Origin of the sequence: Dickeya dadantii NCPPB 898, from assembly GCF_000406145.1 — a bacterium.
Taxonomy (GTDB): domain Bacteria; phylum Pseudomonadota; class Gammaproteobacteria; order Enterobacterales; family Enterobacteriaceae; genus Dickeya; species Dickeya dadantii.
This window is the reverse complement of record NZ_CM001976.1, coordinates 1,832,061-1,945,942: the sequence shown is the minus strand read 5'-3', so window position 1 is coordinate 1,945,942 and position 113,882 is coordinate 1,832,061. Positions and strand designations below refer to the sequence as shown.

114 protein-coding genes, 2 tRNA genes, 3 pseudogenes and 1 riboswitch (1 of these 120 only partly in view) are annotated in these 113,882 nt (G+C 57.3%); of the genes and pseudogenes, 37 read left to right on the top strand and 82 right to left on the bottom strand.

The features are described from left to right. Positions 1–191: the 3' portion of a hypothetical protein gene (locus tag DDA898_RS23165; protein WP_152490680.1), read on the top strand. 112 nt of this gene lie to the left of the window's left edge; 191 of the gene's 303 nt are visible here — the last part of the coding sequence; its start codon lies off the left edge, out of view; the stop codon is at positions 189–191. Positions 192–366: 175 nt separating this feature from the next. On the opposite strand, the gene dusC is transcribed toward DDA898_RS23165, so the two are convergent. Next, complete coding sequence (gene dusC, locus DDA898_RS09045) at positions 367–1,302, bottom strand: tRNA dihydrouridine(16) synthase DusC (RefSeq protein WP_038910999.1); 936 nt, start codon at positions 1,300–1,302, stop codon at positions 367–369. 165 nt (positions 1,303–1,467) lie between these two features. Further along, on the bottom strand, positions 1,468–3,063 hold the full coding sequence (locus tag DDA898_RS09040; protein WP_038910998.1) for an ABC transporter substrate-binding protein: 1,596 nt from the start codon (positions 3,061–3,063) through the stop codon (positions 1,468–1,470). A gap of 114 nt (positions 3,064–3,177) precedes the next feature. On the opposite strand from DDA898_RS09040, the gene pepT reads away from it, so the two are divergent. Further along, a complete protein-coding gene (gene pepT / locus DDA898_RS09035) occupies positions 3,178–4,419 on the top strand; it encodes a peptidase T (protein ID WP_038910997.1) in 1,242 nt (413 codons plus the stop codon). On the opposite strand, the gene DDA898_RS09030 is transcribed toward pepT, so the two are convergent. The 10 genes from DDA898_RS09030 to DDA898_RS08985 all read right to left on the bottom strand — a co-directional run bounded on the left by DDA898_RS09030 (position 4,411) and on the right by DDA898_RS08985 (position 14,221). Then, positions 4,411–5,286 carry a helix-turn-helix domain-containing protein gene (locus DDA898_RS09030; RefSeq protein WP_038910996.1) on the bottom strand — a complete coding sequence of 292 codons (876 nt, stop codon included), beginning with the start codon at positions 5,284–5,286 and terminating at the stop codon, positions 4,411–4,413. The genes pepT and DDA898_RS09030 overlap by 9 nt on opposite strands. Positions 5,287–5,418: 132 nt before the next feature. Next, positions 5,419–6,381, bottom strand: coding sequence for a DMT family transporter (locus tag DDA898_RS09025; protein ID WP_038910995.1), 963 nt, complete (start codon positions 6,379–6,381; stop codon positions 5,419–5,421). A gap of 59 nt (positions 6,382–6,440) precedes the next feature. Then, positions 6,441–7,205: a helix-turn-helix transcriptional regulator gene (locus DDA898_RS09020; protein ID WP_038910994.1), complete on the bottom strand. Its 765-nt coding sequence runs from the start codon at positions 7,203–7,205 to the stop codon at positions 6,441–6,443. A gap of 190 nt (positions 7,206–7,395) precedes the next feature. Then, positions 7,396–8,196, bottom strand: coding sequence for a glycerophosphodiester phosphodiesterase (locus DDA898_RS09015; protein ID WP_038910993.1), 801 nt, complete (start codon positions 8,194–8,196; stop codon positions 7,396–7,398). A gap of 78 nt (positions 8,197–8,274) precedes the next feature. After that, the gene (locus DDA898_RS09010; RefSeq protein WP_038910992.1) at positions 8,275–9,153 is read right to left on the bottom strand and encodes an ABC transporter permease; all 879 of its coding nucleotides are present in this window, start codon (positions 9,151–9,153) and stop codon (positions 8,275–8,277) included. A gap of 11 nt (positions 9,154–9,164) precedes the next feature. Further along, the gene (locus DDA898_RS09005; RefSeq protein WP_038910991.1) at positions 9,165–10,091 is read right to left on the bottom strand and encodes an ABC transporter permease; all 927 of its coding nucleotides are present in this window, start codon (positions 10,089–10,091) and stop codon (positions 9,165–9,167) included. Beyond that, positions 10,085–10,957, bottom strand: coding sequence for an ABC transporter ATP-binding protein (locus DDA898_RS09000; RefSeq protein ID WP_038910990.1), 873 nt, complete (start codon positions 10,955–10,957; stop codon positions 10,085–10,087). The genes DDA898_RS09005 and DDA898_RS09000 overlap by 7 nt, the downstream gene beginning before the upstream one ends. After that, a complete protein-coding gene (locus DDA898_RS08995) occupies positions 10,954–11,826 on the bottom strand; it encodes an ABC transporter ATP-binding protein (protein WP_038910988.1) in 873 nt (290 codons plus the stop codon). Before DDA898_RS08995 ends, DDA898_RS09000 begins: the two co-directional genes overlap by 4 nt. Before the next feature lie 10 nt (positions 11,827–11,836). Further along, on the bottom strand, positions 11,837–13,399 hold the full coding sequence (locus DDA898_RS08990; RefSeq protein WP_038910987.1) for an ABC transporter substrate-binding protein: 1,563 nt from the start codon (positions 13,397–13,399) through the stop codon (positions 11,837–11,839). A 48-nt stretch (positions 13,400–13,447) separates the two neighbouring features. Further along, positions 13,448–14,221, bottom strand: a complete 774-nt coding sequence (locus DDA898_RS08985) for a DeoR/GlpR family DNA-binding transcription regulator (RefSeq protein ID WP_038910986.1) — start codon at positions 14,219–14,221, stop codon at positions 13,448–13,450. A gap of 428 nt (positions 14,222–14,649) precedes the next feature. Between DDA898_RS08985 and DDA898_RS08980 the strand changes: the two genes are divergently transcribed. Further along, the gene (locus DDA898_RS08980) at positions 14,650–15,543 is read left to right on the top strand and encodes a DMT family transporter (protein ID WP_038912511.1); all 894 of its coding nucleotides are present in this window, start codon (positions 14,650–14,652) and stop codon (positions 15,541–15,543) included. A gap of 70 nt (positions 15,544–15,613) precedes the next feature. Here DDA898_RS08980 and rhlE read toward each other — a convergent pair whose 3' ends face one another. Next, positions 15,614–16,978, bottom strand: a complete 1,365-nt coding sequence (rhlE, locus tag DDA898_RS08975; RefSeq protein ID WP_038910985.1) for an ATP-dependent RNA helicase RhlE — start codon at positions 16,976–16,978, stop codon at positions 15,614–15,616. 449 nt (positions 16,979–17,427) lie between these two features. Here rhlE and hlyD point away from each other — a divergent pair, with 449 nt between their 5' ends. The 6 genes from hlyD (at position 17,428) to clsB (ending at position 24,537) form a co-directional block, all read left to right on the top strand. Further along, on the top strand, positions 17,428–18,432 hold the full coding sequence (gene hlyD, locus DDA898_RS08970) for a secretion protein HlyD (protein WP_038910984.1): 1,005 nt from the start codon (positions 17,428–17,430) through the stop codon (positions 18,430–18,432). Continuing rightward, on the top strand, positions 18,422–20,173 hold the full coding sequence (locus DDA898_RS08965; RefSeq protein ID WP_038910983.1) for an ATP-binding cassette domain-containing protein: 1,752 nt from the start codon (positions 18,422–18,424) through the stop codon (positions 20,171–20,173). Before hlyD ends, DDA898_RS08965 begins: the two co-directional genes overlap by 11 nt. Next, positions 20,157–21,302, top strand: a complete 1,146-nt coding sequence (locus DDA898_RS08960) for an ABC transporter permease (RefSeq protein ID WP_038910982.1) — start codon at positions 20,157–20,159, stop codon at positions 21,300–21,302. Before DDA898_RS08965 ends, DDA898_RS08960 begins: the two co-directional genes overlap by 17 nt. Before the next feature lie 63 nt (positions 21,303–21,365). Then, entirely contained in the window at positions 21,366–22,472 is a 1,107-nt protein-coding gene (locus DDA898_RS08955) for an ABC transporter permease (RefSeq protein ID WP_013317491.1), read from the top strand. 92 nt (positions 22,473–22,564) lie between these two features. Beyond that, a complete protein-coding gene (locus DDA898_RS08950) occupies positions 22,565–23,335 on the top strand; it encodes an endonuclease/exonuclease/phosphatase family protein (protein WP_038900965.1) in 771 nt (256 codons plus the stop codon). Then, positions 23,332–24,537, top strand: coding sequence for a cardiolipin synthase ClsB (gene clsB, locus DDA898_RS08945; RefSeq protein WP_038910981.1), 1,206 nt, complete (start codon positions 23,332–23,334; stop codon positions 24,535–24,537). The genes DDA898_RS08950 and clsB overlap by 4 nt, the downstream gene beginning before the upstream one ends. 411 nt (positions 24,538–24,948) lie before the next feature. On the opposite strand, the gene DDA898_RS08940 is transcribed toward clsB, so the two are convergent. From DDA898_RS08940 to DDA898_RS08880, 12 genes and pseudogenes are all read right to left on the bottom strand, one after another. Continuing rightward, on the bottom strand, positions 24,949–25,659 hold the full coding sequence (locus DDA898_RS08940; RefSeq protein WP_038910980.1) for a Bax inhibitor-1/YccA family protein: 711 nt from the start codon (positions 25,657–25,659) through the stop codon (positions 24,949–24,951). A 170-nt stretch (positions 25,660–25,829) separates the two neighbouring features. Then, entirely contained in the window at positions 25,830–26,864 is a 1,035-nt protein-coding gene (locus DDA898_RS08935) for an ABC transporter ATP-binding protein (protein ID WP_038910979.1), read from the bottom strand. Continuing rightward, positions 26,861–28,364 (bottom strand): annotated as a pseudogene (locus DDA898_RS08930) (ABC transporter permease). The gene DDA898_RS08935 and the pseudogene DDA898_RS08930 overlap by 4 nt, the downstream one beginning before the upstream one ends. A 124-nt stretch (positions 28,365–28,488) precedes the next feature. Continuing rightward, complete coding sequence (locus tag DDA898_RS08925; RefSeq protein ID WP_013317485.1) at positions 28,489–29,505, bottom strand: iron ABC transporter substrate-binding protein; 1,017 nt, start codon at positions 29,503–29,505, stop codon at positions 28,489–28,491. 246 nt (positions 29,506–29,751) lie between these two features. After that, positions 29,752–30,201, bottom strand: coding sequence for a molybdopterin synthase catalytic subunit MoaE (gene moaE, locus DDA898_RS08920; protein WP_038910978.1), 450 nt, complete (start codon positions 30,199–30,201; stop codon positions 29,752–29,754). 2 nt (positions 30,202–30,203) lie between these two features. Beyond that, positions 30,204–30,449, bottom strand: coding sequence for a molybdopterin synthase sulfur carrier subunit (moaD, locus tag DDA898_RS08915; protein WP_038910977.1), 246 nt, complete (start codon positions 30,447–30,449; stop codon positions 30,204–30,206). Further along, positions 30,446–30,928, bottom strand: coding sequence for a cyclic pyranopterin monophosphate synthase MoaC (gene moaC, locus DDA898_RS08910; RefSeq protein ID WP_013317482.1), 483 nt, complete (start codon positions 30,926–30,928; stop codon positions 30,446–30,448). The genes moaD and moaC overlap by 4 nt, the downstream gene beginning before the upstream one ends. Positions 30,929–30,934: 6 nt before the next feature. Further along, complete coding sequence (gene moaB / locus DDA898_RS08905) at positions 30,935–31,447, bottom strand: molybdenum cofactor biosynthesis protein B (RefSeq protein ID WP_038910976.1); 513 nt, start codon at positions 31,445–31,447, stop codon at positions 30,935–30,937. 31 nt (positions 31,448–31,478) lie between these two features. Next, a complete protein-coding gene (gene moaA / locus DDA898_RS08900) occupies positions 31,479–32,468 on the bottom strand; it encodes a GTP 3',8-cyclase MoaA (protein ID WP_013317480.1) in 990 nt (329 codons plus the stop codon). After that, positions 32,456–32,599, bottom strand: a riboswitch (molybdenum cofactor riboswitch). It overlaps the preceding gene by 13 nt. Positions 32,600–32,910: 311 nt before the next feature. Further along, on the bottom strand, positions 32,911–33,057 hold the full coding sequence (locus DDA898_RS08890; protein WP_071604595.1) for a DUF2474 domain-containing protein: 147 nt from the start codon (positions 33,055–33,057) through the stop codon (positions 32,911–32,913). A gap of 47 nt (positions 33,058–33,104) precedes the next feature. Continuing rightward, positions 33,105–34,112 (bottom strand): cytochrome d ubiquinol oxidase subunit II, encoded by a 1,008-nt coding sequence (gene cydB / locus DDA898_RS08885; RefSeq protein ID WP_038910974.1) that lies wholly within the window; start codon positions 34,110–34,112, stop codon positions 33,105–33,107. Between the two features lies 1 nt (position 34,113). Next, positions 34,114–35,529, bottom strand: a complete 1,416-nt coding sequence (locus DDA898_RS08880) for a cytochrome ubiquinol oxidase subunit I (RefSeq protein ID WP_038910973.1) — start codon at positions 35,527–35,529, stop codon at positions 34,114–34,116. A gap of 616 nt (positions 35,530–36,145) precedes the next feature. On the opposite strand from DDA898_RS08880, the gene DDA898_RS08875 reads away from it, so the two are divergent. Continuing rightward, complete coding sequence (locus DDA898_RS08875) at positions 36,146–37,066, top strand: gluconeogenesis factor YvcK family protein (RefSeq protein WP_013317473.1); 921 nt, start codon at positions 36,146–36,148, stop codon at positions 37,064–37,066. Positions 37,067–37,069: 3 nt separating this feature from the next. Here DDA898_RS08875 and DDA898_RS08870 read toward each other — a convergent pair whose 3' ends face one another. From DDA898_RS08870 to bioB, 6 genes are all read right to left on the bottom strand, one after another. Next, positions 37,070–37,501, bottom strand: a complete 432-nt coding sequence (locus tag DDA898_RS08870; RefSeq protein ID WP_038900954.1) for a VOC family protein — start codon at positions 37,499–37,501, stop codon at positions 37,070–37,072. Positions 37,502–37,597: 96 nt separating this feature from the next. After that, positions 37,598–39,610 (bottom strand): excinuclease ABC subunit UvrB, encoded by a 2,013-nt coding sequence (uvrB, locus tag DDA898_RS08865; RefSeq protein WP_038910972.1) that lies wholly within the window; start codon positions 39,608–39,610, stop codon positions 37,598–37,600. Positions 39,611–40,342: 732 nt separating this feature from the next. Then, positions 40,343–41,023 carry a dethiobiotin synthase gene (gene bioD, locus DDA898_RS08860; protein ID WP_038910971.1) on the bottom strand — a complete coding sequence of 227 codons (681 nt, stop codon included), beginning with the start codon at positions 41,021–41,023 and terminating at the stop codon, positions 40,343–40,345. After that, positions 41,016–41,798 carry a malonyl-ACP O-methyltransferase BioC gene (bioC, locus tag DDA898_RS08855; RefSeq protein ID WP_038910970.1) on the bottom strand — a complete coding sequence of 261 codons (783 nt, stop codon included), beginning with the start codon at positions 41,796–41,798 and terminating at the stop codon, positions 41,016–41,018. Before bioC ends, bioD begins: the two co-directional genes overlap by 8 nt. Continuing rightward, the gene (bioF, locus tag DDA898_RS08850) at positions 41,785–42,939 is read right to left on the bottom strand and encodes an 8-amino-7-oxononanoate synthase (RefSeq protein ID WP_038910969.1); all 1,155 of its coding nucleotides are present in this window, start codon (positions 42,937–42,939) and stop codon (positions 41,785–41,787) included. Before bioF ends, bioC begins: the two co-directional genes overlap by 14 nt. Continuing rightward, positions 42,940–43,977 (bottom strand): biotin synthase BioB, encoded by a 1,038-nt coding sequence (gene bioB / locus DDA898_RS08845; RefSeq protein WP_033112300.1) that lies wholly within the window; start codon positions 43,975–43,977, stop codon positions 42,940–42,942. Between the two features lie 87 nt (positions 43,978–44,064). On the opposite strand from bioB, the gene bioA reads away from it, so the two are divergent. The 11 genes from bioA (at position 44,065) to DDA898_RS08785 (ending at position 56,994) form a co-directional block, all read left to right on the top strand. Further along, on the top strand, positions 44,065–45,348 hold the full coding sequence (gene bioA / locus DDA898_RS08840; RefSeq protein WP_038910968.1) for an adenosylmethionine--8-amino-7-oxononanoate transaminase: 1,284 nt from the start codon (positions 44,065–44,067) through the stop codon (positions 45,346–45,348). Positions 45,349–45,985: 637 nt separating this feature from the next. Continuing rightward, positions 45,986–47,962 carry a glycoside hydrolase family 3 protein gene (locus tag DDA898_RS08830; protein WP_050570240.1) on the top strand — a complete coding sequence of 659 codons (1,977 nt, stop codon included), beginning with the start codon at positions 45,986–45,988 and terminating at the stop codon, positions 47,960–47,962. Positions 47,963–48,108: 146 nt separating this feature from the next. Next, the gene (locus DDA898_RS08825) at positions 48,109–48,519 is read left to right on the top strand and encodes a CidA/LrgA family protein (protein WP_038910965.1); all 411 of its coding nucleotides are present in this window, start codon (positions 48,109–48,111) and stop codon (positions 48,517–48,519) included. Continuing rightward, positions 48,519–49,217 (top strand): CidB/LrgB family autolysis modulator, encoded by a 699-nt coding sequence (locus tag DDA898_RS08820; RefSeq protein WP_013317461.1) that lies wholly within the window; start codon positions 48,519–48,521, stop codon positions 49,215–49,217. The genes DDA898_RS08825 and DDA898_RS08820 overlap by 1 nt, the downstream gene beginning before the upstream one ends. Positions 49,218–49,447: 230 nt before the next feature. Then, positions 49,448–50,335, top strand: coding sequence for a cytidine deaminase (cdd, locus tag DDA898_RS08815; RefSeq protein ID WP_038910964.1), 888 nt, complete (start codon positions 49,448–49,450; stop codon positions 50,333–50,335). 281 nt (positions 50,336–50,616) lie between these two features. Then, positions 50,617–52,314 carry an NAD-dependent malic enzyme gene (locus DDA898_RS08810; RefSeq protein WP_013317459.1) on the top strand — a complete coding sequence of 566 codons (1,698 nt, stop codon included), beginning with the start codon at positions 50,617–50,619 and terminating at the stop codon, positions 52,312–52,314. 218 nt (positions 52,315–52,532) lie between these two features. Then, positions 52,533–53,768 (top strand): molybdopterin molybdotransferase MoeA, encoded by a 1,236-nt coding sequence (gene moeA / locus DDA898_RS08805; protein ID WP_038910963.1) that lies wholly within the window; start codon positions 52,533–52,535, stop codon positions 53,766–53,768. Beyond that, a complete protein-coding gene (moeB, locus tag DDA898_RS08800; RefSeq protein WP_038900947.1) occupies positions 53,768–54,526 on the top strand; it encodes a molybdopterin-synthase adenylyltransferase MoeB in 759 nt (252 codons plus the stop codon). Before moeA ends, moeB begins: the two co-directional genes overlap by 1 nt. A gap of 65 nt (positions 54,527–54,591) precedes the next feature. After that, complete coding sequence (locus DDA898_RS08795) at positions 54,592–54,987, top strand: acyl-CoA thioesterase (RefSeq protein WP_038900946.1); 396 nt, start codon at positions 54,592–54,594, stop codon at positions 54,985–54,987. A 116-nt stretch (positions 54,988–55,103) separates the two neighbouring features. Beyond that, positions 55,104–56,156: a glycosyltransferase gene (locus DDA898_RS08790; protein ID WP_038910961.1), complete on the top strand. Its 1,053-nt coding sequence runs from the start codon at positions 55,104–55,106 to the stop codon at positions 56,154–56,156. 283 nt (positions 56,157–56,439) lie between these two features. Continuing rightward, positions 56,440–56,994, top strand: a complete 555-nt coding sequence (locus tag DDA898_RS08785; RefSeq protein ID WP_038900944.1) for a flavodoxin family protein — start codon at positions 56,440–56,442, stop codon at positions 56,992–56,994. Positions 56,995–57,067: 73 nt separating this feature from the next. Here the strand turns inward: DDA898_RS08785 and DDA898_RS22210 are convergent, their stop codons facing one another. The 3 genes from DDA898_RS22210 to gp17 form a co-directional block, all read right to left on the bottom strand. Continuing rightward, positions 57,068–57,235 (bottom strand): YqaE/Pmp3 family membrane protein, encoded by a 168-nt coding sequence (locus DDA898_RS22210; protein WP_013317453.1) that lies wholly within the window; start codon positions 57,233–57,235, stop codon positions 57,068–57,070. 172 nt (positions 57,236–57,407) lie between these two features. Beyond that, entirely contained in the window at positions 57,408–59,606 is a 2,199-nt protein-coding gene (locus tag DDA898_RS08775; RefSeq protein ID WP_038910959.1) for a discoidin domain-containing protein, read from the bottom strand. 90 nt (positions 59,607–59,696) lie between these two features. After that, positions 59,697–60,044 carry a tail completion protein gp17 gene (gene gp17 / locus DDA898_RS08770; RefSeq protein WP_038910958.1) on the bottom strand — a complete coding sequence of 116 codons (348 nt, stop codon included), beginning with the start codon at positions 60,042–60,044 and terminating at the stop codon, positions 59,697–59,699. Positions 60,045–60,664: 620 nt separating this feature from the next. Between gp17 and DDA898_RS08765 the strand changes: the two genes are divergently transcribed. Beyond that, positions 60,665–60,886: a hypothetical protein gene (locus DDA898_RS08765; protein WP_038910956.1), complete on the top strand. Its 222-nt coding sequence runs from the start codon at positions 60,665–60,667 to the stop codon at positions 60,884–60,886. 42 nt (positions 60,887–60,928) lie between these two features. On the opposite strand, the gene DDA898_RS08760 is transcribed toward DDA898_RS08765, so the two are convergent. The 9 genes from DDA898_RS08760 to DDA898_RS08720 are packed head-to-tail and all read right to left on the bottom strand — an operon-like array spanning position 60,929 to position 72,963. Continuing rightward, on the bottom strand, positions 60,929–62,140 hold the full coding sequence (locus DDA898_RS08760; RefSeq protein ID WP_038910955.1) for a tail fiber domain-containing protein: 1,212 nt from the start codon (positions 62,138–62,140) through the stop codon (positions 60,929–60,931). 13 nt (positions 62,141–62,153) lie between these two features. Further along, the gene (locus tag DDA898_RS08755; protein ID WP_038910954.1) at positions 62,154–63,155 is read right to left on the bottom strand and encodes a DUF6453 family protein; all 1,002 of its coding nucleotides are present in this window, start codon (positions 63,153–63,155) and stop codon (positions 62,154–62,156) included. After that, positions 63,155–66,319: a TipJ family phage tail tip protein gene (locus DDA898_RS08750; protein WP_038910953.1), complete on the bottom strand. Its 3,165-nt coding sequence runs from the start codon at positions 66,317–66,319 to the stop codon at positions 63,155–63,157. The genes DDA898_RS08755 and DDA898_RS08750 overlap by 1 nt, the downstream gene beginning before the upstream one ends. Positions 66,320–66,328: 9 nt before the next feature. Further along, entirely contained in the window at positions 66,329–66,862 is a 534-nt protein-coding gene (locus DDA898_RS08745) for a tail assembly protein (protein WP_038910952.1), read from the bottom strand. Further along, positions 66,805–67,533, bottom strand: coding sequence for a C40 family peptidase (locus DDA898_RS08740; RefSeq protein ID WP_038910950.1), 729 nt, complete (start codon positions 67,531–67,533; stop codon positions 66,805–66,807). The genes DDA898_RS08745 and DDA898_RS08740 overlap by 58 nt, the downstream gene beginning before the upstream one ends. Further along, the gene (locus DDA898_RS08735; RefSeq protein WP_038910949.1) at positions 67,533–68,237 is read right to left on the bottom strand and encodes a phage minor tail protein L; all 705 of its coding nucleotides are present in this window, start codon (positions 68,235–68,237) and stop codon (positions 67,533–67,535) included. The genes DDA898_RS08740 and DDA898_RS08735 overlap by 1 nt, the downstream gene beginning before the upstream one ends. A 33-nt stretch (positions 68,238–68,270) precedes the next feature. After that, positions 68,271–68,621 (bottom strand): phage tail protein, encoded by a 351-nt coding sequence (locus DDA898_RS08730; protein WP_038910948.1) that lies wholly within the window; start codon positions 68,619–68,621, stop codon positions 68,271–68,273. Position 68,622: 1 nt separating this feature from the next. Further along, a complete protein-coding gene (locus tag DDA898_RS08725) occupies positions 68,623–72,204 on the bottom strand; it encodes a tape measure protein (protein ID WP_038910947.1) in 3,582 nt (1,193 codons plus the stop codon). 60 nt (positions 72,205–72,264) lie between these two features. After that, positions 72,265–72,963, bottom strand: coding sequence for a hypothetical protein (locus DDA898_RS08720; protein WP_236616722.1), 699 nt, complete (start codon positions 72,961–72,963; stop codon positions 72,265–72,267). Positions 72,964–73,117: 154 nt separating this feature from the next. On the opposite strand from DDA898_RS08720, the gene DDA898_RS23160 reads away from it, so the two are divergent. Both DDA898_RS23160 and DDA898_RS08715 read left to right on the top strand, forming a co-directional pair. Beyond that, a complete protein-coding gene (locus tag DDA898_RS23160; RefSeq protein WP_152490679.1) occupies positions 73,118–73,372 on the top strand; it encodes a hypothetical protein in 255 nt (84 codons plus the stop codon). Between the two features lie 273 nt (positions 73,373–73,645). Further along, a complete protein-coding gene (locus DDA898_RS08715; RefSeq protein ID WP_050570239.1) occupies positions 73,646–74,401 on the top strand; it encodes an ORF6N domain-containing protein in 756 nt (251 codons plus the stop codon). A 29-nt stretch (positions 74,402–74,430) separates the two neighbouring features. Here the strand turns inward: DDA898_RS08715 and DDA898_RS08710 are convergent, their stop codons facing one another. The 38 genes and pseudogenes from DDA898_RS08710 to DDA898_RS08540 all read right to left on the bottom strand — a co-directional run bounded on the left by DDA898_RS08710 (position 74,431) and on the right by DDA898_RS08540 (position 99,137). Beyond that, on the bottom strand, positions 74,431–74,964 hold the full coding sequence (locus DDA898_RS08710; RefSeq protein WP_038910945.1) for a KilA-N domain-containing protein: 534 nt from the start codon (positions 74,962–74,964) through the stop codon (positions 74,431–74,433). 203 nt (positions 74,965–75,167) lie between these two features. After that, positions 75,168–75,848, bottom strand: a complete 681-nt coding sequence (locus DDA898_RS08705; protein ID WP_038910944.1) for a DUF6246 family protein — start codon at positions 75,846–75,848, stop codon at positions 75,168–75,170. A gap of 61 nt (positions 75,849–75,909) precedes the next feature. Continuing rightward, complete coding sequence (locus DDA898_RS08700; RefSeq protein WP_038910942.1) at positions 75,910–76,653, bottom strand: Ig-like domain-containing protein; 744 nt, start codon at positions 76,651–76,653, stop codon at positions 75,910–75,912. Between the two features lie 63 nt (positions 76,654–76,716). Then, positions 76,717–77,100: a phage tail termination protein gene (locus DDA898_RS08695; protein WP_038910940.1), complete on the bottom strand. Its 384-nt coding sequence runs from the start codon at positions 77,098–77,100 to the stop codon at positions 76,717–76,719. After that, positions 77,097–77,465 carry a hypothetical protein gene (locus DDA898_RS08690; protein ID WP_038910939.1) on the bottom strand — a complete coding sequence of 123 codons (369 nt, stop codon included), beginning with the start codon at positions 77,463–77,465 and terminating at the stop codon, positions 77,097–77,099. The genes DDA898_RS08695 and DDA898_RS08690 overlap by 4 nt, the downstream gene beginning before the upstream one ends. Before the next feature lie 2 nt (positions 77,466–77,467). Further along, positions 77,468–77,818, bottom strand: coding sequence for a hypothetical protein (locus DDA898_RS08685; RefSeq protein ID WP_038910938.1), 351 nt, complete (start codon positions 77,816–77,818; stop codon positions 77,468–77,470). A 2-nt stretch (positions 77,819–77,820) separates the two neighbouring features. Further along, positions 77,821–77,991, bottom strand: coding sequence for a hypothetical protein (locus DDA898_RS08680; RefSeq protein WP_038910936.1), 171 nt, complete (start codon positions 77,989–77,991; stop codon positions 77,821–77,823). 28 nt (positions 77,992–78,019) lie between these two features. Then, positions 78,020–78,265: a hypothetical protein gene (locus tag DDA898_RS08675; protein WP_236616721.1), complete on the bottom strand. Its 246-nt coding sequence runs from the start codon at positions 78,263–78,265 to the stop codon at positions 78,020–78,022. Beyond that, on the bottom strand, positions 78,265–78,645 hold the full coding sequence (locus tag DDA898_RS08670; protein WP_038910935.1) for a DUF7370 family protein: 381 nt from the start codon (positions 78,643–78,645) through the stop codon (positions 78,265–78,267). Before DDA898_RS08670 ends, DDA898_RS08675 begins: the two co-directional genes overlap by 1 nt. Positions 78,646–78,647: 2 nt before the next feature. Continuing rightward, on the bottom strand, positions 78,648–78,941 hold the full coding sequence (locus DDA898_RS08665; protein WP_038910934.1) for a hypothetical protein: 294 nt from the start codon (positions 78,939–78,941) through the stop codon (positions 78,648–78,650). 39 nt (positions 78,942–78,980) lie between these two features. Continuing rightward, complete coding sequence (locus DDA898_RS08660; protein ID WP_038910933.1) at positions 78,981–80,012, bottom strand: major capsid protein; 1,032 nt, start codon at positions 80,010–80,012, stop codon at positions 78,981–78,983. Between the two features lie 11 nt (positions 80,013–80,023). Then, a complete protein-coding gene (locus DDA898_RS08655; RefSeq protein ID WP_038910932.1) occupies positions 80,024–80,458 on the bottom strand; it encodes a hypothetical protein in 435 nt (144 codons plus the stop codon). After that, the gene (locus tag DDA898_RS08650) at positions 80,458–81,846 is read right to left on the bottom strand and encodes a phage protein (protein ID WP_038910931.1); all 1,389 of its coding nucleotides are present in this window, start codon (positions 81,844–81,846) and stop codon (positions 80,458–80,460) included. Before DDA898_RS08650 ends, DDA898_RS08655 begins: the two co-directional genes overlap by 1 nt. A gap of 17 nt (positions 81,847–81,863) precedes the next feature. Further along, positions 81,864–82,856 carry a phage minor head protein gene (locus DDA898_RS08645; protein WP_107768457.1) on the bottom strand — a complete coding sequence of 331 codons (993 nt, stop codon included), beginning with the start codon at positions 82,854–82,856 and terminating at the stop codon, positions 81,864–81,866. Next, a complete protein-coding gene (locus DDA898_RS08640) occupies positions 82,792–84,243 on the bottom strand; it encodes an anti-CBASS protein Acb1 family protein (protein WP_038910930.1) in 1,452 nt (483 codons plus the stop codon). Before DDA898_RS08640 ends, DDA898_RS08645 begins: the two co-directional genes overlap by 65 nt. Positions 84,244–84,254: 11 nt before the next feature. After that, on the bottom strand, positions 84,255–85,727 hold the full coding sequence (locus DDA898_RS08635) for a phage terminase large subunit family protein (RefSeq protein WP_038910929.1): 1,473 nt from the start codon (positions 85,725–85,727) through the stop codon (positions 84,255–84,257). Further along, on the bottom strand, positions 85,714–86,193 hold the full coding sequence (locus tag DDA898_RS08630; protein WP_038910928.1) for a DUF2280 domain-containing protein: 480 nt from the start codon (positions 86,191–86,193) through the stop codon (positions 85,714–85,716). Before DDA898_RS08630 ends, DDA898_RS08635 begins: the two co-directional genes overlap by 14 nt. A gap of 32 nt (positions 86,194–86,225) precedes the next feature. Beyond that, complete coding sequence (locus DDA898_RS08625; RefSeq protein WP_038910927.1) at positions 86,226–86,864, bottom strand: putative metallopeptidase; 639 nt, start codon at positions 86,862–86,864, stop codon at positions 86,226–86,228. A gap of 176 nt (positions 86,865–87,040) precedes the next feature. Further along, the gene (locus tag DDA898_RS08620) at positions 87,041–87,619 is read right to left on the bottom strand and encodes a hypothetical protein (protein WP_050570238.1); all 579 of its coding nucleotides are present in this window, start codon (positions 87,617–87,619) and stop codon (positions 87,041–87,043) included. After that, the gene (locus DDA898_RS08615) at positions 87,616–88,056 is read right to left on the bottom strand and encodes a lysozyme (RefSeq protein ID WP_038910926.1); all 441 of its coding nucleotides are present in this window, start codon (positions 88,054–88,056) and stop codon (positions 87,616–87,618) included. Before DDA898_RS08615 ends, DDA898_RS08620 begins: the two co-directional genes overlap by 4 nt. Then, positions 88,040–88,363 (bottom strand): phage holin, lambda family, encoded by a 324-nt coding sequence (locus DDA898_RS08610; protein ID WP_038910925.1) that lies wholly within the window; start codon positions 88,361–88,363, stop codon positions 88,040–88,042. Before DDA898_RS08610 ends, DDA898_RS08615 begins: the two co-directional genes overlap by 17 nt. Positions 88,364–88,596: 233 nt before the next feature. Further along, a complete protein-coding gene (locus DDA898_RS08605) occupies positions 88,597–89,292 on the bottom strand; it encodes a bacteriophage antitermination protein Q (RefSeq protein WP_038910924.1) in 696 nt (231 codons plus the stop codon). After that, positions 89,289–89,429 carry a YlcG family protein gene (locus tag DDA898_RS23155; protein WP_107768263.1) on the bottom strand — a complete coding sequence of 47 codons (141 nt, stop codon included), beginning with the start codon at positions 89,427–89,429 and terminating at the stop codon, positions 89,289–89,291. Before DDA898_RS23155 ends, DDA898_RS08605 begins: the two co-directional genes overlap by 4 nt. Then, on the bottom strand, positions 89,426–89,782 hold the full coding sequence (locus DDA898_RS08600) for a RusA family crossover junction endodeoxyribonuclease (RefSeq protein WP_038910923.1): 357 nt from the start codon (positions 89,780–89,782) through the stop codon (positions 89,426–89,428). The genes DDA898_RS23155 and DDA898_RS08600 overlap by 4 nt, the downstream gene beginning before the upstream one ends. Next, entirely contained in the window at positions 89,779–90,063 is a 285-nt protein-coding gene (locus tag DDA898_RS08595; RefSeq protein WP_038910922.1) for a DUF1364 family protein, read from the bottom strand. The genes DDA898_RS08600 and DDA898_RS08595 overlap by 4 nt, the downstream gene beginning before the upstream one ends. Further along, positions 90,060–90,653 (bottom strand): DUF1367 family protein, encoded by a 594-nt coding sequence (locus DDA898_RS08590; RefSeq protein ID WP_038910921.1) that lies wholly within the window; start codon positions 90,651–90,653, stop codon positions 90,060–90,062. The genes DDA898_RS08595 and DDA898_RS08590 overlap by 4 nt, the downstream gene beginning before the upstream one ends. Positions 90,654–90,707: 54 nt before the next feature. Beyond that, complete coding sequence (locus DDA898_RS22205) at positions 90,708–90,899, bottom strand: hypothetical protein (RefSeq protein WP_236616720.1); 192 nt, start codon at positions 90,897–90,899, stop codon at positions 90,708–90,710. Further along, a complete protein-coding gene (locus DDA898_RS23390; protein ID WP_162471546.1) occupies positions 90,892–91,149 on the bottom strand; it encodes a hypothetical protein in 258 nt (85 codons plus the stop codon). The genes DDA898_RS22205 and DDA898_RS23390 overlap by 8 nt, the downstream gene beginning before the upstream one ends. A gap of 84 nt (positions 91,150–91,233) precedes the next feature. After that, on the bottom strand, positions 91,234–93,405 hold the full coding sequence (locus DDA898_RS08585; protein ID WP_038910920.1) for a DNA cytosine methyltransferase: 2,172 nt from the start codon (positions 93,403–93,405) through the stop codon (positions 91,234–91,236). Positions 93,406–93,773: 368 nt separating this feature from the next. Then, positions 93,774–94,067 (bottom strand): annotated as a pseudogene (locus tag DDA898_RS23500) (dATP/dGTP pyrophosphohydrolase domain-containing protein); the annotation flags it as partial. A 545-nt stretch (positions 94,068–94,612) separates the two neighbouring features. Further along, positions 94,613–94,774, bottom strand: a complete 162-nt coding sequence (locus DDA898_RS08575) for a hypothetical protein (RefSeq protein WP_321163832.1) — start codon at positions 94,772–94,774, stop codon at positions 94,613–94,615. A gap of 71 nt (positions 94,775–94,845) precedes the next feature. Further along, positions 94,846–95,325 carry a hypothetical protein gene (locus tag DDA898_RS08570; RefSeq protein WP_038910918.1) on the bottom strand — a complete coding sequence of 160 codons (480 nt, stop codon included), beginning with the start codon at positions 95,323–95,325 and terminating at the stop codon, positions 94,846–94,848. A gap of 47 nt (positions 95,326–95,372) precedes the next feature. Beyond that, positions 95,373–96,791 (bottom strand): replicative DNA helicase, encoded by a 1,419-nt coding sequence (locus tag DDA898_RS08565; RefSeq protein ID WP_038910917.1) that lies wholly within the window; start codon positions 96,789–96,791, stop codon positions 95,373–95,375. Beyond that, positions 96,784–97,389, bottom strand: a complete 606-nt coding sequence (locus DDA898_RS08560; protein ID WP_050570237.1) for an ATP-binding protein — start codon at positions 97,387–97,389, stop codon at positions 96,784–96,786. Before DDA898_RS08560 ends, DDA898_RS08565 begins: the two co-directional genes overlap by 8 nt. After that, the gene (locus tag DDA898_RS22795) at positions 97,386–98,207 is read right to left on the bottom strand and encodes a helix-turn-helix domain-containing protein (protein ID WP_236616731.1); all 822 of its coding nucleotides are present in this window, start codon (positions 98,205–98,207) and stop codon (positions 97,386–97,388) included. Before DDA898_RS22795 ends, DDA898_RS08560 begins: the two co-directional genes overlap by 4 nt. A 7-nt stretch (positions 98,208–98,214) precedes the next feature. Then, the gene (locus tag DDA898_RS08550; protein ID WP_038910916.1) at positions 98,215–98,427 is read right to left on the bottom strand and encodes a hypothetical protein; all 213 of its coding nucleotides are present in this window, start codon (positions 98,425–98,427) and stop codon (positions 98,215–98,217) included. 15 nt (positions 98,428–98,442) lie between these two features. Beyond that, entirely contained in the window at positions 98,443–98,889 is a 447-nt protein-coding gene (locus tag DDA898_RS08545; RefSeq protein WP_038910915.1) for a toxin YdaT family protein, read from the bottom strand. A 50-nt stretch (positions 98,890–98,939) separates the two neighbouring features. Next, positions 98,940–99,137, bottom strand: coding sequence for a Cro/CI family transcriptional regulator (locus DDA898_RS08540; RefSeq protein WP_033576211.1), 198 nt, complete (start codon positions 99,135–99,137; stop codon positions 98,940–98,942). A 79-nt stretch (positions 99,138–99,216) separates the two neighbouring features. On the opposite strand from DDA898_RS08540, the gene DDA898_RS08535 reads away from it, so the two are divergent. From DDA898_RS08535 to DDA898_RS08510, 7 genes are all read left to right on the top strand, one after another. Beyond that, positions 99,217–99,618: a helix-turn-helix domain-containing protein gene (locus DDA898_RS08535; RefSeq protein WP_038910913.1), complete on the top strand. Its 402-nt coding sequence runs from the start codon at positions 99,217–99,219 to the stop codon at positions 99,616–99,618. 1,045 nt (positions 99,619–100,663) lie between these two features. After that, complete coding sequence (locus DDA898_RS08530; RefSeq protein WP_152490678.1) at positions 100,664–100,969, top strand: hypothetical protein; 306 nt, start codon at positions 100,664–100,666, stop codon at positions 100,967–100,969. A gap of 15 nt (positions 100,970–100,984) precedes the next feature. Continuing rightward, positions 100,985–103,045 carry a phage-associated endonuclease gene (locus DDA898_RS08525; RefSeq protein ID WP_038910911.1) on the top strand — a complete coding sequence of 687 codons (2,061 nt, stop codon included), beginning with the start codon at positions 100,985–100,987 and terminating at the stop codon, positions 103,043–103,045. Further along, a complete protein-coding gene (locus DDA898_RS08520) occupies positions 103,042–103,542 on the top strand; it encodes a siphovirus Gp157 family protein (protein ID WP_038910909.1) in 501 nt (166 codons plus the stop codon). Before DDA898_RS08525 ends, DDA898_RS08520 begins: the two co-directional genes overlap by 4 nt. A gap of 242 nt (positions 103,543–103,784) precedes the next feature. Continuing rightward, the gene (locus DDA898_RS22200) at positions 103,785–104,003 is read left to right on the top strand and encodes a hypothetical protein (protein WP_071604520.1); all 219 of its coding nucleotides are present in this window, start codon (positions 103,785–103,787) and stop codon (positions 104,001–104,003) included. Next, positions 103,945–104,172: a DUF4224 domain-containing protein gene (locus tag DDA898_RS08515; RefSeq protein ID WP_038910908.1), complete on the top strand. Its 228-nt coding sequence runs from the start codon at positions 103,945–103,947 to the stop codon at positions 104,170–104,172. The genes DDA898_RS22200 and DDA898_RS08515 overlap by 59 nt, the downstream gene beginning before the upstream one ends. A gap of 5 nt (positions 104,173–104,177) precedes the next feature. After that, the gene (locus DDA898_RS08510; RefSeq protein WP_038910907.1) at positions 104,178–105,194 is read left to right on the top strand and encodes a tyrosine-type recombinase/integrase; all 1,017 of its coding nucleotides are present in this window, start codon (positions 104,178–104,180) and stop codon (positions 105,192–105,194) included. A gap of 100 nt (positions 105,195–105,294) precedes the next feature. On the opposite strand, the gene DDA898_RS08505 is transcribed toward DDA898_RS08510, so the two are convergent. Further along, positions 105,295–105,384: transfer RNA gene (locus DDA898_RS08505), tRNA-Ser, on the bottom strand. Between the two features lie 94 nt (positions 105,385–105,478). On the opposite strand from DDA898_RS08505, the gene mtfA reads away from it, so the two are divergent. The 6 genes and pseudogenes from mtfA to DDA898_RS08475 all read left to right on the top strand — a co-directional run. Beyond that, complete coding sequence (mtfA, locus tag DDA898_RS08500) at positions 105,479–106,270, top strand: DgsA anti-repressor MtfA (RefSeq protein WP_038910906.1); 792 nt, start codon at positions 105,479–105,481, stop codon at positions 106,268–106,270. A gap of 109 nt (positions 106,271–106,379) precedes the next feature. Then, positions 106,380–106,455 (top strand) — tRNA-Asn (locus DDA898_RS08495). 631 nt (positions 106,456–107,086) lie between these two features. Continuing rightward, complete coding sequence (locus DDA898_RS08490; RefSeq protein ID WP_013318572.1) at positions 107,087–107,605, top strand: Hcp family type VI secretion system effector; 519 nt, start codon at positions 107,087–107,089, stop codon at positions 107,603–107,605. Between the two features lie 112 nt (positions 107,606–107,717). After that, positions 107,718–109,571: a type VI secretion system Vgr family protein gene (locus DDA898_RS08485; RefSeq protein ID WP_038910905.1), complete on the top strand. Its 1,854-nt coding sequence runs from the start codon at positions 107,718–107,720 to the stop codon at positions 109,569–109,571. Positions 109,572–109,584: 13 nt separating this feature from the next. Beyond that, positions 109,585–109,992, top strand: coding sequence for a DUF1795 domain-containing protein (locus DDA898_RS08480; protein ID WP_038910904.1), 408 nt, complete (start codon positions 109,585–109,587; stop codon positions 109,990–109,992). An 11-nt stretch (positions 109,993–110,003) separates the two neighbouring features. Further along, positions 110,004–113,882: pseudogene (locus DDA898_RS08475) on the top strand (RHS repeat-associated core domain-containing protein); the annotation flags it as partial.

Sequence of the window (113,882 nt, the reverse complement as noted above, 5' to 3'; positions counted from 1 at the left end):
CTCATTCAGTAAATGCCAATCAATCCGGTTTTACCGGAATTCATTGCATGAACGCCGATAACTGGATTTTCGCGCTGCCCCGAATTGACCGCAATACGGAACACGGTGTTTTACACCACCAGCCCGCTATTCCATCGGATCATTATTACAAAACGGTTTTTCGCTACTCATGTATAGATACGAAAGCGTAATAATTCAATCCACCTGCTCCCGTTTTGCCGATTAAACAGGCACATTGTTGTAAATTTTCTTTTCACGAAGAAATCGTCGCCGTAGTCGCTCTGCGGGTAACCCGCTCGCCGCCTGCCCGCCGCCTTTCCGTTCGGGTAAACGTGCTCAGGCCATTGCCCACGGCACGATATCCGCTCATTCGATGGCGTCGATAACCCGTTCGATATCAGCCGAGGTAGTCAGCGCGCGAATCCGGCTGAACAGATCGCTCGCCTCGTCGTACTCTTTGCGCAGATAGCCCAGCCACTGCTTGATGCGCGCCACGTGATACAGGCCGGTGTCGCCCTGCTTTTCCAGCCGCACGTATTTCTGCAACAGTTGCACCACCTCCGGCCACGGCATACGCGCCTCGCGGTATTTGATCACCCGGCTCAGGTTGGGCACGTTGAGCGCGCCGCGGCCAATCATTACCGCGTCGCACCCGGTGGCGGCCATACAGTCCTGTGCGCTTTGCCAGTCCCAGATTTCGCCGTTGGCGATCACCGGAATACGCAGACGCCGGCGGATTTCGCCAATCGCCGCCCAGTTGATGCGCTCCGCCCGATAGCCGTCCTCCTTGGTGCGGCCATGTACCACCAGCTCGTTGGCTCCGGCCTGTTGCACCGCATCGGCAATCTCGAACTGGCGTTCGCCGGAGTCCCAGCCCAGCCGCACCTTCACCGTCACCGGCAGCGATGACGGCACCGCCTCGCGCATTGCCCTGGCGGCCCGGTAGATCAAATCAGGGTCTTTGAGCAGCGTGGCGCCGCCGCCGCTGCCGTTGACCATTTTCGACGGGCAACCGCAGTTAAGATCAACGCCCCAGGAACCCAGTTCCACCGCCCGGGCGGCGTTTTCCGCCAGCCATTGCGGGTACTGGCCGAGCAGTTGCACCCGCACCCGCGTGCCGGACGGCGTACGGCTGCCGTGGCGCAATTCCGGGCACAGGCGATAAAAGGCTTTTACCGGCAGACGGCTATCCACCACCCGCAAAAACTCGGTGATGCACAGATCGTAATCATTCACTTCGGTGAGCAATTCCCGCACCAGGGAATCCAACACCCCTTCCATCGGGGCCAGTAAAACGCGCATAACTCGACTCATCATAAAAAAGGCAGGCAATGGTACTGTCGACGGGAGAAACTGTCGATGGGAGAAGCTGTCGGCAGGTGAAACTGTCGACGGGAGTGACAGCACAATGAGAATAGGAAAAAGAACCGGCGGGAAAGCCAGGGCTTTCCCGCTGCGGCGCTGAGATTACTGCCGGATATCCACCTGATAGAAAATGTGCTTGCCGAACGGATCGATTTCATACCCGGTCACCGTATTGCGCACCGGCTCAAAGATAGTCGAGTGCGCGATCATCACCGCCGGCGCCTGCTCATGCATCATGAACTGCGCCTGACGGTATAATTCCACGCGTTTCTGGTGATCCTGCTCGGCGCGCGCGTCGGTAATCAGCTTATCAAACGGCGGGTAGCACCATTTGGCGGAGTTGGACCCGCCATTGGCGGAAGTACAGGTAAACAGCGGGCCGAAGAAATTGTCCGGATCGCCGGTGGCGGTGGTCCAGCCCATCAGCGCCGCCTGATGCTCGCCGCTCCTCACCCGTTTGAGGTATTCGCCCCACTCGTAACTGACGATATTTGCTTTTACCCCCACCTTCGCCCAGTCGGCCTGAATCATTTCCGCCATGCGGCGCGCATTGGGGTTATACGGTCGCTGTACCGGCATCGCCCACAGATCGATAGCGGTTCCTTCCGCCAGCCCGGCGTCTTTCAGCAGCGATCTGGCTTTTTCCGGGTCGTATTCATCGTCCTTCAGGTCGGCTGCCGCGCTCCATACGCCGGGCGGCAGCAGGTTTTTGGCCGCGCTGCCGGTGCCCTGAAACACCGCCTCGATAATCGCCGGTTTGTTGATCGCCATCGTCAGCGCCTGACGCACCTTGACGTTATCCAGCGGCGCTTTGCGGGTATTGAAGGCCAGAAAACCGATATTCAAGCCGGCTTTCTGCATCAGGGTAATGTCCTTGTTATTCTTCATGTCCGCCAGCTCCGCCGGATTGGGAAACGGCATCACCTGACATTCGTTCTTGCGCAGCTTGGCGTAACGCACCGAAGCGTCCGGCGTGATGCTGAACACCAGCCGGTCCAGTTTCGCTTTGCCCTGCCAGTAATTCGGGAACGCCTGATACAGGATGCGGGAATCTTTCTGGTACTGCGCCAGTTGGAACGGGCCGGTACCGATCGGTTCCAGATCCACTTTCTCCGGCGTGCCGGCCTTCAGCATCTGGTCGGCGTATTCGGCGGACAGGATCGACGCGAAATACCAGGCCAAATCGGCCAGAAACGGCGCTTCCGCATGGCTCAGGGTAAAGCGCACCGTATAATCATCCGGCTTGTCGATGGCGGTAATCAGGCTGCGGAACGACAGGCTCTCAAAATTGGCGTAGGTGCCGCCGGATACCTTGTGATACGGATGATTGGGGTCGCGCTGGCGCTGAAAAGAGAAAATTACGTCATCGGCGTTGAAATCGCGACTCGGGGTAAACTGCGCGTTGCGATGAAACTTCACCCCTTTACGCAGATGGAATGTGTACTGGGTGCCATCCGGGCTGATATCCCAGCTTTCCGCCAGGCTCGGCACCAGCTCGGTGGTGCCGACCTTGAAATCCACCAGCCGGTTGTAGATCGGCACCGCGCTGGCGTCCACGCTGGTGCCGGAGGTATACAGCTGCGGGTTAAAATTCTCCGGCGAGCCTTCTGAACAGTACACCAGCGTTTTGGCGCACGCCGCCTGAGCGGCCGCCAGCGTCAGCGCCGCCAGCGCGACGCGCGTTATTGCGTTTTTCATCCCCATCCTCGTTTTTTATTGACTTCCGGGCGGCTCGCTGAGTACAACGAAGCCTTTGATTATGGCTGAAAACCATACCGAATTTTCCATAGGGTTTACCAATAAGGAACCGTTATGAACAATAACCTGGCGCGTCAGTTGACCGACCGTTTCTACCGCTATCTGGCGGTCACCAGCCAAAGCGACGCCGCCGCGACCACGCTGCCGAGCACGCCGGGCCAGATGGCGATGGCCCGGTTGCTGGCGGAAGAATTGCGCGCGCTGGGGCTGAGCCAGGTGGTGTGCGACGAGCACGCCACCGTCACCGCCGTGAAGCCGGGCAACACGCCGTCCGCGCCGCGCATCGGCTTCATCACCCATATCGACACCGTGGATGTCGGCCTGTCGCCGGAAATTCATCCGCAAACCTTGCGTTTTAGCGGCGAAGATCTGTGTCTCAATCCAGCGCAGGACATCTGGCTGCGGGTCGGCGAGCATCCGGAAATCCTGCCCTATCGCGATCAGGAGATTATTTTCAGCGACGGCACCAGCGTGCTGGGGGCAGACAACAAAGCCGCCGTCACCGTGGTGATGACGCTACTGGAAAATTTGCGCGACGACCAGCCGCACGGCGATATCGTGGTAGCGTTCGTGCCGGATGAAGAGATTGGGCTACGTGGCGCCAAGGCGCTGGATCTGGCGCGTTTCGACGTCGATTTCGCCTACACCATCGACTGCTGTGAACTGGGCGAAGTGGTATACGAGAATTTTAACGCCGCCGCCGCGGAAATCCGTTTTACCGGCGTCACCGCGCACCCGATGTCGGCCAAAGGCGTGCTGGTCAACCCGATCCTGATGGCGCACGATTTCATCAGCCAGTTTGACCGCCGGCACACCCCGGAGCACACCGAAGGCCGCGAAGGTTACGTCTGGTTCAACGACATTCACGCCAACGCCAATGAGGCGGTGCTGAAAGCCTCGATCCGCGATTTCGATCTGGCCGGCTTTGCACAGCGTAAACAGCAGATACGCGACGTCGCGGCGCAGATCGCCGCCCGGTACCCCACCGGTCAGGTCAGCTGCGCCATCGCCGATATCTACAGCAACATCAGCAACGCGCTGGGAGACGACCGGCGGGCGCTGGATCTGCTGTTCGCCGCCATGGACACCCTGTCGATAGCGCCGAACGTGATTCCGATGCGCGGCGGCACCGACGGCGCGGCGCTGTCGGCCAAAGGCATTCTGACGCCGAACTTTTTTACCGGCGCGCACAACTTCCATTCACGCTTTGAGTTTCTGCCGCTGCCGTCGTTCGTCAAATCCTATCAGGTGGCGTTGACGCTGTGCCTGCTGGCGGCGCAGCAGCCTTCAGCCTGAGCATTGCTGACGCAGCGCCGAAGGCGTGATGCCGTACTCGGCGCGAAAGCGCTGGCTGAAATGGCTGGCGGAGCTGAACCCGCAGGCCAGCGCGATATCGGTGATGGAACGGCGGCTGTGGCGTAGCCACTGTTCCGCCTGCGCCAGCCGCCGCTTCATCACATACTGATGCGGCGCCATGCCCTCGCTCTGGCGGAACATGCGGGAAAAATGAAACTCGCTAAGATCGGCTTCCGCCGCCAGCTCGGCCAGCGTAAGCGGCTCCCCCAACCGGGCGTCAATCCGCGCCTTTACCCGCCGCAACACCGCCGGGGCCAGCCCGCCGCGGCTGTTCGGCGCCTGCCACTGCAACTGGCTGTACTGACGCAGCATATGCAGCATCACCAACGTGGTCGCGGAACTCAGCGTCATCTGGCTGGCCGGGTCGCCCCAGTTGCCGGCGAGCAGGAAATGGCGGTACAGCGCCTCCAGCGCCGGGTCGGCGATAAAAATACGCTCATCCAGACGAATCGACGCCGGGCTGCGATCCCAGGTTTGCTCCGCCAGCTGGCGCAGGTGCTGATCGGTACAGTAAAAGTGGGCGAACCGCAGGCTGCCGCGAATATCCCAGGTGGACTGGCTCTCTTTCGGCATCAGACAAAAACGCCCCGGCGCGCCGCCGTTGAACCACCCGTCCGGACGCTTGTGGTAGCTTTCGTAGCCATCCTGCACGTACATGCTGAAAATGTGGTGATGGGCGTTTTCCAGCGTGACCCGATCGTGACTGTTTTGCCAGACCGCCAGTTGCACCTCGTTGGCAAGCGTGACCGTCTCCTGCAACCGGGTTTTATAATGCTGTAATACCTCGAACGCCTCGTACTGGCTCATCTGTCACCCTGCAAAAAATATCGCCTCAGGCCACAGAGTAAAACAAGCGTCCACCATAAGGAATCGGTCTTTCCGGGCCAATCAGCGCCGCGCGTTTTTTTCGTCCGTAAGGGCGCAGCGGCTAAGTGGCCGTTAAGCAGTGGTTAAACCGTCTTCGTCGTCATGAGGCACGGGTTTCCGGTGTACCGCGACGCAGGACGCCACGCTGCAAACCACCAGCGTAAAAGCGGCGGCCTCCAGATACGTGGGCAAGCGTTGCTCCCACAAAAAGCCGTAAATCAGCGCGAACAGGGTTTCAAACAAAATCATCTGCCCGACCAGCGTGAGCGGCAACAGGCGACTCATCTGGTTCCAAAACAGGTTGCCGACGATGGAAGCCAGCACCGCCAACCCGATAGATACGCCGGCGAACTGCGCCCAGGCGACGTCGCTGTGGCTGTTGGTGTTAAGCATGATGGCGAAAGGAATCAGCACCAGCGACTGCGCGCCGGTAACGATACCCATCATGAGATTCCAGTCATGGGCCGAGACAGAAGACACGCGGGCCAGCCAGCGGCTGTTGCCTACGGCAAAGCTGCTCCAGGATATCAGTGCGCCCAGCGCGCACAGCAGGCCGACCGCCTGAGCCCCCACGGCGGCGGACGCCGGCGCGCCCAGCGCCTGCCAGCCGATGCACAGGGCGCCGGCCGCGCACATCAGCAACGACGGCAACAGCCTGCGCAGCGGCACCGCGCCCCGATCGCGGCTGCCGATCAAGGTCACCACCACCGGCATAAAACCAATCACCAACGACGTGACGGCGATGCCCGCCATCTGTACCGCGCTGGACAGCAGAATGTAATACAGGGTGTTGCCCGCCAGCGAGAGCCAGCCCAGCGCGAACCACTCACGGCGCGTCAGTCGCCGCATCAGCGACGGCCCGCGCAGCGCCAGCAACACCAACGCAATCAGGCCGTAGGCAATATAGCGGCCGATGGCGATCTGCAGCGGGCTAAACGCACGCACCAGCTCCGGCGCCAGGAAAACCAACCCCCAGAGCGCGCCGGCCCCCATGCCGCACGCCACACCCGCTACTGTTCTTTTACCATCCACCATACCGCTCTCCACTCGTTGCTGACGGGAGAGTATCGCGCAACCTATGCCGCACGTCTTGATTAAGACTCGCGTTCTTTAGGCCCAGACTCCTGCGACAGCTGTCGAAACGCCGCTGGCGTCAGCCCCGTCGCCTTGCGCATGGCCCGGGTCAGGGCGCTTTGATCGGCATAGCGGCCTCGGTAGGCAATCTCGGCGATGGGCAGATTCGTCGTCGCCAGCCAGTGCTGCACCCGACCCAGCCGTACCCGCGCCAGCCAGGCGTGCGGCGTGGTATCGCGTTCGCGGCGGAACACGGCATGTAGCCGGCTGACGCTCATCCCCGCCTGCTGCGCCATGAACTCGGTGGTCCAGTCCAGAAAAGGGTCACTGTCGATAGCCGATATCAGCCCCGCCAGCCGTGAACGCGGCTGCGGCCCCTCGCCGGTCAGCGCATCCAGCAACAGCGGCGCCCACAGTTGAATCCGCGAGTCGGGCACCCGGCCTTTGACCAGCATCGTGCCCATGTAATCAATCAGATTGTTGGCTTCCGGCGCAAGACTCAGGAACCGGCACGATGCCAGATAGTCCGCGACAAGGGGATCCAGATGGTCCGGCTCAACGTCCACAATCAGAAACTGGTTTGCCCCGCGGCTTTGCTGCGCATGAGGAAAATGCCTGTCGACATAGGCGGCCAGACGGCGATCCAACTGGGCGCTCTGCCCAGAGATATCAATACTGAGCGACCCGGACAGCGGTAAAACCAACTGCGAATGATCGTGACGATGAGGCGCCTCCAGCGCGCCGTAGCCGCGAATGGACAGCATGAAGGCATTAGGTATAACCATCTCTCACCACCACGATCGCTGAGGTATGAATGTTAGCGCAATGAACCAATCCGAAGCCGTGTCTGCGGCAAACACGGTTTATTACAAACACCGCCTACTGCAAATACCGTCTATTGCAAACACGGTCTACGACAAACAGTGTGGTTTACCGCTTAGTGAATGGTCAATCATTTCCCGCGCCCTCTTCATCTCAGCCGAAGGCTTCCTGTTTGAGCCTTGCCACCTGCGCAACGTCATCGCCCAGCAGTTGATCCAACTGACCGTCACGAATCCATTGCACGACCTGAGCTTCGATATCAACGCCGTAGTCCTTGCGCTTCTGATGCTCCTGTCCCGGCAGGTAGAGGAAGGCGGCGAAACCCTCGTCATGCAGCTGGCGCGCCTCTCCGCTGGCAAAATGGTAGATCTCAATATTCATCGCATCGAGATTGGCCTGCCGGGCCAGCGCGGCAGGGTCGATCAAACGAGAATGCATCAGGCCGACGGTCGGCACTTCCGGTATCGCCGCTTTCACCGCCTTCAGTTGCACGTAGTCAAACGAGGAAAACTGCAATAGCTCGGCACAGTCCAGTTCATCAATCAGCGCGCGGAGCTTCGGGAAAAGCACCTCATTGCGATCGTATAACTTAAGCTCAAGCTGATAGATGATGCCAAGCTCGCGGGCAAGCTGTAGCGCATCCCTGAGCCGCGGAACGCGCTCTCCGGCGAATTCATGGCTGAACCATTGCCCGGCATCGAGTTGGGCGAGTTCGGCATAGGTCATGTTTTGCACCAGGCCACGGCCGTTGGTGGTGCGGTCAACCGTGCTGTCGTGAATCAGCACCAGTTCGCCATCGCGGGTGATGCCGAGGTCGGTTTCACAGGTCACGCCGCGGCCGCCGTATTCAAACGCCTTTTTAAACGCGGCGAGGGTGTTTTCCGGCGCCCCGACGCTGTGGCCGCGGTGGCCGCCGAGGCGCAGAGTCTCTGGCGTCATTCTTAACGGATTCATGTTCACTGTCTCCTGTTCACTTTCGTTTAGCACGGTTTCGCGCGAAGAGCGCCGCGCGATGAAATCAGCGCGTTTCGATCATTTCAGCGTCGGGTCGAAGATGTCGCGTAGCTGGTCGCCGATAAGACTAATGGTTAGCGACAGGACGAAGATGACCACGCCCGGAACGATAGCGATCCACCACTCGGTCATGATGTAGTCGCGGCCGGCGCCCACCAGGGAACCCAGACTGACCAGTGGCGGCTGCACGCCGAGGCCAAGGAAACTCAGCGATGATTCCAGAATGAGGATTTCAGGCATCACCACCGTGAAGGTGACCAGTACCACCGCCAGAATATTGGGGAGCACGTGAACCATCGCGATGCGAAAACTCCCCGCGCCGTTGCGATGCAACGCGGCGATATAGGGTTTTCCCAGTTCAAGGCCGGCCATGGTCCGCGTCAGGCGCGCAAACCGTTCCCAGCCAAATAACCCCAGCAGGCAGATGAACAGCGTGAGGCTGTTGCCGAGAAACGCCAAAACCGTAAGCGCGATGATAATAAACGGCATGGACGCCTGAAAATCGACCGCCACCCGGATGATGGCGTCGGCAAAGCCACGACGGAAACTCGCGATAAGCCCCAGCGCCGTGCCGATGAACATGCTGATGATCGACGCGCCGAGCGATATCAGGATGCTCATACGCAGCGCGTAAAAGATGCGGCTTAGGATGTCGCGCCCCATCTCATCGGTACCGAGCCAGTGCGTAGCGCCGGCCCCGACGTGGAGCGGCGGCATCTTGCGGGCCCTCAGGTCGATCTGAGCAAAGCCGTATGGCGCCAGCACGTCGGCGAATACCGCAAGACCGACCGCCAGCACAATAATCGATACACATACCGCCAGCAGCGGATTGATGCGTGGAAGTCTGGTGAAGACGCCGGAGGGCAGCTTGGGTGACTCAGGGGTGATATCGGCCATGACCACCTCCTTTAAGCGCGTTTCGGGTAGCGCAGACGGGGGTCAGCCACCGCGTGCAGGAAGTCGACCAGCAGGTTGGCGCTGACCATCGCAACCGTGATGAGAATGACAATCGCCTGAACCACCGCAACATCGCGGGAAGCAACCGAACTGATCAACAGCAGGCCAACGCCGGGCCAGGCGTATACCGCCTCGACCACCGCAGAACCGCCAATCATGCCGCCGAGCAAAAATCCGAGCAGCGTCAGCAAGGGAAGCGCCGCGTTCGGCATCACATGCCTGAAGATAATCCCCCACTCCGATACCCGCTTCGCTCGGGCGGCGAGGACATAGCGCTGCCCGATCACCTCCAGCGCGCTTGAACGAACGAATCGCGCGATGACGCCGGCATTGTAAAGCCCAATCACCAGCGTGGGCATCACCATGTGGGCGAGCGTTGCCCCGCCGCCAGACGGCAGCAGCCGCAGCTTTACGGCAAACAGCTGGATCAGAAGAATGCCGGTCAGAAAGGTTGGCACAGAGTGCGTCAGCACGGCGAGACTCATCACCGCGCGGTCGACAAATCCGCCACGATAGCGGGCCGCGACGATACCCAGCGGGACGCCTGCCGCCAGCGCCAGTACCAGCGCGGCCGCCATCAACCGCAGCGTCGCCGGAACCTTCTCGATGATGAGGGCAAGCGCATCCTGACCACTTCGCAGCGAGGTGCCGAAATCGCCGGTCAGCATCCGGCCGAGATAGGTGAAATACTGTTCGGCCACCGGGCGATCCAGCCCCCATTGCTGGCGCAGCATGTCGACCACCTGCGGCGGGGTCTCGACGCCAAGGAGCGACGTCATCGGGTCGCCGCTGATGCGCAGCATCACGAAGGTGAAGGTCACCACCAGGAAAACCGTCAATATCGCGCGAAAAAATGAGCCGGTCATGATGTTCAGCATGCTCTCGCCTCCGCCAGCATTAAGCGGCTGCACGCCGTATCCGCAGAGCTTGCCCGACGCTTGCCTTTCGGCACGGCAGCAAGCAACTTCGCGGTATAGGGGTCGGACGGCGCGGCGAAGACGGTTGACGTCGGCCCGCTCTCCACCACGCGACCGGCCTGCATCACGACGACCCGATGCGACACATGGCGCACCACGCGCACATCGTGGCTGATGAACAGGATAGAAAGACCGCGCTTCTCCTGAAGATCGAGCAGGAGATTGAGCACCTGAGCCTGAACCGACACATCCAGCGCCGAGACGGGTTCATCGCAAAGCAGGATGTTGGGTTCGGTCACCAGCGCCCGGGCGATGGCGGCGCGCTGCCGCTGCCCTCCCGACATCTGATGCGGATAACGATCCAACATGGCGCCCGGCAGCGCCACGGCGCCGAGCGCTTCTCTGGCCCGATCGCGCCGCTCGCTCTTGCCGCCGATAGCATGAATCAGCAGCACTTCCTCAATCTGCCGGCCGATGGTATGCCGCGGGTCGAACGCCCCAAGCGTATCTTGTGCGACGACCTGAAGAACGCGGGCCAGACGCCGGCGATTCGGCCTGAGATAGCCGGCGAAGGGTGCGCCGAAGAGTGCCAGCGTGCCGCTATCCGGCTGGCGGTCGCCGCACAGCAATGCGGCCAGGGTTGATTTCCCGCATCCAGACTCGCCGACCAGACCGAGCGTTTCGCCCTGACCAAGCGCGAGCGAAACACCACGGACGGCATGATGACCGACCCGACTACCCGGCAGAAGAGAAAATCCGGCGTGGTAAGTGAAATCCAGATCGTGGGCCTCAAGGACTGTCGTCCTGGCTGACGCGCTCAAACTCATGGTATACGCTCCACTGAGGTTAATGATGCAGCCGCGTCAAGCCGCCAGTCGTGGGGCATTTCCACCAGCCGGGTGAGCGGTTCGCCGTGCCCCGGCATCGCGTTGAGTAACAGCCGGGTGTAGGGATGGCTCGGACGTGCATAGATGTTTTCAGTCGTGCCGACTTCCATGATCTCACCGCCGTACATCACGACGATGCGATCGCAGACCTCCGCGATCAGGTCAAGGTCGTGGCTGATGAAAATCATGGCTATGCCGCGTTGGCGTACCAGCGACACCAGCAGCGACACCACCTGAGCCTGCACCGTGACGTCGAGCGCGGTCGTCGGTTCGTCGGCGATGACCAGTTGCGGTTCCAGCGCCAGCGCCGTGGCGATCATGACGCGCTGGCACATGCCGCCGGAAAACTGCGAAGGATAGTCATGGTAGCGCGTCTCCGGCTCGTCGATGGCGACGTCTTTCAGGAGTTGCAGCGCAATCTTGCGGGCCTGTTCCGCAGAATGCCCGGCACTTCGCGCCGCCTCGGCGATTTGCTCGCCAACGCTGCGTACCGGATTGAGGCAGGATACCGGTTCCTGGAAGATCATGCCGATCGGCGGAAGTCGTTTCGACGCCAGCGCTTTCGGCAGATCGGCGGCGGCGAACGTCTGGCCGCCAATAGCGACCGCGCCGGAAGCCTGGGCCGTAGCCGGCAGCAGGCCGGCTACGGCGAGGCATGAAAGCGATTTTCCGGAACCGCTTTCCCCCACAATGCCCAGTATTTCGCCCTTCCTGACGTCAAAGGATACCGACCTGACCGGCGTCGTCCTGTGCTTTCCCGCGGGAAAGGAAATGCTCAAGTCGTGAATGGAGAGAACGGATTCGCGCATTATAACAACCTCACCCGGCGGCATTGACGAAGGACAGGTTTTGCGGACCCAGATCCATCGCGAAGGCGTGCTGCGGTTTCCACTTCACCTTGTTGGAGACGCCGAAGAAGACGGCGTTCTGGTGAAGGACAGTGATGCCTGGGTCCTTCCATTCAATGATGTCCAGCATGTCGGAGAAGATTTTGGCGCGATCCGCCGGAGCTACCGCCTGTTCAAGCTTCGCGCCGAGCGCATCGAATTCGTCATTGATCCAGATCTTCTGCGTGCCCATCGATGCGGTTCTGGCGAACGCCATCGAGTAGATGGAGACGTAAGGGTCGGCAATAACCGCGGTGCTGGACCAGTTGCCGGTCGCCCGACCGTTGGCGTTATCGAAGAGCTTGCCGGCTTCAACAAACTCCAGTTTGGCGTTGATGCCGACCGCCTGCCACATGGCGACGACCGCTTCGCTGACCGTGTTTTCAGCCGTGTAGTAGTTGTTCTGCGAGCGGATTGCGATCGGTTCGCCTTTGTAGCCGGCCGCTTTCAGCAGTTGCCGGGCTTTTTCCGGATTGTATTCGTATTTCGGCCGGTCCTTCATGTAGATGGGGCCGAACTCCTTGAACTGCTCGCCGTTCGGGACGACGGTCAGGCCGTTCCAGATGGTGTCGACGATCGCCTGACGGTCGATGGCAAGAATCAACGCCTGACGAACGCGCGGATCCTTGAGCGCCGGGTTGTACTTGTCGAAGAAGAGGATGCGGTTGTTCGGCACCGGGCCTCCGACGACCGTCGCGTTGCCGGACTTGTTCACCACGTCGAGCTGATCCGGCGGCAAATCGGTCGCAATGTCATAATCCCCCGCCAGAAGGCCGGCGATACGGGATGACACTTCCGGCACCACCTTGAAGGTGACGCGCTTCGCATTAGGCTTTCCACCGAAATACCTGTCGTGAGCGACCAGCGTGACATGATCGTTGGCAACAGATTCGAGAACCTTGTAGGGCCCGGCGCCGACCGGCTTTTGTTTCCACTTCGCCCAGTCGCCGCCCATCTTAATCCAGGCGTCTTTGCTGATAACCACCGCGGCATAACTGGCCAGCCGCTGTAACAAAATCGGGTCCTTGAACTTAGTGACGAAACGGACGGTTTCCGGATCCACCACATCGACATGAGCAAGGCTGCTGAAGCTGGTCAGATAGGTGGGATAACCGGGCGCCTTCGGGTCGGTCAACCGTTCCGGTCCGAACGAAAAGGCGACGTCCTCCGCGGTCATCTCACGGCCGTCGTGGAAAATGACCCCTTTGCGCAGCTTTACTTCGAGGGTTTTATCGTCAATCCATCGCCACGAGGTCGCCAGGTTCGGCTGCACCGAGAAGTGGCCATCAAGGTCAAGTTTCAGCAGCGTCTCGTGAATCGAGGGATTGTTGCGGAAAGCGACGTTGGACGCCGCGTCGACCGGCTCCTGTGTCTCCGGGTTTTTCTGAACCGCGATCCGTAGCTCAGGACGATTGTCTTCCTGAGCGGCCGCGATGCCGCCTGAAAGGGAGATGGCGATCAACGCCGCCATACCGATAAAGGTTCTTATCTTCATCCAAACCACTCCTTAAGTAAGCGGGGCCGTCGACCAGAGGGTCGGGGTTCAGTGCGCGATGACAAACTTCTTGCGCAGTTTTTCAGGTACTGTTTCGATGATGCTGCGGGCGCCGGCATCGGTAACAATGACGCCCACGTCTTCTATCCGGGTGATGACCGAGAGGCTTGATTTCGTGAACTTCGAGTGGTCAGCCACCACAATGACGCGGTTCGACACGTCGATCATGGCCCGTGCGACACTCGCATTCACCGGCGATGAAGTGCAGATCAAACCACGGTCGACGTCGATCGACGCGGCATTCAGGATCAGTTTGTCGACATTAAACTGCCGTATGAAATACTCCGCCAAAGGGCCTCTGAATGAGCGGTTCGTTGCGGTAAATTCGCCCCCGACCGAGTAAATGCTTTGCCCCTCGCCTCGCGAAAATTCAGCAACGATATCAAGGCCATTCGAAATCAGCGTCAGGCTCTGACGACCGACAAGCTGTTTAGCCACTTCCAGCGCGGTCGTACCGGCATCCAGAAGCACGGTGTCGCCATCGGCGATCATGGCGCCGACGACGACGGCGATGGCCGCCTTCTGCGCCTGATTCCAGACGGCACGGGCCTCGTTTGTCGCGTCCAGAGCGACCTGATTGATATTGACCGCGCCACCATGCGTCCTGCGCAGCATTCCGGCGCCTTCAAGGTCGCAAAGATCCCGACGGACGGTGGCGACCGACACCTCGAATCGCTTCGTTAACGTGCGCAGATCAACAAAATTCTCTTCGCGCAGAAATTCAACGATTTTCGCCTGACGCTCTTCCGCCTGAGTCAGCATAAGGGTGTTCCTTGTCATTATCGTGACCGTTATCGATCAACAACCTGAGCGAACCCTATCCTTTTCAGATGACACTTGTATGAAGAAATTGCGTCCATTACCGCCATCAAAGCGTTGCCAGATAAGGAGACTGCGCGGTACACCCGGTACCATCTTAATGAACGAAATCGCTCACTTACCAACGGCGACGACGGCTCGCGCCGGGCTCTGGCATTCAGCCGACCGCTGATCGACAGCCATAGCGTTACTCTCATAAACGGTGGGAAAACCTGTTGCGGTGGGTTGCGGCGTAGATCGGCCACTGTCGGTGTTGGAATCAGTTTGAAATAAAAAAACCGCAGGATTCTGCTACTCGCCGCAATCTGCTGACAGCCATGATTCCACCCATGCCGGATACTGAATGTATCTGTTGTTTGGGGAGTCTGATGATGAATAGCCTGCTTTATTGCACCGTGGTGCTGATCTGGGGCACGACCTGGATTGCCATCAGCCTACAGCACGGCAGCGTGCCGCCAGAAGTGTCGATTTTCTGGCGTTTCGCCATCGCTTCGGCGCTGTTAATGACGTTTTTGATCCTGACGCGCCGTCTGCGCCCAATAAGCGGCCGGGCGCATTTGCTGTGTCTGGTGCAGGGAGTGACGGTCTTCGGCCTTAATTTCTTTTGCTTTTATCATGCCGCCGCCTGGATCCCCAGTGGGCTGGAATCGGTGATTTTTTCGATGGCGGTACTGTTCAACGCCTTCAACAGTCGGCTATTTTTCGGCACCCGCCTCAGTCGCAACGTGATGCTGGCCGCGCCGCTGGGGCTGGCTGGCATCATCCTGCTGTTCTGGCACGACCTGCTGCGGCTTAGCAGCAGCCCACAGTTATTGTGGGGCGTCGGCCTGAGCCTGCTCGGCACCTACGGCTTTTCGCTCGGCAACATGATCAGCGCCCAGCATCAACGCATGGGGCGGGACATCATGACCACCAACTGCTGGGGCATGCTGTACAGCGCGCTGGTGATGGGCGTGATCTCACTGCTGCTGGGCTATCGCTTCACGCCGGAATTCTCGCCGCAGTATCTCGGTTCGCTGCTCTACCTGTCGCTGTTCGGCTCGGTTGTCGGTTTTGGTGCCTACTTCACGCTGGTCGGGCGTATCGGCGCCAGCCAGGCGGCTTATGCCACCCTGCTGTTTCCGTTAGTCGCGCTCTCCATTTCCACCCTGTACGAAGGGTACGTATGGCGAACCAACGCCGTGCTGGGGTTGTTGCTGATTCTGGCGGGCAATGCGGTGATGTTTTATCGCCCCCGGCCGCAACCGGTGGCGAAAAGCGCATGATAACGCTCTCCCACCCCGCGTTCCCGTCACCGGGAGAACGTTGGGTGGGATGGCTGGCGAAAAAACGCGATTACTGTCCGCCGGCCGGTTTACGCGGCGAACGGCGGCGGGCGGATTGCCCTTCCGGACGCTGCCCAGCCGGGCGCGAGGCGCCGTCACGACGCGGCTGATGGGGACGGTCACCCTGCGGACGTGATGCGCGCTCGCCTTGCGGGCGATCGCCCTGACGCGGCGCGCCGCCGCGACCACCACGCCCACCCTGACGGCCGTTCTGGATCGGTTCGGCTTTGATAGTCGGGTCCGGCTCATAGCCCGCAATCTCCATCCGCGGGATTTCCCGCTTCAGCAGACGCTCAATGTCGCGCAGCAGCTTGTGTTCATCGACGCACACCAGCGACAACGCCTCACCCGTCGACGCCGCACGACCGGTACGACCGATACGGTGCACGTAATCTTCCGGCACATTCGGCAGCTCGTAGTTCACCACATGCGGCAACTGGTCGATATCCAGCCCGCGGGCGGCGATATCGGTCGCCACCAGCACGCGAATGTCGCCGTCTTTGAAATTCGCCAGCGCCCGCGTACGCGCGCCCTGGCTCTTATTGCCGTGGATAGCGGCGGCGGTGATGCCGTCTTTATTCAGCTGTTCCGCCAGATGGTTAGCGCCGTGCTTAGTGCGGGTAAACACCAGCACCTGCCGCCAGTCGTGTTTGCCGATCAGGTGCGACAGCAGTTCGCGCTTGCGTTTCTTGTCCACAAAGTGCACGTGTTGGGTCACCAGCTCGGACGGGGTATTGCGGCGCACCACTTCCACCGACGCCGGATTGGTGAGCAGCTTTCCGGCCAGTTCCTTGATTTCGTCGGAAAAGGTGGCGGAAAACAGCAGATTCTGACGTTTGGGCGGCAGCTTCGCCAGCACCCGGCGGATATCGTGGATAAAGCCCATGTCCAGCATGCGATCGGCTTCATCCAGCACCAGAATTTCCACATGCGACAGGTCGACCGCGTTCTGGTGTTCCAGATCCAACAGACGGCCCGGCGTGGCGATCAGAATATCGACGCCGCCGCGCAGCTTCATCATCTGCGGGTTGATACTGACGCCGCCGAACACCACCAGCGAACGCAGACGCAGGTATTTGCTGTACGCCTGCACGTTTTCACCGATCTGCGCCGCCAGTTCGCGGGTCGGCGTCAGGATCAACGCACGCACCGGACGACGACCTTTGGCCTGCGACGGACGGTCGTTCAGCAGTTGCAGCAGCGGCAGGGTGAAACCGGCGGTTTTGCCGGTACCGGTCTGGGCGCTAGCCATCAGATCGCGCCCTTCCAGTACCACCGGGATCGCCTGACGCTGAACCGGCGTCGGCTCACGGTAGCCCTGTTCTTCTACCGCGCGCAAAATATCGGCACTCAGACCGAGAGATTCAAAAGACATAACGAGAACAACTCCAGATTCACCCTACCCGGCATCCGCCGGTGCAGTTTTCAGGGTGATGACAGATGGGTTCAGCAGCGCTGTCGGCGTACACGCCTCACAATGCTGACTCCAGATGAATGGGCACAAACTACGGTGCATGACTGCGCGCGATTGTAACAGAAAATCGCTTGTTTGAGGAATTTTTATCTGTCGATCACATTTTATCCTCTGCATTCTGCGCAAAATGGTTCTGCTCTTTATGGATATCAACCAGTTACTGATAAAAAAAACCGGTTTTCACCCCCGCAACGGCAACGTATACCCGTGCGGAATCAGCGCACCGCCGGCCGGAACACGGCAATCTGTTGCATGACGGATTATTCTTAATATACGTCGCCGTCAACGCGGGATTGGCAATAACGACATCGACGAACAAGAACAGGACGCAAAGTCATATCGGGAGCGCTATGAATAAGAAAACAGGGTTATGGCTGGTGCTGGCGCTGATTGCCGTCACCGCCGCCGGTTACGGCCTGATGCAGTACCGTAGCCAGCAGGATGCGCCGCTGACGCTGTACGGTAATGTAGATATCCGCAGCGTCAATCTGGGTTTTCGGGTGGGTGGACGACTGGCCGGCCTGAATGTGGATGAAGGGGATGCTATCCAGCCGGGTCAACTGCTGGCCCGGCTGGATAGCGCACCGCTGCAGAACGAACTACGGCAGGCGAAAGCCGGCGTCGCCAGCGCGCAGGCGCAACTGGCGCTGCTGCGGGAAGGCTACCGCAGCGAGGAAATCGCCCAGGTGCGTTCACAACTGGAACAAGCGCAGGCCGCCTACGATTACGCCAACAGCTTCTATCAGCGCCAGCTCGGCCTGTGGAAACAGCATACCCTCGCCGCCAACGCGCTGGAAGACGCCCGTTCCACCCGCAATCAAGCGCAGGCGACGTTGCAGGCGGCGCGGGAGAAACTGAACCAGTATCAACGCGGCAACCGCCCGCAGGAAATCGCCGCCGCCGAAGCGGCGCTGGCGCAGGCGCAGGCCACCGAAGCGCAGGCGCAGTTGAATCTGCAGGATACGCGCCTGTACGCGCCGTCTCCCGGCGTGATCCTGACCCGGGCCGTCGAAGCCGGCAGCATGCTGAGCGCCGGCAGCACCGTCTTTACCCTGTCGTTGACCCATCCGGTGTGGATTCGCGCCTACGTCAATGAAACGCAATTGGGGCGCGCCGCGCCCGGCCGCGAAGTGTGGATCTACACCGACGGACGCCCGAACCGCCCTTATCACGGCCGAATCGGCTTTGTGTCGCCGAGCGCCGAATTTACGCCGAAAAACGTTGAAACCACGGAGTTGCGCACCGATCTGGTGTACCGGCTGCGCATCATCGTCAGTGACCCGGACGACGCCCTGCGCCAGGGCATGCCGGTGACCCTCACGCTGGTGCAGGACAGATCGCGCCATGACCAGTGACCCGCCGCTGATCCGCCTCGATGCGCTGGAAAAACGCTTCGACGGCATGACGAAACCGGCGCTGGCGCAGCTGAGCGCCGAGATTCGCGCCGGCGCGGTCACCGGGCTGGTGGGGCCGGACGGTGCCGGCAAAACCACGCTGATGCGCATGCTGGCCGGATTGCTGACGCCCAGCGCGGGCGCCATTCGGGTGCTGGGGTTAGACCCTATCGCCGATGACCGCCAGTTGCACGCCCGGCTCGGTTACATGCCGCAGAAATTCGGCCTGTACGAAGACCTCACCGTGATGGAAAACCTGACGCTGTACGCCGACCTGCGCGGCATCACCGGCGACACCCGGCGCGCCACTTTCGAGCGGCTGTTGCAGTTTACCGACCTCACCCGCTTTACCACCCGGCTGGCGGGCAAACTCTCCGGCGGCATGAAGCAGAAGCTGGGGCTGGCCTGTACCCTGCTGGGGCAGCCCGGCGTACTGCTGCTGGATGAACCCGGCGTCGGCGTCGACCCAATCTCCCGCCGCGAACTATGGCGGATGGTGCATGAGCTGGCGGACGACGGCATGCTGATTCTGTGGAGCACCTCCTATCTGGACGAGGCGGAACAGTGCCGCGACGTGCTGTTGCTCAACGAAGGCGAATTGCTCTACCGGGGCGCGCCCGCCGACCTGACGCAACGGATGGCGGGCCGCTGCCTGCTGCTCGACCAGCCGGGCAGCAATCACCGTCGTCTGCTGCAACAGGCGTTGCGTCAGCCGCAGGTGAGCGACGGCGTGATTCAGGGGCTCTACGTGCGACTGATTCTGAAACCGCGGGCGGATCGCGCCACACTGCTGCACACCCTCGGCCTGTCGCCGGACAGCGCGCAGGACACCGCGCCGCGTTTTGAAGACGCGTTCATCGACTTATTGGGCGGCGGGCCGAGCGCTACCTCATCACTGGCGGCTATTCTGCCGCAGTTGGACACCCACCGCGGGGAAACGGTGATCGAGGCACGTAACCTGACCAAAAAATTCGGCGATTTCGCCGCCACCGACCGGGTGAATTTTCAGGTGCGCCGTGGTGAAATCTTCGGTCTGCTGGGGCCGAACGGCGCCGGCAAATCCACCACCTTTCGTATGATGTGCGGCCTGCTGACGCCGACCGAAGGTCAGGCGCTGGTGCTGGATATGGACCTCAAAACCCGCTCCGGCCGGGCGCGGCAGCACCTCGGCTACATGGCGCAAAAATTTTCGCTGTACGGCAACCTGACCGTGGAACAGAACTTGCGCTTTTTCTCCGGCGTTTACGGCCTGCGCGGCCAGCATCAACAGGAGAAGGTGGACAGCATGGCGCAGGCGTTCAACTTTCATCCCATCTTCCAGCAAACGCCGGACGCGCTGCCGCTCGGCTTCCGCCAGCGGCTGGCGCTGGCCTGCGCGCTGATGCACGAACCGGACATCCTGTTCCTTGACGAACCCACCTCCGGCGTCGACCCGTTTACCCGCCGCGAGTTCTGGCAGCACATCAACGGCATGGTGGACAAAGGCGTGACGGTGATGGTCACCACCCATTTTATGGACGAAGCCGAATATTGCGACCGCATCGGACTGGTGTACCGCGGCCGGCTTATCGCCAGCGGCACGCCGGATGACCTGAAGCGTCAGGCCGCCAGCGACAGTGCGCCGGAGCCGACCATGGAACAGGCGTTCATCACGCTGGTGCAAGCCTATGATCAGGAGGCGGGCCATGTCACTGCGCATTGACGATAACCGTTTTTCCTGGCGGCGCTTACGCGCGCTGTGCCTGAAGGAAACCCGCCAGATCCTGCGCGACCCCAGCAGCGCGCTGATCGCCTTTGTCATTCCGCTGTTGCTGCTGTTCATCTTCGGCTACGGCATCAACCTCGACTCCAGCCGCCTGAACGTCGGCGTGCTGATGGAACAACACAGCGCCGAGGCCGACAGCCTGGCGCGCGCCTTTACCGGATCGTCCTTTCTGGCCGTTACCCTCAGCGATAATCGCCCGGCGCTGATCGCACGGATGCAGGCCGGGCAGATTCGCGGTCTGGTCGTCATCCCGGCCGATTTCGCCGAACGGCTGGCGCGCCCGCAGGATCGCGCGCCGATTCAGGTCATCACCGACGGCAGCGAGCCGAATACCGCGCAATTCGTACAGGGCTACGCACAGGGAGTGTGGCAACTCTGGCAGCAGCAGTACGCACAAGACCACGGCGGCCGCTATCAACCGTTGATTGAGGTGCAGACCCGCTACTGGTTCAACGCCGCCGCCATCAGCCGGCACTTCATCATTCCCGGCGCCATTACCATCATCATGACGGTGATCGGCGCCATTCTGACCTCGCTGGTGATCGCCCGCGAATGGGAGCGCGGCACCATGGAAGCGCTGCTTTCAACGCAGGTCACCCGCGCCGAACTGCTGCTCACCAAATTGCTCCCCTATTACGTGCTGGGGATGATCGCCATGGCCCTGTGCGTGGTGGTAGCGGTGTTTGTGCTGGGGGTGCCTTATCGCGGTTCGCTGTGGCTGCTGTTCGGCCTGAGCAGCCTGTTTCTCGCCAGTACGCTGGGGATGGGGTTGCTGATTTCCACCCTAACCCGCAATCAGTTCAACGCGGCGATGGTGGCGCTCAACGCCGCCTTTCTGCCGGCGGTGATGCTGTCCGGGTTTATTTTCGAAATCCACAGTATGCCGATACCGGTGCAGGCGGTGTCGTACCTGATCCCCGCCCGCTATTTCGTCAGCACGCTGCAAACCCTGTTTCTGGCCGGGAATATCGGCAGCGTGTTGCTGATGAACCTGCTGTTTTTGATGACGTCCGCGGTATTTTTTATCGGCCTGACCGCCTGGAAAACCCGTCGTCGGCTGGATTAGGTGCGCGAATTCATCAACCGGATCGTGCTGGATGTTTATCAGCACGCTGATGAGGGAAAGAGTATGTGGTATCGCCTGTGGACGCTGATCCGCAAAGAGCTTCAGTCATTGCTGCGCGAGCCGCAGACGCGCGCCATTCTGGTGTTGCCGGTGCTGCTGCAGGTGCTGCTGTTCCCATTTGCCGCCACGCTGGACGTCACCGACGCCACGCTCGCCATTTACAGCGAAGACAACGGCCCGGCTTCGGTGGAGCTGACGCAGCGTTTCGCCAGCGCCAGCGCTTTTTCGCGGGTCATAACCCTACACAGCCCGCAGGAAATTGCGCCCACGATTGATAACCAGCGGGCGCTGCTGCTGGTGCGTTTCCCGCCCGATTTCTCTCGCCAGCTGGTGAGCGGCACGCCGACCAGCCTCCAGCTTCTGCTCGACGGACGCCACTCCAACAGCGCCCAGATCGCCGCCCGCTACGTCCAACAGATCGTGCAGAATTATCAGCAGGAGCAGTTGAACGACCCGACGCTGACGCACCAGAGCGAACTGGTGATTCGCCACTGGTACAACCCGAACCTGGACTACAAATGGTTTGTGGTGCCGTCGCTGGTGGCGCTGATTACCACCATTGGCGTGTTGATCGTCACCGCGCTGTCGGTGGCGCGCGAGCGGGAACAGGGCACGCTGGAACAACTGCTGGTTTCGCCGCTGTCCACCGGACAGATCTTCGTCGGCAAGGCGGTCCCGGCGCTGATCGTCGCCACCGTTCAGGCCAGCATCGTGCTGGCGGCCGGCATCCTCGCTTATCGCATCCCGTTTTCCGGCTCGCTGCTGCTGTTCTACCTCTGCATACTGGTTTACGGGTTATCGCTGGTGGGATTTGGGCTGCTGATTTCCGCGCTCTGTTCCACCCAGCAACAGGCGTTCATCGGCGTATTCGTCTTCGTGATGCCCGCCATTCTGCTGTCCGGCTATGTGTCGCCCGTCGAGAATATGCCGCTATGGCTGCAACAGCTCACCTGGGCTAACCCGGTGCGCCATTTCACCGATATCACCAAACAGATATATCTGAAAAACGCCAGCCTGGCCGTGGTCTGGCGCGGGGTGTGGCCGCTGTTGGTGATCACCGCCACCACCGGCAGCGCCGCCTACGCGCTGTTCCGGCGCAAGATCGGCTAGGTTTGCGCGCACGGGCGGCGCACAGCGTCAACGACGCGTCGCCAAACACTGACTACACTGATTATTCAGCTACTTGGGAACGAGGGAAAACAATGGATACCGTCTCGCAACCGTCATTGGGGTTTTCTTTCACCGTGCTGACCATCAATACCCATAAGGGGTTCAGCGCACTGAACCGCCGTTTTATCCTGCCGGAACTGCGCGATGCCGTACGTTCGGTTTCCGCCGATATCGTCTGCCTGCAAGAAGTGTTGGGCCGCCACTCTACCCATCCCTTACAGGTGGAACACTGGCCGGATACTTCGCACTACGAATTTCTGGCGGAAACCATGTGGAACGATTACGCCTACGGGCGCAACGCGATTTACCCGGAGGGCGATCACGGCAACGCGGTGCTGTCGCGCTTTCCGATTTTCAGCTATCGCAATCTGGACGTATCGGTATCCGAAAGAGCCAAACGCGGCATCCTGCATTGCGTACTGAAAGTCCCCAACCGGGATTTGCATATCCACGTAGTATGCGTACACATGGGGCTCACCGCTTCGCACCGGCGGCAGCAAATGACATTATTGTGCGACCTGCTGGCGACGCTACCCGCCGAAGCGCCCTTGATTGTCGCCGGGGATTTCAATGACTGGCAGATGAAGGCCAGCGCCCTGCTGAAACGCAGCGCCGGTCTGGAAGAGGTATTCAGCCAGCACTTCGGCAAACCGGCGCGGACCTTTCCGGCCCGCTTTCCGCTGTTGTGCCTCGATCGCATCTACGTGCGCAACGCCCGGACCAGCGTCCCCAGGTTGCTGCCGCCTAAACCCTGGTCGCATCTGTCCGATCATGCGCCGCTGGCGGTGGAGATTCACTTGTGAAAACCGAATGGCGCGACGGCAACCAGATTGAACTGCTGGTGAATGGCGACGAATTCTACCCCAGCGTGTTTGACGCCATCCGTCAGGCCCGCAATCGGGTGGTGCTGGAGACCTTTATCTGGTTTGAAGACAAGGTCGGCTATGCGCTGCGGGAGGCGCTGATCGCGGCGGCGCGGCGCGGCGTCAACGTGGACGCCACCGCCGACGGCTACGGCTCGCACGACCTGTCGCCCGACTTTCTGGCACCGATGATCGAAGCCGGGGTACGTTTTCATTTTTACGATCCCCGACGCCGCTTGTTCGGCCTGATGCGCACCAATCTGTTCCGGCGGTTACACCGTAAGATCGTGGTGGTAGACGGCCACACCGCCTGGATAGGCGGCATCAACTATTCCGCCGACCACCTGAGCGACTACGGCCCGGAAGCCAAGCAGGATTACGCCGTTAAGGTGCGCGGCCCGGTGGTGGACGACATCTACCGTTTTGCGCTGGCGGCGCTGGCCCACGATGAGGAACCGCGCATCTGGTGGCGACGACGCTTTCGCCGCGCCGTGCGCAACACTCACCCCGGCAACGCCCAGGCACTGTTTGTCTGGCGCGACAACGGCCTGCACCGCCGCGACATCGAACGCCAATACCTGCTGATGCTGCGGCGAGCCAAACGTGAAGTGGTGATCGCCAATGCCTATTTTTTCCCCGGCTATCGCTTACTGCGGGCGATGCGTAAGGCCGCGCGGCGGGATGTGCGGGTACGGCTGATCATTCAGGGGCAACCGGACATGCCGATCGTCCTGATAGGTGCGCGATTGCTCTACCCCTGGCTGGTGAAAGCCGGGGTGGATATTTATGAATACCGCCGCCAGCCGCTGCACGGCAAGGTCGCGTTGCAGGATGAATACTGGACCACCGTCGGTTCCAGCAACCTGGACCCGCTCAGTCTGGCGCTCAACCTCGAAGCCAACCTGTTCATCAATGACCGAAACTTCAACCAGCAACTGCGGGACAACCTGCACCAGCTGATTCGCGAAGACTGCGTGCGGGTTGACCCCACACAACTGCCAAAGCGCTCATACTGGCAGGTGATCAAAAGTATGGTGGTGTTCCATTTCCTGAAACGTTTCCCGTCGATAGTCGGCTGGTTGCCGGCGCACAGCCCGCATCTGACTCGGGTGGGACAGGTGGATAACAACGACAGAAAATAACAAACCTCAAGGCTGTAGACAAACAGCCGGGTTGTTTTGTGAATGATGGTTATTGACCAACAAGTGGATGATTTCGTGCGGGATAAACCGTGTAGTTTCTCTACCATTTCATCGCACGCACGACAAGGAGAGGCTCAAACGCCGCCTCTCCTTGACCACTGGCTAAGGGCTAAACTGTGCCGCTGGCGCGGTGCCTTCGGCAATCGCCTTCGCTGTTCGGGCCGCCCGTGACGCGCTCCCGACGCGACACGGGCTTTCGCGGCGTCCATGCCGCTCACCCGGCGAAGTCGCTTACCTCAGCACAGTTTTTAACGCCGGAAAAACCATTACCTCTAACCAAGCGGTTTTGCCAGTAATATGAAAACGGAGCCAGTTGGCTCCGTTTTCACTTATTTATCAACATCAACAGCCTCAACGACGGCTACCGAACAGGCGCAGCAGCATCAGGAACAGGTTGATGAAATCAAGATACAGGGTCAGCGCGCCCATGATCGAATACTTGCGGAAATTATCCCGGTCATCGACCGACAGCTCTTCGCCGATGTTTTTCAGTTTCTGCGTGTCATACGCGGTCAGGCCGACAAACACCAGCACCCCGATGTAGGTGATGGCACGCTGCAACCCTTCGCTTTTCAGCCAGAAGTTCACCAGCGTCGCCAGCAGGATACCAATCAGCGCCATGAACAGCATGCTGCCCATGCCGGTCAGGTCGCGTTTGGTGACATAGCCGTACAGGCTCATGGCGCCGAACATGCCGGCGGTAATCACAAAGGTGCTGGCGATGGATTCGCCGGAGTAGACGATGAAAATGCTGGACAACGTCAGGCCGGTCAACGCCGAGTAGAGCATAAACAGCGTGGTGGCGACGCCACCGCTCAGACGGTGCACCATGCCGGACAGCACAAACACCAGCCCCAGTTGGGCGATCACCAACCCAAAGAAGGTGATCTTGCTGGAGAACACCATCTGCAACACCGCCGGGGTGTTGGCGGCATACCAGGCAACAAACGCGGTCAGCAACAGACCGCAGGTCATCCAGCCATAGACCTGCGCCATATAGGTTTGCAGACCGGTGGAGGCCTGCTGAACGATGGAACCGTTAGAACGTGGAAATCGATCCATGATGCAACCTTTGCATTTGAGTGAAACAGAACGGGCTTACGCCCACCTGATTTCAGCTTAACACAAAACGACGCGTGCGACGGATAACGCTTCCTCAACGAAAACGGCGATTTATTGAGGCCAGGCCCCTACGTAGCGCGGTGATGTCACAGTGAAAGAGGTCGCCGCCGCTAATCCAGTCGATGCGCCCGCCCGGCTACCGTCAAGTTGACGCCGCAACCGACCACGATGTCTTCCCGGCTGACGCTTTTTAGTTCGATCACCTGCGCGCTATTCGTCATCCGCAGACGCAGCGTGGACACAAATCCGGCGAATTCGATGTTTGCCACCACCGCCTGCGGCGGCGCCGATGGCTCGGCCAGCGTGACCTGAATCTGCTCCGGGCGCAGCATGATACGCACCGTCCCGGCGGACTGATTATCGTCAACCGCGATGTCGCCCAGCGCGCACGCGGCGCGTCCCTCTTTTAGCTGCGCCGACAGCACCAGCGTGTCGCCAAGAAACGCGGCGGCGGCTTCGTCCACCGGGCGCAGATACAGCGACTGCGGCGATCCCACCTGCACCAGCCTCCCCTGTCGCATCACCGCCACCTGATCGGCAAACGACAGCGCCTCGGCCTGATCGTGGGTCACCAGAATCGACGCCACGCCCGCCTCCGCCAGCAGGGCGGACACCGCCTGACGGGTGGCGGCGCGCAGGCCGGTATCCAGCGCCGAGAAGGGTTCATCCAGCAGCATCAACGTCGGACGCTGAGACAACGCGCGCGCCAGCGCCACCCGCTGCTGCTGACCGCCGGACAGTTCATGCGGCCACAGTGACGCCAGCCGCGAGTCCAGCGACACCATCTCCATCAGTTCATCAATACGCCGCTGTTTGTCGTGTTTGCTGCCGTCAAGCCCGAAACCGATGTTCTGCGCCACGGTAAAGTGAGGAAACAGCGCGCCGTCCTGCGGTACAAAGCCAATGCCGCGCTGGTGCGCCGGCACCCACTGGCGCGCATCCGCCACCACGCGCGTTTGCAGCCGCACGCTGCCGCTATCCGGCGCCTCGAAACCGGCAATGATACGCAGCAACGTTGTCTTGCCGGACCCGGAGGGGCCGACAATCGCGGTACGGCTGCCCGGCGCAACCTGCAAGTCGATGCCGTCCAACACCGTGACGGCATTGAAAGATTTGCCGATGCCATAAAGTTCAAGCGTATTCATAAACCTGCCGTACGTTTCGATTGAGAATAGAGCAACCAGGTCAGTGGGAGCGACAGCACCACCATAATCAGCGCGTAGGGCGCGGCCGCCATATAATCGATTTCACTGGTTAACGCCCAGAAGCCGGTCGCCAGTGTGCGGGTGCCGTTCGGCGCCAGCAACAGCGTGGCGGTTAATTCGTTGGTGACGGCGAGAAACACCATCGCCGCCCCGGCCGCTGCGCCCGGCGCCGCCAGCCGCAGCGTGATACGCCACAGCGCCTGTCCGGGCGAACACCCCAGGCTGCGCGCGACGTTTTCCAGTTCCACCGGCGCCTGCGCGATGCCGGCGCGCAGGTTAATCAGCGCGCGCGGCATAAACATCAGTACATAGGCCAGCAGCAGGGTAAATTCGGTCTGATACAGCGGCCGCAGGGTATGAATGGTGACGGTGACCAGCGCCAGCGCCACCACGATGCCCGGCAGCGCGCTGGTGACATAGTTGCAGCCTTCCAGCAGGCGATACAGCCGCGACGGATGGCGCACCGACAGCCAGGACATCGGAAACGCGCACAGCGTCACCAGCGCCGCGCCACTGGCGCCCAACCACAGCGTCTGGCGCAGCGCTGGCCACAGCTCGTTATTGCGCCATACTTCCAGACCGCCGAGCCACAGCCAGCGGGCGAGCGTCATCAGCGGTACGCCCAGCGCCAGCACGGTTAACGCCAGCGGCAACAAAGCGCACACCAGCGCCGCCGGCGACGACAGCCGCCAGGGCGTCTGGCTTCGGGCGCTGCCGGAACCGACGCGGGCATAACGCGCGCGTCCGCGGGTCAGCGCTTCCAGCAACAACAGCCCCAGACAGCACAACACCAGCACGCCTGCCAGCATGTTTGCCGCCAGGCCGTTAAAGGTAGACTGGAACTGTTCGAAAATCGCGGTGGTGAAGGTATCGAAGCGAATCATAGCGTACAGCCCGTATTCCGCCAGCAGATGCAACGCAATCAGCAGCGAACCGCCCCATACCGCTAACCGCAGTTGCGGCAGCACCACACGAAAAAAGACGCGCCAGGGTCTGGCGCCCAGCGAGGTCGCCACATCTTCCAGGCTGGGATCAAGCCGACGCAGCACCGCCGCCGCCGGCAGATAAATAAACGGGAAATAGGCGAGAACCGACAGGAACACGCCCGCCGCCAGACCATGCATGCCGGGCAACAGGCTAATCCAGGCGTAACTTTGAACAAAGGCCGGCACCGCCAGCGGCGCGGTCAACAACAGCGACCACGCGCGACGGCCCGGCAATGTGGTGCGCTCGGTCAGCCAGGCCAGCGCCCACCCCGAGCAGCGTGCAGAGCGGTAGCGTCACCGCCACCAGCAATACGGTATTAAGCAGCAGTTCCCCGACCCGCGGCCGGAACACCAGCGCTTTTATCGTATCCCAGTCGGTTTCGAGGGTGATGCCCACCACGAAACCCAGCGGCAACAACGCCAGCAACGACAACAGCAAGGCCACCAACGCCATGCCGCCGCCGGCTATCCGGTATGGCCGCGCCCCTGGTCGCGCCGGGTGGGTCACACCGACGCCGGCGACTTTCCATTCCACATCGGCCATATGGCTTATTGTACTCCCGCCTTGCACTGACGCATTACAGCAGGCCTGCTTCGGTCATCAGTTCAACCACTTTCTTGCCGTTGAGTTTGGCAGCATCGACTTTCGGCGACTGCAGGTCTTTCAGCGGCACCAGTTTCGGGTTGGATTCGGCATTCACGCCCACCGCGTATTCAAAGGCGGTGTTGGTGCGCAGCACGTCCTGGCCTTTCTTGCCGGTGATCCACTTGATGAAAGCCTGAGCCTGTTGTTTATGCTTGCTGGATGCCAACACGCCGCCGCCGGAGATGCTGACGAACGCGCCCGGATCCTGATGTTTGAAGTAGTACAGGCGGATATTTTTGCTGTTTTCGCCGGTCTTAGCGCCGTCGACAAACGGGTAGTAGTGGTAAATAACGCCGCTGTCGATCTGACCGGCGTTCACTGCTTTCATCACCGTGCTGTTGCCTTTATAGGCGGTGAAGTTGGTTTTCATCGCCTTCAGCCATTCCAGCGTCGCTTTTTCGCCTTTCAGCTCCAGCATCGCGCTGACGATCGCCTGGAAGTCGGCGCCGGACGGAGACGCTGCCCAGCGGCCTTTCCATTCCGGTTTGGCCAGATCCATCAGAGACTTCGGCAGTTGCGCTTCGGTCAGTTTTTCCGGGTTGTAAACAAACACCGTCGAGCGGGCGGCGATGCCGATCCAACGACCGTGGGACGGACGATACTGCGGCGCCACCTGCTCCAGCGTACCGGCATCCAGCGGCGCGAACAGGTTGGCGTTATCCACCAGCACCATTGACGGTGAGTTTTCGGTCAGGAATACGTCGGCCGGCGAGGAATTGCCTTCCTGCACCAGTTGGTTGCCCAATTCGCTGTCGCCGCCATTACGCAGCGTGACTTTGATGCCGGTGTCCTGAGTAAAACCGTCTACCCAGGATTTCACCAGGTTTTCGTGTTGCGCGTTGTAAATCACAAGACCTTCATCCTCCGCCTGCGCGCCGAAGGAGAATCCCATCATCAGGGAAGACGCCAGCAGGGTGGCGGGGAACAGGGAAGCAATACGCCGTTTCATACCATTATCCTTTTCACTGTATGGCAATTAACTGTATGACAATAAAAGCGAATCAGGCGGAACATAACCGCTGGCTCATTATCGTTGCACTAAAATGGAAATAAAAATGATTCTTATTAATTATTCCCTTAACATTATTCTAATGCAAAATTTATAATTTACTGCTTTTTATCGCTTTTTTTTAGCCGGTGAAATTATTCCGTCACGAATCATACAGCGGCGGCAATCAATCCGCCGTCTCTGCCATTACCAGCGTTCTGCGGCCTGCCGATCGCTATCGCGGGCGTCCACCCAACGGTCGCCATCCGACGTCGCTTCCCGTTTCCAGAACGGCGCACGCGTTTTGAGGTAATCCATGATGAATTGCGCCGCATCGAACGATGCATGGCGGTGGGCGCCGCTGACGCCGACAAACACGATCTCGTCGCCGGGATAGAGCGCGCCGACACGGTGGATCAGGCTCACACGCTGAATCGGCCAGCGCTGCCGCGCCGCGTCGACAATCTCGGTCAGCGCCTTTTCCGTCATACCCGGATAATGTTCCAGCGTCAGCGCGCTGACGTGCTCGCCCAGATTGTGATTACGGACTTTGCCGGTGAACGTCACCACCGCACCGTCCGCATCGCTCGCCGCCAGCCAGGCGTACTCGTCGCCCACGCTGAACGGCGCTTCCCCTACCCGAATGCGCGTCTCCATATTCAGCCTCCGGTCACCGGCGGGAAAAACGCCACTTCATCGCCATCGCTCAGCGGGTGCGACATCGCCACCAGCGTCTGATTCACCGCCGCCAGCAACTTGCCGTCTTCCAGCGCCAGCGCCCAGCGGTCACCCTGCGCGCACAATGCCTGTCGCAACGACGCCACGTCCCGGTATTCCGCCGCCAGCGAGAGCCGGTCGGTGCCGGTCAGTTCCCGCACCTGCGCAAAAAACAACACGGTAATCATGATGCCTCCGCCCTGAAGTCGCCGGATTTGCCGCCGCTTTTCGCCAGCAGCCGCACCGGGCCGATCACCATATCTTTCTGCACCGCTTTGCACATATCGTAAATGGTCAGCGCCGCCACCGAGGCCGCGGTCAATGCTTCCATTTCCACACCGGTCTTGCCGGTCAGCCGGCACAGGGATTCAATCCGCACCCGGTTGTGCTCCGGCTGGGCTTCCAGCTCCACCGCCACTTTGCTCAGCAACAGCGGATGGCACAGCGGGATCAGTTCCCAGGTGCGCTTGGCGGCCTGGATGCCGGCGATACGCGCGGTGGCGAAGACATCGCCCTTGTGGTGCCGCCCGTCGATGATCATGGCTAGAGTTTGCGGCGCCATTTCCACAAAGGCTTCGGCGCGCGCTTCGCGCACCGTGTCCGCCTTGTCGGAAACATCCACCATCGCCGCTTCACCGGCTGCGTTAATGTGGGTCAGTTGTGACATAACAGCTTACTTTTTCAAATGGGGATAGAGGTTACAGGGTTTCTGGCGCGCATCCAGTTGCTCGCGGATAATGCGTTCCCAGGCGGTGTGACAGGCTTTGGTCGACCCCGGCACGCCGAAAATCGCCGTCTGGTTAGCCAGCCCGGCAATGGCGCGGGACTGAATGGTAGCGGTGCCGATCTCTTCGTACGACACCATGCGGAACAGTTCGCCGAATCCGTCGATCTCCCGGTCGAACAGCACCCGGACGGCCTCCGGCACCAGGTCGCCCGGCGTAAAGCCGGTGCCGCCATTGATCAGGATAACCTGTACGTCGTCGCTGGCTACCCAGGCGGAAACCTGCGCGCGGATCTGGTACAGGTTTTCGCCGACAATCGTGCTGCCGGCCAGATGATGCCCGTCATGTTGCAACGCTTCACGCAGATAATCGCCGGACGTATCGTCGGCGGCGGTGCGGCGTGACGACACCGTCATCACCGCCACGCGCAGAGGAATAAATTCGCTGCTGACCTTGCTCATAAACACTCCTTAACGCTATTGCGCGGCCTGTTCAGCCGCCGATAAAGGACAGATTCGGGGTAATGCCGCTGTTGCCGTCGTGCAGGAAATGCGACTGCCGTTTGCTGCTCAGGCCGCCGGAAATACGCAGCTTCAGCGCCTCCTGCTGGTCGTCATCCGTCAGCAAATCGCGCAGCGGGATGCCCTGCTCGCCAAACAGGCACAGGTGCAGATTGCCGATGGCCGATACCCGCAGCCGATTGCAGCTCTGACAAAAGTCTTTCTCATACGGCATGATCAACCCCACCTCACCCTGATAATCCGGGTGCGAGAACACCTGCGCCGGGCCGTCGCTGCGCGCTCGCTCCTGTTGTTGCCAGCCTTGCTGCAACAGACGCTCGCGGATCACCTGACCGGACACATGGTGACGGCGGAACATCTCCCGCCCGTCGCCGGTTTCCATCAGTTCAATAAAGCGCAGTTGGATCGGCCGGGTGCGGATCCAGTCGAGAAAGGTGTGCAGGCTGCTGTCGTTGATATCGCGCATCAGTACGGTATTGACTTTCACCCGTCGAAATCCGTTGGCGAAAGCGGCATCGATGCCGTCCATCACCTGACGAAATTTGTCCTGCCCGGTAATGGCGTGAAACTGACGAGGATCCAGGCTGTCGACGCTGACGTTAAGCGCCGTCAGCCCGGCTTCGCGCCAGCTTGCCACATCCCGTGCCAGCCGGTAACCGTTGGTGGTCACCGCCAGCGTGCGGATCGCCGGGTTTTCGCGGATAGCGGCAATAATGTCGACAAAATCCCGGCGCAAAGACGGCTCGCCGCCAGTCAGGCGTACCTTTTCGGTGCCCAGATCGGCAAATGCCCGGCCGACGCGGCGGATTTCATCCAGCGACAGAAAACGATGGGGCGTCGCACCATTCGGCTGGTAGCCGTCCGGCAGACAATAGGTACAGCGGAAATTACAGACGTCCGTTATCGACAGGCGCAAATAATAAAACTTGCGCGCAAACGCATCGGTCAGTTGACTCACCATAAACACCTTTCCAAATACGGGAGATGCGGGCATTTCTACCCTGCACCCTGGTGACCATCGGCCACGGCCAGGGAACCTTATCCTCGCTTGCGCGCGAACTTAGGCTCCGGGGCTAGGAGTTTGATTTCCCGGCGTGGTTTCACCGACGCCGAACAACCGTGATTGCTTCATGAAGTCTATCGCCAAATCAGGTTATCCGTCACTGAAAATGCGGTATATAAACCTGTATATAGCGGATTTCATTCACTATTTTGGCGCTCAGCATAGCGGAAATCCACTCAGCTTTCCTGACCTGGGTCATAGGATGACGCTTATCCCCTACCCCTCTGGAGGTAAGGCATACGAAATGAACCGGTTTACCCGGTTAAAGGAATATGCCCGCCGGACAACCGGCGGGCGTCGGATGCGGATAAAAATTGCGGATACAAAAGACAGCGGATAATCAGTGCGTTTTCAGCCCGGCGGCGGTCATCAGCAGGCGAAACAGCGTGGCGACCACACCCAGCGCCAGCACGCTGGCGCTCCATAACACCGCCATCCATACCAGTCGCCGCCACAGCGGTTGAACCGGCTTTTGCGAGGTCGCCATGTTTATGCCATCGCCCTTAAAAGCCGCTCTGACGGCAAAAGGTTTCATCAGTGATACCCCTCATCCGGCCGGACTTTTCCCCGGAAGACGTAGTAGCTCCAGAAGGTATAACCGAGGATCACCGGAATGATCAGCAACGCGCCGACCAGCATGAACCCCTGACTCTGCGCCGGCGCGGCGGCGTCCCACAGCGTCAGCGACGGCGGAATGATCATCGGCCACAGGCTGATGCCAAGCCCGGTGAAGCCTAAGAAAATCAGCGCCAGCGTCAGCAGGAACGGCGAATAATGCGCGTGACGGCGCACGCCGCGTATTATTCCCGCCGCACAGGCCGCCACCAGTAGCGGCACCGGCAGGAACCAGAACAGGTTAGGCAGTGAAAACCAGCGCTGTTTGATCGCCGGATGCGCCAGCGGGGTCCACAGACTGATCACCACGATCACCGTCAGCAACGCCACCACCAGCGACGGCGCCAGCGCGGACATGCGGCAATGCAGCTCCTGCCCGGTTTTCATGATAAGCCAGGTACACCCCAGCAACGCATACGCCACCACCAGCCCGACGCCGCAGAACAGCGAAAACGGCGTCAACCAGCCCAATACCGGGCCGGAGAAATGGCGATCGGTCACCTCAAAGCCGTTGAGCACCGCGCCGACGGTAACGCCCTGAAAGAAGGTGGCGACCAGCGAACCCCACATAAAAGCCTGATCCCAGAACGGACGGTGCGATGGCGTCGCCTTGAAGCGAAACTCAAACGCGACGCCGCGAAAAATCAGCCCAACCAGCATCAGCGTCAGCGGAATGGTCAACGCATCCACAATCACCGCGTAGGCCAGCGGGAACGCGCCAAACAACCCGGCACCGCCCAGCACCAGCCAGGTTTCGTTGCCATCCCACACCGGCGCGACGGTATTGACCATCAGGTCCCGGTCGGCGGCATGGCGATGAAACGGAAACAAAATACCGATGCCCAGATCAAAGCCGTCCATCACGATGTACATCAGCGTGGCGAAGATGATGATGGCGAACCAGATAACAGAAAGTTCGATACCCACGTTATTTCCCCTCTTCCAGCGTTTCCGCTACCGCGGACAGCGGCCGCGCCGGTGTGGATTGCTGCCCCGGCCCGCCGCCAGGCACGGCATCGCCTTCTCCCGCTTGCGGTCCTTTCTTAATCAGCCGCACCAGATAGACATAACCGACGCCGAATACCGACAGATACACCGCGATAAACAGCAGCAGACTGATGCTCATTTGCAGATCGCCGTGCGCCGATACCGCGTCGCGGGTGCGCTGTAAACCGTAAACCACCCACGGCTGGCGCCCCACCTCGGTGGTAAACCACCCCGCCAGAATGGCGATCAGCCCCGACGGTCCCATCAGCAGGGTGAACCACAAAAACGGCCGCGACTGATACAACCGGCGGCGCCAGCGCAGCCACAGACCGATAACGCCCAGCAGGATCATCAGCATTCCCAGCCCGACCATGATACGAAACGACCAGAACACCACCGTCGAATTAGGCCGCTCTTCTTTCGGGAAGTTTTTCAATGCCGGCACCTGCTGGTCCAGGCGGTGGGTCAGGATCAGGCTGCCCAGATAAGGGATTTCCAACGCATAGCGGGTGGTTTCCTGTTCCATATCCGGCCAGCCAAACAAAATCAGCGGCGTCGGCTCGCCGGGCGGGTTATCCCAGTGCCCTTCAATCGCCGCGATCTTGGCCGGCTGGTATTTCAGCGTATTCAGACCGTGCATGTCTCCCAGCATCGCCTGAACCGGCGCAACGATTAACGCCATCCAGAGCGCCATCGACAGCATTTTGCGAATCGCCGGCGTGTCGTTGTTGCGCAGCAGATGCCAGGCGGCGGACGCGCCGACAAAAAAAGCGCTGGCAAGAAACGCCGCCGTCGCCATGTGCATCAGACGGTATGGGAAAGATGGGTTGAAGATCACTGCCAGCCAGTCCACCGGCACCACCACGCCATTATGGATTTCGTGGCCCTGCGGGGTCTGCATCCAGCTGTTGGAAGCGAGGATCCAGAAGGTGGAAATGATGGTGCCCAGCGCCACCATGCAGGTGGCGAAGAAGTGCAACCCCGGCCCGACCCGCTGCCAGCCAAACAGCATGACGCCGAGAAAACCGGCCTCCAGAAAAAAGGCGGTCAGCACCTCATAGGTCAGCAACGGGCCGGTGATACTGCCGGCAAACTGGGAAAACCCGCTCCAGTTGGTGCCAAACTGGTAGGCCATCACCAGGCCGGACACCACGCCCATGCCAAAGTTAACGGCAAAGATTTTCGACCAGAAATGATAGAGATCGCGGTAGTCGCGGTTTTTGGTTTTTAGCCATAGTCCTTCCAGCACCGCCAGAAAACTGGCCAGCCCGATGGTGATGGCGGGAAAAATGATATGGAAGGATACCGTGAACGCAAACTGGATCCTTGCCAGATGAAATGCATCGAGTCCGAACATGTCTTACCTCTGGACTGCAAACAGCCCTGCTATCGATTTACTTATCGGCCGGGCGCAGGCCGAGATGGGGAATATCGCCGACGCGCGCCGAACAAAACAGCGCCTGCCGTACTCACGCCGGCGGCGGAATACAACCGGCAGGGATCTTAAAATGGGCGGGAATAAATGGACATAAACAGTCTGTATTATTTAGACCATAACAGTGTGATTCATCTGTGCGTATTTTTTATTTACCACGGCCAAATCTGCAGAGAATAAATATAAATGTAATTAAAAAACAAAAAGATAAAAAATATCCTTAAAAATATAACAGCATACTTTATTACACTCTTTATAAGACCATCATATTTTAAAAAATCTGCTTTCCTGTTATTGACGATTATCGGTTACTCACTGATTTCCACTGAAAAGCGCCTCTGCGGCTACCCGCTTTCTGGTTAGCCGACAGGCATTTGCTGCACCGTCAAACGTCGCTTTTTCGCGACAGAGTGTATGACCTGTAACCATCCAGCGATGGTGCGCTGAAAATTTCTGTCGGCGCTGATGCTGCTTCAATGAAAGATGTGCTATATATCCGCTACTTTTTACGGCAGATAACCGAAAGATAAGGGTATTTATGGGGAATCGCACATTGGCGGAGCTGGATCGTGTTGTGGCGCTGGGCGGCGGCCACGGATTGGGGCGCGTCATGTCGTCGCTCTCCTTTCTGGGATCGCGGCTGACCGGCATCGTCACCACGACCGACAATGGCGGCTCCACCGGGCGCATTCGCCGTTCGGAAGGCGGCATTGCCTGGGGCGACACCCGCAACTGCCTGAACCAGTTGATCACCGCCCCCAGCGTGGCGTCGGCGATGTTCGAATACCGCTTCAGCGGCAACGGCGAACTGTCCGGTCACAATCTCGGCAATCTGATGCTTAAGGCGATGGATCACCTCAGCGTGCGTCCGCTGGAAGCCATCAACCTGATACGCAACCTGCTCAAGGTGGACGCGCTGCTGATCCCGATGTCGGAGCAACCGGTGGACCTGCTGGCGATTGATACACTGGGCAATCCAGTGTACGGCGAAGTGGCGGTGGACCAGCTCGCCACCCTGCCGCAGGATCTGATGCTCTACCCGGCCGCCCCCGCCACACAGGAAGCGCTGACGGCCATTGCCGAGGCGGACCTGATCCTGATCGGCCCCGGCAGCTTTCTCACCAGCCTGATGCCGCCTTTACTGCTCGCCGATCTGGCGCAATCGCTGCATGACGCCCGCGCGCCGGTGGTGTACATCGGGAATCTGGGGGATGAACAAAGTCAGATCGCCACCCGTCTGACGCTGGCGCAGAAGTTGCAGCTCATCGAGAGCAAAATTGACCGGCGCATCATTGACGCCGTGGTCGTCGCACCCCGAACGGACACCCGCGGGGTGGACGACCGCCTGATTATCCAACAGCCGCTGGGAGCGCAGGACGTGCCGCACCACCACGATCGCGTGCTGTTGCGCGCGGCGCTGGAACAGGCGGCACAGTCGCTGGGGCTTTGTCCTGTCTGAGGTTCAGTCTCTGAGCCACGGCGTATGGGTCACGCCCAGCAGCAGGCCCTCCGGGCTGAGGAAACGGGTGACCGTCTGCCCCCAGGGTTCCAGCCGATTATCCACCAGCAGCGGATAGCCTTGCTGTTTGATCGCCTCTGTGGCGGCGGCGATATCCGCCACCTCCAGTTCCATCCAGCCCTGCGGCGTCGGGTACGCCGGCGGCCAGTCATCACTGCCGAAACAGGACTGGCTGGCCTGCGCCAGCGGCCATAGGGCGAAATGCTTCACGCCGCCCAGCTCGTCGCTGGTGAGGTAGTCTTCATTACCCGCCATCGGTTTCAGCGGCAGGTTCAACATCGTCTGATAGAACGTCTGGCTGGCCGCAACGGACACCGTTATCGGGCCAAAACCAGCCACGAACAGCACGTCTACGCCAGGAATCGGATTTTTCATCACTCAGTCTCTCTATGTGTATAGGCTGTGTATAGGCTCCGCCTCTGTGTATACGCCCAGCACCGCCATACCGCCGGCCGGCAACGCCGGTAATCATCAGGACGCGGCGATAAACTGTTCGCGCAGCGCGTGAATCTCGTCGCGCAGACGAGCGGCTTCCTCGAATTCCAGATTCTGCGCATGGGCCAGCATCTGACTTTCCAGCTCGCGGATTTTTTGATCCAGCGCTTTCGGCGACAGTTGTTGGTAATGGGCTGCCGGTTCGGCTGCTTTCTTGCCGCGCCCTTTACCCCGGCCGTTGGCCGACTGACCAATCTGCAGGATGTCGCCAATCTTTTTATTGAGGCCCTGCGGCACGATGCCGTGTTGCTCGTTGTACGCCTGCTGTTTCTCGCGGCGGCGCTGGGTTTCATTCATGGCGCGCTCCATCGACGGCGTAATCTTGTCGGCATACAAAATCGCCTTGCCGTTGAGGTTACGCGCCGCCCGGCCGATGGTCTGAATCAGCGAGCGTTCCGAACGCAGGAACCCCTCTTTGTCGGCATCCAGAATCGCCACCAGCGATACTTCCGGCATGTCCAGACCTTCACGCAGCAGGTTGATGCCCACCAGTACGTCGAACTCGCCCAGACGCAAATCGCGGATGATCTCCACCCGCTCCACGGTATCAATATCGGAGTGCAGGTAACGCACCCGCTCGCCGTGCTCTTCCAGATACTCGGTCAGGTCCTCCGCCATCCGCTTGGTCAGGGTGGTGACCAGCACGCGCTCGTTGATAACGGCGCGTTTGCGGATTTCCGACAGCAAATCATCCACCTGAGTGGTTACCGGGCGCACTTCCAGCTCCGGGTCCAGCAGGCCGGTCGGCCGCACCACCTGATCGATCACCTCGCCGCCGGATTTTTCCAGTTCGTAATTGCCCGGCGTCGCCGATACATAGATCGCCTGCGGCGCCAGCGCTTCGAACTCCTCGAATTTCATCGGCCGGTTGTCCAGCGCCGACGGCAGACGAAAGCCGTACTCCACCAGCGTTTCCTTGCGCGCGCGGTCACCGCGGTACATGCCGCCCAGTTGCGGAATGGTGACGTGGGATTCGTCGATCACCAGCAGACCGTCGGCCGGCAGATAGTCGAACAGCGTCGGCGGCGGTTCGCCCGGCCCGCGGCCGGACAGAAAGCGGGAGTAGTTTTCAATGCCGGAGCAGTAACCCAGCTCATTCATCATTTCCAGATCGAAGGTGGTGCGCTGCGCCAGCCGCTGTTCCTCCAGCAACTTATTGCTGGCCAGCAGCACCTGACGGCGCTCCGCCAGCTCGACCTTGATCTCCTCCATCGCCTGCAGGATGCGTTCGCGCGGCGTGACATAGTGAGTTTTGGGGTAGATGGTGTAGCGCGGCACCGTCTGCACAATATGCCCGGTGAGCGGGTCGAACAGCGACAGCCGTTCCACTTCTTCGTCGAACAGCTCCACCCGCAGGGCGATGTCTTCGGATTCCGCCGGAAAAATATCGATGATCTCGCCGCGCACACGAAAGGTGCCGCGCGAAAACGCCTGGTCGTTGCGGGCGTACTGCAACTCCGCCAGCCGCCGCAGGATGGCGCGCTGGTCGATCAACATGCCCTGCGTCAGATGCAGCATCATCTTCAGATACAGGTCCGGATCGCCCAGACCGTAAATGGCGGACACCGACGCCACCACCACCACGTCGCGCCGTTCCAGCAGCGCCTTGGTGGCGGACAACCGCATCTGTTCGATGTGTTCGTTGACCGAGGCGTCCTTCTCGATGAAGGTGTCCGAACTCGGCACATAGGCTTCGGGCTGGTAGTAGTCGTAGTAAGAAACGAAATACTCCACCGCATTCTCCGGAAAAAACGCTTTCATTTCGCCATACAGCTGCGCCGCCAGCGTCTTGTTGGGCGCCAGCACCATGGTCGGCCGGTTAAGGTCGGCGATCACATTGGCGATGGTGAACGTTTTACCGGACCCCGTGACCCCCAATAGCGTCTGATGCGCCAGCCCGTCTTCCAGCCCTTCTTCCAGGCGGCGTATCGCCTCGGGCTGATCGCCGGCGGGTTTGAAATCAGAATGCAGTTTGAACGCTTTACTCATGGATAAGACACTCGGATAAAAAACGGTTGGAATCACGCAACGGACATCAGCGGGTTAGGCCAGCGTCGTCGGCAGGGAGAGACACAAGCTAGTATGAAATCCCCGGTCAGATTTGCCAGTTACATATTACTGGATATAAAAACAGCATCAAGCAATTCTTAACCATTGACAGCACAACGATAGCGTCCTGGTTGACTAGCACAGAGTGATGTTGCTAATCCAGTAAAAAATGACGCATTTATCCCCAGAAATGCAGTTTCTCAAATTATCTGCTACGACCAGTGCCGGTGATTTATTCAAACGGCTCTCGTTGCAACAAAAGTGACTTGCTTTTAATTAATTATTTGATTTTAAATGATTTTATAAAAAAGCGGAGATTAGCATCAAACCAGGCGCAACCCGCGCCGGCTCTTGGCTGGCGCGTTTTTTCTAACCCTAATACACACAGTTATCCACAGAAATGGTGGATAACTCCCACAAGCGCCCGCGCCTCCTGTATTGGCGTCTTTCACCGTCTTTACCCGCCACGACAGCGCAAGGCGCTTTTAAACAAGATTTCCGTGTTTGACCCGGCGATCATTATAAAAAAAAGTGCTAAATGACACAGACTTAGCAAGAGGAAAAACCACTGGCCCTGTGGATTCAGCACCCATTTTCAAGATGGTTTTTTCTATCAATTTCAATCAGAAGAAGGGAAAAAACTGCGATTCATGCAACATTTACTCAAAATCATTAACCGCTCAGTAAAGTGATGTTTAAGTAATCGCCAATATCCTGCTGAATTGGCAAGGATAAGTAAGGGATTTCCCCCAGCATCGGCGCCGGAATCCGCTCTTGCAGCGTTTGCAGGTAAGCCTGATGGCGACGGTCAGGCGGCTGAACAACGTTGGCGATCCAGCCCGCCAGCCGCAAACCGGCTTGCCGCACCGCCTGTGCCGTCAGCATGGCGTGATTGATGCACCCCAGCTTCACCCCCACCACCAGAATCACCGGCAGCGTCTCTTCCCGCACCCAGTCGGCGAAGGTATGCCGCTCGGAAAGCGGCGTAAACCAGCCGCCGGCGCCCTCTACCAGCACCCAGTCCGCCTGCCGCTCCAGCGCGCGCAAACCGTCGCTGAGGGTGGAGAATGCAATCGGCCGCTTTTCCACGGCGCTGACAATATGGGGCGACGTCGGCTCCAGAAACGCCAGCGGGTTGACCGCGTCGTAAGGCAGCGCCACGCTGCTGTTGGCCTGCAACTGCAAGGCATCGCCGTTGCGGATGCCTTGCGGCGTCACCTCGCAGCCGGAAGCCACCGGTTTATACCCGGCGGTACGGTATCCGGCCTGGCGGGCAGCCTGCAACAGCGCCACGCTGGCGACTGTCTTACCGACTTCAGTGTCGGTTCCGGTAACAAACCAGCGTTCAGTCACGGTGAATCACTCCAAAAACACGTTGATACGTCAAGGGATAGCCCTGCGGATGATGGTCATAATGCGCGGTCAGCGCCGTCAGTTGTCGGCGGCTCAGTCCGCCGTGTTCACGGCCGTTGCGCAGCCAGGTGGCGCCCACCCCCTTGACCGAACGCATCAGGGTCAGCACATCGGGGAAATAGCAGGTCACCGGTGCCAGCGAGACATCGGCGTGGTAAAGGCGGCAGGCGGAGACGATCGCCTCCGACGACATAAAGCGGTTAATGCGCCGGGAACCGTCCAGTCGCTGCCAGGCCGTATCCAGCTCGGCCAGCGTGCCTTCCGCCAGCGTGCAGATGGCAATCGCCCCGCCCGGCCGGGTGACCCGGTAAAGTTCAGCCAGCCCGGCGTCAAAATCGTCGCACCACTGCATCGCCATGTTGCTGAAGCTGATATCCACGCTGCCGTCCGCTAACGGCAGATGTTCGATATCGCCCTGTAGATAGCGCGTCGCCGCCTGCCGCTGGCGCGCTATCGCCAGCATCTCCGTCGACAAATCCAGCGCCGTCACCTGCTTCCCGCTCGCTTGCCAGCGGGCGCTGAAATAGCCGGTGCCGCAACCGGCATCCAGCACCTCGCTGCCGGCATGGTTGCCGACCAGCGTCATCAACTGTTCTCCACTCTCACGCTGCAAGGCGGCAAAACGGTCGTAATACCCGGCCGCCCGGCCGAAGGCGCGGGCAATTGCCTGTTTATGGGGAGGAGACGACAGGGAGGGCAGGTTAACCGGCGTCATACAACACCTCCAGCAGACGGTCGATATCCTCCGGCTGATGGCTGGCGGTCAGGGTAATGCGCAGACGGGCGGTGCCCGGCGGCACGGTGGGCGGCCGTATCGCGTTCACCCACAGCCCTTGCGTGCGCAGTTGCTGCGCCAATGCCAGCGCCCAGGCGTTATCGCCGACAATCAGCGGTTGGATCGCGCTCGCCGACGCCAACAGACGAAACGGCAACCCGGCTGCGCCGTCGCGGAAGCGGCGGACCAACTGCGCCAGCGCATCGCGCCTGGCCTCGCCATCGGCGCCGCGCACGACCGCCAGCGCCGCGTCCAGCGCGCACGCCTGCGCCGGCGGCATGGCGGTGCTGTAAATCAGGTGACGGGCGAACTGCAACAGGTATTCCGCCACCGGCTGGCTGCACAACACCGCCGCCCCGCTAACGCCGAACGCTTTGCCGAAAGTAACAATCAGCAATTCGGGTTTCACCCCTTGCTGCCAGCAACAACCGCGCCCCTGTTCCCCGACGATGCCGATGCCGTGGGCATCATCCACCATCAGCCAGGCGCCGTGATCGCGACAGCGCGCGTGCAACGCCGCCAGCGGTGCGGTGTCGCCATCCATACTGAACACCCCTTCGGTGACCGCCAGCGTCTGGCCGCCGGCCGGTTTTTCCAGCAGTTGCTGCAACGAATCCGGCTGATTATGGTGAAAACGGCGTAAAGTGGCGGGCGATAGGCTGGCCGCCTCCAGTAGCGAAGCATGGCTGAGGCGATCCGCCAGAATACGGTCCCCCTCCGTCAGTAGCGCCGTCACCACCGCCTGATTGGCGGCGAACCCGGAGATCATCAACAGCGCCCGGTCATACCCCAGCCAGTCCGCCAGTTGCTGCTCCAACTGCTCGTGCGCGGTGGTATACCCGGTTACATGGCCGGAGCCGCCGCTGCCCACGCCGTAACGCTCTGCACCCTGCTGCCAGGCGCGCACAATCGCCGGATGCTGGCTCAGCCCCAGGTAGTCATTACAGGAGAAATTGAGGTAACGGTGCGGCTGGCGCACCAGCCAGCGCCCGCTGCCGCCGTCATTAGATAAGCGCACCCGGTAGGCGTCTTCCGCCTGCCGTTGCGCCAGCGCCTGATCGATCCGTTGTTGCCAGCCCATTTACACCGCCGCGTTGTAGTAATGCTCGGTGTCGGCGTGCAGCAGTCGTTCAGCCAGATGCTGCTGTTGCTGGTTGTCGCCGTATTCGGTCTGGGTCTGCTGCGGGTTAAGCCCCAGTTTGCGAAATAGCTGCAAGTCCTTGTCTTCTTTCGGGTTCGGCGTGGTCAACAGCTTGCAGCCGTAGAAGATCGAATTGGCGCCGGCCATGAAACACATCGCCTGCGTCTGCTCGCTCATCTGCTCGCGCCCGGCCGACAGCCTCACGTAGGAAGCCGGCATCATGATACGCGCCACGGCGATGGTACGGATAAAATCGAACGGGTCCACATCCTCGGTTTCCGCCAGCGGCGTCCCCTTCACTTTCACCAGCATGTTGATCGGCACGCTTTCCGGCGGCGTCGGCAGATTCGCCAGTTGCACCAGCAACCCGGCGCGGTCACGCACCGTTTCCCCCAGGCCGACGATGCCGCCGGAGCACACTTTGATGCCAGCCCCGCGTACTTTGCCCAGCGTATCCAGCCGTTCCTGATAAGTACGGGTGGTGATGATATTGCCGTAAAACTCCGGCGAGGTGTCCAGATTGTGGTTGTAGAAATCGAGCCCGGCCGCCGCCAGCCGTTCAGCCTGATCGCCATGCAGCGTACCCAGCGTCATGCAGGTTTCCATACCCATCTCTTTTACGCCGCGCACCATCGATTCCAGATACGGCATATCGCGTTCATGGGGGTTTTTCCACGCCGCCCCCATGCAGAAACGGGTAGAGCCGGCCGCTTTGGCCTGGCGGGCGGAATCCAACACCTGCTCGACCTGCATCAGCCGTTCGGTTTCAATGCCGGTGCGGTAACGGGCGCTTTGCGGGCAGTATTTGCAGTCTTCCGGGCAGGCGCCGGTTTTGATGGATAACAGCGTGCTGACCTGCACCTGACGGGGATCAAAGTGCTGACGGTGCACCTGTTGCGCTTCAAACATCAGTTCCAGAAACGGTTTATCGAACAGGGCCTGCGCCTGTTCCAGTGTCCAGTTTACGCGTTCGGTCATCATCATTGCTCCGGGTAAAAAAGTATCGCCAGTGTAGTTTATGTGGGTATACTGTCAACCAAATTGATGTTCAATTGGTTTACAAGTATGACTCCGGATGACCTGACCTTCGACCAGCGCCATATCTGGCACCCCTACACCTCCATGACCGCTCCCCTGCCGTGTTACCCGGTGACCGCCGCCAGCGGCTGCCGGTTGCAACTGGCCGACGGCCGCCAACTGGTGGATGGCATGTCCTCATGGTGGGCCGCCATTCACGGCTATAACCATCCGCGGCTGAATCAGGCGCTGACGGATCAGCTGGCGCAGATGTCGCACGTGATGTTCGGCGGCATCACTCATCCGGCGGCGGTGGCGTTGTGCCGACAGTTGGTAGCGATCACCCCGGCGGCGCTGGAGTGCGTATTTCTGGCGGATTCCGGCTCGGTGGCGGTGGAAGTGGCGATGAAGATGGCGCTGCAATACTGGCAGGCGCGCGGGGAGCGCCGCCAGCGGTTCCTGACGCTGCGGCACGGCTATCATGGCGATACCTTTGGCGCCATGTCGGTGTGCGACCCGGAAAATTCGATGCACAGCCTCTATCAGGGCTATCTGCCGCCGCATCTGTTCGCCGACGCGCCGCGCTGCCGGTTTGACCAGCCGTGGCAACCGGAAGACATCACGCCGTTCAGCACGCTGTTGCAACAACATCAGCATGAAATCGCCGCGGTGATCCTGGAGCCGATCGTGCAGGGCGCGGGCGGCATGCGGTTTTATCATCCTGAGTATCTGCGTCAGGTCCGCCAGTTATGCAATCAATACGGCATTCTGCTGATCGCCGACGAAATCGCCACCGGGTTTGGCCGCACCGGGCGCCTGTTCGCCTGCGAGCACGCCGGAATCACGCCGGATATCCTGTGCCTCGGCAAGGCGCTGACCGGCGGTTACATGACGCTCTCCGCCACGCTGACCACCCGCGCGGTAGCGGATACCATCAGCAACGGCGAGGCCGGGTGTTTCATGCACGGCCCAACCTTCATGGGCAACCCGCTGGCGTGCGCCGTGGCCCACGCCAGCCTGACGCTGCTGGCGGAAAACCGCTGGCAGGCGCAGGTGGCCGCCATTGAAGCGCAGTTGTGTCAGGCGTTGCTGCCGCTCAGGGAAGCACCGACCGTTGCCGACGTGCGGGTGCTGGGCGCCATCGGCGTGGTGGAAACCCGTCAGCCGGTAAATATGGCGCGCCTGCAACGGTTCTTTGTCGATCAGGGGGTATGGATTCGGCCGTTCGGCAAGCTGATTTACCTGATGCCGCCTTTCATCATCCAGCCGGATGAATTACAAACCTTAACCGAGGCGGTTCGGCAAGCGGTGTTCACCCCGGCGTTGTGGTAATCCCGCGCGCCTCAAACCGGGCGACAAATAACGCCCGGTTTCATTTTTCTTTATTTCCCGAATACGTTTTCCCTCTCTTCCTGATTATTTGCCAGCGATTCAAATCGGAAAATCACAATAAGAAATTATCACTAATGATGGTGATTGAATAATTATCACCTACCGGCAATCTCCTGCGACAATTCTTTGATCCAGCTTCAGAATTTTTATTTCCCTGCTTGAATCCCCAATGAAGACTGGCATAGCGTGGCAAGAAATAATTGCAGGCACTCGCCGTTCGCTCACCATTATTTCATTCAGCAGACACAGCCTGTCCTGGCTTTTTCCCGATGGTCTGTCGTGATGAATGATCTGGCGTTGAATGACCTGGCGTTGAAATATCACGCACGGGCGCCCGCTGTTTTTTCCTCTGGCCCATACCCAAAATAATTCGAGTTGCAGGAAGGCGGCAAGAGAGTGAATCCCGATGAGCTTACTCAGGTAAGTGATTCGGGTGAACGACAAATCTGCCGGGAGCAGATTTGAACGCAGCTTGCTGCGGCCCTGAAAGGGCGAGGCCCAAGGAGGGGCCGAGTAACGCAGCCAACACACCTGCAACTTGAAGTATGACGGGTATATACATAATGAGAAAAACCACATGACATCACGATGCGCACCGCACACCGCGGTGGTTCTGCCCTGGGTTGCCACCCTACCCTTACTGTTTTCTCCACTGGCGGAGGCGGTGCAACAGGCTACGCTCGATACTCGCGAAGCCCCGCTGATTAACGTCGACGGCCTGACATTCAAGGACCTAAACCGCGACGGCAAACTCAATCCCTACGAAGACTGGCGCCTGCCGCCGGCGCAACGCGCAGCGGATCTGGTGTCACGTATGACGTTGGACGAAAAGGCCGGGGTGATGATGCACGGCTCCGCCCCTACCGCCGGCAGCGTTACCGGCGCCGGTAACCAGTACGACCTCAACGCCGCCAAAACCATGATCGCCGAGCGCCACGTCAACAGCTTTATTACCCGGCTGTCCGGCGATAACCCGGCCCAGATGGCGGAAGAAAACAACAAGCTACAGCAACTGGCGGAAGCCACCCGGCTGGGTATCCCCGCCACCATCAGCACCGACCCGCGTAATTCATTCCAGTCGCTGGTCGGCGTCAGCGTGTCGGTCGGCAAATTCAGCAAGTGGCCGGAAACCCTCGGTCTGGCGGCCATCGGCGACGAAGAACGGGTGCGAATCTTCGCCGATATCGTGCGTCAGGAATATCGTGCGGTCGGCATCACCGAAGCGCTGTCGCCCCAGGCCGACCTGTCGACCGAACCGCGCTGGCCGCGTATCGACGGCACCTTCGGCGAAGACCCGGACCTGACCAAAAAGATGGTGCGTGGTTACGTCACCGGGATGCAGAACGGCAAAAACGGCCTTAACAGCCAGAGCGTGATTTCGGTGGTGAAACACTGGGTCGGCTACGGCGCGGCGCAGGACGGCTGGGACAGCCACAACGCTTACGGCAAATACGCTTTATTCCGCCAAAACAATTTACAGTGGCATATCGACCCGTTTACCGGCGCGTTTGAAGCCCATGCCGCCGGCATCATGCCCACTTACTCCATCCTGCGCAACGCGCGCTGGCACGGCAAACCGATTGAACAAGTCGGCGCCGGGTTCAACCGTTTCCTGCTGACTGACCTGCTGCGCGGCCAATACGGTTTCGATGGCGTGATCCTCAGCGACTGGCTGATCACCAATGACTGCAAAGGCGACTGCCTGACCGGCGTTAAACCCGGTGAAAAACCGGTGCCGCGCGGCATGCCGTGGGGCGTGGAAAACCTGACGCCCGCCGAGCGTTTCATCAAGGCGGTTAACGCCGGGGTGGATCAGTTCGGCGGCGTAACCGACTCGGCCGTGCTGGTGAAAGCCGTGCAGGACGGCCTGCTGAGCGAAGCCCGGCTGGATACCTCAGTCAACCGTATTCTGAAGCAGAAATTCCAGACCGGGTTATTCGAGCGCCCCTACGTCAATGCCGGGCAGGCCGACGATATCGTCGGCAGAACGGACTGGCAACAACTGGCGGACGATACCCAGGCGCGAGCGCTGGTATTGCTGCAAAACAACAATCTGCTGCCGCTGCGCAAAGGCAGCCGGGTCTGGCTGCACGGCATTGACGCAAAGGCGGCTCAGGAAGCGGGGTTTGTCGTCGTGAATGTGCCGGAACAGGCGGACGTGGCGCTGATTCGCACCCACACCCCGTACGAACAGCCGCACAAAAACTTCTTCTTCGGCAGCCGTCATCATGAAGGCTCGCTGGCGTTTCGCGCGGACAACCCGGACTATCAGGCCATCGTGCGCGCCAGCGCCCGCGTGCCGACGCTGGTCACCGTCTATATGGAACGACCGGCGGTCCTCACCAACGTCGTGGACAAAACCCGTACGCTGATCGCCAACTTCGGCGTCAGCGATAGCGTGCTGCTGAACAGGCTGATCTCCGGCGCGGCTTACACCGCAAAATTACCCTTCGAACTGCCGTCCTCCATGCAGGCGGTGCTGAAACAGCAGCCCGACCTGCCGTACGACAGCGATAAACCGCTGTTCCCGTTCGGTTACGGCCTACCCCACTGACCCACGTTGCCCCGGTTCGTCCGGGGCGACCCTTTTCCGCCGCAGCGGGATCGCGCCGGGAAAACCTCCGGCCGCGTTTGGTGATTCGTAGCACCCTGACAATATTAGCGTTATCATCACTGCCTCGGTTAATCAGGATTTTCCCTATGCGTAGTACCCTCACCCTTTGCTGGCAGTATTTACGCGCTTTCGCATTGATTTATCTGTGTCTGTTCGCCGGCAATGCGATATCCGCGTTACTTCCCATCACCATTCCCGGCAGCATCCTCGGCATGCTGATTCTGTTCGCGCTGCTGGCATCGCAAATCCTGCCTCCCGGTTGGGTCAAACCCGGTTGCCATCTGCTGATCCGCTACATGGCGCTGTTGTTCGTGCCCATCGGGGTCGGGGTGATGAACTACTATGGCGTGCTGCGCGACCAGTTTGGCCCGATTGTCATCTCCTGTCTGGTCAGCACCTTTGTGGTGATGATCGTCGTCGGCTATACCACCCAGATGATGCACGCTGACCGGCAGGTCTCCAGCCGGAGCGGCGCAGACACGAAGGAAGAAAAATAATGCTGACTTATCTGTGGTGGTCGTTGCCGCTGACGCTGGTGGTGTTCTTTGGCGCCCGCAAGATGGCGATGACACTGAAAATGCCGCTGCTGAACCCGTTGCTGGTGTCGATGCTGGTGATCATCCCGCTGCTGCTGGTGCTGGATATCCCCTACAACCACTATTTCAGCGGCAGCGCCATCCTCAACAGCCTGTTGCAACCGGCGGTGGTGGCGCTGGCGTTTCCGCTATATGAACAACTGCATCAGATTCGCGCGCGCTGGAAATCCATCATCAGCGTCTGTTTTATCGGCAGCGTCACCGCGATCATTTCCGGCACTGTCATCGCCCTGTGGCTGGGTGCGTCGCGGGAAATCGCCGCCTCGGTGCTGCCGAAGTCGGTCACCACGCCGATCGCCATGGCGGTCGCCAGTTCCATCGGCGGCATTCCGGCCATCAGCGCCATGTGCGTGATTCTGGTTGGTATTGTCGGCGCCGTGCTCGGCCACGCCCTGTTCAACCGGCTGAAAATCCACGCCAAATCCGCCCGCGGGCTGGCGATGGGCACGGCGTCGCACGCGCTGGGCACCGCCCGCTGTGCGGAAGTCGACTTTCAGGAAGGCGCCTTCAGTTCGCTGGCGCTGGTGATTTGCGGCATCATCACCTCGCTGATCGCCCCGTTTCTGTTTCCGGTGATCGTGCGCCTGATGGGGACATAACCATCGTTGATTGCCTCTGGTATTCCGGTTATCCGAGCCATTGCCGTAGGTAACGGCTCGCCTCTCCCCCATACCTGCCCGCACGCCCGTCAAAACCTGCGAGACATCTCGCATTTGTGATTTCTTTTTCATTTATTTCATATAAAAAGTGATAATAATCACAAATAACTACCGTGTGTCTGACCAGACTCTGGTTAACACGCCCTGCAAACCGGGAAAGAGAGACCATCATGCAAGCACGCTTTCACGACGCTTTCACGCAACTGCCTGCGGCGCTGCAAGCCGCGCTGGCGCCGATACTGGCGCGTGATGATTTTGCCGCCATGCTGAGCGCCGACGATGTCAGCGAAATCTGCGCCCAGAGCCAGCTCGACGCCGACGGTCTGGCCTTCGCCCTGCTGCCGCTGGCCGCCGCCTGCGCGCTGACGCCGGTGTCTCACTTTCACGTCGGCGCGATAGCTCAGGGTATTAGCGGCGCCTTCTATTGGGGCGCCAATATGGAGTTTGACGGCATGCCGCTGCAACAGACCGTCCACGCCGAGCAAAGCGCCATCAGTCATGCCTGGCTGCGTGACGAACCCGCGCTGCGGGCGGTGACGGTCAACTACACGCCCTGCGGACACTGCCGCCAGTTCATGAACGAGCTGAATAGCGCGCCCGAACTGCGTATCTGCCTGCCGGGACGTTCGCCCGCGCTGCTCGGCCATTACCTGCCGGATGCGTTTGGCCCGCGCGATCTGGCGATCAACACCCTGCTGATGGATGACATTGATAATGGCCTGGCGCTGACGACAGACGATGCGCTGCATCAGTTGGCGCTGGCGGCGGCCAACCGCAGCCACGCGCCATACAGTAAAGCCTTCAGCGGCATCGCGCTGGAAACCCGTCGCGGAAGCCGCTACGCCGGGCGCTATGCGGAAAACGCCGCGTTCAATCCCAGCCTGCCGCCGTTGCAGGCGGCGTTGAACCTGGTCAATCTGGCCGGCGAGGCGTTCAGAGACATCCAGCGGGCGGTTTTGGTGGAATCCGGCCATGTGGCGCTCAGTCAGTGGAGCCTGGCCCAGCCGTTGCTGGCGTCATTCGGTTGTACCGATGTGCGCCGCGAGCTGGCGTACTGAGGTATGGCGCGCCGCCCGACGTTCGTATGGCGGCGCCTCTTCGAGCCGATGGTGGGGCAAATTCACACCGTGTGACTACAACCGCCTCCCAATCGCTCTCTTTTTCCACCGGAAGCGGCACAATATGTGACTTTCCCCACATATTTTTCATATGCAAGTCATCTGTAATTATTTTAATTAACAATCCCTGTACATATTTTTAGGGTACTTTAAGATCCGCGCTATCCTATCGTTTCGTTGGTTCTTCGAACCGATTTCCGCTACCCAAAGAGTCAAAAGTCATGGAATTGGAATACGAAAGTAAACGCCCGCTTTATATCCCTTATGCCGGCCCTATCCTGCTCGAATTTCCCCTGCTGAACAAAGGCAGCGCCTTTACCGAGGCGGAGCGCGCTCAGTTCAACCTGCACGGCCTGCTGCCCGAAGCGGTGGAAACCATTGAAGAACAGGCGGAGCGCGCCTGGCGGCAGTATCAGGAATTCAAGAACGACATGGAAAAGCACGTGTACCTGCGTAACATTCAGGACACCAACGAAACCCTGTTCTACCGTCTGCTGGAAAACCACCTCAGCGAAATGATGCCGATCATTTATACGCCGACGGTGGGCGCCGCCTGTGAACACTTCTCCGACATTTACCGTCGTGCCCGCGGCCTGTTTATCTCCTACCCCAACCGCGAGCATATCGACGATATGCTGCAAAACGCCACCAAACAAAACGTAAAAGTCATCGTGGTGACGGACGGCGAACGTATCCTCGGTCTGGGCGACCAGGGCATCGGCGGTATGGGTATTCCGATCGGTAAACTGTCGCTGTATACCGCCTGCGGCGGCATCAGCCCGGCTTACACCCTGCCGGTGGTGCTGGATGTCGGCACCAACAACCCGCAACTGCTTAACGACCCGCTGTACATGGGCTGGCGTCACCCGCGCATTACCGGCGACGAATACTATGAGTTCGTGAACGAATTCATTCAGGCGGTGAAACGCCGCTGGCCGAACGTGCTGCTGCAGTTTGAAGACTTCGCCCAGAACAACGCCATGCCGCTGCTGAACCGCTACCGCGACGAAATCTGTAGCTTCAACGACGACATTCAGGGCACCGCCGCCGTGGCGCTGGGCAGCCTGATCGCCGCCAGCCGCGCGGCCGGCAGCCAACTGCGCGACCAGACCGTGGCCTTCCTTGGCGCCGGTTCCGCCGGTTGCGGCATCGCCGAGCAGATCATCGCCCAGATGAAGTCCGAAGGCCTGAGCGATGAAGAAGCCCGCGCCCGCGTCTTCATGGTGGACCGTTTTGGCCTGTTGACCGACAAACTGCCGAACCTGCTCGACTTCCAGAGCAAACTGGTGCAGAAAAGCGACAATCTGGCCAAATGGGACATCACCAGCGACGCCATCTCCCTGATGGACGTTATGCGTAACGGCAAACCGACCATCCTGATCGGCGTATCCGGCCAGCCGGGTCTGTTCACGGAAGAGCTCATCCGTGAAATGCACAGCCACTGCGCCCGTCCGATCGTGATGCCGCTGTCCAACCCGACGTCCCGCGTGGAAGCGCGTCCGGAAGACATCATCCGTTGGACCGACGGCGCCGCACTGGTAGCAACCGGCAGCCCGTTTGCCCCGGTACAGCACAAAGACAAGGTTTACCCGATCCCACAGTGCAACAACTCCTACATTTTCCCCGGCATCGGTCTGGGCGTACTGGCCTGTGGCGCCAAGCGCATCACCGACGGCATGCTGATGGCCTCCAGCCGTGCACTGGCCGACTGCTCGCCGCTGGCAAACCAGGGTGAAGGTCCGTTGTTGCCGGAAGTGAGCACCATTCAGGACGTCTCCAGGCACATTGCGCTGGAAGTCGCCAAAGCGGCTCAGTTGCAGGGCGTTGCGGAAGTGACCTCCGAAGATGCGCTGGTAAAAGCGATTGCCCACAACTTCTGGCAGCCGCAGTACCGCACCTACAAGCGTACCTCTTTCTGATTACGCTTTCCGATCGCGCTAATTTCAGGGCGATCGCTATCTCAGACGCGGCTTCGGCCGCGTTTTTTTATCCCGCGCGCTACTGACCTGCCTCATTCTCCCACCCGGTGATTTCTGCCATAATGGCAACCTATAGCTATGCTTTTTCTAACTATGCCTTTTCTAACTATGCCTTTTCTGCCCGCCCACGATGCGGCGAACAGAACAGTGGAGCTGTCATGGATACTTCGGGTTTACTCTCTCTGGAACAGGCGCTGCAAACCATGCTGGCGCAGGTTTCACCACTCACCGCGACAGAAACGGTGTCGATTTATCAGGCTGCCGGTCGCATCACGGCGACGGCGGTAACCTCCCCCCTCGATGTGCCCCCGTTCGATAATTCCGCGATGGACGGCTATGCCGTGCGGTGCCATGAGCTGACCGGCCAGCCGCTGCCGGTGGCGGGGAAAGCGTTTGCCGGCGCGCCGTTTGACGCCAATTGGCCGGAGGGAACTTGCATCCGCATCATGACCGGCGCTCCGATTCCCACCGGCGCCGACGCGGTTGTGATGCAAGAGGACACGGAAAGCGATGCCGATGGCCGGGTCCATTTCACCCGTGCGGTTAAACCGGGCCAAAACATCCGCCGTACCGGTGAGGATATCCGCCGTCAGGCGCAGGTGCTGCCGGCCGGCACCCGACTGGGCACGGCCGAATTACCGCTACTGGCGTCGCTCGGTATCAGCGCGGTTGAAGTGGTGCGCCGTTTGCGTGTGGCGCTGTTTTCCACCGGCGACGAACTGCAACCGGTCGGCGAGCCGTTGCAGGCAGGGCAGATTTACGATACCAACCGCTTTGCCGTGCGTCTGATGCTGGAACAGCTGGGCTATGAGGTGGTCGATCTTGGCATCGTGCGCGATGACCCGGCGGCGCTGCGTCAGGCGTTTCAGCAGGCGGATCAGGCCGCCGACGTGGTGATCAGCAGCGGCGGCGTGTCGGTGGGGGAAGCGGATTACACCAAACAGATGCTGGAAACGCTGGGCGATATTCGCTTCTGGAAGCTGGCGATCAAACCCGGCAAGCCGTTTGCCTTCGGCAAGCTGAGTCACGCCTGGTTCTGCGGGTTGCCGGGCAACCCGGTGTCCGCCGCCGTCACCTTTTACCAACTGGTGCAGCCGCTGCTGGCGCGGTTATCCGGCCATACCGACTGGTCGCTGCCGGCGCGTTTTCGGGTTAAAACGACGACGTCGTTGAAGAAAACGCCCGGTCGACTGGACTTCCAGCGCGGCATTCTAAGCCGCACCGCCGAGGGCGATCTGGAAGTGCGCACCACCGGGCATCAGGGCTCCCATGTGTTCAGTTCATTCAACCAGGGTAACTGCTTCATCGTGCTGGAAGCCGAGCGCGGTCGGGTGGAAGCCGGCGAATGGGTGGATGTCGAACCGTTTAATCCCCTGTTGCAGAGTCACTACTGATGTTGCCTGAACTGACCGATGAAGAAACCCTGCGCTATAACCGGCAGATCGTGCTGCGCGGCTTCGATTTTGATGCGCAGGAGCGCCTGAAAGCCGCACGAGTATTGATTGTCGGACTGGGCGGACTAGGCTGTGCCGCCGCGCAGTATCTGGCCTCGGCCGGGGTCGGCCGGTTGACCCTGCTGGATTTTGATACCGTGTCATTGTCCAACCTGCAACGGCAGGTGCTGCACCGCGACGATCGTATCGGCATGCCGAAGGTGGAATCCGCCCGCCTGACCTTGCAGGGTATCAATCCGCACGTGCACATCACGCCGGTTCAGGACAATCTGGACGATGACGCGCTGCTGGCGTTGGTGATGCAACACGATGCGGTGGTGGACTGCACCGACAACGTGTCGATTCGCGATCGACTCAACCGGCTCTGTTTTATGCAGAAAACGCCGCTGGTGTCCGGCGCGGCGATTCGGATGGAGGGGCAAATCAGCGTCTTTACCTATCAGCCGGAAGAGCCCTGCTACCGCTGCCTCAGCCGGCTGTTTGGCGACAGCGCGCTAACCTGCGTCGAAGCCGGCGTCATGGCGCCGCTGGTCGGGGTGATCGGTTCATTACAGGCGCTGGAAACCATCAAGGTACTGACGCGGTACGGTCAGCCGCTGGCGGGGAAACTGCTGCTGTTTGACGCCATGACGATGCAATTCCGCGAGATGCGATTGCCGAAAAACCCAGACTGCGACATCTGCGGACCGACACGCTGAGTCCCACCGGGGATGGAATTGATGTAAGATGACGGTGTTCTGATTAGCCACAAGGTCACCGTATCATGACGCAATCCTCAATTATTGAAGAGCGTATTCAGCATTCCATCACCCGGGTCGCTAAAGTGGTCTTCCCCACCAATATCAACCATCATTCGACGCTGTTTGGCGGCACCGCGCTGGCGTGGATGGATGAAATCTCGTTTATTACCGCCACCCGTTTCTGCCATAAACCGCTGGTCACCGTCTCTACCGAAAAGATCAACTTCAATACCCCGATCCCTTCCGGCACCATTGTGGAGCTGGTCGGCGAGGTCAGCCGGGTCGGACGTACCAGCCTGACGGTGGATGTGTCGGTGTATCTGGAGCAGATGTACGCCGAAGGCCGCACCAAAGTGATTACCGGTCAGTTTAATTTTGTGGCGGTCAACGACGAAGGGCGCCCGGTTCCGTTATTGTGATGGCCCGGTCGCTGTCATTATTCGGTGAATCAGGCAAGATTGACGCACTACTGTTTCGTCAGCGGTTTCTTCTGGCGCCTTGACACCATCAACCTTTTTTCCGACGGGTGAAAATAATGATTTCCGTCTGCATGATAATCAAAAACGAGGCCAGGCATCTTGCCGGCACGCTGGCATCCATCGCCGCCTATTTTGACGATATCGTTATTGTCGATACCGGCTCCACCGATGACTCCCGAACTATCGCCAGCCAGTTCACCACCAATATTCATGATTTCGAATGGGTAGCCGACTTCTCCGCCGCGCGCAATGCATCGCTGAATTATGCCCGCCACGATTGGGTGCTGGTGATCGATGCCGATGAAGAAATCGAATCCATTGATATCGATGCGCTATACGCACTGATAAAAACACATCCGCAGGCAATCGGCCGCGTGGAACGCATCAATTATCTGGATGAAGGAACCGACACCACCACCGTCCGGGAATCGATCAACCGTTTATTTCGTAAAGATCGCTATCACTACAGCGGCATTATTCATGAACAGGTTACGCCGCGGGAAATCAGCGCGTCGCCTGTCCCGGCATTTATCGCCCCGATACGGCTGAATCATGTGGGGTATAAAAAAGAAATCCTGCAGGAAACCGATAAAGTCGCACGGAACATCACCCTGTTGAAACAGGCGCTTGAGATGCAGCCTGACGATCCTTACCTGCTGTTTCAGCTGGGAAAAAGTTATTACCTGAAACGGGATTACTCCTCTGCGATTGACTATTTCCGGCAGGCGTTGCGTTTTGAAACCAACTTCACGTACGAATATACCGAAGACCTGGTCGAAACCTACGGTTATGCGCTGATCAATCAGGGCGATTACGCAACGGCCATGGATATTCTTCACTATGAATCCCATTATTCATCCACTGATTTTATATTTTTAAAGGCATTGATTCTGATGAATAACGGTCAGCTTCAAAACGCGGTTGATCTGTTTATCCAGTGCACGAAGATGCCGCCGGGAAATAAAGAGGGCGTTAACGCCTATAAAGCCAATTATAATGTCGGCGTTATTCTGGAATGTGTCGGCATGAAGCAAAAAGCGCTGGAGTTCTATCAAAAATGCGGCGATTACGCGCTGGCGCGCGATGGTATTCAACGTCTGGTTCATTGAAGCACCCCGGCATGCCGCCACTGACCTATTTTTTCAGCGGAGGCATGCAAAACCGAATCGTTTATTCATATTCTTCATAATCTATTTTAAAACGGCGTGGCGCTACTGCATTACATTAATATCCCTGATCATATTACCGCCATCTGGTTACCGCAAAGTAACCTAGGCACTTTTAGGTAATTCATTGTTTATGCAAATTTGGCGCGATAATATGTCGCCATACCTGAGCAGAACTTATCATTTTTACGTTCTGCTTTCATCTGGCCATACTTGAGGAAATGCTATGAGCAAGATTGCAGTTGTCTACTATTCTGGCTACGGCCACACCAAACTTATCGCTGAACTGGTTGCGGAAAGCGCCAAAGCCAGCCTGATCGCTATCGACAATAATGGCGATATTACCGACGCGGACTGGGAAACCCTGAACGCCGCAGACGGCATCATTTTCGGCGCGCCGACCTATATGGGCAACGCGCCTTGGCAGTTCAAAAAATTCGCCGACGCCAGCTCCAAAATCTGGTTCACCCGCGGCTGGCAGGACAAAGTATTTGGCGGCTTCGTCAACAGCGCCAGTCTGAACGGCGACAAGCAGGTTACCCTGATTTATCTGCAGACGCTGGCCGCACAGCACGGCGGCATCTGGGTCAGCCTGGGTCAACTGCCGGCTAACGCTCTGGCTTCCACCCGCAACGACGCCAACAACCTCGGTGGTTCCGGCGGCGCACTGATTCAGTCTCCGTCCGATGCCGGCGCCGATGCAATTCCGGCGGGCGATCTGGAAACCGCCAAACTGTACGGCGCGCGCGTGGCTGAAATTACCCGTCGCCTGCACGGTTAATCATGTCATACCCTCTGAAACTCAAATGCCCGGTTTCCCGGGCATTTTTTCATTGTTCGCCATTCCTTCCCGACTAATACCGCGCGGGGCGCGTCTGAATCCAGAACGCATGGATCAGCCCAGGCAGGTAACCCAGCAACGTCAGCACGACATTCAACAAAAACGCCCAGCCCAGACCTTTGCCCAGCAAAACCCCAAACGGCGGCAGGATGATGGTGAACAGAATACGCCAGAAACCCATTGGTAACCTCCATTGCGGCCAGTAATCGGGTCAGATACGCCAGCATAATCGGTTGAATGTCAGTTTCTGACGACAGCGGGTAAGGTTTTGTCGCCGATATGCGTTAATACAGATGAAAAAAGCGGACTGAAAAGTTCAGTCCGCCTGCATACTTAGGGATATCGTTCAGAGATTATGGCTGTTGATAGGCCAGCTTGTAGTTACCCGCCGCCACGGTTTTAAACGTCACTTTGTCGGGATACCAGCGGATTTCCACTTCGGCTTCAGTCTGTTTTTTCCAGGCGGAGCCGTTAGTCACATTAAGAGTCAGATCATCGACCACAACACCGTCTACTGATGGATCAGGGACACTGAGCACCAGAGCAAACGCCAGATTATCAGGCACACCATTGGTATTAGGAAACAGCAAAGCCCATTGTGTTGCAGTGACCTGGCCCAAGGACGATGCAGTCATACCACTCGCTACCAGCTTATTTGCCCCAGTTGCATCTGCAGATAATGAACCAATAGACACCCAGGAACTCCCACTCCATACAACCCAGTCATTCAAATCACGCGACACCGCTACAGATACCACACCTTTGCCGGACAGCGTTGCTGACAATTGTGCTGAGCTAATCACCTGCAAGGATCTAACACTGGTCAACGATTTTGGCACAATAATCTGAGGGGGTGGCCCGTAGGATGTTCTAACGTAATTGTTTGCCGGGTTTGACGCGAGCCAAACCTTGATTGGCAGCTTACCTGATAGCGCGGAACTGCTAATAACGCCGGAGTAAACGAAGCCAACTGTAGAAAATTCTGACGCGGAGGATGGCGAGTTTACTTTCGTTAGCACACCGGATGATGCGGTATAGAAATTCCCGAAGGATTCAGAAATCAGGCACTTATCACCAACAACCAGCTTCAGTTTTTTGATACTAACAAACGCATAGGAAGAATTTTTATCAGTAATATATAAGCGATATTTCGAATAATTCGCGGCAACCGATAAAGGGAACTCTTGATCGATGTCAGCCGTATTATTCGTGCTGTTGCTGACCGCATGAACGGTTGTCCAAACACTGCCGTCATTGCTACCCTGCAACAACCAAGATTTCGGACTGGCAAGGCCGCCAATCACTGAGTTTGGGTTCGTTATTATGTAGCCCGTGATCTGAGTTTGAGACGGCAACTCAATCTCTAACCACTGCGGCGCAGCAGCAGTAGGCGCGCTAGCGCTGATCCAGCCATTACCTGATACGCTGCCGTCAAAGGCGTAATAGGCGGCATATGATGCGTTGTATACTGAAGAGGCCGAGGCAATATATCCGGCAGGTGTGTTTGCTGACGTCATTGCTGGGACTACTGTGGACGTTGAGTAGCTCGACACTGATAATGAAATGCCGTCCGCTTTGATAATTGAAGAATAAAAAGAACCGTCGGAACCCATTGAATAGGTTTCACCAGTGTACGGCTTCAGTTGCCCATCAAATACAACGTTGTTTGTCTGCTCATAGTTGGCGGCACTTGTGCTTGAAAAGGTATCAATAACCACCGTCTGTGATGTTAGCCCCGCTTCCTCCTTCAGCGCATAAGCATCGAAGCTATAGTCCATCTGACCATTCAGGCTAATCGGGAAGGTGAATATCTGGTTCGCCGTTGTACCCATACGCGTCACCACGGTATAGCCGCTTCCACCTTGGCCCGAACCGCTTCCCGCCCCGGTTGCGCTGATGCTCAGTTGGCTGTTTCTGTTGTCATACGCCAGAGAAACACCTCGGCCAGCCGCCAGCGTCGCCACCAGCACCTTGCGCACCGCGTCGGTAAAGTCGGTAATTTGCGAGACGGTGTGGGTATGGTTAGCAAGGTCGGACTTACGCACCACATCGCTCAGTCCCAGATTGGCGACAAACTGGGCTTTGTCCGGAATATCAGCGCCATTGAGGGTTTTATCCATCATCCGGCTGACGGCGTCGGTCAGGTCCGGCAGGGTTTTCACCACCACGCTCTGACCACCGTTGTCCGTCAGCGTCACCTGACCATGCTCGGTCAGCACCTGTTTCCATTGAGCCAGTTGGGACTGGTAGCCGGCCAACATCGCCGCAACCTGCGCAACATAGGCGGCGTGATCAAACGTGTCACTGCTGCCCAACACCGGAATGGCGTAATTCACGCCATTTTCCGTGCAACCAATATATTCGCTAGCCAGCACCAGTTCGGTATCCGATACCACTGATGCAATTTCATAAATCTTAATGCTGCAATCAGCAAAAATCAGCAGCATGCCACCGGCAACGACACTATTATTCTTATCCGCCCATGCCGTATTATTACCCAGCACCACCTTGCTACCGGAAAAAAGTGATAATGAACCTGATTTATACCACATAAATACTTCCTTTATTTTAAAAATAGATTTCCGTCACCAACAATTATTTATTGGCGAAACGAATTTATTAAAAATTACAGTGTTAAACGATTAACGAGAAAGTTCCATTTCCAATGTCATACGGAATTGCTCATATTCCACATCGAAATCGTTATATTCAGCGGTCTGATTCGGTTTCAATACCGCCAACGCCGCGCTGACCTGTTCACGCAACGCCCGAGCCTCGGCGACGGTATCAGCATAGCAATCAACACCGACGGTAATCTGCTGATCGGTCTGTTGTTGTGACGCGTTATAATGGTTTTCCTGGCTCAGCGAGAAAATAATAAACGGATATTTACGATGGGGTGCATGATAATCACAACACGACACGGCATAGGCATAAACATGGCCATTAGCCAATTTACCCAGCAGTGGATAGATATCTTCTTCAGTCATTTTAACCAGCCTTCATTGATAACAAGTAGAATTAAACCTCTTCCAGTTGGAGCAACCAGAAAATAGATTTCTTCAGAAACTTATCGCTTCGGCCATTATCATAACGACTTTTATGACTACTCTTCTCGCTGTCACTGGTGTGCCATCAACCAGAAATAAAAAACGCCGGGTTATTAATGCAAATCATTAGCGAGCGATAAAAACCAGTCAGAAATAGTGGTTACCCGCTCAAATAAAACGCTTAACATCAATCAGCGCATCAACGGTGATAATCATAATGTAAAAATGATGATTTCATGACCGTGCAGCCAGAAACATCATGCAACCGGGTGTTAGGCTATGTCATACGTAATTTTGAGACAGATCGGCATACTGCTATCAGAAAGAAAAATGATACTCAGGCAGGGGAAAAACCAATGACTGAAGGAAGTGGCGGAGAGAGGGGGATTTGAACCCCCGGTAGAGTTGCCCCTACTCCGGTTTTCGAGACCGGCACGCAATATGTTTATTTTCAGTGTTTTACGTCATTTTGTTGGTATATATTTAAAATAACCATATATTAATATCAATACCTTAATCCGCATTAAACAGAAAAATACCAACACCTATATTGAGTAAAAATGAAAATTATCGACTATCACGGAACGACGGTTTGCGTACTCGATGAAGACGAAATGCTGGACGGTTGCCCCATGCTCTCATATGCAGTTTTCGCCGATTTCGGCGGCTGGCTGGACGTCAAAATCTGGCCCGGGATTGCTATCCCACTGCACACCGATCCGCTGCCGACACTGGAAGATGTGCTCGACGAGATTGCATATCAGGAAAATTTGATTGAATGAATGGCCCGGCATTCCGCCGGGCTTTTTGTCAGCGCCTGATTTTCACGACGATTTAGCCGACTCCAGCGAAACGACCCGCGCAGTCAGCGCCTCTATCATCTGCTGTTGCTCTTTGAATGCATTGACTAACAGAGCCGTCACTGAGCTGTAGTTCACGCCGAGCAAATCATCCACATTATTGCCGTCCTTATCCAGCCCCGGCCCCATCAGCTCAACGGCCTCCGGCAATACCGTCTGCAGGTCCTGCGCGACAATGCCAGCTCTGCGCTGTCCGTTCATGTCGTATGTGTAGCCCGTCAGCATCATCGTCTTGCTGGTCGCGTCTTTTATTTCCTCAAATTTGTCTTTCAGGCGACGGTCCGAGCCGTCAATCCAGGCCCCACCCGGCGCTACAGCGTTGCCGTTCCCGCGAAATGAGAAGCTGGCCTGATCAATGAGCATACGCAGCGAGTGGTACTGGCCGGCAACGAGATAATATTCCAGCGTTGATGCAATTGATCCGACAGCATCTGTCCAGTTTATCCCTATCGACCGGGCATTGCCGGATGATTCGCTGGATAGGTTCGTTGGACGGAAACCCGTGGCATGCAACAGCCCATTCACGACGACTTCGGATGAAACCGTGCCTCCGGTTTTCCCTTCCAGCGAGCCGAACCGGCCGTCATCGCCGGCGGCGACGGTGCCTGATGTGTTCCCTACGTTTCGTATCGCAGCTGTTCCTAGTCCGAGATTAGAACGGGCGCCAGATGCGGTGGTTGAACCAGTGCCGCCCTGCACCAGCGAGAGCGCTGTAGTCAGACCGCTGAGGCTCGTTATATCGCTGTTTGAGCCGCGCGCGGCTTTAGTATTCAGCGCGCTGGTGAATGAGTTCCACGCGAGCCCGGAATATGTTGAGCCGTCCGGCAGTGTTATTGTGATCGTTCCAGTTCCGCTGAAAACTTGCTGCCAGTTGTTTTTATCGTAGTTCAGGCCCCGAATCGCTTTCGCTGTATCTGCTGCCAACTGGGCCGTGATTGCGTTCATCGCGTCGCGTGGGACGGCGGACCATGCCGCGCCAGCGGCGGTAGGTCCATCATAGGCCCGAATCAGCGTTACCTGCGTTGCAGAATCGACCGTTTTCGCCGGCAGCGTGTATGTCACGCCGCCGACAACAGCAACGACAAAATCACCGGCAACCAAATCTGAGGTGAACGTTGTGCCGGCCCCAGTTGCGGTAACTGAGCCGTTAGTGAGCGTAATAGTTCCAACGGACATATTATTTCCCCGGTTATAAATAATCTGCCGCGTCAATGACAGGCAGGGACATCGGCGTTATCTGATAGTATGGCTCGGTGAGGCTCAGAGCCCCTTCATACCACGATCGGTACTGACGAGAGCGCCACGCCGCAACCTGGTTATTAACCATCTTGAACCCGGCATAAAACATCATCCCGTAATTGCCGTTTAATACTGGCCCGCTACTGTGGACGCCCATAGAACATAGCGGCACCATCGGTTTCTCGGCGGGTACGTTTGACGCCACAAATGCACCCGGATAGCTGTTGATATCGACATACCCTCCGCGCCATACCAGCGGCGGTAGACGGGACGAAAATACGCAAACGCCGTCTTCTCGCCAGAGCGTTAGGCCGCCATCGTGTGGGGTGGGTGGCTGATTTGAGAAAACGACAATATCCATCGTTACTGTGTAAACAGCCTCTCCATTATTGTTATATGCATAGATCGTCATCGACCCGCGATCGAGATATATCGATGCGTCAGGATGATTCCAGTGCGCAAAAACTACAGCGTCAGAACCAACGCCAAGAGCATAAGAGCCAGCAAAAGTTACGCTGATTCTTTTAATGCACTGACCTATCACGTTCTGATTTGATATGGCGAAAAAATTGGCGGCGTTTTGCAGGAATAGACCGAATCCCTGCGGTTGAGAGTTGATCACCTGGAATACGTCATATTCCATTGCGACGCGATTTTTATCCCAAAACTGATTAAACATGCTATATGAACAGTAAACGTCCCCGCCCGATATAGACACGCCGCTGCATGCAACAACATGCGGGTTTACAGCCCCCTCAATGGTATAAATCAGACATGTGCGGCGAGGGATTACAAATAATTGACCGCCGTTGAATATGCCGTGGCTGGTTATTGAATCACCATTGCTGCTCATTTGCGGCGCCGCATAACCCAGATATGACGGGCATTTCACGTTATTTGATATATCAACCAATTTACCGCCATCAACCGGCTGCACGTATAAACCGACCATTATGATAACCATCCAAGTTTTGCAACCATCGCGCCAGCCGTCGTATAAATTGCCAATCCAGTCCCATCCAGTTTCACGCGCCCAGTCCCGATCGCACCCATCTGAAAACCTCCGGCCTTATCCAAATTCCAGCCGACTACCCCATTCCAGTTGTCCGAATAGATCGCCCCGGATATTTTTGCATTCGTGATTGCCGCATTGGCTATTTTTGCGTTTGTGATGCTTCCGTCCTGAATAAAGGCAGAATTAATAAACACCTGGCCGTTATAAATAAAAAACGCCCTTTGATAATTACCCGGCGTACTGCCAGAATAAACACCAAACTGATCGGCGGAAAATACAACTGTTGATTTATAGCCACCATTTCCGTCCGGCTCTATCCCCATTCCAAACCCGGTGTTGTATTTCGTTCCGTCACGAATAACGCCGAGATTTAACGTATAAAACGCGCTGGCCGCACCGGAACTGGTCACTTCGGCCGTGAGTTTCTGATTAACTGCAGCCGTGAGTTCTCCATATTGAGCCTGAACAATATCAGTCAACTCGGCAAGCGAGCCGTTAAGATCCGCCACCGTGGTGCGTATTGTGATGACATCCGCGCGCACCTCACCGTATTGTGCGTATTGCCGCTCAACGGCCGCATTTGTCGCCAGGGCGTTTTGCAGTGTGGCTTCAATATTTCCATCAATGCCATTTTGTAGATTGTCGAATGCGCCAGTGTCCCTAATTGCCTCGTCGATATATTCAAGCATGCCTGGAATGTCTGCTGATGCCTGCCCGGATGCCTCAACGAACCCGGACACTCCGAACGCGTTTTTCGTGCGCACGTACATGTAGTAAGTCGTTTCAGCCCGCAGTCCATGTAACGCCCACTGGGTCGCACGCCCCAGGTACTGCGCCAGCGTCGTCACGCTGCTGATATCAGTGATTCGCGTTTCCGATGAATACCAGAATTCAAACGTAGTGTCGGTGGTAGCGCTGACGCTCATCACCGGCACTAAGCCGGCAGAGAAGATGCCAGGCGTCCAGACAACGCTGGACGGCGCCAGCGGCGCGCCGATCACCATACTGACCTGCGTTTCCGCCCCCTTCATACCGTTATCGTTGCGGCCACGCACGCCCAGCGTGTAGTTACCAGCATTCAGTCCATAAAATTCATACTGGAATTGTTCGGTTTCATGCTGGGCTACAACCGCGCCAGATTCGTTATACACGTACAGCTCAAACACCAATTTTCTGGTTGTTGTAGCAGTTTCCCATGCCGCGCGAACCTGCACAGTCTCACTCGCGACGTTAACAATGCGCAGATTTTCGACGTTCGGCACCCGGTACCCGTTAAGGGTGTCGGTCGGTACATCAAACACAGCGCCCTCATCCACCACCGCCTGTTTATTCGGATCGTGATGTTGCGCAGTGATTGTATATGTCGAGTTGTTTTCATCCTCTTTCACGCTTGTGATACGGAACAGCCGGGCCGCCAGTTCGCCAGTAGAGATCACGAACACGGTACCGTCACGCACATAAGCCGGTGCCGCTTTCAGGGTTACAACACGACCAGATACAGACTGAATTTCATGGCGAGTCAGCTTTCCGGTTGATCCCATGATCGATATGGTGTCTCCGCTGCTGACCAGCGCCGATATGTCGGCATCGACCGTTACCGCCTGCCCGCCGTGCGACAAGATACGCCCGCCCAGCCGTGTGCCTGCGTAGTTGTTATCCATGACTTCAACAATGTCGCCGGGCATGAAGGCGATCGCATCTCGCGCCATCCGGAACGTGACTTTACGCGATTCCCGCTTAGCGGTTTCCAGCAGCCAACGGCCAGCGCGGTAAGCTTGTCCGCGAGAGGTACAGCCAAATGCTTCAAGCGTAGTTTCGTTGTAACCGTAACGCCCGATCAGCGTGTCATCGGAAACGTATTCTTTATCCTGCTCCCACCCGTTCGCTGGATTAGTCCAGGACACAACAACAGCGTTATAGCGCTCTGAGCGCGGCACGGAACTGCCGGTAAATAGGCCATCTACAACGTTGGCGTTGGTGATAGATGCGACCGGGTCTTGTGGGTTATCAATCATCACAGATAGGCGCATGCCATCCCACACCGCTATTCCACGGAACATGCTGGCGATCTTGTCCAGGATCTCGCGAGCGTTGGCCGGCTCTGTGATGTATGCATTCAATCGCAATCGGGGTTCGGTACCGCCGTATCCATCGTTGACCGATTGATCACAAAACTGCGACAGCACATACAGCGCACCATCATCCACGTCAATATCACCGGCCCGGCGCGCCAACCCATAGCGCTGGTGCTTCACCAGCGCCCGGAATAGCCATGCCGGGTTATCAGTCCATGCGGATTTAAAACCACCCGTCCAAATGCCGGAGTATGTCCGGCTTGTCGGGTCATAGTTGTCCGGCACATCAACGATAATTCCGCGCAGGTGATACGTGCGGCTGGGGGTGTCTGTGTACTGACTGCGGTCAATCACCGCGCCGGCTATGGCTGAATATGGGTAATTCAGGCTGTCATCCGTAATTTCCGTATAGCTGTTCCATACAGTCCCATTTGTCAACAGATCGCTGGCGCTGTCCGGTGTGATGCGGCGAATGCGGATATCGAACGGCTTCGTGTCCGGGGCGTCGATGATGTGAGCCTCCAGGTACTCGCCGGATATTTTCCCGCTGATAGTCACCGTCTTGGCAATTTGATAGGCCCCGCCGCTACCGGCGCGGGTTTCAATCACCATTGTTACCGATGTATTGGACTGATTGCCCGCCGTGTCCTGCTGGACAAGCCCGCTTACGCCGAGATTTACGCGAACCCGAGCCACATCGTCATCAGTTACAGTACGGACCAGTGGCGTGTCAAACGTCACCGCGTTGTTAACAATGGTGGTAGCCTCAATGGCATCAAAGCCCATTATCGGCGGCTGGGCCATCGAGCCAGGCCGCCACGCCACACTGACCCCATTGATATTCGTTGCACCTGACGCGCTAGTCACTGGGGTTTTGTTCACCAAGAACGACGAAAGATAGGTCTGGTCGACCGGGCCATAAATTGGGCCTTCAGATATCAGATCGAGAACGCGGTAAAACTGTTTAGATGTGAGGTTATCATTGAGAAGAGTCGGGGTGCTGGCCCCGCCGCCGCCAGAAGACATGTGCGCTCCTTAACTGATAGAAATGTTCCAGTCTTTGTTGTTCGTTGTATCGATGCCGAGGGAAATCACGTTTGAACCCACCACCATTTCACCCATCAGGATCGGCACCGGTCGACCCTGCCCAACCCGGTTTTCAGCGCTGGTGAACGAGTTGTTGGTAATCGAGTTGGTTTGTGCTGCCTCGGCCGATGTTTTGGTTTTCATGTTCCGAGCCGAATAAATTGAATACGCAACAGATGCCACGCTGACCGCCACCATCGTCCAAATCACCCAGGCCGGCGCCGCGGCAATAGCCCCATCAACTATTGGGACAAACAAAACGGTAGAGCCATCGCGCGGCTGGCGGTGCATGTGAAACTCCAGCGTATCAGGCGAGACGTCATCCCCAGCAATGCGCATACGCACGCGGGTGCGGTAAAAATCGCGTTTGAATGCCGGGCACTGCGCTAGCAGCAAACGTAACCCCTGTGCGGGCGTATCCACATTCAGTACGATTTGGCGGAAATGTCGGCGTAGATGCCCTGCAAATTTAAAGACGAGCACTGTTCGTGCCTCCATATCGAATGTGTTTGCTGGACATAGGCCGGTCGGTATGGCTCCCGGCGGCTCAGCCGGCCGGCGCAGTCGTGATGCAGCACCTGTCCGCCGCCAAGATAAATCATGGCGTGGCACGGATCGGCTTCGGGGAACGGGCGGCGGATAATCACGTCACCGGGTTGGATATCCTGCCGCGCTATGGTGCGGAATCCGTTAGCTGTCAGGTTTTTCAGATAAAGATTTTCGCCCCGTACCCACCAGCCGTTTACCCGCTCAAAATCTGGAAGGTCAATGCCGCATAGGTGATATGCGTCCCGGAACAGCGTGTAGCAGTCCGTCACGCCGTGTTCGAACTGCCTTCCCAATAGATGGGGGACGGGACAGAATTTGCGTAGCACCCCGCAGCTAACCAGCCACCACGGCAAAGCGGTCGTTATCTGCATCTGCCGATCGGCACCGGATAGCGCCAGCGAGTTACCGGGATGAGAATGAAAAACGGCGGTGATTTCTCCCGCCGCTTCTGCTTTTAACCAGTCATCGTCGCTTATTCGGAAGCGCTCTGCCGGGTTTGAGTGTATGTTCCGGCATTTCACCAGTTGATCATCATTAACAACCAATCCGCACACTTCCCGCCCCGGCTCACCGGCGGCGTAGTCGATACATTCTTGCTCCAACATCACGACACCTTCGACGATCCGGGGAATGTGCCAATCGGCAGGACGGCGGGTTTCGGGAAGCGTAGGCGGCAGCCGGACTTGCGGTGGGAACAACGGTCTTTCGATGCATCACCCGTCGGATTGTCCCGCTCGTCGGCAACCGGGCCGCCGGTATAACCGCAGCCGTCACCGCGGTAAAGCCACTGACACACGTCGGCCAGAATTGTGCGAGCCGGGATGATGGCGTTGTCGCAGTCGATCGGCGTCGCCAAGTTGTAGGTCACGGTTTCGAACGTCTCTTCCGCCATTTCCTCTATGACATAACGAGAAACCGCTTCTTGCGTAGGATCGGCATCTGGATTGCCGTTCGGAAAGTTCACGGCATCCAGTGCGCTGACGGGTACCTGACGCCGCGTCACCACTGCGCCCAAGGCATCATCAAAATCAGCATTGATGCCGGTGATAAGCCCGGTGATATTGGCGACTTTCATCGTCGGTCGGGCGTAGGCGCCTTCATTTTTGGTTTCGAACCCTTCCACCGCGATCGGATAAGCTGAATACGCCAACCCCTTCCAGATCACGTCGCCATAATAGTCATTGGTGCCGGCGTGAAACCGGATAATGTCGCCACCGAGCGGCTGCAGGTTAACGTCGAATAGGTCGATGAATGCGCCAACACCGGCATCAACGCTTTGAATAATGAGTTCAGATGGTATATCGCGCATAACAACCCCATTAAAAAGCCCCCATAAGGAGGCTTATCGCGGTACTTGCTCAAAATCAGCTGTCAGTTCATACAGCCCGTGATTTTTCGTTAACGTCCAACTTCGACAGACAAACAGCGCCGGCGCGCCGGTATGCGGAGGCGTCCAATAGAACGACTCCACCGCACCTCGTGCTTTCAAGAATGCTTCTGCGGCCACAGCGACGTTTTCTCGCCCACACATGCCAGATACACCACGGAACGTCAGCGAGTATTTATCCATCACCGAGTTGATCCCCTTCACTTGTCGCTGTTCATAGCCGTCGCCGAACTTCACGACAGATACGCTTGGTTCACGCGTGAGCTGGATACTGGCCTGTGGCGACCAGACGAACACTTCCGCCATGTCATTTCCTTAACAGCCCGTTCGGGCGCTGCTCGCTTTTTATGGTGCTCAAACTGACCTGCTTCATCATTGCAGCCAGCTTTGCCATTGTGGTGTCATCAATACCGCCGGTAGTGTTGATGGTGAAATGGTTTGTCTGGGTAACCGCCGCTCCGCCGCCAGAAGAGCCAGCCAGATCCCGATTACTGATAACAGAGCCGTTATCTCCGGGGATCATGTACTGGCTACCGTTGCTAGCCTTGAATATTTCCGGCTTACCGTGCTCGCCGACTTGATACAAGCTGTCTGCTGAGACGGGGCCGCCGTTGTAGCGGGCGCCGGCGATAGCCAAGCCTTTTGATGCCGCCAGCGCGCCAGTGTATGCGGTTGTGCCAACAGTGGATGCCGCCCCCATCGTGGCAATTGACGCGCTGATCGCCGCTGGCGCCCATGCCGATGCGGCGGCGGTGGCTTGCGCTGTGGTGGCAGCAAGTGCGGCGGTTGCCGCCGCCTGCCCCATAATTGCGTTTTTAACCTGCTGCATTCCCATTTCAATCAATGCACTGATTACGCTGTTGAGAATGGTTGATCCGATGTTTGCCAGCGCCTGCTGCAGGCTCTGAGTGCCATTAATCAACCCAGTTAGCGCACTTGAGGCCGAGCTACTCATCGAATCGATTGCTGACCCCAACAGCTTGTTTGTGGTGTTCTGCTGCTCCCAGATTTGCCACGCCGCTGCTATGCGCTGTTGCTCGTACTGCGTATCTGCAGCGTTGCGTAGTGCCAGCGCATTTTCATGCGCCAGTACACCCTGCTGTTCAAATTGCTGGATTAGTGCCAGTTGCTGCGCATGCTGATTCGCCAGTTGCTGCACAGGGTCAACCTGCCCCAGCGCCTCCTGGGTTGGCGTTACCGCTTGCTGGGAGCGGATTTTTGCCAGCTTCGCCTGGTGCTCCTGCTCCAGTCGCTCGGCGGTAGTGTTAAACTGCTCCTGAGATATTTTTTTGCTGGTCAGCGCAATCTTCAGGTCTTTCAAATCATCCTGATAACTCTTGTTCTCCGCTGTTTCTGGTAGCATCTTCTGAGCAGCCGCCTCGGCGCGGATGGCGTTAGCCACGTCCCATTTTTTACCGGCTAACTCCCCGGCCAGCCTGATCTGCTCATCAGTGGCGCCACCACCTAGAGACTGCTGGGCACGCAGCACAGCCTGTTCACGGGTCAGTTCGCGGGTAGACTCTGCCGTCATTTCCGTTTGTTGACGCAGGTTTTCAAGTTTCAGCGCGATGGATTGCTGCTGATTGGCGGCTTTGTTGGCCTCAGATTCAGCTTCACGTTGGGCTTTTTCCCGATCTGATTCTGCTTCCTTCAGGTCGTGCAATTTGGCCGCGTACTCCCCAGCCTCGCGAATCTGATTAGTGTTTCCGCCCTTGGTTTTCGCTTTATCCTGAGCCTCTGTGATAGCGCGCTGGCGTTTATCGACAATGCCAAGCAGTTTGACCTGCTCTTGCAGGTCATCTATCTCCTTCTGTGCATCCGGGTTAGCCGTCACTTTCAGCGACGTGGCGTTAAATCTCTCCTTCGATTTAGCTGCAAAATTAATCATCTGGCCTAAATTATTCATCATGCCAGCAGCTACGCCAGTCTCTTGACTGTTCCGCTGGAGCAAGTCAGCCCCCTGCTTCAGCTGACCATTCATCTGAGCCTGAATGATCCCGACTTTGCTGGCCGTCTGGCTGCGCTTGGTCTCCGCTTCGTCGAGCTCGCCGGTGGCGATCCTTATTTTACGCCGGATGTCGGCAAGGTTTTTCCCCCACTCGCCCTCTGATTTATATTGAGATATCAAACCAGTGTATTTCGATTCCTCGGCACGCAACTCGATGAGTTGCGTTTTTAAATCAGATATCGCATCAGCCTGAGCAATCAGGGATTTTTCCCCTTTTGCGACTTCTTTATCCAGTTGCGCGAAGCTCATCTCGCGCATTTTCGCGATAACACCATCCAGCTTATCGGCAAAATCGATGCTTTCTTGTTTGGCTTGCTGCATTCTCTGGTAAAGAAAAAACACTGTTGCAGCCGCTGCCATAGCAAAACCAGACGGGCCACCGATCAATGCCAGCGCGCCGTTTAGCAGTCCTATTGATGTCCTTGCAGCTTTTGTGGCGGCGGTAGCCATCTCTTGTGATGCTGCGTATCTACCATTCGCTGCGGCGGCAACGCCGGAGGCATCAGCAGTCGCTAAACGAGCAGAGGACACTTGCGCCTCTGCCTGCGCTATCGCCGTTGCCCTAGCCTGAGACGCGGCGGCCTCGGTTGTTGCCAGTTGAGCGGTAAGAGCGGTAGATGCGCGTTGCAGTTCAGCCATGCGCGTTGCAGTAGCAATGCGGCCCTGCTCGCTGATCTGCGCCTTCAACCGTTGAGTTTCTAATGCTTTTTCCGCTTCAATTTGAGCCAAATTCGTCCTGATACTAGCCGCTTTGGAGTCAGCTAACGCCACCTCAGCCACACCTGCCGCATTCGTTTCGCGGATGACATTCAGCCGCGCCTGCGCCAGATTCAGATCGGACAGGGCCGTGTCCTTGTTAGCCTGAGCCAGTCGAAGCTGTGCCGCCGCATCCAATTCGGCAGCCGCTGCGGATTGTGCCGCCGCCTTTGCACTGGCAATACTGGCCGCTATGGATTTAACCTGCTGGGCCGCAGCCATAGTCAGCGCACCAGCAAAGCGACCACCAAGCACAACCGCTACGGCGGCAAGCGCACTGCCCATTATCTCCATATGGTTACTGGCGGAGATTACTGCGTTATTAAAAATTGATAGTCCGGTTTGAACGGATGTACTCTCGCCGAAAAATTTAGTGATGTTGTTTTTGGCTAATTCCAGCGATTGGGAGGTCGTTGCGATGGTTTTGGCGAACTCTGCGCCGATTTTTGAACCCTGAGACAGCAACCCCTTAACAACAACATCTGTTGTCAATTTGCCCTGTGCAGCCATGTTGCGGAGTTGCCCAATACCGACGCCGAGCGAATCCGCCAGCGCTACCATAAGCCGGTTGCCTTGCTCGTTGACGGAGTTAAATTCCTCGCCGCGCAGTGTTCCAGATGCCAACCCCTGCGATAACTGGATGATGGCGTTCTCCGCCTCCTGCGTGGTGGCACCAGAAACGATGAATCCCTGATTGATGATGGCGGTCAGGCGGGCCAAATCGCCAGCGCTGGTGCCGTATTGCCGAGTGGCGCGTTCGAGTCGGGCATACAGTGACGCGGTAGCATCGAGGCTGGAGCGAGTGGATTGAGTGATCGAAAATACACGCTGAGTAACGTCTACCAGTTGTTCATGTGGACGCACAGAGTTAGCCAGCTTGTTGCTAACAGTCGTCCAAGCATTCGCATATTCGGACACCTGCTGAACGGATAATGCCGCCGTCAGCGCCACCGCAACACGTGACAGGCTGGACATGGCCGTTTCTGTCGCTTCAATACTCCGCGTTGTTCGCGTGAAGCCCCGCCCCAGAGAGTCCAGCGCGGAATTTGCCTCCCGTTGGGACGACAGTAATTGTGCGGTTTCTAACTCGATATCGTAATAAATCTCACCTGCTTTAGTCGGCATTTACTTTTCTCCGGGCATAAAAAAACCCCGCGAGCGGGGTTTTGGCTATACTGCGTTAAATTAATCATAACCACGTTCAATAAAGGAAGGGCCACAACCATAAAACTTATCTCCAGCTTGGATAAGGAATTTATGGCGAGGTTCAAAAGGTTTAAATCTCGCGATCATTGAGCCATTATTGAATGTAAATGAATATTCCTCACCGTTCCATTTTGGGCCTTTCCCCATTTGAACACCGCCTGCAATGATCATGGCTGGGTTTTTCCCCGTAATCATTGTTACATCGTCCCACACAAGACAGTTAGTGGTGAATGCATGTTTCTCTGTCATAAAATATGCTTTAGCCTGAGAAACAGTCATTTTTTCAATGGATTTTATTTCGTTTTCTTTATTTTCCAAATCCCTGATTGCATCGCTAACAACTCTGCATGATGCCCACTGCTCTGTGGTTTTGCTTATTCTATCAGATACGGCAAAGTTGCTTTTATCTACACTCGCTGCAAATACTTTATTTCCATCATCGCTAATTAGTAACCCGTCCTTTTTTGTTGTAAGTTGCGGCGTCATTATATAAGTTCCATCTGGCCTGTATGCCTTGAATGATGAGCCACTAACCTCAACTCTACTGCTTCCCATATTCATCATTGGCGCGCCAACACCTTTTGAGATATCAGCCTTGGCATAAGAACAGGTTAGATAATCACTTGCCATCGCGCTGCCAGATAAAAAAAATATAGCGGTAATTAATGCCTTCCTCACATCCCTATCCCCATCAGTTAAAGAAACTAATGTTAGCACCTACCGGTGGCCGTGTGGATAGCCTGTTTTTACCGGGTCAGGCTCCCGTTCCTGCCATTCCCCAACAGCAAGAAGTAGAGTAATCTGCGCTGCGCATATCGACACGGAGGGCACTATGGCGCTGTCATTTCAACGGATAGTTGAGCTATCGCAGGGTTGCAAACCTAAATCTGGCGAAGCCCAAGAGCTGGCCGAATTAATCATTGATATCGCAACAAAGGCACCACGCCCCGTTAGCTATCAATGGCGCTGGCGCGATCATGTCATTGGCTGTTCACATGAGTGGCAATTTAGTGCAATCCCTGTCAATCACCCTGATGTTGAATGCCGGATGGTTTACGATCTGCCAGGAGCGCCAGTTATTGACTAATCGTTGACGCCCCGATCACTATCCGCTACATTCTGTGTCACGAGGCGTAGAAACCTCTCCAAAAGCGGTCCTAACCAACCCCGATAGCGTTGGATTTTTTATGCCTGTCATTCAGTGGGCGCAGTGCGCGACCACACCCCGAATAATGTCGGGAGGGCAACGAATACAACACCCAGCAATGGGGAATAAGTTCGCGGTATCTTTTGGGCCGTTTCTAACCTCCCGACACCCACTTGCGTGGATTTCCGTAGAAAGAAACCAAAAGAGGTCGTCATGACTACATTCACAGTAGAAACCCTGCCAGCCATCAGCCACAACTCAATACCGGTTATCACCACTGAACTGCTGGCACAGCTTTACGGCACTGACTCCGTTCGCATCCGCAACAATTTTCAGAGAAACCGTGATCGCTTTGTTGAAGGGAAGCACTTTTTTAAGCTAACCGGTTCAGAATTAAGCGAAATAAAGCACAGAGTATCTTTAAGAGACTCTGTGAAAATCCCTACAAATATTCGCGCCTTAACGCTATGGACAGAACGCGGTGCCGCCCGTCACGCCAAGATGCTGGAGACAGATCAAGCGTGGGACGTGTTCGAGAAATTGGAAGATTGCTACTTCAACCAGTGCGAAAGCCGCCCGGAGAAAACCACAACACTGGAGCGCACACCATTGCGTGACGCTGTTAACCTGCTGGTCGGCAAAACCGGGATGATCTATTCGGATGCCTATTCACTCATTCACCAGCGTTTTAATGTCGAGCGCATCGAAGACCTGACTCAAACACAAATGCTACAGGCGATTGAGTACATCCACTGCCTGATAATAGACAATCGCCCGGTATCCTCTCCGCTATTTAGTGGCCGCGTACTCCTGACCTTTAGAGATGGCCGGATGGATCGAGCCGAAATAGCTCGTGAAGATGAGCACCTTATCAGCGTAAAAACAATGACCGAGCTACTCCAGAAACGCGGCTTCGTCATCATGACAAAAGATGAGTTAACAACCCGCATTGCCGGTATTTTAGGTTGACGCCTTCGGCGCATGGACGCGCCACGACATCACGCCTCTATTCCCGGCAGGTACATCTGCACTTCATCGGCTGCCCGTTCTCGCGCAGCCTGGAGCAGTCTTTTGCGCCCACCCGCACCCCATCCAGCCATTTTTCTGGCGCACTGGCTGATCTCTTTGGTTTCTGTGCTGATGATGTGGTCAATCTTATTCAGGCGGGACATGGCACTGATACCGAGGCGAATCGCCATCCTGAACACCTCGTATACCTCGATTTCAAATTCCGGCTTAATCCAGGCTGCATAGCGTATGGCTAAGATCTCAACACCCCAAGCACCGGTTTCATCGCCACCCTTCGTCACTCTAAGTGGCTGATTTTGTTCCGAAGCACTTTTTAGTGCTTTGGCCTGTAATGCCTTAATGAAGCGTTTAACTTGCGCACTACGCAAGAACACGCTTGGCCTTTGAGATTCAGTAGCCTCACCATTTGCGACCGCTGCGGCATGGAGATCATTGAGACTGTAGCGCCCGGCGTCATCAACACGAACGGAAACGCCGTTTACTGATACGGTTGGATAATTCATAGCGATTTGCCTATAGAAAGCAGAGCCTGTCACACAGAGCAGCCGCCTCCCAGAAGGTCGCCACCAACGGCAACTCTCAGGCTCGGCTTTCTGTAGGCTCTGGGATTATAACGTGCGCGTGTGAAGCGCGGGGATAAAAAAAGCCCCATCGGCTGACGGGGCTAAGTTAGTGGGTTGATGGATTTCAAATCAGTTGACGGAGTTCAGTGGGTGTTTTCTTTCGTCAGTCTCGCCGCCTTTCGCCGCAAGTAGTCATCGGCTACCGCGTCGTATTCCTCCCTCGTGAACCCCTTCTGGTCTGGATATTTGGCGGCCAGCAGCATGATGAATTCGGTCATCGTCAGGTTCTCGGCCTCCTGTCGACTCATGCCGAAATGCGAGCGCGCCGCATTGATGTACTCGACAGCGTGGAATTCGGTTGTACGCTCGGCAGACTCGTGACGCTGCAAACGCCGCACCTTGGCCTTACCAATAATGCCGTGGGTAATCAGCGACTGCGCCACCAGCACCAGATCGGGAGCCGGCATTGAGCCAGGGCGCCATATAACGCCGTCTTTACCGGTCTTCCTGGGCACCAGCTCCCCGGTCAGGGCTGAGCAATCAGTATCGCAGCACGCCGCCAGCACCGTTATCGCCGCCAGCACCGCCTGCCTGCTGAATATCGGTCTGGACACGTGAGTTATCAGCCATGCTGGTGCTGTGCCGTAGGCATCAATGGCGCGTTCAATGAGCTGGCGCGCCTCGTCATTATGCAGGTCATAAAAAGCCCGGACCACCTCAGCCGGCTCACCAATTCGCGTCATAGCTGCGAATGACGGTCGGAGCAGATAATCGCGCTGACGTGTCGAAATCACGCACTCGCCGATCGCTTTCAGTGGAGTCATGGTTCCCCCTGGGTAAACACGCATTATCAAGGCCACCAGCTGGTGGCCTTTGTAATGCCCGTTAACTGACGGTGACCGTATGGGTTGCTACAAAATTTCCGTCGGCGGTGGAGATAACAATTTGCGCCGACCCGGCGGCAACACGGCTAACTGTAACCGTCGTTCCTGACGCCGTCGCTGTGGCTTTGGTTGGGTCAGTTGAGGCCACGGTAAACGTTTTGTTTGTCGCGCCAGTTGGAGCTACGGTAACCGTAAACGTGCTCGTTCCGCCGGCGGCCCCGGTGCTGGTAGTCGGCGAGATTGTGACGCCGGTTACAGCCACGGTGTCAGTTTCGTTAACCTCGATCGTGCTCGCGTCACCGACTTTGAATTCGGTTGAGAAAGTCACGATATCATTGGTCCCACCGTCAGAGCTCAGTGCGGTGATGTTCATATAGCCGACGAACTCTACCGGGCCATAGTCCATCCGAACCCAGATACCGGGCTGGCGCTTGGCCGCAAGCTCAGTCGAAAAGTACTTGATATATTTACCGATTCCGTACTGATCAAGCCGGTCTTTCTTGCGCACCTCGCCTTCAAAACTGATGGTGAAATCGCTGTTGGTGATGATGGTTTCAACAAAACCGGCCCCATCGTCAGCGTCAGATGTCACCGTGTTGGGGTTAAAGTCAAAACCCTTGCTGGTGCCGGCCGCCAGCGCCTTCCAGTCGGCCTCTGCCGGTTTCGCGTCCGGGCACCCATCGGCAACTTCCAGCACGACCGCGCCGCCGAATAGGCGCTCATTAGAGTTAGTGCAATCGCTCATTGCGTTCTCCGTGATTTGGGAAATAAAAAAGCCACCCGCGGGTGGCGATAATTCTGGGGTGGTTTATTCCCCATAATTGCAGGCGAATTGCAGACGAAACACTATCCGCCCGTCCTCTGTGAGTACCGGCGGCGGGATGCCGCCCATGTTCTGGATAAAGCCCACACACTCATCGCCCATCGGGTTGGCCTGTACATAGTCGATGATGCGCTGCACCGCGCTGGCGGCATCGCGGCGCTTGTCTTTGGCCCCGATGATATCCACCAGCACATAATGTTCAGCCCCCAGGTCGTTACGGATAGCGGTACCGCCGTTCGGCCGGAACACCATCACTGCTTTTGATAGATCGCCTGGGTCGTCGTACATCAGCAACTGGACGGTAAAGCCGTCAGCTAGTCCGGCATCACCGAACATATTGCGCACGCGCTCATATATAAGCGGTGTCATAACGCCAACTCCTTACGCATTGCTTCGGTGATCTGTTCCCACGTATCGGCAAAACCCTTAGTCAGGAACTCTTTTTCCGCCGTAGTTCGTCGGAATGCCTGCGGCACATCCGGGTCATGAACGTACACGGCATAGTTGGCCGAGTAGCCCACGCGCCCGGTCAGCCGGGTCCCGCGGACGTTTAGCTCCCGGTATTGGCTGTTCAGCAGCGTAGACGTGTCGATCGGGGTGTACAGTGCCGCCTGTGCCGCGCCAATCAGCATTGCCGATTGAATGGCGCGCACGGCTTTACGCCCCTGAATATCGTTGATAATCCGCTCCAGTCCGCGTTTTGATTGGGCTATACCCCGGACTTTTGCCCCCATGATTATGCCCCCGTCAAAATGGCGAAATCGTCTGCCAGTCGCTCGAACGTGTCGGCGTATCGTATAACCTGCCGCACCTCGTCGGCGCCGGCGGAAACCGGGTCAGCCTCTGTTGATTCGCCGATCAGCAAATAATCACCAGCATCGGCCAGCGCATATTCCGTCCACACCGTATTTTTGACGACGATTTCAGCGCCCAGACTGGCTAACTTCTTGCTGAGCCCGCCCTGGTAATCGCACATGATGACTTCCGGCGCGGCGTAGCCCATTGGGTCGCCGTACTCATCATTCCCTGCAAGCTTGCGCCACACGGTCGCCTTCGCCGTGTAGCTCCAGTTTGCTGCTGACGACATACCTATTCCCTCCACTGCAATACGATAGCGCCGGCGGCCCGAATGCGCGGGCAGTTAATAAACCACGCGCCGTCCGATTTGACGTAGCCGGTAGTCTGCCGCCCGGTGTCGGTCATCACCCATACGCGGGTGAACGAACGCGGCAGCCGGACGCTTACTGATACCCACGTCATCAATCAGCCCCTACGACAGTGAAGCCAGTCAATTGGTTGTCATCGCCGTAAATTGCAGCGGCATAGCCAGTGCCGGGCTTCGCCATTGCATTAACAAACCCGACGACACCCATAGTGATGACACCATCACGAGACTGCGAGCAGACGAAGGAATGTCACTACCGAGGAATTCGTCGTTACATACCACGCGATGATTGACCAGGGCAGCCGCCGCCGAAGGGTCGGTCGCAAATAACTGGTTAAGCAACTCGGCGATTTGTTTTGCTTCAAGCATCAGCAGCCCCCGACAACCATAAACAAACCCACGCTATTGCCGGCACTAATTGGCAACGCCCCGGTGCAGCCGCTGGTATCGAGGCGGATCAGCGAATCACGCAACCAGGTGATACCGTCCTCCCCATAGTCGAATGACTGGGACGAACCGGACGGTGCCCCACGCGATTTAATTCGCCGGGCACCCGACGAGGCAGCAAGCAGCGCAGCGGCATACAGCTTGATCAGCTTCTGCGTATTGTCGTCCTGTCCGGCGGCATCAAGGCATTCGTCGATCGCATTGACCTGATCCAGTAACAAGCCCAGCACCACAGACGGGATGCTGTAGCCCAGCTCAGCGAGCAACGCAGACGCTTCGTCAGCAGTTATCTGGGCCGCCATGGTTATTTCGCCTTTTTCTGCAGTTCAGTAAGCTGTTTCTGCGCTTCATCCAGCTCCGTCTGCAGCTTTGTATTGGCATCGGTCAGCGTGGTAACTTTTCCGTTTGCTTCATCCAGCTCCGTCTGCAGCTTGGCTACCGCTTCGGAATCAGGAGTTGCCACCTCCAGCACCTGATCGCTGACAGGTATGGCTTTACCAACCAGCCACAGCGGCAGCGTTTCACCTTTATAGACTTCGCCCTTTTTCAGTTCGTGACTGTCATGGGTGAGCAGCCATTTTTGTTCTTTACCAGCCATACGGCCTCCGTAAAAAAGATGGGGCCGCAGCCCCGTGAATCATGCCTTGGTCAGTTGGACATAACCCGCCTGGCCGTTTGCGTCGCGCTTGAACTGCGGCGCCGCAGCAGCCAGTACAGAGAAGACATAATCGTCTTCCGGGCTCAGTCGCGCTTTGGGGCGCATGGTTACCGGCATGCCGTTGAGGATCTGCACGACGTCAGGGCGCTTAACAACGCCCAGCAACTCATCGGTCGGAACCTTGGAGGCCGGAACCAGCGACGCAACACCAGGAATTTCCATGATGCGAGCCAGAATGGTTTTCGGATAGTTCGCCGCGTAATCGTTAACGGATGCGTAGAACCAGTCTTTGTAGTTCAGGTAGATGGTCACCGGCGCATAGAAGTTTTCGGCATGCAGCAAGTTGATCAGGTTGGAAATAGCTGCAACCCACTGAGCGCCCGTCGCGCCGTTAAGGGTCAGGCCGTGCGTGCCGGTGCCACGGTTTGGCGCAGTACGCAGACCGTAGATGGTGGCGCCACCGACGCTGATGTTTGGATCACCGTTCAGCACCATGTCTTCCAGCTTTTCGGCAACTTTGCGCTGATGGTTAGAAATGGCATCGCTGTCCAGAGAGTAGCCCTCAGTCTGCGCCGCCAGCATCTGGCGCCAGCCAAACGAAAGCTCGCTATCGATGATTGGCAGTGGCGTACCTTCATAATCCATGACAGGCTGATCGGTTTTCGCTTTGCTGCGACCATCCAGGCTGATATTGACGTCGCCAGAATCGGACAACGTCATGAAGTAATGGACAATCTTACCGAGTGCCATCGGGCGCGATACGCTGGCCGCCAGGTCGTTAAACACCGCCAGCACATCGCGCTGAACGGTAATCGCCGAGCGGTCCCATTCGCCCCATACGTCTTTCGGCAGTACGGATGCGTTACCAACCAGTTCGTCGAAGGCGATGAACTGGCCGCTTGCATCGTTAACCGCAAATCCGTGCTGTGCAGCCATATTGCGCTGCATCATGTCCCAGCGGCGGCGGGCGTTAAGAATCAGCGCCTGCTGTTGTTTGGTGAACTTTAACATTCGTGTTTTCCTTATGCCTTGGCGTACTGAGTGGAGAGGATCACCACGTCGGCAAAACCTTCCGCCGCCAGAGTGCGCCCTGCTTTTTCGTCGAACGTTGCGACGACCTGATTGCCGGTAGCGGCTGCTTTGAACACGCCACCCGCGCCGATGGTCAACTCCTGGCCTACGGTGTAGGCTGCGGCCGCCAGACGGACGTTGTATTCCTGCTCGCCTTCTACACGGTACGCCACGCCGGTTTCATTGGCCGCGTATGCGGTGGTGATTGCCTGGCCGATGAAACGACGGTTGCCAAGGATGAGCCAGCGGCCGGTAGTATCAGCGGCTGCTGCGAGCTTTCCTGATGCAACCTTCACTGCCACGCCTGGGTTAAGCGCCGAAGCAACCGGCAGGTTGATGGTTTCCGGCTCGCGCTCGACCGGGCCGCGATAGATGACGTTAGCCATTATTTAGTCCCCTCTTCCATACCTGCGTTAAGGTCGTAGTCTTTCCACTGGTCGTTTTCAGAATTGACCAGCTGGAATGATGGGTTCAGCGGAGTGCTGGTCTGGCACTGTGAGTACATGTCGTTCAGCGCTTCGCCTGAAAGGGAGTTGATCGCTGCTTCGGTCATGAACGAGAATTTCGCCTTAACAGCGTCACGTTTGGTTTTCAGGTCGCTCTCAGCGTTCGCCTGCAGTTGGGTTTCCAGCTTGCCCAGCTTTTCATTCAGCGGGGTTAGCGCCGCATTAACAGCCGCAGTGATCACATCAGAGTTAATCTGAGCCTGGTCCGGGTCGCCGCCGCCATTTTTCTTCTGCATCTGCTGGTTGTAGGCATCCCAGACCTGATCGTCGGTCAGCCCCTCGGTTTTAACGCCTGCGGCATTGAGCGCGGCGATCATCTTCTCTTTCATCGGGTTTGTTTCTCCGTTGGTTTTGACTTCGTACTCAGTTGGTTTGCGCACGACTTCTACTGGATCACCGACGAGTTCAGCCTTGCCATCGTCGTCAATGAGGTACTTTTGCTGGAGGTATTTGCCGTTTTCCTCGTAAATGAAGCGATCAGGCCAGACGGCTTCCGGCCAGAAGTAATATGTTTCAGGCTTACCCTCGCTCATCTTGTTTCGCAGCGCCGCGCAGATTTCATCGAATGAGTAATTCGAGGCGTTGCTCAAATAAAACTTGGTTTTGTTCCACCAGCCGTCTTTCATGCTGTTGGCGGCATCGATGAGGCTCGTCGTTTCAACATCGGCCTGCTGCCCGTCAGCGTTGACGAACATGCCGACACCTTCATCAGGCGTCCCGGCACCAGGCTCATCGAGCAGGATTGCGATGTGGTCGAACTGCATGTTGTGAGCAACCCAGGAGTATTTCTTCTGCTTCGACTCCCCGGCCTTTTGCTCTTTGTTCAGCAGCAGACCTGTAGAAACATGAATCGGGTCGGCGTTATTGCCGGAAATCATGTCGTCCAGGCGCTGAATAAGGCGCTTACCGTCAGGCTTGGTATCTGCCACGGCCTTATTGACGTAAACGTCCATCACGACCTTGTCATTGGCCTTGCTGACGTTCTGAGCCCATGCCCCGGCGTAGTAATCGTTGACCGCCTGCGGGTCGTTGGCGCTCACGTATTTGCCGTTCACCATCGGGTGGCCGATCGGCATTAACTTGCGCTCCATCGTCTGGTAGCTGTTGTTAATCTCCTCCGCCGGGTACAGGCCACCATTCATGACGATATCATCGACGATCGGGACCGCACCACGAATGACGTAGTGCTCCTGGCCGTTGATGGTGGTCGTTGAGATGTTGGAGGCGTTGATGGCGAGGGATTTAACGTGGATGCTGGATAGCTTCACGTTGCGTCCTCTGATTTTCAGGCTGCTTTAGCCCATTGTTTACGTTCGGCTGTCAGCTTATCAGCCAGCCCTTCGTTGAAGATGCTGCCGTCGTCGTTGAGCAGCACCGGGATCTGGCCGCAATAGCAGTGGTATTTATTACCATCTACTGCATACCAGTCGCGCACCTCTTGCACGGTTCTGACCTTTCCATGCCAGAATGCGTGCGTTGTCCTGGTGGTAGGCTTCAGCGCAGAAAGATGGAGAAGACCAGTATTCAGCCCGAGCCTCTCGGAAGCCCAGTCCGTCTCATTCCATTGAGCTTCACGCAGCGCGCCGACCTGCTCAGTCTGAGCGATGGTCTTCGCCTTCGACATCGACACATCGAGGCGCTTACTGATTACGCTGGCCGTCTCGCGAGGATTCACGCCGCGCGCTACCGCGTCAGTGATGATGTTGGTAAGGTCTCCGCGGGCTGTATCGCTGATGACCTTCCAGTCACTGAACGCTGTTAGCCTGGCTGCCGCCACCTGATTAAGGTGACCGGGACTGCTTAAGAGCTGCTGTAGCGTCGTCTGGCTGGCGTACACCTGCGACTGCTGCGAGAGGTTGTTGAATGCCTCCAGCGTGCCGCGCTGAGCTTCTGCGACGACGTAATCCATCGCCCACAGGTTTTGCTCGCCACCCTCCAGCAGATGGTCATCGAGAATGGCCTGCACTGCCTCCAGCAGGTCAGCCAGTTCCTGCGCCGACATGTCGTAGATGAACTTGCCGGCGTTGACATGGTAGAGCCGCATGTCCGCGCCATTGTCGTGGCAGAGGAAGTGCCAGTTATGGCTGTTTACCTCTCGCTCTCGCCCGATCAGGCGCTGGTCAAGCAGGGATTTCAGCGCCAACTTTATCGCGTAATACCGATCCTCAATGTCGCGTTCCATCTTGCTGACGGACTTGCGCGACATTGTGGGGTCAACTTTCGACCGTGGTATCACCGGACTTTTCGGCTTCTGACTGAGGGTCGGCCAGAGGATCAGGTTTTGGTTTGTTGCCATCAGGCGGAACCTCATCATCAAGCTCAGGCAGTGGCTGCAGTTCGCCAGCAGCGCGGATTTCGTTCTCTTCGATAGCCGAGCGTCCAAACGCGTTTGTCGACTTAACGGCCACGTCCGCGAGTTTGTCCATGTTGGCAATCTTCTCTGCCTGGCTCGGCGCCAGCAGATCAGACCAACCTACAGTGATTTCTTCATTCTGAGCCAGTGGAATGATGCCAAGCGTCCAGAATCGCGAAACTACATCGGTGATTACGTCGGTCAGGAAGCCTTTCCGGCGGCTCATCCTGGTGCGCCCCCAACCTTTGGCGTCCTCAGTGCTGGCGCGCTCACCCGTCTGCATCCCAACGAGCTCTTTCACAGGGATAGGAACGGTCGCGCAGAACTCGCTCAGCGCTGTACGCCAGGTCGGCTCTGGGTCAGCTGCTGCCACACTCAACACCTCGGCAGTACCAGCCTGCATAAAACTGGCGCTGTCGGTGCTGTCGTTAAGGCGACGGACCTGCTGATCAAGTGCTTCAGCAAGCTGCCCTTCCGCCACGCCTAGCGCTTTCGCCAGTGCGGAGAAGTTAGTCTTCTCACTGAACGAGTAGTTAAGCTGGCGACTGGCGTTCTTCAGGAATCCCTCAGACGCACCACCGCTCACTTTCTCGATGTCCAGCAGCTTGTTGAATCCAGCCTCAAGCAGCGATTTGCCCGACGTCATCACGCCATCATCAGAGCCCTCGGCCAGGATGATTACGCGATCATGGTGGACGTTGATGATTCGCCCCGGGCGGGCGTCAAAGTTTCCGTCAACCGGCAATTCGGTGAACGAGTACATCGTCACTTCACCGAACGTTTCACTGTCCGGATTATCGTCCCAGGTCACAGGGTCAATTTGCGCTTCCCATGCCGGGATTAATTTAACGAGTGCCTTTTCCTGAAGTCGTCCAACGACTTCCTTATCTACTTTCTCGGACCATGGCTGGCTGTCCTTAATCTGAAGCAGGATCGCAGAGTAACGCCCAACCAAGTTACGACGGTCTGCGCCTTTAATCTGCTCCCAGCAGCGCTTCAGTAGCTTGTTGACGCGCTTATCCCACGCCGTTTGCTTCGATGCGTCCTTTGTCTGGTCGCCTTCGTAGACATCAGGGTAGTCTTCCCAGCACCCGTCTAGCATGCGCGTCACAGCGGCACCAGCCACCGCATTACGCCGGTACGCCCGGTAGAAGTCATCAAACGTGAGGTGCAGCGGGTAGCCGAATTCCTGATAGAGCCGCTGGCGTTTGGTATTACTGGTGCCGTTAAACAGCATTGAGAGGTTTTTATTCCGCTCCCTCTCAACACTGGAGTTACTGGCGCGCTGTTGTTTCATTTCGCTTTCGGTCACGATGTCCTCCGTCAGCGCGATCGCACCAACATGCCAATGGATTGTGGTTCTGATAGTTCGGTTAATGCATAAACCGCAGCATCAAGGCGGTCAGGTGATTTTTTCGCAGTGGATGGCACGTATTCCATGAACTGATTTTCGACCTCGTAGAGACTGCCGCGGTGAGCGACGCGCCCCTGTGCGTAAAGCGCGGAAATGGGCTCTGCACGTGCGTATTTACCCTTACTGGCGTGCACGCGGATGATGCGGCCGCCGAACCCGGCATTGCGCAGCGTATCTTCCGCCATATCGCCGCCCTGGTTGGTTTCGATGACGATCGCATCAGCTTCGTGCTGCTCGTAGGCCTCAATGGCTTTGGTAGCCCAGCCGTTAGGCGAATACTTTCCGCTGTAATCCGCATCTAGGCTGTACTGTCTTTCATCGCCGGAACCATAAACACTGGCGACGGCAATCCCTGATTCGTCACTCTCTTCGCTGTTGGTGGCCTGCGGGTCGATTGCCACTACCGTACGGGACAACTCCAGTGTGATCCGCATCGCATGTGCGGCGCTGATCATCTCCTCATTCCACAGTGCTCCCTCCGCATTGAAGCGTTTAGGGTTCTGCATATACTGAGCTTCGGCGGTGCGCCGGTGAGAGAACAGCGATACGCGGTGCGATTCGTTATGCTTAAACGGCCATAGCCAGCCATCAGCCAAGCCGTGGTCAATCGGGATAGCGTGGGTGTTTTCCGGGTAAGTTTCTTCGTAACTGCGGCTGCTATCGATAATCACCGGCAGATTCAGGTGATGCCATTTCTCACCACTCCCGCCACGCAGCAGATAGCCGCTCAGGTCGTGGTAGTGGATCCGCTGCATGATGACAATCATCGGCGTCGTCTCGATCGCCAATCGTGATTTGATTGTCTCGTTAAAGCGGTTGTTGACCCCGTCGCGGACGATCTCAGAGTAAGCGTCGTCCGGCTTAACCGGGTCATCGATAATCAGCGCACCTTGCCAGCCAGGTTCCATGTGCCCGGCACGAAAGCCGGTAACCTGCCCGGCAGCTGACGACGCATAAACGCCGCCACCGTGCTCTGTCCACCACATCGCCTTGCTGTCAGCGTCATCGCGCAGCGCCATCGGCCACATGGACTGGTATGCCTGCGACTTAATCATGCCGCGCGCGGTTGAGGAGTTCAGCAGCGCCAGGTTGTGCGAATAGGACAGGTGCATGAAGCGGGCCCGGCAGTTCAGCGCCAGTCCGCGACCCATCATGTTGATGGTAGCCAGCTCTGTTTTCGTGTACCCCGGCGGGACGTTGATGATCAGACGCTGAATCTCACCATCAATGACGCGGTCCAGTGTTTGCTGTATCACCTTGTGGTGAGGCGCGACAATCATCTTTCCGCCGGTGCGCTGCTTGAAGAAGTAGCGAGCGTAATAGAGCCCGTCCTCTTCGCATTCAACCTTACGGGCAAATGCCCTTTGCTCAGCAGTCGTCATCCTCCATCATCTCCTGCCGTGCGGATTTGTATTCCTCTTTGCTCATGGTGATCGTCTGGATGGCACCACCATTCGGGCCGGAATGTTCATACTTGTGCTTATTGGTGTAGGCATCGCCGCATTCCTTCGCCGCCTGCTCGATAATCTCTGCAGTAAGCGCGAGGTTCTTCATGCCCTCCGCACGCGTTGCCATACGGTCGAGCACTCGAAGGCGGTACGCCTTGTTGGCGATCGGAATATCGGAGATTTCATTCTGGAAGCGTTCGCGGGTGACATTGAACATGTCCACCCATTTCTGCGCCAGCCCCCTGCCGTTTGCTTTCGTCGGGTCGTGGGATTCGACCTGTTGACGAGTGATGCTCAGGCCAAATTCTTTTTTGACCAGCTCAACCACCTGGGATGGGGTATCGAAGCAGGCAAGGGACTGAACGATGAAGGCTTTGACCCCACCTTTCAGTGTCGCCATAGATTACCTGCCTGTCATAATCAGTCATATTGTTAGGCCAGCTTTAGCATGCATGTTCCGCATGACCTGGCTATATCGATGTGAGCCACCTCTGCTGGCGCATTGGCCGCATCAACGAGCTCCTGTACTTCTTTGCTGGCGCCGTATCGACGCACGACACCTGTGAATTCTTCGACGTCGTGGCCACGCAGTGTAAGCACTGGCTGCCCCGTCTCTTTGTTGAACTTCGGCGCGCCGAAATCATCGGTGGCCTGGGCGATGTGGTAAAGCTCATGCTCTACCAGAGCGCAGAACTCGAGGTCACTGCATTGCGAGCAGTAGTCGGCCGCCAGCGTGATGATGAACTTCGGTATGCGCCCGAACCATTCATGCATCTGCTGTTCCATTCTGGCTTTCTGCCAACCACCGGCGCGCATCATCACCTCTTCACACTGGCCGAGAACGGCGCGCCCCTTTTTCTCGAATGCGTTCGATGCCCACAAAAACGCAATGTCAGCTTCCGCCAGATGCACGTGATCGGGGTTATGCAAATAACCGGCATCGCTGATGATGTTGTCGCTTATCCAGTCGTGAATATCGTTTGCCGGGGTTAAACGCGTGTACGGATACGGGTCTGCTGGTGTGATGAATGACTGCGGTGCGCGCGGTCTTTTTGTTGCTGAGTCACTCATAACAGAATTTTCCGCTACCTCGTTAAATGCACCGCCGGGAATATACGAAATACCCGATCGCGAAAACCTATATAAAACTCTGTCAATGGCGCTTTGTTAGCACCATTTGCAGAATTTTATAAAATCAACAAAGTGGCGGTGGTGGCATCGGTGGTGGAGATGGCCTTCTCACCACATCACCTGGCTTGTACGGCGGCGCCGTCGGCTGCTTTCGACCCATCGCTAATACCTTTTCTTGCATGCTCCACATCACGAATCGCCGCCAGTTGCCCATTTGCACGCTCAATTGCGGCCAGTAGCGGGTCAAGCCAATAAACGGCCTGAGCGTATGTCAGTCGGCAGCCGGCGGCAGCGGTGGTAACACCGGCTGTGTTAGCGTCTCCGGGAGCAGCTGGCACTGCTGCGGTACGTAGACTGTGCGCGTAGTCGAGCAGCCGGCCAGCAACATCATCAGGAACACACTGGCGCCCAGGCGCATCGGTTTTGATAATCGTGCGGTAGACAATTTGCCGCTCCTCTGATTTTGCCGTGATTGCCATGGCCTGCCGGCTGGCATGGCCTGCGATTTGGTTGAACTTTTGAAACTGGAGCGACTGCTGAGAAATAACGGACTGCTGAGCGTTGACCTCAGATTGCAGCTTGTCGGCGCGCTCAGATTGCAGTCTGTATTGGCCGTGATAGTACGCCGCCATCGCCGCCACGCCGGCCAGCATCAAAAGCAGCACATCGGCGATAACTGATTTCGACCAGTTCATGACAAAAACATCTCGCGTTCGGCGGCGCGGCGCGCCACCAATCCCGGCAGGATTTGGCTTCCGGCTTTGTTCCATTTCAGGAGTTCGTCAGCCGCACCAGCAGTATCGCCGGCATTCAGTTTTTTCAGCAACGTCGATGTAGACAGGGAACGAATGCCGAGGTTGTATGCAAAGCTAACCAGCGCATCAAACTGGTTCTGCGTCAGCCTGACTTTCGCCAGTTGATTTACAGCCTGTTCGTACTGAACAACGCCGCAGCGCAATAACCGTTCTGCGGTAGCCTGGTCAATCTGCATGCCGGCGCGGACCGGTTTACCGTCAACGGGCTGAGTCCAGCCATATGCAATGGTCCACACGCCAACGGAGTCCTGATATGCGGACAGCCGGCACCCCTCGGATTTCTTAATCAACGCAATGCCGTTATTGCTGATTTGCATCCTCAACCCCCGCGCGTTTGTTGATGATCTTTTTGATGAGGGCGCCAATTGAATCGGTGCCGATATAGCCGATAAACACGCTCGCGATGTATGCCAGATTCGTGCTCAGCCCAACAAAATCCAAAAGGTCGCGGATGAACCAGGCGATCATTGCGCACATAAGTGCATCAATGAGCGTGCGGAGAAATTTACCGCCGTTATAACGCCCCCTGAGATAGGCCATGACGAACGCCAAAACCGCGCCCGCGCCTTGCTCTTTTGCAGCCAGCAGTGCAGCCAGCAAATCCTGTTTGTATGGCATTCTCATAGCCTCTACCTCCCGCGCGGGGAACGGTGCTGTAGAAATAAAAAAGCCCCGGCGAATGCCGAGGCTGTGAATTCTTGCCACTTCTCGCAGCGGCCGAGGTCTATCCGTTTTGCTGTCACATAATTCAGATCCCCCAGAAACGCAAAAACCCGCGCAAGGCGGGCTTCTTCTCTGCTCATTGCCGCCACTTAAAGTTTTGGCAGAATATCAAAGTGAACTTAAATATGGCCTATTTAGTTCGGTTTTGCAATACATGATTTGCAATTTGTCGATTTTTGCTGTGATCGTGTTTTTGAAACCGATATCAACGCAGCGCGATCAATTTCAGTAAAAATCCGGGTCATAGATAGCCAGTGCGGCTGATACGTTTCTGACCATGTTGACTTGCTTACGCCCGCCAGAGCCGCTAAATCGGCGTGCTGATAAACGTCGTCATTGCGCCCTGCCAACTGAAATTTTACGTCCTGCGCCGCCAGCCAGATCAGTGCCCGCAACCGCTCACGCGTTTTCTTCGCAATGCGTCGCCCTTTAATGCCTTCGCTGAATTCCACCCAGCCAAATCTGACAATAATGGCCTGGAGTTGAAAATCGGTATCGCCTGCATAGTTCCAGCGCAACCATGCACCCTGATGCTCATCAATCACACCGATAGCGCGGCGCCACGACGCTGTTGCATACTCGACTGGGATTACCAGCGGGATAGAGCTCCCTTTTGCGCGTGACTGCTTGCCGGGTATCGGTGGGTTTTTCAGCATGACTTTCTTTTCGGTTTCCGGATCGATGACGAACTGGCGTTTACGTGGGTATCTGTCGTTCGTGTACTGCAACTGTTCTGCCAGCGCCACCAGTTGGCCTTTTGTCCTGCCACTAAAATCAGCGGTAGCCAGCATGATTTCTTCACGAACGTACTGCAAAAATTGATTATTCACGCGCCAGCCCTCACCAGTGTTTTTTGATAATTGCGCAGAATCCGGTAATCAATGACGACCGAGCCGGCGTAGCGGTATATGCGCAGGCGGCACCAGCGGAGGCGCAAGATATCGGTGATGTGGTTGGTATGATTCATGCGTCCTCGCATATAATGATCTGCCCTATTTCACCCCATATTTTTGAAACCCGGCCATCCCAGATGCGGCTATCGTCATCAAAAATCGCATCCAGCAGGGCTTTCTCCAGGTTGTCTTTGTCGGGTTTCTGCTGGTGGGGTTTGCCGTTGAACTCCGCACGCTTCTTTTTGCTCCAGCTTGCTGGCATCGGTATGACGAACGTGACGTGCCAGCCGCCGTCCGGCAGTGTGATTTTGTTCAGCCTGACCTCGTCGCAAAACGCCCGGTACCGAAGTACTGGTGGCCGCTTTTGCCATTTGTCGCGCTGGGTCATGCGCGGCTTGCCTATCGGCGTAATGTTGTAGGTTTTCACTTCGGCACCACCAGACCCTGGCGGGCGATCTGAATAATAGTCAAGACGATGGCGCGATCCATTTGCTGTCGTCGCTCTTCACGCGTCAGGTTTTTCCCGTTGTCTATCTCGGTGTGGCATCCCGTGCAGATGGCGGCAGTTGCGCAATCGTCGGCCTTAATGCCCATGCCCTTACCTTCATTTCTATGTGCGACTTGGGTTCCCCAAGCACCGCACAGAACGCACTGCTGAATGCTACCGACGGCGGCCAGCCACTTTTTACTGCGATAGATGGTTTTCATGCTGCATACTCCAGCAGCTGCGCGGCCGCGTTTTCTGCTGACTGCAGGGTGGGGAATGATCGGCGCAGGATGAAATTCCAGAGCACGTCTAGCGTGGCCCGGTACAGATCGTTAAATTCCAGGTCATCCATTTTTGCAAATGAGACTGAGCGCGCCTCTTTCTGAATGCTGCCGTCTGGCATGATGTAGGCGTCGTAATGTCCGGCCTCGACTGTTACCCAGCGGCGGAATGCGTCAAATGATTTTGTGGCGGAGATATTGGCGGCGCGCTGGCGGCCCGTGGTTTCGATATACTCGTCAGCGACAGCGCTTATTGCATCTTCTGCGCCAGCGTAGCTGGCGAGATAACGCACGAATCCACGAACGAAATCGCGCTCGGATTGAGATATGGCCCCGCCTACCGGTTCCCAGTAATCAAAACCAAGACCCAGTAGGGAGAAATATTTTCGGTGAAATGCGGGGTTGCGGGCCTTTTTAAACTCGCAACAAATTACTGCGCCGACAGAGAGCCGGTTCAGATAGTCGCGGGTGTCAGGTGTGGACGGAACCAGTATCCCGCCCGGAGATTTTACTAATGATAACTGCGCCATCTTATCCTCTCGATAGCGCAGTAATTTGGGTTGCCGGGTGTTCAATCCGGCACATTAATTATACGGCTTGTTCCCAGAGTTTACAATTACACATCCAGCAAGTTTTGCAATGTCGAGTAGCGCCGCAAGGCTCGCCACATGTTCATTATCATCAACTATTCTAACGCTAACTATCTTTCCCTGTTCTATCGTTATTAGCGCTCTGCCGTCTGGGAGCCCCTCAGCTACAGACTCGATGTCAGACACTAAACCCCCACTCACGACCCACATTATTTATACTGTATATAAAAACAGTACCACTTGGAATACTTGAACCAAACTTAACAACTTCTATCATATCCGTATAATTACTTATGTTATTATACAAAATTGCATAAAAACATTTATGTTTTTTATTAATTCTGTTGATAATGAGTTTTTGCAATAAAAAAGGAGCGTTTAAGCTCCTTTTTCTCTTTACCTGTGGATTTACACGGTTAGCTTGATGTCGTGCCATCCTAGTGTAACCCAGCACGCCAGATCGCCTTGTAGGCAGCAGTTGGCAACCGGCAGCGGGTCGCAGCCCGCTCACGTGTATCATTCATGCTGCCATCTCCCCAATGCAGTATTCCGGCAAATTTGCATACACCAGTGCCCTGGCGACGGGCGGGCATACGACATTGCCGCAGTGTGCTACCTGGTCCGCTTTCGATATGACGTTACCATCTGCGTCTCTGTCGATGATGTAGTCCGGCGGAAACCCGTTAGCGGTGTACAACTCGCGGGGTTCCAGCATGCGCATGCAGATGTCGACAATGACGCATTCTCCGACAGACAGATACTGCTGACGTGGTGCTGGAAACAAATCTGAGTCGTCATTGGTATCGCTGAATTTATCGAACAGCCTGGCGCACCACCATGCACCGTATCGCTGATCATCAGTTAATGGCTCGGGCTCACATTGAACCGACGTCAAACCAAACCGGTCCCGTGTCGGGATGGTGTGCATCGGATCATCAACGGCGACCCCGTCCCTCTCGTTTCCATAGTATTTGGTCAGAAAGGCGCGCACCTCACCAACGTGGTTTCCGCCGGCCGTTACTGTCGGCATTGGCTCATCGATGGCCTGCCCGTCACGGCATGTCCCCCTCAGTTTCACCAGGTGTGAAGTCATTAGGGCGTGGTGATCGGTGGTGGTGATCGTGTGTAGCGGCTCATCCACCTCAACTCCGGCGCCCGAATAATTGCCGCCGTAGTGCTTGATCAGGTTTGCCGAAACCAGCGCGGTATGTGATTCGGTGGTCAGCGTGATTGCCGGAGAGTTGATATCTCGCGGCTTGCCAGAGTATGCCGGGCCGCCAGCACCCACAAGAACAGCAGATGCCACCTGCGTTTTACCGCCACCACCCGGCATGATTGTACCGACGGGGTGATCTGGGCGCTGGGCGTTGCTGTTACCGAACTGGCGGACAACCACCGGCGCGCCCACGGAAAACCCATGTGTTTTCGTGATTGTCTGCAGTGGCCGGCGCATCGATCGGCCCCTAAAACAGTCGTATTTTGTTTTTGTGCTGGTGTGATTTGCTTTGACGACAAACGGCTCAATCAGGCAATGCTCGGCCTTGCTTGTGATCGTTGTTAACGGCTGATCGCAGGAATATTGCATGCCGTTTCCGCCGAACCCCGTTTGCCCAATCCGCACGATATACGGGGTAGGGTTGTCGATAACAAATCGCTGCAGCCCGCGGACAATGCGCCGCAATGTATTGTCAGCCAGGTCTTTCTTTCGGCCAAAAATGCTTCTCGTTGGAATGCTCCAGTCTATGCATTCCGCCGCGGTGCGCCACGGTTTGAGCAACCCATTAATCACTGACGCTGTCACCGGGTCGCCGTGCGTCGGCTCCGGCCACTGAACCGGCTTACCGTCGCGGCGAGCGACAACAAAAAGGCGTTTTCTGATTGTCGGCGTGTCGTGATCAGATGCGCGTAGCTCTTTGTGAGCTACGTTGTACCCCAACCCGGCGATCAGTCTCTTCACCTCATCGCCGTCACGCGGGATTTTCAGAAATTCACACGCCTCATCAATCGCCGGGTGGTCGCGAGGGACGCCGGTGCTGAGCATCCCGATGAATCCTTGAAATGTCTCGCCGGCGCGCGCTGGGTCTGGGTATAAATGCCCCTTTCTGTCAGCGACCAGTGGCCCCCAGCCCCGGAATTCCTCCACATTCTCCATCATCAGCACGCGCGGGCGCACGGCCAGCGCCCAGCGCAGAACTACCCAGGCCAATCCCCGAATCTCTTTTTTGACAGGCGTGCCGCCCTTTGCTTTTGAGAAGTGGCGGCAATCCGGGGAAAACCACCCCAAAAGCACAGGCAGGCCGCCGGTGGAAACAATCGGGTCAACGCTGAAAATATCTTCAGGATAATGCAGCGTACGCGGGTGATTCATCGCGTGCATAGCCATTGCGACCGGGTTGTGATTCATCGCTATGTGCGGCTCGAATCCCAGCGCCTGCTTAATGCCCTCACAACTACCGCCACCGCCAGCAAACCCAACGACGACCAGCCCGTTATCTGCATCCGGGCGAGCACCCTCTATCTGCTGACGGCGCGCCAGCATGTGGGCCGTGCGCTGAATGTCGGCGGGGTTTTCGCGACGCAAAAACATTGCATTCATGTGAGATAGGAGCGCCTCGCGGCGCTCATTGTTCATTGGGTGTGCGGGGATCACTGATGATGCGCACTGCAAAACCTCGGTGGGCCAAATACTCATGCCTTATCCCCTTCAATCTGGGGAATTGGCCGAACCCACCAACAAACAGGGCCATCGTCCGTTTCGTGAATAGACACGATGAACCATCCATCACCTTCCGGCGGTGCTGGGTTCCAGTCGCTGATATTCGTGTCGCCATTCTCAAAATAGCGGTAGGCCACCCCTTCGCTTTCGGTCGAGTAATTGCATTCCAGTTCGATATATGTGCATTCGAGGTTTTTTGACGCCAGCAGTGCGTTCAGTTCGTCTCGCGGCATACCCTCACGTTCGCCGAAAAGCGCACTCCACGCAGGGTGCGACCAGTAGCCGCTTTCGTCACGCTCCACTGGTATTTCGACCAATTCGATCGGGTGCTCGGAATGGTCAGCGCCAGCCTCCTTAATGTGCAGACGCGGCTCGCCATCTTTTGGCTCGGGCCACTGACGCGCCATATTCACCTTCAGCTTTTCTTCCATCGCTGCTGTGATTTCACCATCGCAGATACCGGCACGGCGCTGGGCATCCCAGAGCAGGAACTGCATATCAGCCCACTCGCTGAGGTCTTCAGGCTCCGCCGCTGCTTCCAGTGCTTCTTTGCTGAGATGTCTTAGCGGGCCAACAGGACCAACATCACCGAACGTAGCCTGTGACCACGCCGCATGGCGCTGACGGATGAGATTGCGCAACTGCAAGGATGAACCAGTTTCTTCCGGCACCTCTGGTGATGGTGTTGGCTTTCTGATGAAAATCTGACCGCGTGGGCCGCTGGCAAGCTCGCTATCCGTTATGATCGGCTCTTGCTGCGCATGACGCAGCGCATCCCAATCTGCGATAGTCAGAATTGTCGCATCGATTGCGCCGTTCCACGACTCGGCCACATCGTCGGTAACGCGCCCATGAGCGAGCGTTTTACATGTCCAGCCATTGGGTTCGGCGCGCGTGTATTTCAGCCCTTCCAGCTGAGCGGTGATTTTTTCTGTCGATGCCGGATTGCGTAATGAGTGATTTTCTTCACCCAGTTCTTTCGCTGTACGCCGGGCGCGATTCATCGCCTCAGTAAGTTCCCGCATATCGGATTTCAAGCGTTCAATTTCATTACCCTGCCGCTCAATTTCACCCGCAGCGTAATTCAGTACCCGGCGTTCATCGGTTGATGCCGCCTTGACTGCTGCGGATCTAATGGCGTCGGTCAGCGCCTCTTTCGTCAGTTCTGTCATTTGGTTTTGCCTTATTTCTTGAGATATTCCCGCCAGTAATTTAGGCGGCGTTTAAAGTGTTCCTGATGCTGTTCCGCCGTGCGGCTTATCTCCGCTTCGACCAGATGGCGGTCGGTCTTGCCGTCAATCAGAGCGTGAATAAGCTGGTTGGCCCGCAGGTCCAGCCACTCCATTTCTCTGTATTCTTGAGGCCAGAGCCCGCGATTGTGCGGCAGTCCGCTGGGTAGGTAGTCGGACTGCCGCGTCATTTTCCACTGCCACGTTTTGAACGTTCGAGATATGCCGGGTCGACGCTATTCAGCCGATACTCGGTTACGCTGATATCCCGACTCTCGATGTCGACGCTGGGGCTCTTCATCATTGAGCTGATGCGGACGGCCAGCGCACGAGGGCTGATAGTGTGCTGCGGATATTCGTTTTTGATGATGCTCATAATTGATTGGCTGCTGAGCCAGCGACCAGTCATGACGGCAATTAGGGACTCCAGCGGCAGCGTATTGGCGTAGCGGTACTGCGTTGATTCGGCCTGGCGGCGCGCCGGCTTCCTTGCGGCCAGCTCGCGCGGCTTGACGACGGGGATCGGTTGTGGACGTGGAATGTATACCGATCGGCTGACGGCGCGGGCCCGCTGATTCATTTCCCAGAGAAAGACGACGGTATGGTCGCAGCCGTCATCTATCATGCCGGCGTGTTTTGCGAATACAACATCAGTTTGAGTAGTCATGGTTTTGCCTCTTTTTTTGTTTGGCGCTGGTCAGGCGCGGTTTAAATTTAAAACGGTTGAATCGGTTCTTTTTTTCTGTACCGCCGCTCGTGCTGCGGTGCTGCTGATTGCGATTTTTTCTGCGCTATATCCTCCGGTGTTGTGTCCACGAAATAGCTGTCTCGCAGTAGCGTGTATGCCGTTCCTGACGGACCTTCGCGGTTCATCCGTAATATCAATTCTGTCAGCTGGGGGTCGGCGTTTTCGTTATAAACTGCGTCGCGATACAGCCCGACCCATACATCACAGTCCTGCTCGATTTGCCCAGTATCGCGACTGTCTGACGGCAGTGGCCGCTTGTCTACTCGCTGCTCAAGCGCTCGGTTAAGCTGGGTCAGCAGTAGTACAACGCAGTCCAATTCTTTCGCCAGCGACTTCAACCCCTTCGTGATTTCGCCGTAGCTGATATCGCGCCGCTCCGCTTGCTCCCCTTTCATCAGGGTCAGGTAATCGACGGCAATCAGCCCTATGGCGCCACGCCGGCGCTTCACCCGTCGGCATTCGTTAGTGATGTGAGCCAGGGATACAGCTGGGGTGTCATCGATCATAAGGTTTGTTTCCGCTAGCTCCTCCGCTTTTGCCATTGCACGAGCCATCTCCATCTCATCATTCGTGCCGGCGTAAAAAATCTCCGATTTAACTCGCGCCTCCTGGCTAACCATTCGCTCGACAATTTTTTTTGCAGACATTTCCAGCGAGAATGCCAGCGTGGGTAATTGATGATTCAGGGCAAAGTGCCCGACTACCCGGTTATAGAATGCAGTTTTACCCATTTTGGGGCGCGCCCCGATAACAACCAACGCTCCGCGCGAGACGTATTTCGGCGCCATGATTTCGTCCAGCCCTGAAAATCCTAATGTCAACCCGCCAGCGTTTGGGTCGGTGAATCTGCGATCAACTTCGTCTATCCACTCAGCGAGCACATCAGCGAACGGGCGTAGGCCGCCGCGCTTTCCGTTGAATGCGTGCTCAAACATCTGCCCCATGATCTGCTGGATTGACGCCAGTTTTTCGTCAATCGGCTTACCGCCGCTGGCCATGATAATTTCAGTACACGCGATCAACTGGCGCTGCGTGTATCGCGCTATTGCGTTATCACGAACGATGCGCGCGTATGCTGCGGTGTTTGCTGCGGCCGGCACTCGGCATATTTCGACGAGATAGCCGAATCCACCCACCAGCTCAATATCACCGCTGGCCGTCAGCTCAGCTGACAGCGTGACCGCGTCAGTTGGCCGGTCTGTTTTTGCCAGCGCCTGCAGTCCGCGATAAATCCGCTCATGGGCCCGTGAATAAAACGACTCCGGCTTGAGCATCGCCATTACCGCGGCGCGTCGCTCTTCGTCATCGTTGAGCATCAGTCCGCCCAGTACGGCCTGTTCAGCATTGAGATCATGCGGCGGTAAAAAATCAGCCATGTCAGCCATGTTGCCCCGTCCTGTAGCTTTCCCAGTCAAACACCAGCACAGCTGAGCTCTCCATCACCCGGTCCATCGCCCGGTAACCAAGGAAGCCGTCCATTTCATCGCGTGTGTAGTTGCTGATCAGGATGTTGGGTAACATGCGTTCGTAGCGAGTATTAATTACTTCGGATACCAGCAGGCGCTCTGAGTCCGTACCGTGTTGCATGCCGACTTCGTCAATGACGAGCAGGTCTTTTTCGCAATAAAAACTCAGCACTTCGTATTCAGTCCGGTTGCTGCCCTGTCGCCACGAGTCGCGCATTGCGCGAATGATGCGCTGGGCCGTCGTCATGTACGTGTCTATGCCGTGCTGCTCAATCAGTGCGCGCATAATTGCGACAGCTAGATGCGTCTTCCCGGTACCGGGGCGGCCATTCATGACCAGGCTGGAGCCGTTTTCGTAAATCTGACCCCACTCGCTGACAAACTGTCGGCATACAGCCAGGTTGCCATCCGCCTGCTCACTGACGGGCGTGAAATTCTGCAGGGTTGACCGAATAAACCGGCGCCCCACCCCACAATCTGCAGCCAGGATTTCAGAAACGTCGGTAGTCGTTGTCATCGCGATTCACCTCTGAATTTCCAGTTAACTCCGCCGCCCTGATACTGGCGGGCCAGCATGTCTTGCGTTGTGTCCGCTGGTTTCTGCTGGCGCGGCGCTGGTGCTGGAGTGGTCGATACTTCCCAACTGTTTTCAAACTCCCGGCTTGTGCCGTAAAACCGCTGCGCTTGCATGACATACGGCGTGCCAACCTGCCCTTTTGCTGCGCAGAACGCGGCGTAACGCCGAGTGCCCGCCAGCAGGTCATCAGGGCTTACGCCTTCTTTGACGCGGGCCTGAAAGTGCTTGAATGCGTGGTTTTTTGGGTTTGATCCCTCACGTTTTGGATAAGCCTTCCAGCACAACTCAAACTGTTCTGAATAATTTCCGTCTCGCGCACCATGTGTTTTAGGTTCAATGACTGGTTCATTGACTGGTTCAGAAGAGTGATAGGTTCTGGTGCTTTTTGACGGCACAGGGGCTGTGCTTTCTGGCACCACAGGTGGGTCACATGGTGACATACCTATGCTTTTTGACGGCACAGGGGCTGTGCTTTCTGGCACCACAGGGTTATCGAGCGTGAGATAGTAAACGTTCGATTTATTCCCCTTCCCGCTGTTTTCGCCGATTCGGTTTTCTTTAGAGAGAAAACCCATATCTATCAATGCGGTGATGTGGGATTTCACCGCGCTTTTGCTGCATTCGCACTGATCGGCCACGTGCTGGTATGACGGCCAGCACTCGCCTTTGTCATTCGCGTTATCTGCCAGTTTAATCAGGACCAGCTTTCGCAGCGGGTTACCTACTTTGCAGCTCATGGCCTTTGCCATTAATTGCATACTCACGTCACACCCCCAGCGCCTCAGCGATTGCCCGGCATGCGTCTTGATACTGATCGGGCGTCAGGTTTTCGCTGCACAGCTCAGCCTTGCGCTGTTCGTACTGCTCCCACGCCGAGCGCGCAGCCTCGCGACGCGCTTCAAAAATTGGCACGATATCTGCGATGTGTGCCGGGTCGCCGTTCAGACGGAAACCATTGCAATACGTGATAGTTGTCATTGGTTTTGCCTCGGTTTAAACGGTGGTCAGCCGTTGTTGTAGCACTGGCGCCACAGCTGCTATTGCTGCGTTTGCTGTTGCCAAACGCTGTGACATGTCACAGTCGCCTAACAGGATTGCAATCACGGCCTCGAAAAACTCACGGATAGCGATCGACACCAGGTACATTGCGCTCGATTCGAGCCGCGCCCGGCGTTCAGCTGGCAATGCCCGCTTGATGGCTGGCGCCAGCGCCTGAATTTTTCTGTCAGCTGCTCGCGTGTCGCTACGCAACCACCTAAAAATCTGCTGCCGGTTGTTGTTGATAGCTCGCCAGACGTCGCCGCACTCGATATCGTGCAACTTGATGCCCGGATGACCTCCCAGCTCCGCCAGCGCCCGCGATATCTCTATCGCTACTCGCTCCTGCCCCGCTTCTGCGGCCCAATCCTCAACCTCGTTTTTTAAATCCCTGATATCCATTCCGCGTCTCCTACGCATTCGCATTGATTTTTGATAATCAGATTTTTGGGTTAACCCTGGGTATCGTTATGACGCTGGTAGAGATCAGGGTCATAACGCAGCGCACCGTTGGTAACGCGGTCGAGCCGCGCCGCCCGTCGCTCAGGTATTACGTCACCCCAGCGAGACACGGACGCCTGCGACACACCGGCAGCAATGGCCAGCTTTGTTTTACTGCCGAAAAATTTTATTGCGTCATTTTTAAACACGAACACCTCCGTACCTGTAACTTTAGTTTGGAATTTAAAACTTAATAAAAGCTAAGTCAACATAATTTATATTAAGCGCATGAAGACAGAAACACTGAATGAGCGCATTAGAGCGCGACGAACTGAAATGGACATGTCACAGCAGCGCCTGGCCGATGCTGTGAAGGTTTCCCATGTGACGATATTCAAGTGGGAAAATGGCGATTCTCAGCCTAAGGGCCAAAACCTCTTCTCGCTGAGCAGGGCGCTCCGATGTTCACCCACGTGGCTTCTGTATGGCGATGAATCCAGCACCCCGGCGGCACCGGAAGAATTACCGACAGAGCTGGATGACAGACAGCGTAAACTGTTGGATTTGTTTGACTCTCTACCCGAGTCGGAAAAAGAGCGTCATCTGGCAGACCTTGAGCAGAAAGTGGATGGATTTAACGCACTCTTCGAAGAGCTGTTAATGGCTAGAAAAAAATCAAACAAAAAATAATTAAAAATCATTAGCATAATAACTTCCGCTCGCCAACTTAACTTTTTGAAAGTATTTTTGCTTGCCTTTTCACTTACCTTTAGTTAAGGTTATTCCAACGACAGCGAACAGGCAGGACGCCCACGAAGTAGCCGCTACCGGCGCACGAATAGGTAGATGATTCGCACCGAGGCAAAACCAATGACCGCAGTAGTTTGGGTAATGAGTTCTGACAGCGGGAAAGACTGCGCTAACACCAGAGGTTCGGTCGTAAATTCTGGCCTGATTGGGTCGGTAAAGCGACGCCGGATAGCGTAACCGGCACAGATTAGATTCGTTGCGGTGGTGGTAGTAATTGAGCAATGGGCGCGTAACACCACACAAGCCCCCTGTCACGGCAGTGAACGCGGTTGAGTCGTCCGCCCGCGTAAAGAATGCCCCGTGAGGCTTAAAAACAGACCGTCTGCTCCACGTTACGGAGCACACAACAGGTAAGGGTATTGGTTTGTTATGTGTCCCGCGCTTGAGCGGCCAGCACATCAGTAATTATAGGTAGTTACCGAATCCCAATACCCTTACCGTTGTGGTGAATCCGGCTATGCGCCGGGGCGCGTTCAAAGCAAAACCTCGTTTAACAACACTCAGCCTTTGATTCTTGAGCGGGGATCAAAACCGGGAGGCACCCGGCACCACAACCAAATTGACGATCAGGTGATCGGCGGGAAACCCTACCCGCCGCCCGGTTCGACTCCGGGCGTCACAACCAAATCACGTTAGGACCGTGATCCTTGCCAGTAAGCTGCGTGTAAGACCTTGGCGGTGTGGGTTATTACCTTCCCTATCCGCCCTTTTTCACACCACAGCGCGCTCTGATAAATCGGGTCTATTCGGTTTTAAAAGGCCAGAGTGTGTTGTGTTGTGAAGCAAAAAAGCCCGCTTGCGCGGGCTTCTTCACCCCGATCGGCGACCAAACCTTTCGGGAACAGCGCGGGAACCACCCCGCGCCGAGGCAAAACCAATGACAACCAAGGGCCGTCACTGGAGGCTCAAGTATAAAGGGATCGCTATGAAAGCGCCAGATATCAACGTCAAGCTGTACATCCATCACAATCGTTTTAATCCCGCTCCGTTTGTTGCCACCTGTGACATGTCACAATGGAACGGGTTTACGCTCATAGAAGTTCGTGAAATTACAATTCCCGCTCCTCAGTTGTCAGCAGACGATCTCAAAAACAAATACGTCGAGCAGTTACGCCGCCAGCAGTCCAGCATTATCGAATCTGCTCACCTGCAGGCGTCGGAAATTGAAGACCAAATTAAAACCCTGCAATGCATTGACCATCTCTCCCTCAGCGGAATTACCACCGCTTAAACCGAGGCAAAACCAATGACCATGTATGTCGCATCATTCGAGCCGAAAAAATCGGCGATAAAAAGCGGAGCCAAAGCAATGGCTACGCTTGTTGAAGCAAAGACTCAGAAGTTGGCCGCTATGGCGGCAACCATGCTGATTGAAGAGCTATTCCCCGGCTCCAGTGACAATTTTTTTAATCCGACCATTACCGAGGATCGCGTCGGCTCACCGCGTCCGGGAATCGGTAAGTTCAGCACTGATTTCATGGAAGAAAACGAGCTGGTAGATGGCGTGTGGACGCGCAAGCCAGACCCGGCCCCTCAGCGCCCCGCTGAGTTGTCGTTGCAGGAGAAAATCGCAGCGCTGGTGCTACTGGGCAAAACAGATTTGGATGACCACGACTACTCTCTCGTCCTCGATTTTTTTGCTGACGATGAATCAGGCGATGACGACACGCACACTATCGTTAGAGTGCTGTCGCAGTACCCAGCCGTGGCCGCAATGTACCCTGCTCGCGTAACCGAGCTGGTTGCCGAGATCGAGAAAAAATTTAGCCCGCCGATTGATGCTGCGCAGGCCAGCGCGTTCGTCAATAACTGGATATACGGAACATCTGATCGCCATACCCAGAGCGCGCCGCCGGCAGACGCGCCAGCAGTTGAGCGCGTGTGGACGAACATGGATCGGTTGGACATCGGAATAGCGTCGTGCCTCGTGACTGATGCCGACACGTTCGACGGCGTGTCCGCGTCTGATGTGGCTCGAGCGAAGGAGCTGGCTAAATCTGATGACCAGATGTTTCAGCGCTGGTCGATGGCGATCCGACTGCAAGATGGCGCCCTGTCCATCCCCGGCGATGTGTTGCTGGGGCTGCTGCGCGAAGCGAAAAAACGCCCCGAACTGCTCAACGATGCGAACGCGCGCCAGCGTTTGGCTGACGAGTATTTAGCCGCATGGCGCGAAGACGATGGTACGCAGCATGCCGGCGCGGCTACCGCCACACGGCAGCCCGACATCCAAAATCTCGGCTGTGGACGTTTCTCTATCGACGGATTGATCGGCCCCGAATCTGGCGCCTCAAATCAGGGAGAAAAAACGGAAGCGAGCCAGCCGGAGCCGGCGGTCAGCGTCGCGCAGCAGGCCCGCCAGGAGCTCGATGAAATTGGGTATGGCATTTACGCGGGTAATGATGAAGGTGGGGTGCCTGCACCTGCGGATGATTTTCAGGCCCGCGCCGCGGCCGTGGAATCAGCTATCGCAGAAAAGCCTGTTGTCGAGCAAGAAAATCTCAGCATCTGGAAACGTGTGCAGCGCACAGACCCTCGTTACACCAAACCGCTGACGGGCGCTGGCTTTGAAGGCACCAGCATCAATAGCGAATACATGTTCATGCGGGCTACGGAGATTTTTGGTCCGGCGGGCAGCGGATGGGGTCACCGCATTTTGGAAGAAAAGATGTTACCTGGCGCGCCACTAAGTGAAGCAATTTATGACGACAACAAAAAATTCATCGGCACAAAGCTGCTGCGTGACGCGGATGGTTCGCTTATCACCGAATTGAATCACTCGATGAAAATCGCATTCTGGTACATCAACGATGACGGCGGTCACTCAGAGATCGAGGCGTACGGTGCCACTCCGTACATGTACAAAACGCAGAAGGGGATTAAAACCGACTCGGAAGTTATAAAGAAAAGCCTTACTGACGCCATCAAAAAGGCACTTTCCCTGCTCGGTTTCAGTGCTGACGTGTGGCTGGGTATGCATGATAACCCTGAATATGTAGCAGAAAACGAAGTCGAGTTCGGCATTAAGCGAGCCAGTGAAAAAGCGGTTGATGTCACCCGCCTGCGCGAAGAGCTGGACGAAAAACTGGGGCGCGCCGCAGAAACCATTAAAGCGGCCGTCAGCGAAAACGAGGCGGCCAAGGTTTACGGCGTGCTGGCGCGTGAGGTTGAGGTCCACCGCAAGAACGCCGAAGCAAAAGGCGACAGCGACCACGCTAAATACCTGTCTGGCCGCCTGCGCCGCCTGAGCGAACTGAAAGACACCCGCATCGCGGAACTGAAAGCCAAAGAAGGAGAGAAAGCATGAGCACTACCGCTATCGCAATTGCCAGCGATATGGCAAAACTCCAGCGGTTGCTGGAAGAGTCGGATGAACTGACCCCGGAAATGATCGCCGACACAATGCTCGGCATGGAAATGGAGCTCGGTGATAAATTGGATGCCATCATGATCCATACCCGCAACCTGCAGGGGCAGGCAAAGACGTGTGACGATGAAGCCAGACGCCTGGCTGAGCGTAAGTGCTCTTTTGAAAACCGGGAAAAGCAGCTGAAAAAATACGCACTGGATTGCCTGCTGGCTGCCGGTCTGTCATCGCTCAAGACGCCGCGCAACACGTTCACGGCGCGCAAAGGAGTTGCCAGCGTCATCATCGACAATGAGAGCCTTTTGCCGGATGAACTCGTTACAGTCCAAACGCTGGTTGCTCCGGACAAAAAGGCCATCAAGGAGGCAATCGATGCTGGCGTTGACGTCCCCGGCGCTCACATTGAGATCGGGCAGCCGTCGCTGCAGGTCCGCTGACCATCCCGCACCGAGGCAAAACCAATGATGAAACGGACTCACCACCCGCACAAACCGACATACATCACCCTGCCAGACGGCAGGGTTGGCAGGATAGTGACGCATCGGCGCGCTGATGTGTTTTACGACCTACCCTCAGATGTTCGAGTCAGTAACAATCCGCCGGGCGAAAAACTGATTATCGATAATCAGAAATAACCCGCAATCATAAATAAGATAGTGACCTCTTAATGGAGGTCACTATGTATAAAAAATGGCAACCTGGCGCCCGCCTATTATCTGATTTTGATTTAAAAATAGGCCGACTGACCCGCAGCGCCAGAAATAAAACTCTGACTCAGCAGGATATAGACAAGGCCTGCGCCGATGCTGACGAAATAATAAAGTCGCTGGGGAAAAATAATGGGAAAAGAAAACGACATTTTAAGCGAAGACGATTTAATGGAGCTGACGGGTTATAAGTACGCATCAGGCCAGATAAAAATTCTAACCAGGAACGGAATATCCTTTATACCAAATAAAGACGGTCATCCTCGCACAACATGGGCGCATGTTAACGCCGTATTAAACGGAACGCCAGCGCCTGAGCTGGAAGATGATGATGCCGGAATAAACTTTGATGGAATTTAGATTTAATGGGACGAAAGAGACTTAATCCTGAGGATAACAAACTACCTCCGCGAGTCAGGAAAAACAAATACAGCTACATATTCAAACCTGCAAAAACAAAAGAGACGATCACGTTAGGGAAAATTCGTGATTTATCCATAGCGCAGGTTTGGGAAAAATACGAAAAGATTATTAGCTCTAAACGTGACGTAATGACGTTTGGAAAACTGTGGGTATTTTTTCTTAATAGTGAGTATTACAAAGATTTGTCGCCGCGCACTCAGTCTGACTACCTACAGCATCAAAAAAAACTGCTGCACGCGTTTGGTAACGCTAAGGCTGATTCTATCAAGCCGGAGCACGTCAGGCGTTATCTTGATATCAGGGGGAAAAAATCACGCACGCAAGCAAATCAGGAAAAGAGCAGTATGAGCCGGGTTTATCGCTGGGGTTATGAGCGGGGTTATGTGAAAACGAATCCGTGTGCAGGAATATCAAAATTCTCGGTCAAGCCCAGGGATCTCTATATCGATGACGATGTTTATATGGCTATCTATAACGAAGCGACGCTGGCACTACAATGCGCAATGGAGATAGCGTATCTGTGTGCCGCAAGAAGCGGTGATGTGCGTGATCTCGAATGGGCTCAGGAAATGGATTTAGGATTATTTATACAGCAAGGGAAAACCGGAAAAAAACAAATCAAGGCTTATACAGACCGGTTGCGTGCGGCTTTAAACAAAGCAAAGGAGCTTGGCGGCAGCAGATACATTATTGCTAACTCAAAGGGTGGAAAATACAGCAAATCTGGTCTGAATGATTTGTTTCGGAAAGCGAGGTCAGCGGCAAGTGAGAAGCTGGGGCGTCCCTTAACATGCCATTTTCACGATATTAAAGCCAAGGGCATTTCTGACTACGAGGGCAGCAGTCGCGATAAGCAACTTTTCAGCGGACACAAGACCGAAGCGCAGGTCATAACGTACGATAGAAAGGTCAGCGTTTCGCCAACGTTAGATCTGCCGCTAATCAATAATGATGAATAGTTATTCAATAGTAGTCAGTTGATATACCAACACGATATACCAACAATATACCAATATAGATAACGGTCACGGAAATTATCTTCCGTAAGTTATTGAATAGTGGTGGAGAGAGGGGGATTTGAACCCCCGGTAGAGTTGCCCCTACTCCGGTTTTCGAGACCGGTCCGTTCAGCCGCTCCGGCATCTCTCCGTAAAAGTGGTGCCTATAATGCCCTGTTTTATGGCATGTTAACAAGAACAAACCGACGCCTTTGAATTCAAGTGATGACTTAGCGAGCAACACCATGATGAAGTGGCAATGGAAATCCCCTACCCCCGACGCTTTTTCGGACTGGCAGCAGGCGCTGTCGATCCCGCTGTTAACGCCGCTGGCAGAAACTGAACGCCGGCATATCGTCATGCTGTCCAGGCAGTTTCTGCGCCAGAAACGTCTGGTGCCGCTACAGGGGCTGGCGCTGACGGAGCTAATGGCGCAACGCATCGCGCTATTGTTTGCGCTCCCGGTGCTGGAACTGGGTATTGAATGGCTTGACGGCTTTCATGACGTACTGATTCACCCCGAACCCTTTATGGTCGATGGCGAATGGATGGACGAGTTCGGTCTGGTGCATAGCGGCCCCAGCGTACAGTCGGGTCAGAGCTGGGATCAGGGGCCGCTCGTGCTGAACTGGCTGGAGATTCAGGACTCGTTTGATCTTTCCGGATTCAATCTGATTATCCACGAAGTCGCGCACAAGCTGGATATGCGCGGCAACGAGCGGCCGTCCGGGGTTCCCGCCATGCCATTGCGTGACGTAGCACGCTGGGAGCAGGTGCTGCATGCCGCGATGGAGGAACTGCGCGAAGAAATAGAGCTGGTAGGCGAAGACGCCGCCAGTATGGACCCTTACGCCGCAACCGATCCGGCAGAGTGCTTCGCCGTGCTGTCCGAGTATTTTTTCAGCGCACCAGACCTGCTGGCGGAACGCTTCCCGGCGGTATACCAGCACTTTTGCGGATTTTACCGTCAAAGCCCGCTGGAACGTTTGCAGCACTGGCAAGCGAACCCGCCGCAGGTTGATTTGTCACCAGAATGACGCCGAATCCTGCGGATTGTACAGAAGCCAAGCAGTCAGCACAGAATGTCGGTTTTGCCCGTTGACAGCGTAAGGGCACCGCGGATAAGATGCGCCCCGTTCCAACGATTCCTCTGTAGTTCAGTCGGTAGAACGGCGGACTGTTAATCCGTATGTCACTGGTTCGAGTCCAGTCAGAGGAGCCAAATTTATCAAGGGGTTGCGTATGCAGCCCTTTGCATTTCAGAATACTTTCAGAAAACCATTTCAGAATATCCTTTTCGCTACACTGCATAAAAAACCAAGTCTGACAATTTCACGAAAAAGTATCACGCCAGCCCAATAAGTCGCATTTCGATGACTTCCCTGCCCTGTTTTACCATATTAAAAAAGAATGTATCCATCACTGACCAAACTGAAATGACAGCTCAGGGCGTTACCTCCCCAGATGATGATGTCATGAGTGAAACGCACAGCCCTTTTCATCCAGTCTGCCTCGCCCCGACGCACACTCTTCCACCAGGATCCAGCGATCGCACAGAGCACATTATGTGATAAATATCACATAAAAATGGATAACATCCGCTCACAAAACAACCACCAACAGAACAAATGCAAAATCTGCGCAACTTCTTGCTCACTTTCCAGCATAAATCCCTGTTTGAGCAATGGATGCCGTTTTTTCGGGAAGTCTGCGCAACTTTTTGCTCAAATTTGACTTAGGGAAAATTTTACTTAAGTGAATTGTATTTAAAAACAATAAGATATTAATTGGCACGGGAATTGCTCCAGGAACACTGAAGTTACACTTATCGTTCAACAACAAGGAGCAAGACTATGCCAACTCCATGCTATATCAGCATCGAAGGTAAAACTCAGGGCAATATCACCGCCGGTGCCTTCACCTCCGACTCCGTCGGCAACATCTACGTGCAGGGCCACGAAGACGAGATGCTGGTGCAGGAATTCAACCACGTCGTGACCGTGCCGACCGACCCGCAGTCCGGCCAGCCGTCCGGTCAGCGCGTGCACAAACCGTTCAAATTCACCGTCGCCCTGAACAAGGCCGTGCCGCTGCTGTATAACGCGCTGGCCTCCGGCGAAATGCTGCCGACCGTGACCCTGAAGTGGTACCGCACCTCCGTCGAAGGCAAGCAGGAGCATTTCTTCACCACCACCCTGACCGACGCCACCATCGTCGACATCAACAACCAGATGCCGCACTGCCAGGACCCGTCCAAGCAGGATTACACCCAGCTGATCGAAGTGTCGCTGGCCTACCGCAAGGTGGACTGGGAGCACACCGTTGCCGGGACCTCCGGCTCCGACGACTGGCGCGCGCCGATCGAAGCGTAATCGCCTGTTAACCCGGACTCCGGTCCGGGTGTTGTCGTTTTCAGCCTGCCCTGAGCGATGGCGGCGGTCATCGCTGAGTGCGGACGCAGACAGGGAATAAGGAGGAAGTCAGGTGGCCAACAGTACCGGATTGCAGTTTACCGTGAAGGTCGGCGCGTTGCCGGAAACGACGTTCGCGGTGGTGGATTTTGAACTGAGCGAGGCGCTGAACCAGCCGTTTGCGCTGTCGCTGAGTCTTGCCAGCAGCCAGCCCGGCATCGATTTCGGCGCGGTGCTGGACCAGCCGTGCGAGCTGCTGGTGTGGTACGAAGGCGAGCTGCAGCGCCGGGTCAGCGGCATCGTCAGCCGCTTTGCCCAGGGCGACACCGGCTTTCGCCGCACCCGCTATCAGGCCGAGGTGCGCCCGGCGCTGTGGCGACTGGGCTTGCGCACCAACGCCCGTATTTTCCAGACCCAAAAACCGGACGCGATTATCGGCACCCTGCTGGAAGAAGCCGGGATTACCGACTTTGCCTTTGCCCTGCGCCATGAGCACGCGGTGCGCGAATACTGCGTGCAGTACCGCGAAAGCGACCTGGCGTTTATCAACCGGCTGGCGGCGGAAGAAGGGCTGTTCTACTTTCACGAGTTCGAAGCGGGCAAGCACCGGGTGGTATTCGCCGATGACGCCGGTGCACTGACCAAAGGCCCGGAACTGTTCTTCAATCTCGCTACACAAGGGCTGAGCGAAGGCGCTTATGTGCGGCGTTTCCGTTATGCCGAAGCGGTCAGTACCGCCGAGGTGGCGCTGAAGGATTACAGCTTCAAAACCCCGGCCTACGGGCTGCTGCACAACAGGATGAGCAGCGAGCTGGACCATCAGCGTGAATCCTACCAGCACTTTGATTACCCCGGCCGCTTCAAGCAGGACCCGAGCGGCAAGGCGTTTACCGGTTACCGGCTGGATGCGCTGCGTGCCGGGGCGATGACCGGCAGCGGCGAATCCAACGCCGCCGAACTGAGGCCGGGTGGCACCTTTACCCTCACCGAGCACCCGAACCCGGCATTCAACCTGGCCTGGCAGGTGGTGGCGGTGACCCACAGCGGGCAGCAGCCGCAGGCGCTGGAAGAGGAAAGCGGTGGCGAGCCGACCACCATCAGCAACAGTTTCGAGGTGGTGAAAGCCACCACCACCTGGCGGGCGGCCATGCCGTACAAGCCGATGGTGGACGGCCCGCAGATTGCCACCGTGGTCGGCCCGGCGGGCGAAGAGATTTACTGCGACCAGTTCGGACGGGTGAAGCTGCAGTTCCCGTGGGACCGCTACGGCGCCAGCGACGACCAGAGCTCCTGCTGGGTGCGGGTCAGTCAGGGCTGGGCCGGCGGCCAGTACGGGTTAATCGCCATTCCGCGCATCGGCCATGAAGTGGTGGTGAGCTTTCTGGAGGGCGACCCGGACCAGCCCATCGTCACCGGTCGCACCTTTCACGCCACCAACCCGTCTCCGTATACCCTGCCGGCCAGCAAGACCCGCACCTCGCTGCGCACCAGTACCCATAAAGGGGCCGGGTTCAATGAGCTGCGCTTCGAAGACCAGGCCGGGCAGGAAGAGGTGTTTATCCACGCCCAGAAGGACATGAATACCGTGGTGCTGAACAACCGTAGTACGTCGGTCAACGCCAGCCACACCGAGAACGTGGGCGGCGACCAGACGGTGGTGGTGCAGCACAACCAGACGGTGTCGGTGAAGGAAAATCAGGTCACCGAGATTCAGGGCGAGCAGACCGTCGCCGTCACCAAAAACCGCCACACCACCGTCGACGACAACGAGTCGCTGCAGGTGAAAAACAATATCGCCATCCAGTCCCAGAGCGGCGACATCCTGATTGCCACCGCCGGCGGCTTCATCGCCATCGACAAGGACGGCAACATTTCCATTACCGGTAAAGGGTTGGTGCTGAACGGCACCCGTATCGATTTGAACTGAGGGAGCAGCACGTATGTACCAGATGAATGAAGGCACCCTGAGTATTCCGGCGGGCTGGCGCGACGAGTCGCTGCACGTGTTTGTGCTGCCGGGCGATACCGCCAATCTGGTGGTCAACCGCACGCCGATTGAATTCGGCCTGTCGCCGGAGACGGTGTATGAACAGACGCTGGCGCAGTTTTCCGCCCACCTGAAGGGCTATCAGGAGCGCGCCGCCTGGGAACTGACGCTGGACGGCCAGCCCGCGCGCGGCCTGGAGTACAGCTGGCGCTCGCCGGAAGGGCCGATGCACCAGGTGGTGGTGATGCAGGTACGCGGCGAGCTGCTGCTGACCTTTACCGTTACCGCCGCCGGTGAACTGAAAGCGGAACAAAAAACCGCCCTACTGGCGGTCATCGAGACGTTCAAAGCCGCGTCCTGAAGGGAGTCACGATGCTCAACGATATTCTGAGCCGGGTGGCCCGGGTGGGGGCCATGCATGCCGGAAACCGTCCCAACCCGCCCGCCGACCGGCCACAACCCTGTCAGGGTAAACCGCCAACGTCGCCGGGCAAGACCATCAAACACAAGAGTTTTCTCGGTGCACTGGCCGGTGCCGTGGCCGGGGCGCTGGTGGCGGCGGCCGTCGCGGCGGCGGCAGTGTTTCTGGTCGGTGTCACCGGCGGGCTGGCGGTGGCGGCCGTCGGGGCACTGGCGGTGTTTGCTGCCGGTGACCTGATTTCCGCTGTCACCAGCAAGGTCTCGGCGATGGTGGACAGTGCGTCACCGGCCTTCGGGCCGGTCGCGTCGGGCTCGGGTAACGTGTTTGTTGAAAAGCAGCCGGTGGCCCGCGCCACCCAGGACACCGTCGCCTGCACCAAGCACAACAGCCCGCAACTGATTGCCCAGGGCAGCGAATCCGTGTTCGTGAACGACGCCCCGGCCGCCCGTATCGACGATAAAACCGTCTGTGGTGCCACTATCAAGGAAGGGGCCTCAACGGTATTTTTCGGCTCCGGTCAGGGCACCTATCTGGAGATTGCCGACGAGTTCAGTTGGTGGGAAAAAGCGTTGCTGATTGCGGTGGAGTTTCTGGTGCCGCCCAGCCGGGGAATGCTGAAGGGACTGGGAAAGCTGTTTATCCGTGGTCCCAAGGCAGTACTACGCGGAGCCAGAGCAGGGGCAAAGTGGATTGCCGGTCGCCTCGCGGATAAATCATCTTGTGCCAGTAAGGCTTTCAAAGCCAGCAGTGGGCTGACGCGAGCCAAGGCCGCAGTAAAGGCGTTCCTGAAAGACCCGGTCTATATCGCCAGCGGCGAGGTGATTGAATCCCGTACCGATATCGCGCTGGGCCAGACGCTGCCGCTGGTGTTCGAGCGCACCTACCGCTCCGCCTCGGTACATGTCGGGCTGCCGGGCCGCGGCTGGCACGACAGCTGGAGCGAGGTGGCGACGGTAACGCGCGACGGCCTCAACACCCACGTGGTCATCACGCTGGCTCAGGGCTACGACATCGATTTTACCTTCCATCAGGACGTACAGGCGGTGTACTGCCCGCACTACCCTGAATTTACCCTGCACCGCCGGGGCGAGGGTTTCAGCCTGTGGCACCGCGACCAGCAGACCTGGCGCGACTTTAGCGTGGTACAGGGCGAGCACCGCTTGCTGTCGGCCATTCACGATAGCCACGACAACCGCATCGAGCTGGTGCGCGACCCGAAAGGCTACCTGCGCCAGCTGCGCCACAGCGACGGCGTCACCCTGCTGCTGGTGTGGCGGGGCGAATTCCTGCACCAGATACAACGTATCGATGGCGGCCAGAAGACGTTGCTGGCCGGGTACCGCCAGGACGAACAGGGCCGACTGGTGGAAGCGGACGCCACCCACGCCTATCACCTCTATTACGAGTACGACGCGGCCCATCGGCTGACCCGCTGGCACGATAACGACCAGACCTGGGCGCGCTACGAATACGACGCACAGGGGCGCTGCGTCTACACCACCTGCGCCGACGGTTTTCTGACCGCCCGCTTCGACTACCTCCCCGACCGGGTGGTGATGACCGACGGCCTCGGCCAGCGCAGCGAATTCGGCTTTAACGACCTGTACCTGATGAGCTGGGAAAAATCCCCGCTCGGGCACGTCACCCGCTACGAGTACGACGAGGTTGGCAACCTGCTGCGGGAAATCTCGCCCGCCGGGCGGGTGGTCGAGTTCGGTTATCTCGACGACACCGGGCGGGTCAGCACCTTTACCGACGCCAGCGGCCATCAGTGGCAGTACACCTACGACGAGGCGCAGCGGCTGTGCGGCGTCACCGACCCGCTGGGCCGCGAGTGGGGCTGGGTGTATGACGCCGAGGGTAACCCGGAACGGCTTACCGGCCCGGATGCCAGCGAAGTGCGGTTCACCTGGAACCGCTACGGCCTGCTGACCCAGGTGAGCGACGCCGCCGGTGAGGTGCAGGCCCGGCTGCAGTACGACCACCGTCAACGGCTGCTGAGTGCCACTGACGCCGAGAGCCGTACCCAGCAGTTACGCTACGACGGGCAGGACCGGGTGGTGCAGTGGCAACGTGCGGACGGTGCGCGTTTCGGGCTCGGTTATCGCCGGGCCAGCTGGACGCTGCCGGAGCAGCTGATGCGTCCGGACGACAAGGAAGAGCGGCGCCAGTACGACCGCCACAACAACCTGCTGAGCTACGTGGACGGCAACGGCGCGCTGTGGCGTCAGAGCTTCGGCCCGTTCGACCTGCTGACCGCCCGCACCGACGCCGAAGGCCGCACCTGGCGCTACGAGTACGACAGGGAAAGCCAGCAGCTGATAGCGGTTATCGCCCCGGACGGCAGCCGCTGGCAGTGGTGGCTGGATGCCGACGGGCGGGTCATCCGCGAGCGTGACATGACCGGCACCGAGACCCACTATGGCTACGACGAGGACGGCCTGTGCATCAGCGTGCGCAACGGCGAAGGCGACACCCGCCACTTCCTGTACGACGCCCGCGGCCTGCTGCTGCGTGAAACCGCGCCGGACGACACCCTGCACTACCGCTATGACGCCGCCGGCAGGCTGACGGAAGTCACCTCGTCGGTGAGCCACGTACAGCTGGAGTACGACCTGCGCGACCGGGTGGTGCGCGAATGGCACAACGGCACGCTGCTCACCCGGCAGTATGATGACGCGGCCCGCACCGTCACCCGCACCCTGACCTGGGACGGCGACGCCGGGGACACCACCGGCACCCTCGCGCCGCTCACCAGTCTGTTCCATTACACCCGCACCGGCGAACTGCGGCAGGTGCAGTTGCCGGACGGTGCCGACCTGACCCTGACCCAGGACGCGGCGGGCCGCGAGTCACATCGCCGCGGCGGCAGCGGCTTTGTCCAGCAGCGGGAATACGACGTGATGGGCTGGCTGACGCGGGAGCAGAGCGGCGCGCAGCACGACGGCCACCTGCTGGCAGCACAGACACGGGAATACCGCTACGACGGTGCCGGCAACCTGACCGGGGTGCGTCACAACCGCGACGCCGAAGGTTATCGTCTGGACGCCACCGGCCGGGTGCAGGCAGTGCTTAAGCGGTGGTGCGGGCAAACCGGTGGACACCACCGCCCGCTTTCACTACACCCGCAGCGGCCTGCCGCAGGAGGCAGGCCGCCTCACCGAGTGGCAGTCTGGCCGACTGGTTCAGCACGACGACACCCACTACCAGTACGACAGGGCCGGACGGCTTATCCGTAAACAGGTGGTGCAGCCGGGCTACCGCCCGCAGGTGTGGCAGTACCGCTGGGACAGCCGCAACCAGCTACGGGTGGTGGATACCCCGAGCGGCGAACGCTGGCTGTACCGTTACGACCCGTTCGGTCGCCGGGTGGGCAAACGCTGCGACCAGAAAGCCGAAGAGACCCGCTACCTGTGGGACGGCGACCAGATAGCGGAAATCCGCCACTACCGCCACGGCCAGCTGATACAACGCCGTCACTGGGTGTACAACGGCTGGGAGCTGGTGGTGCAGCAGCGCCAGCACCCCGGCGGCGACTGGGAAACGGATTTTGTCACCAGCAGCCAGAACGGCGCGCCACAGGCGCTGTTCGCACACGACGGCACCCTGCGCTGGCAGGCACCGAAAGCCACGCTGTGGGGCCAGCGGCAGACAGAAAAATCGGAAAGTCCGGACCCGGGTCTGGCCTTCGCCGGGCAGCTCCGTGACAGTGAAAGCGGGCTGTGCTATAACCGCTTCCGGTACTACGACCCGGCCGGTGGGTGTTATGTCTCGCCAGACCCGATAGGGGTGTTGGGCGGGGAAAATAACTACGCTTACGCGCCGAATCC

What these genes read in the sequence shown, in the direction of transcription:
- DDA898_RS08615 (WP_038910926.1), bottom strand. Translation starts at nt 88,056, where the DNA reads ATGCAAATCAGCAATAACGGCATTGCGTTGATTAAGAAATCCGAGGGG.
- DDA898_RS08630 (WP_038910928.1), bottom strand. Translation starts at nt 86,193, where the DNA reads ATGGCGACACTGAAAGGTGGGGTCAAAGCCTTCATCGTTCAGTCCCTT.
- DDA898_RS08820 (WP_013317461.1), top strand. Translation starts at nt 48,519, where the DNA reads ATGCTGACTTATCTGTGGTGGTCGTTGCCGCTGACGCTGGTGGTGTTC.
- DDA898_RS08680 (WP_038910936.1), bottom strand. Translation starts at nt 77,991, where the DNA reads ATGACGTGGGTATCAGTAAGCGTCCGGCTGCCGCGTTCGTTCACCCGC.
- gp17 (WP_038910958.1), bottom strand. Translation starts at nt 60,044, where the DNA reads ATGACTGAAGAAGATATCTATCCACTGCTGGGTAAATTGGCTAATGGC.
- DDA898_RS09000 (WP_038910990.1), bottom strand. Translation starts at nt 10,957, where the DNA reads ATGAGTTTGAGCGCGTCAGCCAGGACGACAGTCCTTGAGGCCCACGAT.
- DDA898_RS08755 (WP_038910954.1), bottom strand. Translation starts at nt 63,155, where the DNA reads ATGGTCGGTTTATACGTGCAGCCGGTTGATGGCGGTAAATTGGTTGAT.
- DDA898_RS08875 (WP_013317473.1), top strand. Translation starts at nt 36,146, where the DNA reads ATGGGGAATCGCACATTGGCGGAGCTGGATCGTGTTGTGGCGCTGGGC.
- DDA898_RS09025 (WP_038910995.1), bottom strand. Translation starts at nt 6,381, where the DNA reads ATGGTGGATGGTAAAAGAACAGTAGCGGGTGTGGCGTGCGGCATGGGG.
- DDA898_RS08950 (WP_038900965.1), top strand. Translation starts at nt 22,565, where the DNA reads ATGGATACCGTCTCGCAACCGTCATTGGGGTTTTCTTTCACCGTGCTG.
- DDA898_RS08870 (WP_038900954.1), bottom strand. Translation starts at nt 37,501, where the DNA reads ATGAAAAATCCGATTCCTGGCGTAGACGTGCTGTTCGTGGCTGGTTTT.
- DDA898_RS09010 (WP_038910992.1), bottom strand. Translation starts at nt 9,153, where the DNA reads ATGGCCGATATCACCCCTGAGTCACCCAAGCTGCCCTCCGGCGTCTTC.
- DDA898_RS08795 (WP_038900946.1), top strand. Translation starts at nt 54,592, where the DNA reads ATGACGCAATCCTCAATTATTGAAGAGCGTATTCAGCATTCCATCACC.
- DDA898_RS08760 (WP_038910955.1), bottom strand. Translation starts at nt 62,140, where the DNA reads ATGTCCGTTGGAACTATTACGCTCACTAACGGCTCAGTTACCGCAACT.
- DDA898_RS08480 (WP_038910904.1), top strand. Translation starts at nt 109,585, where the DNA reads ATGTACCAGATGAATGAAGGCACCCTGAGTATTCCGGCGGGCTGGCGC.
- DDA898_RS08750 (WP_038910953.1), bottom strand. Translation starts at nt 66,319, where the DNA reads ATGTCTTCTGGCGGCGGCGGGGCCAGCACCCCGACTCTTCTCAATGAT.
- DDA898_RS08990 (WP_038910987.1), bottom strand. Translation starts at nt 13,399, where the DNA reads ATGAAGATAAGAACCTTTATCGGTATGGCGGCGTTGATCGCCATCTCC.
- DDA898_RS08635 (WP_038910929.1), bottom strand. Translation starts at nt 85,727, where the DNA reads ATGACGACTGCTGAGCAAAGGGCATTTGCCCGTAAGGTTGAATGCGAA.
- rhlE (WP_038910985.1), bottom strand. Translation starts at nt 16,978, where the DNA reads ATGTCTTTTGAATCTCTCGGTCTGAGTGCCGATATTTTGCGCGCGGTA.
- DDA898_RS08790 (WP_038910961.1), top strand. Translation starts at nt 55,104, where the DNA reads ATGATTTCCGTCTGCATGATAATCAAAAACGAGGCCAGGCATCTTGCC.
- DDA898_RS08595 (WP_038910922.1), bottom strand. Translation starts at nt 90,063, where the DNA reads ATGAAAACCATCTATCGCAGTAAAAAGTGGCTGGCCGCCGTCGGTAGC.
- DDA898_RS22795 (WP_236616731.1), bottom strand. Translation starts at nt 98,207, where the DNA reads ATGCAATTAATGGCAAAGGCCATGAGCTGCAAAGTAGGTAACCCGCTG.
- bioF (WP_038910969.1), bottom strand. Translation starts at nt 42,939, where the DNA reads ATGGGCTGGCAACAACGGATCGATCAGGCGCTGGCGCAACGGCAGGCG.
- moeB (WP_038900947.1), top strand. Translation starts at nt 53,768, where the DNA reads ATGTTGCCTGAACTGACCGATGAAGAAACCCTGCGCTATAACCGGCAG.
- DDA898_RS08965 (WP_038910983.1), top strand. Translation starts at nt 18,422, where the DNA reads ATGACCAGTGACCCGCCGCTGATCCGCCTCGATGCGCTGGAAAAACGC.
- DDA898_RS08980 (WP_038912511.1), top strand. Translation starts at nt 14,650, where the DNA reads ATGAATAGCCTGCTTTATTGCACCGTGGTGCTGATCTGGGGCACGACC.
- cdd (WP_038910964.1), top strand. Translation starts at nt 49,448, where the DNA reads ATGCAAGCACGCTTTCACGACGCTTTCACGCAACTGCCTGCGGCGCTG.
- DDA898_RS08735 (WP_038910949.1), bottom strand. Translation starts at nt 68,237, where the DNA reads ATGCGCGATATACCATCTGAACTCATTATTCAAAGCGTTGATGCCGGT.
- DDA898_RS08810 (WP_013317459.1), top strand. Translation starts at nt 50,617, where the DNA reads ATGGAATTGGAATACGAAAGTAAACGCCCGCTTTATATCCCTTATGCC.
- DDA898_RS08590 (WP_038910921.1), bottom strand. Translation starts at nt 90,653, where the DNA reads ATGGCGCAGTTATCATTAGTAAAATCTCCGGGCGGGATACTGGTTCCG.
- uvrB (WP_038910972.1), bottom strand. Translation starts at nt 39,610, where the DNA reads ATGAGTAAAGCGTTCAAACTGCATTCTGATTTCAAACCCGCCGGCGAT.
- DDA898_RS08510 (WP_038910907.1), top strand. Translation starts at nt 104,178, where the DNA reads ATGGGACGAAAGAGACTTAATCCTGAGGATAACAAACTACCTCCGCGA.
- DDA898_RS23155 (WP_107768263.1), bottom strand. Translation starts at nt 89,429, where the DNA reads ATGAATCATACCAACCACATCACCGATATCTTGCGCCTCCGCTGGTGC.
- bioA (WP_038910968.1), top strand. Translation starts at nt 44,065, where the DNA reads ATGACTCCGGATGACCTGACCTTCGACCAGCGCCATATCTGGCACCCC.
- dusC (WP_038910999.1), bottom strand. Translation starts at nt 1,302, where the DNA reads ATGCGCGTTTTACTGGCCCCGATGGAAGGGGTGTTGGATTCCCTGGTG.
- moaB (WP_038910976.1), bottom strand. Translation starts at nt 31,447, where the DNA reads ATGAGCAAGGTCAGCAGCGAATTTATTCCTCTGCGCGTGGCGGTGATG.
- DDA898_RS08925 (WP_013317485.1), bottom strand. Translation starts at nt 29,505, where the DNA reads ATGAAACGGCGTATTGCTTCCCTGTTCCCCGCCACCCTGCTGGCGTCT.
- DDA898_RS08585 (WP_038910920.1), bottom strand. Translation starts at nt 93,405, where the DNA reads ATGAGTATTTGGCCCACCGAGGTTTTGCAGTGCGCATCATCAGTGATC.
- DDA898_RS08565 (WP_038910917.1), bottom strand. Translation starts at nt 96,791, where the DNA reads ATGGCTGACATGGCTGATTTTTTACCGCCGCATGATCTCAATGCTGAA.
- DDA898_RS08955 (WP_013317491.1), top strand. Translation starts at nt 21,366, where the DNA reads ATGTGGTATCGCCTGTGGACGCTGATCCGCAAAGAGCTTCAGTCATTG.
- DDA898_RS08765 (WP_038910956.1), top strand. Translation starts at nt 60,665, where the DNA reads ATGAAAATTATCGACTATCACGGAACGACGGTTTGCGTACTCGATGAA.
- DDA898_RS08940 (WP_038910980.1), bottom strand. Translation starts at nt 25,659, where the DNA reads ATGGATCGATTTCCACGTTCTAACGGTTCCATCGTTCAGCAGGCCTCC.
- DDA898_RS08730 (WP_038910948.1), bottom strand. Translation starts at nt 68,621, where the DNA reads ATGGCGGAAGTGTTCGTCTGGTCGCCACAGGCCAGTATCCAGCTCACG.
- DDA898_RS08550 (WP_038910916.1), bottom strand. Translation starts at nt 98,427, where the DNA reads ATGACAACTATCACGTATTGCAATGGTTTCCGTCTGAACGGCGACCCG.
- pepT (WP_038910997.1), top strand. Translation starts at nt 3,178, where the DNA reads ATGAACAATAACCTGGCGCGTCAGTTGACCGACCGTTTCTACCGCTAT.
- DDA898_RS08670 (WP_038910935.1), bottom strand. Translation starts at nt 78,645, where the DNA reads ATGGCGGCCCAGATAACTGCTGACGAAGCGTCTGCGTTGCTCGCTGAG.
- DDA898_RS09030 (WP_038910996.1), bottom strand. Translation starts at nt 5,286, where the DNA reads ATGAGCCAGTACGAGGCGTTCGAGGTATTACAGCATTATAAAACCCGG.
- DDA898_RS08525 (WP_038910911.1), top strand. Translation starts at nt 100,985, where the DNA reads ATGACCATGTATGTCGCATCATTCGAGCCGAAAAAATCGGCGATAAAA.
- bioC (WP_038910970.1), bottom strand. Translation starts at nt 41,798, where the DNA reads ATGACGCCGGTTAACCTGCCCTCCCTGTCGTCTCCTCCCCATAAACAG.
- DDA898_RS09040 (WP_038910998.1), bottom strand. Translation starts at nt 3,063, where the DNA reads ATGAAAAACGCAATAACGCGCGTCGCGCTGGCGGCGCTGACGCTGGCG.
- DDA898_RS08710 (WP_038910945.1), bottom strand. Translation starts at nt 74,964, where the DNA reads ATGAATTATCCAACCGTATCAGTAAACGGCGTTTCCGTTCGTGTTGAT.
- DDA898_RS08695 (WP_038910940.1), bottom strand. Translation starts at nt 77,100, where the DNA reads ATGACACCGCTTATATATGAGCGCGTGCGCAATATGTTCGGTGATGCC.
- DDA898_RS08785 (WP_038900944.1), top strand. Translation starts at nt 56,440, where the DNA reads ATGAGCAAGATTGCAGTTGTCTACTATTCTGGCTACGGCCACACCAAA.
- DDA898_RS08690 (WP_038910939.1), bottom strand. Translation starts at nt 77,465, where the DNA reads ATGGGGGCAAAAGTCCGGGGTATAGCCCAATCAAAACGCGGACTGGAG.
- moeA (WP_038910963.1), top strand. Translation starts at nt 52,533, where the DNA reads ATGGATACTTCGGGTTTACTCTCTCTGGAACAGGCGCTGCAAACCATG.
- hlyD (WP_038910984.1), top strand. Translation starts at nt 17,428, where the DNA reads ATGAATAAGAAAACAGGGTTATGGCTGGTGCTGGCGCTGATTGCCGTC.
- moaA (WP_013317480.1), bottom strand. Translation starts at nt 32,468, where the DNA reads ATGGTGAGTCAACTGACCGATGCGTTTGCGCGCAAGTTTTATTATTTG.
- DDA898_RS08620 (WP_050570238.1), bottom strand. Translation starts at nt 87,619, where the DNA reads ATGAACTGGTCGAAATCAGTTATCGCCGATGTGCTGCTTTTGATGCTG.
- moaC (WP_013317482.1), bottom strand. Translation starts at nt 30,928, where the DNA reads ATGTCACAACTGACCCACATTAACGCAGCCGGTGAAGCGGCGATGGTG.
- bioB (WP_033112300.1), bottom strand. Translation starts at nt 43,977, where the DNA reads ATGACCGAACGCGTAAACTGGACACTGGAACAGGCGCAGGCCCTGTTC.
- DDA898_RS08740 (WP_038910950.1), bottom strand. Translation starts at nt 67,533, where the DNA reads ATGTTGGAGCAAGAATGTATCGACTACGCCGCCGGTGAGCCGGGGCGG.
- moaD (WP_038910977.1), bottom strand. Translation starts at nt 30,449, where the DNA reads ATGATTACCGTGTTGTTTTTTGCGCAGGTGCGGGAACTGACCGGCACC.
- DDA898_RS08705 (WP_038910944.1), bottom strand. Translation starts at nt 75,848, where the DNA reads ATGACTCCACTGAAAGCGATCGGCGAGTGCGTGATTTCGACACGTCAG.
- DDA898_RS08985 (WP_038910986.1), bottom strand. Translation starts at nt 14,221, where the DNA reads ATGCTGACTCAGGCGGAAGAGCGTCAGGCGAAAATCGTTGAATTTCTG.
- DDA898_RS08960 (WP_038910982.1), top strand. Translation starts at nt 20,157, where the DNA reads ATGTCACTGCGCATTGACGATAACCGTTTTTCCTGGCGGCGCTTACGC.
- DDA898_RS23160 (WP_152490679.1), top strand. Translation starts at nt 73,118, where the DNA reads ATGGCGCTGTCATTTCAACGGATAGTTGAGCTATCGCAGGGTTGCAAA.
- DDA898_RS08655 (WP_038910932.1), bottom strand. Translation starts at nt 80,458, where the DNA reads ATGGCTAACGTCATCTATCGCGGCCCGGTCGAGCGCGAGCCGGAAACC.
- DDA898_RS08625 (WP_038910927.1), bottom strand. Translation starts at nt 86,864, where the DNA reads ATGAGTGACTCAGCAACAAAAAGACCGCGCGCACCGCAGTCATTCATC.
- DDA898_RS09020 (WP_038910994.1), bottom strand. Translation starts at nt 7,205, where the DNA reads ATGGTTATACCTAATGCCTTCATGCTGTCCATTCGCGGCTACGGCGCG.
- DDA898_RS08715 (WP_050570239.1), top strand. Translation starts at nt 73,646, where the DNA reads ATGACTACATTCACAGTAGAAACCCTGCCAGCCATCAGCCACAACTCA.
- DDA898_RS08880 (WP_038910973.1), bottom strand. Translation starts at nt 35,529, where the DNA reads ATGTTCGGACTCGATGCATTTCATCTGGCAAGGATCCAGTTTGCGTTC.
- mtfA (WP_038910906.1), top strand. Translation starts at nt 105,479, where the DNA reads ATGATGAAGTGGCAATGGAAATCCCCTACCCCCGACGCTTTTTCGGAC.
- DDA898_RS08700 (WP_038910942.1), bottom strand. Translation starts at nt 76,653, where the DNA reads ATGAGCGATTGCACTAACTCTAATGAGCGCCTATTCGGCGGCGCGGTC.
- DDA898_RS08830 (WP_050570240.1), top strand. Translation starts at nt 45,986, where the DNA reads ATGACATCACGATGCGCACCGCACACCGCGGTGGTTCTGCCCTGGGTT.
- DDA898_RS08535 (WP_038910913.1), top strand. Translation starts at nt 99,217, where the DNA reads ATGAAGACAGAAACACTGAATGAGCGCATTAGAGCGCGACGAACTGAA.
- moaE (WP_038910978.1), bottom strand. Translation starts at nt 30,201, where the DNA reads ATGGAGACGCGCATTCGGGTAGGGGAAGCGCCGTTCAGCGTGGGCGAC.
- DDA898_RS08515 (WP_038910908.1), top strand. Translation starts at nt 103,945, where the DNA reads ATGGGAAAAGAAAACGACATTTTAAGCGAAGACGATTTAATGGAGCTG.
- DDA898_RS08660 (WP_038910933.1), bottom strand. Translation starts at nt 80,012, where the DNA reads ATGTTAAAGTTCACCAAACAACAGCAGGCGCTGATTCTTAACGCCCGC.
- DDA898_RS08575 (WP_321163832.1), bottom strand. Translation starts at nt 94,774, where the DNA reads ATGGAGTGGCTGGACCTGCGGGCCAACCAGCTTATTCACGCTCTGATT.
- DDA898_RS08560 (WP_050570237.1), bottom strand. Translation starts at nt 97,389, where the DNA reads ATGACAACGACTACCGACGTTTCTGAAATCCTGGCTGCAGATTGTGGG.
- DDA898_RS08825 (WP_038910965.1), top strand. Translation starts at nt 48,109, where the DNA reads ATGCGTAGTACCCTCACCCTTTGCTGGCAGTATTTACGCGCTTTCGCA.
- DDA898_RS08935 (WP_038910979.1), bottom strand. Translation starts at nt 26,864, where the DNA reads ATGAATACGCTTGAACTTTATGGCATCGGCAAATCTTTCAATGCCGTC.
- DDA898_RS08675 (WP_236616721.1), bottom strand. Translation starts at nt 78,265, where the DNA reads ATGCTTGAAGCAAAACAAATCGCCGAGTTGCTTAACCAGTTATTTGCG.
- DDA898_RS08775 (WP_038910959.1), bottom strand. Translation starts at nt 59,606, where the DNA reads ATGTGGTATAAATCAGGTTCATTATCACTTTTTTCCGGTAGCAAGGTG.
- DDA898_RS22210 (WP_013317453.1), bottom strand. Translation starts at nt 57,235, where the DNA reads ATGGGTTTCTGGCGTATTCTGTTCACCATCATCCTGCCGCCGTTTGGG.
- DDA898_RS08490 (WP_013318572.1), top strand. Translation starts at nt 107,087, where the DNA reads ATGCCAACTCCATGCTATATCAGCATCGAAGGTAAAACTCAGGGCAAT.
- DDA898_RS23390 (WP_162471546.1), bottom strand. Translation starts at nt 91,149, where the DNA reads ATGGCACGACATCAAGCTAACCGTGTAAATCCACAGGTAAAGAGAAAA.
- DDA898_RS08520 (WP_038910909.1), top strand. Translation starts at nt 103,042, where the DNA reads ATGAGCACTACCGCTATCGCAATTGCCAGCGATATGGCAAAACTCCAG.
- DDA898_RS22200 (WP_071604520.1), top strand. Translation starts at nt 103,785, where the DNA reads ATGTATAAAAAATGGCAACCTGGCGCCCGCCTATTATCTGATTTTGAT.
- DDA898_RS08890 (WP_071604595.1), bottom strand. Translation starts at nt 33,057, where the DNA reads ATGGCGACCTCGCAAAAGCCGGTTCAACCGCTGTGGCGGCGACTGGTA.
- DDA898_RS09005 (WP_038910991.1), bottom strand. Translation starts at nt 10,091, where the DNA reads ATGCTGAACATCATGACCGGCTCATTTTTTCGCGCGATATTGACGGTT.
- DDA898_RS08685 (WP_038910938.1), bottom strand. Translation starts at nt 77,818, where the DNA reads ATGTCGTCAGCAGCAAACTGGAGCTACACGGCGAAGGCGACCGTGTGG.
- DDA898_RS08530 (WP_152490678.1), top strand. Translation starts at nt 100,664, where the DNA reads ATGAAAGCGCCAGATATCAACGTCAAGCTGTACATCCATCACAATCGT.
- DDA898_RS08725 (WP_038910947.1), bottom strand. Translation starts at nt 72,204, where the DNA reads ATGCCGACTAAAGCAGGTGAGATTTATTACGATATCGAGTTAGAAACC.
- DDA898_RS09015 (WP_038910993.1), bottom strand. Translation starts at nt 8,196, where the DNA reads ATGAATCCGTTAAGAATGACGCCAGAGACTCTGCGCCTCGGCGGCCAC.
- DDA898_RS08995 (WP_038910988.1), bottom strand. Translation starts at nt 11,826, where the DNA reads ATGCGCGAATCCGTTCTCTCCATTCACGACTTGAGCATTTCCTTTCCC.
- DDA898_RS08570 (WP_038910918.1), bottom strand. Translation starts at nt 95,325, where the DNA reads ATGACTACTCAAACTGATGTTGTATTCGCAAAACACGCCGGCATGATA.
- DDA898_RS08545 (WP_038910915.1), bottom strand. Translation starts at nt 98,889, where the DNA reads ATGGATATCAGGGATTTAAAAAACGAGGTTGAGGATTGGGCCGCAGAA.
- DDA898_RS08665 (WP_038910934.1), bottom strand. Translation starts at nt 78,941, where the DNA reads ATGGCTGGTAAAGAACAAAAATGGCTGCTCACCCATGACAGTCACGAA.
- DDA898_RS08610 (WP_038910925.1), bottom strand. Translation starts at nt 88,363, where the DNA reads ATGAGAATGCCATACAAACAGGATTTGCTGGCTGCACTGCTGGCTGCA.